Genomic DNA, 113795 nt, shown 5'->3' with positions numbered 1-113795 from the left:
TGGTTCGAGCGGCTCAGCGACCGCGAGCGCCGCATGGTGTCCATCGCCGGCGCGGCGGTGCTGGTGTTCATCCTGTTCGCCGTGGTGATGACGTTCACCAACAGCGCGTCCGGGTACCGCAAGCGCACCGAGGAGAAGCTGGCCAAGCTGCAGGAAGTGAACACGCTGGCCGCCAGCTTCCGCGAGGCGCAGGCCAACCGTCAGTCCGTGGAGCAGCAGCTCACGTCCAGCAACGTGCAGCTCATCAGCTACATCGAGGACAAGGCGACGCTGGCCGGCCTCCAGGTGCCCAACATGACGCCCAAGGGCGAGGTGGGCATCGGCGACGGGAAAATCGTGGAGAGCGCCGTGGAGCTGACCTTCACGGACGTGGACCTGCGCAAGCTGACCGACTTCCTGCAGACGGTGGAGAGCGGCCCGGGCGTGGTGAAGGTGAAGCTGTTGCGCATCGAGCCGCGTCCCGCGTCGGACACGCTGACGGCGTGGACCACTGTCGCCACCTACCGGATGAAGCCCTGACCCATGTCCACTGACTCCAAAGCCGCCCGCTGGAAGATTCTCCTCGGCTACGCCGCGTTCGCGGTGGTGGCCTTCGTCGTGGGCCTGCTCGTCACCTTCCCGTACGACGCCATCCGCAAGCGGCTGGTCAGCGAAGCGGCCCAGGCGGGGCTCGCGGTGCGCATCGGTTCGCTGCGGCCGGGCCTGGCGGGCATCACCGCCACCAACGTGCGCGTGAGCAAGCCGCCCCAGCCGCTGAGCGCGGACACGGTGGCGGCCCTCGCGCGGGGCGAAGGCATGCTGGGCGCCGCGGAGCTGGGCGAGCCACTGGTGCTGGACAGCGTGGCGCTGCGCCCCGCCCTCTTCCCGCCGGGCATCGCGATGCGCGCCAGCGTCATGGGCGGCACGCTGAGCGCCTCCGTGGGCCTGCTGGGCGACACGCGCGTGAAGGTGACGGCGGAGGGGCTCCAGGCCTCCGGCGGCAACCTGCCGGCCTTCACCGGCATGGACCTGGACGGCGAGCTGAACGCAGCCCTGTCGCTGACGCTGCCCAAGAGCGGCGCGCAACCGGACCTGTCCCAGGCCAACGGCGAGCTGACGCTGGACACCCGGAACATGGTCATCAAGAGCGGCAAGGTGGCCATCCCCATGGGAGGCGGCACGGCGGTGCCCATGGACCTGCCGCAAATCGACCTGGGCGCCCTCACCGGGCGCATCCAGTTCGTCAAGGGGCTGGGCACGGTGGAGTCGCTGCGCCTGAAGAGCAACGAATTGGAGGCGGTGGCCACCGGCACGCTGAAGCTCGGCAAGCGGCTGGAGTACAGCGAGCCCGGCATGGATGTGAACATCAAGCTGGACCCGGAGTTCCAGAAGCGGCTGGGTCTGGTGGGCGCGGGCGTCACCATCCTCCCGCCGGACAAGACGGACCCCAGCTTCCGCGCCGCCCGGCTCGGCGGCTTCCTCAACCGGCCGACGTTCCTCCCGCGGCGCTGAGCGCCTGCTCCCCGCGCCCGCCGCAGGGCGCGGGGTTGAAAGCCGAACACCAGGGCGTGTAAAGCGCTCTCAGGTGCTGGACTGCTGAGAGGGCTGGGATGCCGGAGCTGGTGTTCTTTCGTCGTGGCGAGGAGGTGTTGCGGGTGGGGGTGGACCGGGCACGGCTGGTGCTCGGGCGCGGCGAGCAGAGCGACGTCGCCATCCCGGACCCCGAGGTGAGCCGCCTCCAGGTCGCCCTGCTGTGGGACGGCGAGCGCTGCCGGGTGGAGGATTTGTCCGGCAAGGGCACCACCGTCGCCGGCCAGTCCATCACCCACGGCGAGCTGCCAGACGGCGCGGACCTGGCGCTGGGCCAATGGCGCGCGGTGTTCCGCATCAGCGGCGGCAGCGAAGGCGCGGACGTCACCACCGAGGTGGGCCACACGACGTCCGTTCAGTCCCGCGACACGCAGGCCCCGCGCTGGCAGCCCGCGCAGGTGCGGGTGAAGCAGGGCCTCAACGAGTCCGTGCACCGCTTCACGGGTGAGGGCTTCACCGCGGGCAAGGACGCCGGCTGCGACCTGGTGCTCCAGGACCGCTTCGCCTCCAGCCGGCACCTGAAGGTGACCCGGCGCGACAACACCTTCCACGTCGTGGACCTGCGCTCCACCAACGGGACGTGGATGGGCCCGGTGCGCGTCTTCGAGGCGGAAGTCCCGCTGCCCACCGTGCTGCGCGTGGGTGAGACGGAGCTGGTGCTGGAGCCCGCCGCGCCCACCACGCGCAAGGAGCCCACGTCCTTCCACGGCATCATCGGCGGCGACCCGTCGGTACGGCAGCTCTCGGAGTTGATTGAGCGGGTGGCCCCGTCCTCCGCGGCGGTGACGATTCTGGGCGAGTCCGGCACCGGCAAGGAGCTGGTGGCCCGCGCCATCCACGCCTGCTCGCAGCGGGCGAACCGGCCGCTGGTGCCCGTCAACTGCGCGGCCATTTCCAAGGAGCTCATCGAGAGCGAGCTCTTCGGCCATGAGAAGGGGTCCTTCACCGGCGCCATGGGCGCGCGCAAGGGCGCCTTCGAGGAGGCCGACGGAGGCACCCTCTTCCTGGACGAGATTGGCGAGCTGCCGCTCGACTTGCAGGCGAAGCTGCTGCGCGCGCTGGAAGGCGGCGAAATCAAGCGCGTGGGCGCCAGCCGCCCGCAGACGGTGGACGTGCGCGTGGTGGCGGCCACCAACAGGGACTTGCTGGCGGCGGCGCGCGAGGGCCGCTTCCGCGAGGACCTGTACTACCGGCTCTGTGTCATCCCCCTGCACCTGCCGCCGCTGCGCAGCCGCAAGGCGGACCTGGGCTCGCTGGCCGAGCACTTCGTGCGCACCTACGCCCCGCGTGGCCAGTCCGTGCGCTTCACGCCCGCGGCCCTGGAGCGGCTCCAGCACCACGCGTGGCCGGGCAACATCCGCGAGCTGCGCAACGTGGTGCACCGCGCGCTGCTGCTGCGCAAGGGGCCCCTCATCGACGCGGGGGACATCTCCTTCGACCAGGAGCTGAACCGCGAGACGGGCATCGCCGTGCCGGAGCTGCCGCCGGGGATGACGCTGGAGCAGATGCTGGAGAAGCTGGAGCGTCAAATCGTCGAGGCGGCGCTGCGGCGGTACAACAACAACCGCGAGCGCGTGGCCCGCGAGCTGGGCGTGGCCCGCTCCACCCTCTTCAAGCGGCTGAAGGACTGGGGCCTCACGAAGCAGGACGAGCAGGAGTAGAGGACGCCTTCCAGGGAGGTGGGGGTGTCAGCGGATGGACGCCCCCGCCCCGGGAAATTGTGGCCCACGGTGCATGGCCCTGAAGGGCGATAGACCCTTCTGGCGGCTCATTCGTTCCATGTCCTGTACGTCCACCCCGGCGTGTCAGGAGAGCACCCGTCATGCACGCATGCGCGCTTCCGCCGCTGTCCGAGTTGTATACCGAGCACCGCCCTCGCGCGTTGGCCATTGCCCGACGCATCGTCGGTGATACCGCCGACGCTGAAGACGTGGTGCAGGACGTCTTCGCCCGGCTCGCCCGCCGCGCCCCCGGCTACGGTGGCCGCGCGGCGTGGAGCACCTGGCTGCACCGGGTCATGGTGAACAGCAGCATCAACTGGCTGCGGGCGCGCAAGCGCCGAGACCGGCTGAGCCACGACGTCCAGGAGCCCCTGTCCCCTGAAGCCCTCGCCGTGGGCGCGGAGATGGAGCGCCACTTCGGTGAGGCGATGGAGGACATCAACGAGCAACAGCGCCAGGTGCTCTACCTGCGCGAGGTGCGCGGCCTGAGCTACCCGGAAATCGCCCGGCTGCTGCGCATCCCCGAAGGCACGGTGAAGAGCACGCTCCACCGCGCCCGCCAGCGCACGCTCTCCCTGATGGAAGAGCGCGGCCAGCAGCCCTGAGGGCCCGGGACGGGCTCAGTCCTCGCTCTTCGAGCCGACGAACTGGTCCGCCTTCTCCTTGAAGAGGACGTTGAAGCTGGTGAGCGAGCCGTAGACGCGGGTGATGTAGCTCTGCATCTCCACCTTCTCCGCGTCCGACAGCTTCGGGTGCGCGTTGAGCTTCTGCTCCAGCACCCGGAGCCTGTCGCGCACCATGACGACCTTGTGGAACAGGCTGTCGATGGGCAGGTCCTTGGGCTGCAGCTCGGTGTTGGCGGGCACCAGCCGCATCGTGCCGCCCTCCCACTTGTTGGCCAGGGGCGGCGCGTCCAGCAAGCCGGACGCCTCCCGGAAGATGTCCATCAGCTCTTCACGCGTCATGCTCAACCCTTCCAGGTCCACCACGGCGTTGGGGTCCGCGCGACGCCGCACCACCACCGGCGCCACGCTGCGCGCGGTCCGCTCGCGCGCGGGTGCAACCGCCGAGGGGGCCGCGCTTCCCCGAGGCGTGTACTTGTCGCAAATGGGCGCGGACGGGGGAAAGTTGCCCCGCCACGAGTGCAGCCGGCACGCGCCCACCCAGCCCCGGCGCTCATCCACCGACTGCGGGCTGAACAGCTTGCAATTGCCACACACGCGCTCTTCCGGCTTGAAGACCGGAAAAGGAAGCGAGCCGTCCCCCGCGTCCGACATCAGCGCGTCTCCCCCGCCACCGGCGGGCCCTTGCGCACGCCCAGCTCGCGCAGCAGCGCATCCGCGTCCTCCACCTGGTCCAGCATCCAGAGGATGTAGCGCACGTCCACGTTGACGTTGCGAGCCACGTCCGGGTTGTAGCCGAAGTCGTTGGCCACGTTCTCCCAGACGCGGTCGAAGTTGACGCCCACGAGCTGGCCCTTGCCGTTGACGGTGGGGCTGCCGGAGTTGCCGCCGGTGGTGTCCGCGTCCGACAGGAAGTTCACCGGGATGTCCTTCAGCTTCTTGTCCTGCCACGCGCCAAAGCGCTTCGCCTCGGCGACCTTGGCGACCTTCTCCGGGACGTCGAAGGGCTCCTCGCCGGTGTGCTTGGCCAGCATGCCCGAAAGCGTCGTCTGCGGCGTGTAGATGGCGCCGTCCCGCGGCGCGTAGCCCTGCACCTTGGCGAAGCTGACGCGCAGCGTGCTGTTGGCGTCGGGGGCCACCGGCTTGCCCGCGTGCGCCAGCACCGCCTTGCGCCACTCCGGCCGCAGCCGCAGCGCGGCGCCCTGGCGCTTGTCCTTCACCGCGTCCAGCGCGGCCTGCTCCTTCGCCGGTCCAGGCCGAACGCGAGCAGCGGGTCCTTGCGCGCCTCGAGCTGGCCCACCGACTCGGTGGCCATCTTCATGCGCTCGTCCAGCGTCAGCACCTTGGTGCCCGCGTACATCGCGTCAATCTTCGCCAGGGCATCCTTCTCCGAGAACGTCTTGCCGAAGTGCTTGTCCACCGCGGCGATGCGCTCCTCGGCGCCCAGCGCCTGCGCGCGGCGCACGAAGGCCAGCAGCAGCTGACGCTCGGCGGGGAGGAACAGGTTCTTCTGCTCGCGCTCCAGCCGGTCCTTGATGCGGACGTGCTCGCGCTCCATGTACTCCGGGCGGCGCTCCAGGTCCGGCTTCGCGCGCTCCGCGGCCAGCCGCGCCACCACCACCGCCAGGGCCGGGCCCCGCGCCGGCGCGACGACGCGGCCAGGAGGAACTCGCGCTCGAAGGACTTCGCGATGGCGGACTGCTCGACGAGCAGCGCGGCCCGCGCGTCCAGCGCCGGCTGCCACTTCGCGCCGGCCTTCTTGGCCCACACCGCGACGGCGGCTTCCGCCTCGCGCTGCTTCTCCACGATGTTGCCGCGCTTCAGGCCGGCGAGCTGACCGCCCGAGTTCTTGTAGACGTTGTGCAGGCCCTTGAGCTGCGAGGCGGTGGCAATCTTGCCCGCGGGGTCCTTCTCTCCTTCCGCTTCGAGGATGCGAATGGCCTCGCCGAACACGTCGCGCATGCGCGGGTAGAGGCGGGACTGGCGCTCGGCCATCTCCTCGGCGAGCAGCGCGCGGTACGTCATGCCCGGGTAGCCCAGCACCATGACGAAGTCGTTGGGCTTCACGCCCTGGGTGGCCAGCGGGAAGAAGAACTCCGCCTTGTAGGGGACGTTCTTGTCGCTGTACGGCGCGGAGGTGCCGTCCGGCGCGGTGTACGCGCGGAGGATGGCGAAGTCACCGGTGTGGCGCGGCCACATCCAGTTGTCCTCCTCGCCGCCGTACTCACCCACCGCGCGCGGCGGCGCGTAGACGAGCCGCACGTCGGTGAGCTCCACCGCGTCCACCAGCGTGTAGTTGACGCCGCCATCGAAGGTGGCGACCTGGCAGCGGGTCGCGGGGCGCTTCTCGCACTCGGCGACCAGCTCCTTCTGCTTCCGCTCGATGGCCTTGTAGCGCGTGATGTCGTCCGCGTCCGCGGGCACCGCGGCGAGCACCGTCTTCGTCACATCGGTGAAGCTGCGCGGGACCTGGACGCGGGAGCCCTTGCCGGGCAACTCGTCCTCGCGCTTGGAGGCGAGGAAGCCCTGGGTGATGAGGTCGCGCTGCGGCGTGCTGTGCTCCTGGATGACGCCGAAGGCACAGTGGTGGTTGGTGATGACCAGGCCCGAGGCGGCGATGAACGCGCCCGAGCACCCGCCGACGTTGACCGCGCCCGCGAGCAGGCCGGTGCCACGCTTCGGGTCCCAGAGCTTCTTGGGGGAGACCTGGAGGCCCTGGGCGCGTAGCCACGCCGGGTCCAGCTCCAGGACCTGCTGGGGAGTCCACTTGCCTTCCCCGGCCAGAGCGGGGGCAGCCACGAGCGACAGAAGGAGGAGCGTCTTCTTCATGGTGTCCCCTCCCTACTCCGTCCGGCGCCCGCAAGCGAATCCCTTCGCCGTGACGCTTCGCGGCCAGGAGGCCGGGCTTTTTCGTGGAAGACGAACCCGGATTAAGTGTTGGGGTGTCCCAGGAGGGGAGCGACCGATGCGGACCGCCAGCGGTGCACAGCTCGATTTCGGCCGGTTGGCCCTGCTCGCCCTCATGCTGGGGGTGGGCTGGTATTTCTGGGATTCACCCGCCCTGTGGCCCATGAAGGTGCTGGTGGTGATGATGCATGAGAGCGGGCATGCCCTGGCGACGCTGCTGGTGGGCGGCTCCGTGGACCGCATCCACCTGGCGGCCAACGAGTCGGGCTCCTGCCTGTCTCGCCTGCCGCCCGGGCTGTTCGCCAAGGTGGCCGTCTACTCCGGGGGCTACCTGGGCAGCGCGGTGGCGGGCGCGGGGCTGATGCTGGCCACCTTCCGCTTCCGGCTCCGCCGCTGGGTGCTGGGCACCGCCAGCGTGTGGCTCACCGTCATGGGCCTGGTGTACGCGGGGGACGGCTTCACCCTGCTCTTCTGCCTGGGCACGGCCGTGGTGCTGGCCCTGGGCGCGAAGTTCCTGCCGGATGGGGTGGTGGACGCGCTGAACCTGTTCATCGCGGCCTTCACGGCGCTGTATGCGCTGTTCGACTTGCGCTCGGACTTGTGGAACAGCGCGGTGCGCTCGCAGAGTGACGCGGCGCTCCTGGCGGACCTCACCTACGTGCCCGCGGTGGTGTGGGCGGCGCTGTGGTCGCTGATCGCCATCGGACTGCTGGCGGTGGCGGCGTACACGTCCCTGCACGCCAGGCCCAAGGGGCTCCAGATGCCTTCCATCACGGCGCGGGCGCGGCGGGTGTAGCGCCTCCGGCTATCGGCCACGCGATAGACTTCTCCGATGATGCGGACATTTCTGGTCCCTGCATTCTCGGTGCTCGCGCTGACTTTTCTGGGGTGCTCCAGCGCCGCGAGGATGCCCGCGCCCGAGGCCTGGGAGTCCGCGGAGGAGATGTGCACCACCGCTGATGATGCCCATTGCGGCTCACTCCTGTGTCATGGCGACGCGTGCGGACTCTATCGCTGCGAAGACGTGCCTGGAGCTGTGGAACTGGCGCGCTTCCCGCCTGCGCGTCCTCCCGCGGCGGCTGCGGCGCCTGGGCGCGGTCCCCGGAGGAATTGGGGAGGAGGCCAGAACCTTCCACGGGGCGCCGTCATGGTGTTCCCCAACTGGAACGGCGCTGCCGGCTGGGTGGTGCCACCTTCACGTTGGCTCACAGCCGGGCGGTGGGAGAAGCACCACATCTTCCCCCAGGCCAGAGACCTGGCGGAGTGGTTCAGGGATAGAGGGCTCAGGATTCACGACTACACACTTCCGATTCCTCGAGACATTCATCAGCGGATTCACAAAGGGGGAGAGAGTGGCGGGGCATGGAACCGAGCCTGGCGCGAGTTCAGACTCCGCAATGAGAACGCAAGCCCCGAGGAGATCTTCAAGCACGCGGGCGAACTCAGCTACCGCTTCCAGCTCATGGGCGGGCCCATTCGCGCCTACCATTCCAAGCCAGGTACTTGAGAGATTGAGTGCATGATGCGGTTCTTCTGGATACGCGAGGAGCGGACTCCGTCCTTCAACGGCAGCTTCGACGCCACACACAAATGGCGCCTGCCCGGCGTGAAGTGCGATGCCTGTGGAGTCACGTGGGGTGGGGCCGGGCACCAGTACCCAGGGGTGGACCTGTCTCACGTGCCCGAGCGGTCACGCTTCGTGCGCCCCTGGCCTGTTCCCGTTTCGGAGCTCGCGCAACTGCGAGAGCTGGTTCGCCCCTGGGTGCCCCCTGGCGTGCCACTTCCGCCAGGCACGCATCTGGGGCCTCTTGAAGGCACAGCCTCTGGGCGATTCGGCCCGCTGACGTCACAGGGGGACATTCTGTGGGTCGTGCGACGGGATGCCCTCGAGCGACTTCAAGCAGAAGGAATCAGGGGGCTGCTCGGCTGCAAGACAGAATTGAGGTTTCGCCAGAAGGAGCCGCCGGAGTTGCTTGAACTCCAAATCGAACCGCGCGGCCGGCTCCATGCGGACTGCCTTCCCTCCGACCTCGCTCCGCCATGCGACGCCTGCGGTCGGGTCGCGCTTCGATTGCCGGACGCGCCCCTTCTCGACGCAGCATCCCTGCCCATCGACCGCGATGTCTTCCGCGTAGGGGACTACGCCACTGTCATCGTTTGCACCGAACGGTTCATGGAGACAGTGCGCAAGCTCGGTCTGGAAGGAATGGCCTTTCGCGAGATTCCCACACGCGGATGACGCTGGAGTCTCCCGCCATTCAGCGGCCCTCCGTCACGGCGCGGGCGCGGCGGGTGTCGCGCCCGGAGGGCCGGACGGCGTCGCGCCGGGCACAGCGGCCCCTCCCACAGTCGCGCGGACGCCCCCGTGGGTTGTCGCGTGAAGGCTGGCGCCTCATATCGAGGCCTCCGGCCCGTCCTGTCCCGTCCACCTCCGAGCCCGCCGGCCATCCAGCCCGCGAGCGGCTCCGGACGCGGCACGAGGAGAGACGATGAAATTTCCTGGCACGTGGCGCGCGTGGCTTCGCGGCGGACTCCTGCTGACCAGCGTGTGCGCCGTGGGCGGCACGGTCGCCACCCAGGCCGGGTGCGCGTCCACGCCTGACAGCGCGGCCCGCGAGGGCATCACCCTGTCGCCCACACCGCTCTACGGCAAGTTCGTCTGGCACGACCTCGTCACCGACAACCCCGCCGCCGCGAAGCGCTTCTATCGCGACCTGTTCGGATGGGAGTTCGTGGACATCCGAGGCGGCCTCCGCCCCTACTCCTCATCCGCGCCCAGGGGCGCTGGATTGGCGGCATCGTCCATCCGGCGAACGCCGCCGAGAAACGCGAAGGCGCGCTGTGGCTCGGCTACCTCTCCGTGCCCGACGTGGACCGCGCCGTCACCGAAGTCAGCGCGCGCGGCGGAAAGGCGCTCGACGGCCCCATCGACGTGCGGAACATCGGCCGGGCCGCGGTGGTCGCCGACCCGCAGGGCGCGGCGGTGGGCTTCGTGCGCTCCCGGCCCGGAGACCCGGCCGACACGGGCGTGCCGGATGAGGGCCAGTTCTTGTGGATGGAGTACCGGCCCAGGACCCCGTCGCCGCGGCGGACTTCTACAAGGAACTCCTGGGCTACGAGGTCCGCGAACGCCCACTCGGCGGCGGGCCGCACTACGTCCTCGCCCAGGGGCAGCATCCCCGAGGCGGCGTGCTGGCCAACCCGGTGAAAGGCGCGCGCCCCAACTGGCTCACCTATGTCCGCGTGAAGGACCCCGCGGCACTCGCGTCACGGGCCCAGGCCCTGGGTGGCCGCGTGTTGATGGCCCCGCGTCCGGACGCACGGGGTGGCTCGCTCGCGCTCATCGCCGACCCGAGCGGCGCCGTGCTCGCGCTCCAGCGCTACCCCTTCGAAACGTCCAAGTCCGCAACGGCGCCGTGATGCGCCACCCTCGAGGAGAACCCCACATGCAGCTGCGTCGACACGCTTCCCCCCGCTCGCTGTCCTGGACCGTCCTGATGGCCGGTGCCCTCCTCACGTCCGGATGCACCGACCAGCCCGCAGGCGTCGGACTCGGCTTCACCACGCCGTCGCCCTGGAACGCGACGCCTCAAATGGAAGTCACGACCACTTGGAACGGAGGGCCGATGTACTGGTCGCCCTGAGTGCGACCGCCTCCTCGCCGCTCTCAGGGCGCCCAGTACATCTCGGCCTCGCCCGAGGAGGTCAAGGCCGTCTTCAAGCGATGGCGAAAGGCCCACCCCAGGGAGGACTGAGCTCACAACAGAGCGCCATCGCCCAACGAGGGGAGAATGCCTCCCCGGAGGCGGGCGGCGGACCTCACCACCGCGCCTCCGAGGAAGCGGCGCATCACGCCTGCGGAGCGTGGACGCCGTTGGACAGCTCGTTGCGGACGACCTCGGACACGCGCTCGCGGACCATCTCGCCCACGCGCTCGCGGACGTCGGCGCTCACGCTCTCACGCACCGCGCTCGCGATGCGCTCGGGGTCGACGGAACCACCGCCCTGCTGCATCGGCATCGTGGACGGACCGGCGCGCATCGCCTCACCGAACGCGGCCCGGACGGCCTCGGGGAGCTGCGAGCGGAGCGCCGAGTCCAGCTCCGAGCGCATGCTGCTCATGAGCCGCTCACGCAGGGAGTCCGCCAGCCGCGTGCGGATGGCGTCCGCCGTGCGCTCCACGTCCTGCATCCCCTGCCCCATCATCATGCCCTGAAGCATCATCCCGCCCTGCCCCATCATGCCCCGGTGACGGGCCATGGCGCCGCGCAGCATCTCGCCCATGCGCTCCCGCAGCACCTCGCGGACGCGCTCGCGGACCGCCGAGTTGATGCGCTCACGGAGGCCCTCGGACAGCCGGTCCTGCAGGGTCATCGCGATGCGCTCGGGGTCGAACATGCCGGCAGCCATGCCGCCCCACTGGCGCGTCATGACGCCGCGGAGCCCGTCGGACAGCCGCTCGCGCAGGGCCTCGCGCACGCGCTCACGCAGGCTGTACACCAGCCCCTCGTGGAGGGCCTCGGCCAGGCGCCCGCGGATGGCGTCCGCCAGCCGCTCCGCCTCGTGGGGGCTGAAGCCGGGCATGCGCTCCGACATCACCGAGCGCAGCGTGTCCACCAGCCGCTCGCGCAGGGCCTCGCGCACGCCGTCATGCGCGGCGGTGTTGATGCGCTCGCGCAGGGACTCCATCAGCCGGGTGCGCACCGCCTCCGCCAGCCGCTCGGCATCCGGGGCGCCGAAGCCGTGGGAGGACATCTGCCACTGCTCAATCAGCGCCGCGCGCACGCACTCGGCCAGCCGCTCGCGGATGCCGTCGCGGATGCGCTCGTGCACCACGGAGGCGATGCGCTCGCGCAGCGTCTCCGACAGGCGGGAACAAAGCGCGTCCGCGATGCGCTCCGGTTCCGGCATGCCGTAGCCCTGGGGCATCATCCCATACCCCTGCGGCATCCCGCCGCCGCGCTCGAACATCGCGTGGCGGATGGCCTCCCCCACGCGCTCACGCACCTCGCGGCCGAGCCGGTCCTCAATCGCGGAGACAATCTGCTCGCGAACGGCTTCGACGACCCGCTCCTTCAGCGACTCACCGAACATCTGCTGCGACTGGGGAGAAAACTGCTCCTGAAACATGAGAACGCTCCTGACTCGACGCCTGGACTGCGAGGAAACACGGCAGGCGAAAACCCCTCTCCTGCCGGGCGCGAATCAATAAACAGGCACGCACTCAGGGTAAACGTGTCCTCGGTGTGAAGCCCCGTTGGCAGCCAGACACCGGCGGCGCGGCACAGGCCACTACTTGCGCGGCCGCATGCGGAACGCGACGAAGGCGTCCACGTTGTCGAAGGCGAAGTACGGGTTCTTCCGCCGCACCGTCTCCATGGAGGTCACCGGTACGTCCGCGTAGTCGTGGCCCGGAAACAGCTTCGCGCTATCGGGCACCTTCGCCAGCACCTGCGACAGGGAGCGGTACATCGCCTCCGGGTTGCCCCCGCTCATGTCACACCGGCCGCAGCCGTTGATGAACACGGTGTCCCCGGACACGAGCGCATCACCGGCCAGCAGACAATGCGAGCCCGGCGTGTGCCCGGGCGTGTGCAGTGCCTGGAACGTCTCAGGCCCGACGCGCACGTCATCCCCCGGCCCCAGGGGCCGCAGCGCGTCGCCCAGTTCGCGCAACTCCGGGGAGAACTGGACCTCTTCCCGCTGCGCGAACACCGGCACGTCCCACTTCGACAGCAGGTCCGGCAGCCCGTTGATGTGGTCGAAGTGGCAGTGCGAGACGAACGCGCCCACCACGCGCTTGCCGTCCTGCTTCACCGCCTGCTCGATGGCCTCCACGTCCCACGCGGGGTCCACCACCACCACTTCATCCGAGTGCCGGGGGCCCACCAGGTAGACGAAGTTGTCCATGGGCCCGAGCTTGAGCTGCCGCACGTACGGTTCACGCATCGCGAAATCCTCCTCGTGGGAAGCCTCACTCTAACGCCCGGGGCTTGATGCGGTGGGCCCCTTCCCTCTTGAATAGGCCCTTTTTGCCCCTGGGGAGGTCTCCACGTGAAGCGCCCACTGCTCCTTTGCACCCTGCTCGCCGGCACCGCCTTCGCCGCCAAGGAGCGCGCCACCTTCCGCTATACCGCGCCTCCAGATGGGGAGCGTCCCGTCATCGTCAACGCCGTCATCGGCCCCCAAGGCAGTGACTTCGCCATGCGCCTGCGCTTCGACAAGGTGCCGTGGGGCGACGAGTGCAAGAGCCGCTGTGCCAACGCCACGCTGCTGCTCGACACCGACAACAGCAAGCAGACGGGCCTGCGCCTGGCGACGAAGAACGCGCCCGGCAACGGTGCCGACGTCGCCGTCGTCATCCAGGGCGTGCGCGACTACGCGAAGCAGGAAGGCGCCCCGCCCGTGAGCTGGCTGCGGGTGAAGGTCCGCCTGCTCGGCAGCGAGGCCTCCTCCGTGGATGACGGCGAGCTGCTGGCCGAGTTCAACCACCGCCAGGACCCCGAGCGCCTCCACGTGGACGGAGAGACCATCTACCTGCTGGTGGACGCCACCAGCGCCGCCCTGCCCTCCGCGCGCAAGGCCCGCGTCGTCTACCAGCCGCCCGGCGCCAAGCCGCTCCAGGCCACCATTCCTGGGATGATTGGCAGCGGGAGCGGCAAGGGCGTGCGCATCTTCAAGGATGGTTCGTGGGGGAAGGCCCGCGACGCGACGCCCTAGGGCGTCCGCCCGCCACCAGGGGGACGAGCCGTCCTGTCCTACCCGCACCCACCGTCCCGCCCCATGCCCCAGCCAGGAGGCCCCCGACCTCGGAATTCCGCGGGGTTGGAGTGGGGTTCTGCTGGCAAATAGGACTGGACAGACGTATAGGTGGGCACTGTTGGAGAGTGCGCAACCCCCCGAATTCGTTCCCAATGTCAGGGTGGCATGGTAGTCCCGGCGCCCTGTTACATACCTCTGTTCCCCCAACGTGAGGAGTGCGCGGGTCGCGCGCCGCGTTCGGGGTGCGGGGCGTTCTCACCTGTGGATTGACGACCATGCTCGCAGAAGCCGAATCGAAATCGCGAAAGAAGCAGGGGGCCGGGGGAGGCGGTGGTGGCGGGAGTGGCGGCGGCGCGGGTGGCAACGGCGACGGGTCCGTGCCGGCTTCGCTCGCGGACGAGGCGCGCCGCCGGTACATCAACTACGCCCTGTCGGTCATCACCTCGCGCGCCCTGCCGGACGTGCGTGACGGCCTCAAGCCGGTGCAGCGCCGCATCCTGTTCGGCATGTTCCACGACCACCGGCTGACGCACGAAGCCAAGTACCAGAAGTCCGCCAAGGTGGTTGGCAGTGTCATGGGTCAGTACCACCCGCACGGTGACGCCTCCATCTACGAGGCGCTGGTGCGCATGGCGCAGGACTTCTCGTTGCGCTACCCGCTGGTGGACGGCCACGGCAACTTCGGCTCGCTCGACGGCGACGGCGCGGCGGCCATGCGCTACACCGAGTGCCGTCTGGCGATGCTGTCCAGCGAGCTCCTGACGGAGTTGGGCAAGAAGACGGTGGCCTTCCGGCCGACCTACGACGGCACGCTCCAGGAGCCGGTGGTCATCCCCGCGCGGGTGCCGCAGTTGCTGATGAACGGCACCACGGGCATCGCCGTGGGCATGGCCACCAACATCCCGCCGCACCACCTGGGCGAGCTGGTGGACGCGCTGGTGGCGCTCATCGAGAACCCGCAGCTCCTGACGAAGGACCTGCTCAAGTGGGTGAAGGGTCCAGACTTCCCCACCGGCGGGCAGATCCTCAACGACAAGAAGGAGCTGCGCGACATCTACGAGTCGGGCCAGGGGAGCATCCGCATCCGCGGTGAGTACAAGCTGGAGGACCTCAAGCGAGGCGGCCAGCAAATTGTCATCACCTCCATCCCCTACACGGTGAACAAGTCCACGCTGGTGGCCAAGTTCGGCGACCTGGTGCGCGAGCGGAAGCTGCCGCTCATCACCGACGTGCGCGACGAGTCCACCAAGGACGTGCGCATCGTCCTGGAGCTGAAGAAGGACGCCAACCCTGAGCTGGTGATGGCGTACCTGTACAAGCAGACGCCGCTGCAGACGAACTTCGGCGTCAACCTCACCTGCCTGGTGCCCATCAAGGACAAGCCAGAGCTGAGCGCGCCCGAGCGGCTCAACCTCAGGGACATCCTCTGGTACTTCCTCACCTTCCGCTTCGACGTGGTGACGAAGCGCTTCGAGCATGAGCTGGGCGAGCTGCTGCGGCGCGTCCACATCCTGGAGGGTTTCGAGAAGGTCTACGACGCGCTCGACGAGATGATCAAAATCATCCGCGCGTCGGAAGGAAAGCAGGACGCGGCCCGGAAGCTCATCGCCCGCTTCAAGCTGGATGAAGCCCAGGTGGACGCCATCCTGGAGATGAAGCTCTACAAGCTGGCCCGCCTGGAGATTCTCGTCGTGGAGAAGGAGCTCAAGGAGAAGCGCGCCGAAATCAAGCGCATCCAGGGCATCCTCAAGGACAAGAAGAAGGTGTGGGGCACCGTCCGGGACGAGCTGGGCGAGATGAAGGCCCGCTACAACGACAAGCGTCGCACGCGCATTGGCGGCGCGGGCTCCGAGGAGATGGAGTTCAGCGCCGAGGCGTTCATCGCGGACGAGGACGCGCACGTGGTCATCACCCGCGACGGCTGGGTCAAGCGCGTGCGCGAGGTGAAGGACCCGTCCACCACGCGCCTGCGTGAAGGCGACGCGGTGATGGCGGTGCTGGCCGGCAGCCTGAAGGCGAACCTGGTGCTGTTCAGCAACTTCGGCACCGCGTACGTCACCCGCTTCAACGACGTGCCCGCCTCCACGGGCTACGGCGAGCCGGTTCAGAAGTTCTTCAAGTTCGACGACGGCGAGCGCGTGGTGTCCGCCCTGTCGCTGGACGCGCGCCTGCCGCGCCCGCAGAAGCTGGTGGGCGTGACGAAGCAGGGCATGGGCATGCGCTTCCTGCTGGAGCCGCACCTGGAGGTCTCCACGCGCGCGGGCCGCCGCTACGCGAAGACGGGCGAAGGCGACGAAATCATCGGCGTGCAGCCGGTGACGGACCGCGACCTGCTGGCGGTGCTGACGGAGAAGACCAGCGCCCTGGTGTGCAAGGTGGCGGAGGTCAACGAGCTGGCCGGCCCGGGCAAGGGCGTCACCGTCATCAAGGTGGACGGCGGCGACCGCGTGGTGGACTTCCTCGCCGTGTCGCCCTCGCAGAAGGACGCGAAGCTGGAGTTCGAAACGCAGAAGGGCCGCAAGCTGCACCTGTCCCCGGCGAAGTACGAGGTGACGGGCCGCGGCGGCAAGGGCCATGAGATGTCGAAGCGCGACGCCGTGAAGGAGGTGGCGCGTCCCGTCACCTTCATCCCGTTGCCCGAGAAGAAGGACTAGGCAGAGGACGCCATGGCGACGAAGAAGGAAACCTACACAGGCGCGGACATCCAGGTCCTGGAAGGCCTGGAGCCGGTGCGCAAGCGCCCGGCCATGTACATCGGCGGCACCGACAGCACGGGGTATCACCACCTGCTGTGGGAGATCCTCGACAACTCGGTGGACGAGGTCATCAACGGCTTCGCCACCACCGTGGAAGTGACGCTCCACAAGGACGGCCGCAGCGTCACCATCGTGGACAACGGGCGTGGCATCCCCGTTGACATCATGCCCAAATACAAGAAGCCGGCCGTGGAGGTCATCCTCACGACCCTTCACGCGGGCGGCAAGTTCGAGCAGGGCAACTACATCCACTCCGGCGGTCTGCACGGCGTGGGCAGCTCGGTGGTGAACGCGCTGGCGCGCAAGCTCGTCGTGGAGATCAAGCTCCACGGCAAGAAGCACGTGCAGACGTTCGCGCGCGGCAAGGCCACCAGCACGCTGAAGGTGGAGGGCGCCGCGCGTGGCACGGGCACCTCCGTCACGTTCGAACCGGACCCGGAGATTTTCGGCGAGAAGCTGAAGTTCGACGCGGAGCTGGTGCGCGAGCGGCTGGAGGCCAAGAGCTACCTGCACAAGGGCATGACGGTCGTCTGGAAGGACGAGACGTCCAGCCCGCCCACGTCGGTGACGTACAAGCACGACGGCGGCATCGCGGAGTACCTCACCAAGGTGGTGACGGAGCGAAACAAGCCGCTGGTGCCCGCGGGCAGCGCGGCCTTCTACCACTCGCGTGACAACGGCGTGCGGCTGGAGGCGGCGCTGGCGTGGACGGAGGCCACCGACGAGCACATCCGCTCGTATGTCAACGGCATCCCCACTCCGCTGGGCGGCACGCACGAGGCGGGCCTGCGCAGCGCGGTGGTGAAGGCGGTGCGCAACTACATCGAGACGCACGGCATCGCGCCCAAGGGCGTGACGCTCACCGCGGAGGACATCCGCGAGGGCATCACCGCCATCCTGTCCACCTACGTGGTGGAGCCGCAGTTCCAGGGCCAGACGAAGGGGCGGCTCAACAACCCCGAGGTGTCCGGCCAGGTGGACGGCGTGCTGCGTCCGGCGCTGGAGAAGTGGCTCAACGACAACAAGTCCATCGCCGAGTCGGTGGTGGCCCGCATCGTCCTGGCCGCCCGCGCGCGCGAGGCCAGCCGGGCCGCGTCGCAGGCGGTGAGCCGCAAGACGGCGGTCAGCCACCGGCTCAACCTGCCGGGCAAGCTGGCGGACTGCTCGTCCACGGACCCGGGCCTGAGCGAGCTGTTCATCGTGGAGGGTGACTCCGCAGGCGGCTCCGCCAAGCAGGGGCGTGACCGGCGCACCCAGGCCATCCTCCCGCTGCGCGGCAAGGTGCTCAACGCGGAGCAGGCGTCCACCGACAAGGTGACGACGAACAAGGAGCTCCAGGACATCGTGTCCGCGCTGGGCTGCGGCATCGGCTCCGACTTCGACATCAGCAAGCTGCGCTACGGCCGCGTCTTCCTGTTGATGGACGCCGACAGCGACGGCCACCACATCGCCACGCTGCTGCTCACCTTCTTCTACCGGCACCTGCGCCCGCTGATTGAGAGCGGCGCCATCCACATCGCCCAGCCGCCGCTGTACCGCGTGGACATCGGCAAGGAGACGTACTGGGCGCTGGATGAGCCGGACCGCGACCGCATCATCAAGGAGAAGACGAAGGGCAACGCCAAGCCCAACATCATGCGCTTCAAGGGACTGGGCGAGATGACGCCCGACGAGCTCAAGCAGACGACGCTCGACCCGAAGAACCGCATGAGCCTGCGCGTCACCATCGACAAGCCCCTGGAGACGGACCGGCTCATCAACGACTTGATGGGCAAGGACGTCAGCGCCCGCTTCAGGTTCATCATGGAGCGCGCCAGCGAGGTCCAGGACCTGGACGTCTAGTCAGGACGGAATCACCGTCGCGGGTCCCTCCCAACCCGGAGGGGCCCGCGCGCAGCAGGGCTTTTGAGACGGAGCCCCGGCTCGGCTAGCATCCGCGCCGTGACTACGTTCCGCCGAACCTCCCTGCTCCTCGCGTTCATGCTGGCCACCTCTCCCGCCTATGGGCAGTCCACGCGGAAGAAGAAGTCCAGCAAGAAGCCCCCCGCCACCACTCAGCCGGTGAAGACGACCAAGGCGGCCCCGGCGGACGACGCGGATGGCGATGAATCCGTCGAGCCCCGGGCTTTCGGCTCTCCGAACGAGGACGCGGAGACGGCCGTCACGCCGCTGGTGTCGCCGGACGCTCCGGCCGTGGCCGGCCCGCGGCGGCGCCAGGAGCCTCGGGAGAGCCGGCGGTGGCCAGCGCGGCGGTGACGGCCTCCGGGCCAGTGGCGCTCTTCGCGGTGGCTCGGACGTCCGCGGTGGAGGAAGCCGCGGTGAAGCTGGAGGACGAGCTGCTGAGCCGGCTCAAAGCGAGCGGCGTGGCGCTGGTGGACCTGGGCGCGGCCTTCCCGCCGTCGCCGCCGGCCTCGCTGGCGCGCGCGGACACGCTCTTCGAGCAGGGGCGCACCGACTACGACAACCTGGACCCCGAGTCCGCCGAGGCGAAGTTCCTGGCGGCGGCGGAGGCCTATACGAAGCACCCGGCGGAGCTGAGCCCGGAGCGACTGGCCAAGGCCTACCTGTTCCTGGGCGCCTCGCGGATGCTCAACGGCGACTCCACCGGAGCCCTGGACGCGTTCAAGCGCGCGGTGGTGGCGGAGCCGTCCACGTCCCCCGACGCCGCCCTCTTCGGGCAGGACGTGCTGAAGACCTTCGACCAGGCCCGCGCCGACGTGAAGGCGCGCCCGGCCGGCACGCTGGTGGTGGAGTCGAAGCCGGCGGGCGCCAGCGTCCTCGTGCGGGGGCAGGAGCTGGGCGTCACGCCGCTCAAGGGCGTGGAGTTGCCCGCGGGCCAGCACCCGGTGGTGGTGTCCCTGCCCGGCTACTCGGCCTTCTCCCAGTACACAGAGGTGGCGTCCGCCAAGAGCACCGAGGTGAAGGCGACGCTGGAGCCCACCCCGGGCCTGTCCGCCGTGCGTGACGCGGCGGTCCACGCCAGCACCGAACAGGCCTTCGAACGGGACACGCCGCCGCCCGAGGCACGCGCCATTGGGGAGCGGCTCAACGCCCGCTACGTGGTGCTGGCGGCGGTGGCTCGCGGGGACAAGGGCCACCTCCAGGCCGAGCTCCAGGCGTGGGACCTGCGCTCCAACGCGCGGCTGCGCGGCGTGGAGATTGCCCTGGCGCCGGGCGCGAAGAAGAACGGCCCGGACGCGGCGGCGGACCGGTGCGCGCCTTCGTCAACGGCGTCGCGGCGCCCCGCGTGGCGGAGAGCAATTCGTTCTCCACCCTCATCAAGCGCCCGTGGTTCTGGGCGGTGGTCGGCGGCGCGGCGGCGGTGACGGCCGGGGCCGTCTACGTGGCGACGTCTCAGGACAAGAGCCGCCCGTTCAACCCCGTTTCTGGTGGAGTCGGGTTCTGAGGCAGCGCCGCGTGTTGAATGCCCGGACCGCCACCCGCGTCGCCTGTTTCAAAGGTCACCCCATGAAATCCGCCCTCGCCCTCCTCCTCCTCCCCGCGCTGACCCTCGCGGCCCCGCCCCAGGCGCGCCGCGTCAGCACCCTCCTGGTGCCCATGGACCCGGCCTCCGAGGCGTCCAGCATGCAGATGGAGGGTTACATGAACGACGCCCTCTCCAACTTCGCCGGCATGACGGTCCGCAAGTCGGAGGAGCTGTTCGGCATGCCGGAGGACCCGGAGGCCAAGGCCTCCCTGGAGCGTGGGCGCAAGGGGTACTCGGAGAGCCTCTCCGCCTTCGACAAGAAGGAATACGAGGAGGCGGAGCGCAAGGTGCGCGCCACCCTGAAGGAGCTTCAAGGGGCCGCGGGCGCCATGCGCGGGTGCTCGCCGCTGTGTGACGCGCTGGCGCTGTACGCCGCCGTGCTGCACCTGCGCGGCGAGGTGGAGGAGGCGAAGCTGGCGCTCATCGACCTCATCGCGCTGTCCCCCACGCATGAGCTGTCCCCCAAGCGCTTCTCGCGCGAGTTCCTCGCCCTGCGCGTGCAGGTGGCCACCAGCCGCACGTCCCAGCTGCGCGGCTCGGCCACGGTGAACTCGCGGCCCTCGGGCGCGCGCGTGTACGTGGACGGCGAAGTCGTGGGCTACACGCCGGTGACGCTGCCCGCGCTGCCCATTGGCAAGCACCTGCTGCGCGTCGAGCGCCCGGGCTTCCGGCAGTACGGGCAGTTCATGGAGGTGGCCACCGACGACGCCGAAGTCACCGCCAAGCTGGTACCTACCTCTGCGTACAAGGCCTTCGACGCGCAGCTGGACCGGGTGGCGGGCGAGGTGAACCGCGCCGGTGAGAAGGCGTCTGGCGTGGCGGCCATGGCGCAGTCGCTGGGGCTGGACCGGGTCATGGTGGGCACGCTTCGCTCCAATGGAGAGGGCACCGACCTGACGCTGGGCTACTACGACGCGCGCACCGGTCAGCGGCTGGCGGGGCGGCGCATGGCCGTCCAGGGCGACGAGTTCGGCCAGCTGAAGCAGGAGATGGAGCGGGTGGTGAACCACCTGGTGAACAGCATCGGTGAGAAGGTGACCAAGAGCCGGGACCCGCTGGACAACCGCGGTGGCATGGAAGACTGGTCATCCGAGGACCGAGGCGGCCGTGGCAAGGCGCAGGACAAGAAGAGCAAGCCCGGCGACGACCCGCTCGACAGTGTGTCCGGAACCGAGGACTGGTAACGCTGAGCGCTTGTCCCGGGACGGCTGATGCCTAGAGTCCCGGGGCGTATGCGCCTGCTCGTCCTCCTGCTCCTCCCCAGCCTCGCGCTCGCCCAGACGAGTGTCGTCAGCCAGCCCGCCCTGCCCTCCCGGGGGCTGACGCTGCCGCCCACGGGCGCCGCGCTGGTGGATGAAGCCACCGCCCTGTCGCTCAACCCCGCGGGCCTGGGCTTCGTCAACGGCAGTCAGCTCTTCTACCTGCACGAGCGCAACCTCGTGCATGACGGCCTGGGAGACGGCGTCTTCCTGGCCACGCGCCTGCTCGGCCTGGGCCTGGGCGGCGCCATGGAGTGGATTCGCGGACGGGCGGAGCCGGACTACCGCCGCACGTCCCTCGGTCTCTCCCTGGGCACGCGCACGCTGCAGCTCGGCGGTTCGTGGCACGCCTACGGTTCATCCCACCGGGACATCGACGCGCTGGACACCTTCGACGTGGGCCTCACGGCGCGCCCCATGCGGGCGCTGTCGCTGGGCGCGGTGGTGCGCGACATCAACGCCCCCACCGAGGGCACGCTCGCGCTGAAGCGGCAGTACAACCTGGGCGTGGGCGTGCGCCCGCTGGATGAGCGCTACACGCTGGGCGTGGACTGGCTCTTCTCCGAGGGCGCCTTCCGCCAGGGCCAGGCGACGTACACCGTCAACGCGGAGGTGATTCCGGGCCTCCGCCTGGGCGCGGGCGTGTCGCACGGCTTCACCTCCGGAGTGCCCATCGCGCTCCAGGTGGCGGCCACGGTGGACACCTCGCACCTGGGCCTCACCTACGCGGCGGGCGGGACGAACGCGGGGCTGGACCACCTGGTGGCGGTGCGCCTGTCGTCGGAGACCTACCGCTCCATCGCGCGCGGCGGCGTGGTGACGATGCTGGACTTGAATGACGCATTGAGCGGCGGCACCAGCCCCGTCCTCTCATGGCTGGGCGTCACCGAGGCGGACCCGTACTTGCGGCTGACGCGGTGGCTGGACCTGGCCACCCAGGACGACCGGCTGGCCGGCGTGGTGGTGAAGATGGAGAGCCTGCCCGGGGTGAGCTGGGGCAAGGCGGAGGAGCTGCGTCAGGCGCTGCTGCGGCTGCGCGCGTCCGGCAAGCGGGTGATGGCGGTGGTGCTGTCCACGGACGACCTGGGCTACTTCGTCGCCTCGGCGGCGGACCGCATCTACGCGCTGCAGGAGTCGATTCTCTACATCAACGGCCTGGCCGTGCACCTCCAGACGTACGGCGGGACGATGGAGAAGCTGGGCGTGCACTGGGACGTGGCGCGGGTGGGCCGCTTCAAGACGGCCCCGGAGCAGCTCTCCCGCACCGAGCCCAGCGACGCGTCCTTGGAGTCCACGAACGCCTACCTGGACACGGAGGTGGCCGTCTACGAGAAGGCCGTGCAGGAGGGCCGCAAGGTGCCCGTGGAGCGGCTGCACGCGCTGTGGGCACTGGGCCTGCCCCACCCGAAGCGCGCGGTGGAGCTGGGGTTGATGGACGCCATCATCTCCTCGACGGAGCTGGATAAGAAGGTGGCGGAGCTGGTGCCGGGTGGACGCTTCAGCACCACGTACGCGCCGCGCGACGAGCGCGACGGCCGCTGGGGCCGCCGGCGCCGCATCGCCGTGGTGCCGGTGCTGGGCGACATCATCGGCGGCCGCAGCCGCGAGGACCCGCTGGGCTTCAGCCGCCTCGCGGGCGCGGAGACGGTCATTCGTGCGCTGGAGCAGGCGCAGTCGGACCCAAGCGTGGCGGCCATCGTCGTGCGCGTGGACTCGGGCGGCGGCGAGGTGCTGGCGTCCCACCTGATGTACGAAGCCGTGATGGAGGCGGCCAAACACAAGCCCGTCGTCGCCTCCATGGGGGACATGGCCGCGTCCGGTGGCTACTACGCCGCCATTGGCGCGCACGAGGTGTTCGCCCTGCCCACCACGCTGACGGGCAGCATCGGCGTCTTCTACATCAAGCCCGCCGTCGAGGGCCTGCTGGGCGGGATGTTGGGCGTGCACCAGGAGAGCCTGACTCGCGCGCCGCTGGCGGACATCCTGGATGTATGGCGCCCCTGGACGCCGGAGGAGCAGGAGGCGGCCCAGGCGTGGGCGGACGCCTCCTACGACAGCTTCATCACCGAGGTGGCGCTGCGGCGGAGGATGGACAAGGCGAAGGTGGACGAAGTCGCCCGGGGCCGGGTGTGGAGCGGCCAGGACGCGCTCGCCCGCGGACTGGTGGACAAGCTGGGAGGCCTGCTGGAAGCGGTGGACTCCGCGCGGATGCGGGCCGGAATCCCTCCGGACGAGGAGCTGGACCTGGTGGTGATGGGCGAGGCGCGGGGCTTCTTCACCGCGCTGAGCGGTGAGCCCGGGGTGCGCGCCGCGCTGTCCCTGCTGCCCGCGCAAGAGCCCGCCCTGCCCGAGTCCCTGCGGGCGCTGGCCCGCTCGGCCGGCCTGAATCTGATGTTGCTCCAGCCGGGCGTGAAGGCGATGTTGCCCTTCCAGATAACCGTCCGCTGAGGTCCTGGCGGCGGCCTGAATCAGCAGGTGGGAGGTCGGCCGGACGACACCGCGTGAAAAAAGCGGCGGCGCCGTCCCCGGCCTCTGTTACTGTTACCCTTGCACCCCGGACGGCTTTGGGCCGCCAGGGTGCTCCAGGAAACGGCGGTTCGGCCTGCTCGTCACCAGGGCCCCGCGTCCGCTTCCTGTCCCACGGCCTGAGTCACCTTGCGTCCCCGCCCTCCTCCTGGAGCGGCCGCCCGGGGCGCACACAGTCTGGAACGTTCATGAGCGAAAACCCCGATAACCGCGACCCACGTGATGCCCCCCCTGTTCCCGCCGCCCGCGCCGTGGCGCCGCCCGAGCCGGACGATGACGGTGGCGACGAGGGCGACGACGAGGGGCCCGACGACGGTGATTCCGGCGGGGGCGCACAGGGTGGCGCCCCCGGGCAGCCTGGCCAGGCCACCGGCCGCCGCCGCCGCCGTCGGCGCCGTCGCCGTGGCGCGCAGGTCCTCTTCACCCCGGACGGCCAGGCCTACCGGATGCAGCCGGGACCGGACGGCCAGCAGGTCCAGGTCTTCCTAACGCCGCAGGAGCTGGAGCAGTACCGCCAGCGGCAGGCGCAGCAACAACAGCAACAGCAGCAACCCCCGCAGCCGGCGCACGGCGGCGGGGGCCAGCAGCACGCGCGCCACGCACAGCACGGGGGCGGCGGCCAGCAGGCCTCGCAGCAGGCGAACCTGTCGCCGGTGGAGGGCGTTCTGGACACGGAGGCCAAGGGCCCCAACGCCTTCCTGCGCCAGCTCAAGCGCAACCTGCTGGCGGCGCCGGATGACCCGGAGCTGCCCAAGAATCTGGTCCAGAAGCTGCGGCTGCGGCAGGGCCAGTACATCACCGCCTTCGCGCAGATGCGGGGCCACAAGGGCGTCATCCAGAAGGTGGACACGGTGGACGGCCGGCCGCTCGAGGGCGCGCCGCGGCTGCCGCACTTCGCGGACCTGACGTCGGTGGACCCCACCGAGCGGCTCAAGCTGGAGAACGGTCACAAGGAGATGGTGACCCGGGTGCTGGACCTCATCTCCCCCATTGGCAAGGGACAGCGCGCGCTCATCGTCGCCCCGCCCAAGACGGGCAAGACGATCATGCTCCAGCGCATCGCCCAGGCCATCCTCTCCAACCACCCGGAGTGCCACGTCATGGTGGTGCTCATCGACGAGCGTCCGGAAGAAGTGACGGACATGCGGCGGAGCATCAAGGCGGAGGTGCTGGCCTCCAGCTCCGACCGCCCCACCGCGGACCACCTGAAGGTGGCGGAGCTGGCCTTGGAGCGCGCGCGCCGGCTGGTGGAGTCGGGCAAGGACGTGGTCATCCTCCTGGACTCGATTACGCGTCTGGCCCGCGCCTTCAACAAGGAGGTCGACAACTCCGGCCGCACCATGTCCGGCGGCGTGGACAGTCGCGCCCTGGAGCGCCCCAAGCGCATCTTCGGCGCCGCCCGCGCGACGGAGGAGGCCGGCTCGCTGACCATCATCGGCACGGCGCTCATCGACACCGGCAGCCGCATGGACGAGGTCATCTTCGAGGAGTTCAAGGGAACGGGTAACTCCGAGGTCACTTTGGACCGGCTCCTGGCGGAGAAGCGCGTCTTCCCGGCCGTCAACATCGCCCAGTCCGGCACGCGCAAGGAGGAGAAGCTCTTCACCCTGCGCGAGTACGAGAAGGTGAAGAAGCTGCGGCAGATGCTCTTCTCCGTGAAGCCGGTGGAGGCCATGGAGGCGCTCGTGAAGCGGCTGTCCCGCTACACGTACAACGACGAGTTCCTCGACGAGCTGTAGTCCCCCGCTTCGGGAGTGGTACGGCGGGCCCGGGTGTGCGTTAAGGTGGCGGCATGATTCAAGGCTCGGGCCGCTGCCACTACCACCCGGAGCGCGCCGGCCTCGGCGTCTGCGTGGAGTGCCGGCGTGTCATCTGCCGGGAATGCACCACGCAGTTCGAGGGCATCAACCGCTGCGCCAGCTGCCTGGACCAGCGCCTCAAGGCGCTGGAGGGCCCGGGTGAGCGCCGCGAGTGGTCGGCGGGCAACGTGGTGCTGGCGCTGATGAGCCTGGCGCTCGTCTTTGGCGGCATCCTCCTGCTGGCCCAAGTGGCGGCGAGCTAGCCCATGGCCGTCTCCGCGCTCGAACTCCGCCCGCGCAACGCGGTGGCCTTGATGGACGCCGCGCTGCGCCTGTGTACCCGCAACGCGGGCGTCTGGGCCCTCACCCTGCCCGGCGGCGCGGCCGTGGTGGCCGCCATGTTGTACCTGGCGGAGTCGGTGCGCATGGGCTGGCCGCTCGTGGTGCCTTCGCTGCTGCTGACGCTGGCGTGGTTCCTCCGGGGCCTGGGCCAGGGCGCGACGTGCCATTACGTACAGGAGCTGCTGCTGGGCACCCAGGGCGAGCCTTCCGCGTGGGCCTCGCTCAAGGCCGCGCTGGGCCGGATGCCCGCGCTCTTCATCGCCGTGGCGTACCTGCTGGGCCTCAACACCCTGGTGGTGATGGTGACGGGAGGCCTCGGCTACATCCTGCTGCAGTCCCACGGGGTGGGCTACGCGGCGGTGATGCAGGGGCGAGGCAGCCCGCTGAAGCTCTACGGCACGTGCTCACGGCTGCTGGGTCCGGCGCGCGGCACCGCGCTGTGGGTCCGCGCCCTCATGTCCGTGCAGGTGCTGGCCTTCTTCAACCTGCACATCGCCTTCAACTTCCTGCTGTTCCTGGGCCGCAAGCTGGTGGGCGTGGACCTGACGTTCGCGGAGCGCTTCGCCTCGCTGGACAACGGCCAGTGGCTGATCTTCCTCGCGGTGACGACGTTCGCCCTCTTCGAGCCGGTTCGCGCCGCGACGGCCACGCTGCTGCTGGTGGACGGGCGCGTGCGTCAGGAAGGGCTCGACCTGCTGGCCAGCGTCCAGCAGCTTCCGTCCCGGGATTTGGGGCGTCCCCTGCCTCCGCCGGGCGCGACGCGTGGCGCGGCGATGCTGGCGGTCGTGCTGGGCCTGGGCCTGCTGACGGCGGCGCCGGCCCATGCCCAGGACACCGAGGACGCGAAGCCCCTGGCCCCCGCAGAGGCGCTGCGACGGCTGGGCGAGGTCACGGAGGCGTGTGAGGCCTCGGTGGATGAGGACACCGCGGGCCTGTACGCGCCCCTGGAGTCCCTGGGGCCCGCCGAAGCCGTGAAGCTGGACCGCTTCGTCCGCCGCGTGGAGCGGCAGGCCTTCGACGAGGAGGACTGCGACAAGGCCCGCGCCACGCTGACGCAGGGGCTCACCACGATGGGTGCCACCGTGGACGCCCAGGCCCGGGCGGATGCACGCGCCGCCGCCGCGCGGGCGAAGGCCATCCTGGCCCGGCCCGAGTTCGCGGAGGCCGCGCCCAAGGCGGAGAAGGACGCCCCCGAGCCCGCGGCCCCACCCGAGACGCCAGGCTGGTGGCAGCGCTTCATCGACTGGCTGGGGGAGCAGCTGAAGAAGCTGTTCGAGCGGGAGCCGGCGGAACCACGGCAGGAGACGGCACAGCCATTCCTCACCGGCGCCAGCGTGGCCAACGTGCTGGTGGTGGTGCTGGTGACACTCACCCTTGCGGTGCTGGGCGTGGTGCTGCTGCGGGCGCTGAACCGCGACAAGCGCCGCGCGGGCGCCGAAGGTGTGCAGGTGTCCACGGTGGACGCGTCCACGCTGGCGGGAGACGCCCACCACGCGCTGTCACGCCCTCCCGAGGGCTGGGCCCACCTGGCGGACGAACTGGCGGCGCGGGGGCCTACCGCGAAGCGGTGCGCAGCCTCTACCGGCACTGCTGTCCCGGCTCCACCGCGACGGCGCCATCCTCTATGACGAGACGCTGAGCAACTGGGACTACCTGTCTCAATTCCGGGGCCGCGCGGAATGGAAGGCCCCCTTCCGAGAGCTGACGCGGCGCTTCGACTTCGCCTGGTACGGCAACCTGCCGGTGGGTGTGGACGGCTACCGCGAGTTCCGCGCGCTCACCGAGCCCCTGCTGGCCGCGCCGTCACGGCCGGAGGTGGCCGGTGCGTGACCGTTTCCCGCTGCTGGTGGTGGGGGCCTGCTGCTCACCGCGGTGCTGACCACCTTCCTGGTCCGAGGTGCCCGGCGCAACACGTTCGCGGACACGCTGTCCACGTACCGCGCGCAGGAGGACGGCGCGCGGGCCCTGTTCCTGCTGGCCCAGGAGAGCGGCTTGCCGGTGACGCGCCGCATGGCGGACCTGCGCATCGTGTCCGGACTGGGCACGCCGGTGCTGCTGGCGGTGGAGGTGTCCGGCGCCTACGAGCACGACCCGGACCAGACGGCGCTGGCCGCCGAGCCCGACGCAGGCCTGGCCGACGAGCACGTCCCCGCACCGGCTTCAACGCCTTCCGCGCGGCCGCGCTGGACGACGATGAAACCGAGCAACTGCTGAAGCACGTGCGCGAGGGCGGCAGCGCCATCTACGTGCCGTGGGGCTCGCGGGAGAACCCGGTGCTGCAAGCCTTGGACGTGAAGCTCTTCAAGGCGGACACCACCCTGCCCATGCGCACGCTGGTGCCACCCCAGCCCACGCCGTACACGCTGGGCGTGGAGCGCGTGGAGGCGAAGGTCCAGGCCTACCTGGAGCTGCCCCAGACGGCCGTTCCCGTCCTGGAGGATGAACGGCTGGGCATGTTCGTGGCGGCGGTGGTGCCGTACGGGCAGGGCCGCGTGCTGGTGGTGGGCGCCCCGGAGCTGGCGATGAACCAGGCCCTGGCGCGCGCGGACAACGCGCAGTTCTGGCTCAGCGCCCTGGCGTCAATCGGCCCCGGCCCCGTCGAATTCGATGAGTTCCACCACGGCTTCACCAACGAGCGCTCGGTGGTGGACTTCGCGCGCCGCTACGGCCTGCACTTCGCCGTGTTGCAGCTGCTGCTCGGCGTGGCGCTGTGGTCGGTGTCGCTCAAGCGCTTCGGCCGGCCACGGCCTCCACCCGAGTCCTCGCGCGTGGGCGCCACCGACGCGCTCTTCGCCATGGGCCGGCTCTATCGCGAGGGCCGGCACCACGGCTTCTCCGCCCAGCTCATCCTCCGGGGCCTCACCCAGGACCGGCCCTGCACGCGGGCCTGCCCGCGCATGCGTCCGCGGACGCGGTGACCCACGGCCTGCGCGAGCGTGGCCGCGCGGACTGGCCCAGGGGCTCGAGGCGCTCACCACGGACAGCCGCGCGGTGACGCGCGACACGGACCTCCAGCAGCTCGCCGAGCGCGCGGCGCGGCTGCGACAACGCCTTCATTCCGCCGGCGCCGCCCGGCCCAGCCCTCCCGAAACGACATGAACGACACCCTGTCCGCCCCCTCCCCCGCCCCGGCTGCTGGTAACGCCGTGCAGGCCGCCCACGCCATCCGCGAGGCCGTGCTGTCCGAGGTGCGCAAGGCCGTGGTCGGCCAGGACGAGGCCCTGGAGCTGATGCTCTGTGGCCTCATCGCCGGCGGCCACATCCTGCTGGAAGGCGTGCCCGGCGTGGCCAAGACGTTGATGGCCAAGGCCCTGTCGCGCAGCATCGGCGCGGAGTTCAAGCGCATCCAGTTCACCCCGGACCTGATGCCCGCGGACATCCTGGGCACCAGCGTGTTCGACCTGAAGACGCAGGGCTTCACGCTGGTGCGCGGCCCCATCTTCACGGACCTGCTGCTGGCGGACGAAATCAACCGCGCCCCGGCGAAGACGCAGTCCGCGCTGCTGGAGGCCATGCAGGAGCGCTCGGTGTCCATGGAGGGCCGCGTGCTGCCGCTCTCCCCGCTCTTCACCGTGTTCGCCACGCAGAACCCCGTGGAGTCCGAGGGCACCTATCCGCTGCCCGAGGCGCAGCTCGACCGCTTCCTGCTGAAAATCGAGGTGGGCTACCCCGCGCCGGAGGAGGAGGACGCGATTCTGGCCTCCGTGCACCGGGGCTTCGACTCGGGGGACCTGCAACGCGCGGGCGTCAACGCCGCGGTGACGAAGGACGGGCTGCTGGCCGCGCGCGGCGCGCTGAATGAAGTGACGGTGGAGCCGCCGGTGCTGGCCTACGTCCGCAAGCTGGTGGCGGCCACGCGCGCCTCCAGCCGCATTCGATTGGGAGCCGGGCCTCGCGCGGGCGTGCACCTGCTGCTGGCGGCCAAGGCCCTGGCGGCGCTGCGCGGGCGCGGCTTCGTCACCCCGGACGACGTGCGCTTCCTGGCGGCGCCCGTGCTGAAGCACCGCCTCCTGCTGTCGCCGGACGCGGAGCTGGATGGGGCCACGCCGACGGACGTGCTGCGTGAGGTGGTGCGCGGCGTCGAGGTCCCCGGTGATTCCCACCCCGCGCCTCTGGGTGCTGCTGGCGCTGCTCGCGCTGCCGATGATGCTGGCGGGCTTCAGCCCCGGCATTGGCGGCGCCGTGCTCGCGCTGGACGCGCTGGTGCTGGCGCTGGCGGTGTTCGACGTGCTCACCGCGCGGAGGGCCCGGCTGGAGGTCCACCGGGTGCTGCCGGCGCGGCTCAACGTGGGTGTGGCCAACAAGGTGGTGGTGCGGCTGATTCACCGGAGCGGCGGCGCCGTCCACGTACGCGTCCGGGACGACGTGCCGGACGGCTTCGCCGCCACGCCGGACGAGGCCCCGCTGCACCTGCCCGCGCGGAGCGAGTCGCGCTGGGTGTACCGGGTGACGCCCGTGAAGCGCGGCCGCTTCCAGTTTGGAGACGTGCACGTCCGGGTGCGCGGGCCGCTGGGGCTGGTGTCCCACGAGCGCGTGTTTCCCGCGGCGCAGGACATCGCCGTGTACCCGGACCTGCGCGGCGCCAACCGGCTGCTGCTTTCGGGCGCCGCGCTGGACCTGGTCAACCTGGGCCTGCGGCAACTGCGGCGCGACGGGCGTGGCAGCGAGTTCGCCCGCCTGCGCGACTACGCCCAGGGCGACAGCGTGCGGGACGTGGACTGGAAGGCCACCGCGCGACGTGGGCGGCCGGTGACGCGCGTGCTGGAGTCGGAGCGCTCGCAGTCCATCCTCATCTGCGTGGACGCGGGCCGCTCCATGGCCGCGCAGGTGGACGGCCTGACCAAGCTGGACCACGCGGTGAACGCGGCCCTCTTCCTGGCCTTCGTGGCCGTGCGCAACGGCGACCGCGTGGGGCTGGCCGTCTTCGCGGATGGCGTGAAGGCCTACCTGCCGCCCGCGGCCGGGCGCACGCAGTACCGGAAAATCGTAGACACACTCTACGGCACCACGCCCAGCCTCACGTACGTGGACTACCTGGCCCTCTTCAAGGAGCTGAACCTCCGCCTCACGCGCCGCAGCCTGCTGTGTGTCTTCACCGACTTCCTGGACGAGGAGCAGGCCTCCACCATGGTGGCCCCGCTGCACCGGCTGGCGCGGCGCCATGTCCCCCTGTGCCTGTCAGTGAAGGACACCGCGCTCCAGAAGCTGCTGCGCACGCCGCCTCCCAGCCCGGAAGAGGCCTTCCAGCACGCGGTGGCCTCCGAGCTGCTCACCGACCGCGAAGTGCTCAAGGCGCGGGTGAGCCAGGGCGGCGTGCAGATGCTCGACGTGCAGCCGGATGAGCTGAGCCTGGCCGCCGTCAACCGCTACCTGGACATCAAGGCGCGCGGCGTGCTGTAGCCTCCGGGGCCACGTCCGGCGCCGGGGCGGGCAGCGGCAACCACCCCATGAAGCGGGTGTCCGGGACGTTGCCCCGCACCCGGTGCAGCACCTGCTTGAAGAGGGCGTAGACGCGGAAGAAGCGCTCCAGGCCCGCGCGCTCGGCGTCCGTCAGGGCGCGGCGGCGCACACCACCTTCGGGTCCCCCGCCCCGCGTCGACGAAGCCGATGACACCCACCACCGGCACGCGCAGCCGCTGGCCCAGCGCCAGCCGGGGTCCCATCACGACGGCGTCCAGCGGGTCGCCTTCATCCGACGCAAGGCCCGGAATGCTGCCGTAGTTGTACGGGCACGGCAGCGGCGACACGAAGTCCACCGCCCCGTCCGCGCGGCGCTTCACGAAGGAGAAGCGCGGGCACTCGATGAGGACCTCCGGCTCACTCGGAAGCGGAGGCAGCCACAGGCGCTCATCCATGGGCGGACTCAGCGCCGCCGTCTGGCGCCGCGCGGCCCCCACGCAGCCAGTCCGACAGCAGGTATGCGTACACGCCCGCGCCCACCGTCAACGCGAAGGACACCTTGAACGCCACCGACAGCTTGGGCGGATGAATCTGGGACACCGTGCCCTCGATGAAGCCCGCGAGCACGAACAGGACGAGCGTGCCGAACAGCAGCCGCACTGCCGTCACCGCCTCCTGTCGCACCGCCTGTCCCCGAGGCAGTCCTCGTGGGGCCACCATGCCCCGCGCAATCACCAGCCCCGCCGCGCCCGCGATGCAGATGGCGGTGATTTCCGGAATGCCGTGCGGAAGAATCCACGCCCAGAACCAGCCCGCCATTCCCTTGGCCGCATAGACTTGCGCGAGCGCGCCCAGGAACAGGCCGTTGACGAACAGCATGATGGCCGTGCCCAGGCCCACGGTGATTCCCAGCGCGAAGGCCAGGAAGGCCACCTGGATGTTGTGGGTGAAGAGGTAGGTGGTGAACTGGGCCTGGTCTCCCACCGACATGCCGTCACCCGCGGCCTCGTTGGCCGCGCGTTCGACGGGGTCCAGGTTCAGGTGCTCGGCGGGGACCAGATAGTGCGCCGCGTCGGGGTCCACCATCATCCCCACGTAGCCAAAGCCCACGCCCGCCAGCAGCAGCAGCAGCGACGCCACGTACATCCGCCACTCGCGCCGCATCAGCGCGGGGAAGCCCCGGGCCACGAAGCCCCACACGTCCGCCAGGCGCGGACGCCGGCCCGGGTACGTCAGCGCGTACGCCCGCCCCACCAAATCGTTGAGGTAGGCATTCACGTCCGCCGAGCCACTGCGCGCGCGAACCCACAGCAAGTCACTGGAGACGGCGCGATACAGCCGGCCCAGCGTCCTGGCGTCCTCCAGGCTCAGCTCGCGCAGGCCGTGGGATTCGGACCGGTCCAGCAGCGACTCCAGTTGCTCCCAGCGCGGCTTGCGGGACTCGATGAACTCCGCCATCTCCATGGGCCGGCACTCTACCCCAGTGACGTGGCGGCCCACCCTGCCTTCCGATGAAGCTTTGTGGGAAAACGCGGGACCATGACGTGTCGGATGGCGTTCCTGGGATGGCTGCTCGCCTTGCTGTCGGGATGCACGAGCATGCGCGCCCTGTGTCCCCTGGAGGGAGGCCGCCCCTGGGTGGAGGTGCGCAGCCCCCACTTCACCGTCCGCACCAACCTGGACACGGAGACGGCCGAGGAAGCGGCCCAGGAGCTGGAGCTGCTCCGCGAAGGGCTGCTGCAAGCCTGGGGCGGCAGCTTCGACCCGCCGGGCACGGTGGACATCATCGTCCTCCACAACCGCAGTGCGCTGGAGGAGTTCACCAACATCCGCATCGAAGGCTTCTCCACCCATACGGAGGATGGCCCGCTGCTGGTGCTGGCCGGGCACGCCTACGCGCTCAGCGAAGCCACCGCGGACATCACCACCCAGGCCCACGAGCTGACGCACTACCTCTCCGAGCTCGCGCTCGTTCGCCAACCACGCTGGCTCTCTGAAGGACTGGCCAGCTACCTGGAGACCATCGCGCTCAGGCCGGAGCGACGCGAGGTCATCCTCGGGCACATCCACGGGGCCTTCTACAACCAGGTGCAGCGGCACGGCTGGCGCACGCTCGACGAGCTCTGGGAGTGGGACAGCAAGGGGCTGCTCGGCACCGCCGAGTCGCGGCAGTACTACGCGTCCTCCTGGCTGTGGGTGCACTTCTTCATCAGCCGGCACGGCGCGCGCTTCGAGGACTTCCAGAAGCGCCTCATGCAGGGCGAGGACCCCCGCCAAGCCTTCGAGGCCGCCTTCCGCGGCGAGGAGGACCTGGCTGGCGAGCTGAATGGCTACGTACGCCGCCCTGGGCATATGAATTACCGCACCATCACCGCGCCGTTGGCACCCGTGACGAGCCCGCTGCAAACGCGCCCCATGCGCGCGGCCGAGGTCCACGCCATCCGCGCCCAGCTGTTCCTGATGACACCGGGCGCGTCCCCCATGGAGGAGCGGCTGCCCCACATCGAACGGGAGATGGCGGAGGCCACGCGCGAGGAGCCCGGCAACGTGGACGCCATGCTGCTGCGCATCCGCTCCACGGAGGATCCGTTCCGCAGGCTCGCCCTGGCGCGGGAGCTGGTGGAGCACCACCCCGACAGCGGGCACGCGTGGAACGCCATGGCACAGGCGCTGGACGCCGCGGGCAATACGTCCGAGGAGCAGGAGGCCGCGAGGCTCCGCGCGGTGGAGTTGCTGCCCGGCAGCGTCAGCGCGCAGAACGGACTGGCCGGCTACTACGCGCGCACGGCCCAGCCGGAGAAGGGCCTGACGGCGGCGCAGCGGGCCCTGTCGCTGGCGCCAGGGAACGCGTCGGTGCTGGACACGTGGTCCACCCTCCTGTTCCAGCTCGGTCGCTGCCCGGAGGCGCTGGACGCCCAGCAGCTCGCGGTGGACATGCTCCACGAAGGCACGCCGCAGCGGCTGCGGCGGACCGTGCACGACACGCTGGCCCGCTATCAGGCCGTGTGCGGACCCGATGCCCCTCCCGCCGCGGCGACCCCGCCCACGGCGGCGCCTGCCATGGAAACGCCGTGAGCCCCTGGCCCCGCTGAAACGACGAAGCGCCGGAAGGGCCCAGGTGGGCTCCTCCGGCGCTTCAGGGGTCCGACAGAAGCAGGACGGCGAGGACTACTTCAGCAGCTTCTCCAGCGGCTTCTTCTCGCTGCTCGCCTGGTCCTTGGTCCAGTCCACCACCGGCGTCTGCCACGCCATGCCCGTCTCGGTGGGCTCGGGGGCCAGCTTCTCGAACTCGAAGCCGTCACCGCCGAAGTAGAGGTACTCCACCGTGGCGACCGTGTACTCCTTGTTCGGGTCCAGGGCCTTGCCCTTGGCGTCCTTGAACTTGCCCTTGCCCGCGGCCGTGAAGCCGGAGACGAGCGCGTTCGGGTTGGCCAGCTGCCGGGCCAGGTCCTCGCCCTTCAGCTTCACGACGAGGAGCGAGTTCTCGAAGGGCATCACCGAGTAGATGCTGCCGCGAGTCACCGGACCGGCGGGCAGGTCGCCGCGGATGCCGCCGCTGTTGAGGACGGCCGCGTCCGTGCCGAGCACGTTGCGCACCGCGCCCGCCACCCACTTCGCCATCTGGGGTGACGCGTGGGGGATGCCGGCCTTGGAGAAGCCGATCTGCTGGCCCAGCACCTCGTCCAGCTGCGTCTTCCACTTGCCCACCAGCTGCGCCGTCTCCGCGTCCGGCGCGCCGCCCGACACCTCGACGACCTTGGTATCCAGGGCGGTCAGCTTCTCACCCGCGGGCTTCGCCGGGTCGAAGGTGACGTGCGCGCGCAGGTACTTGCCGAAGCCACGGTCCAACGACACGAAGCTGGTCGCGCCGTCCTTCAGCTCGACGGGCTGCGCGCAGCGGCCACCGGCCACCAGCGCCACCTTCCACTCCGGGTGCTTTGCCACCGCGGGCTGCAGGTCGGTGACGCACTCGTCGGCGAGCACCACGACCACGTCCGCGCCGGCCTTGCGGGCCTCCGGAATGGCCGTGGTGAGCGCCTCCTCATAGCCCGTCACTTCCAGGCCATCCGCGCGGCCGGGCATGGCGGTGCGGACCGTCTTCTCGGACGCCAGGCCCACCACGCCAATCTTGAGGCCGCGGCGCTCGAAAATCTGGAACGCCGGCATGGACAGGTCGCCCGCCAGCGCCGGGTCCTTCACCTTGAGGTTGGCGGCGAGGAACGGGAAGCCACCCGCGCCGCGGTTCTTGAGGAAGGCCTCCTTGCCGAAGGCCAGCTCATGGTTGCCCAGGGCGGAGGCGGCGTAGCCCATGCGGCCCATGACCTCGGCCGTGGGCGTGCCCAGGAAGAAGGAGGAGATGGCCGGGCCGTTCCAGTGGTCACCCGTGGCGAGCGCCAGCGTGCTGGCGTCCGCGCACGTAGGCTGGCCCTCCTTCACGGGACCGGGACAGTGCTTCTCATCGGCCATCCAGCGGCCGAGCAGCTCCGCCGCGCCGCCCTTGCCCTCGGAGGGCTGGAGCTGACCGAACGCGCCACCCGTCACGAGCAGCGTGACTTCGGAAGGAGCAACGGGAGCCTTGGCTTCCGGCGCGGCGGCCGGAGGAGGAGTGGGATTGCTCTTCTCGCAGCCGGCGACGGCACCGAGGGCGAGGACCAGCACGCCGGACAGCGGCTGGCGGAAGGGACGAGGACGTAGGGGGTTCGCGCTCACAGGTGCGCCTTTAGCACAACTCGGCTCGTGCTACGCTGAGACACGTGGCAGACAGCGACACGCGGCACGGCGGTTCCTCACCCGAAGGCAAGGTTCACAAGCACACAGAGCAGGGGTTTTCCGGCCAGGGCGAAGCCCGAGCGCGCGAGTTCTGGGGAGAGGTGAGCGCGGGTGCGCGTCACTTCTCCCGGACAGACCGGAAACCGCCCGAAGGGCGCCTGCGCCAGTTCTTCTACGGCATGAGCCTGCCGTTCCACATCGGTGGAGCGCTGCTGGGCGACCCGGTCGCACGCAAACAGTACATTCGTGTCGGGTTTCTTCAATCCATGGCAGCTCTGGCATTGGCCTTGAGTTGCATGACTTCCGGAACTGAAGCGGCGGAAAGCGCGAGCAAGCGGGAGTCCCGAGCCGAAGCACGCGCCAAGGCGGCGGGGATTCAAAAAGTCGCCGAGGCCCTCGCCGACCAGCACGTCAAGAAGGAGGCGGCTGCTGCCACCCGGCGTGCGAAAGAGGTTGAAGCTCAGACCATCCAACGGCTCCGGGAAATCGACGCGCAGGTTGCCCGGCGCAAGCAGGCCGCCGCGCAGCACGCTGGCGAGGGGACGCCCTCAGGTCCCGAAGCGCCGCCCGAGACCGCGGCCGTGGTCCCCTCCCCGCCGGGAGCGGGCGACACGGCTGGCGCCCCCCGAGCCCCTCCTCCGCCCGCTCGGACGACGAGTCCCCCGAGAACGCCCCCACCGGAGAGGCAGCGGACGTCGCGAGAGCCACTCCGGACGCCCAGAAGCCCTCCCCCATCGCGGCGGACACGCCCGATGCGAGGCTGGAGCAGCGCATCCGGGACGTGGAGGCCGCGGCCCAGGGGGCCGATGCGGGCACGTCCCTGGCGGAGGCCATCATCGCGCTGGTGATGGAGGCCACGAAGGACCCGGAGTCGGAGGCCCCGGCGTCCTCCGCCAAGGAGCGCACCGACGCCACGGCGGGTGCCCCCACACCGCCGAGGGCACCCAGGCTCCTGCTCACGAAAAGAGCGCCTGGACAGTGAATGGCCGCTCCGTGTGGGGCCTGGCCTTCTGGGCGGCGCTGTTCGCCGCGCTGCAGCTGGCGCAGTGGGTGGTCATCGCCCTGTCGCGGGACTACCACGACGCCATCTCCCGCAAGGCCAGCCTGCTCACGGGGCTGGAGCCAGAGGACGAAGAGTTCCCGCCGCGCGTGCGCCTCAACATGGCGTGGCTGCGCAAGAAGGTGAAGCGACGCTGGCGGGCCTTCCTGCTGCTCATGGTGGGCGTGCCGGCGCTGGTGGTGCTCACCCTCCCGTTCATGTGCGCCTCCCGCTTCATCTTCACCGCCCTGTTCACCGCCTGGGGCGCGTGGTGGTGGGTGGTCTTCACCGCCGCCAAGAGCGCGCGGGCCTGGGAGCCAACTGCGGGGCCCACGCGGCCGCCCTGGTTCCTGCGGGGATGGACGGTGCTCACCACGCGCGTGCCGGGCTTTCGGTGGGGCTCGCTTCAGCGGTACGGCGCGTCCTGGGGACGGCGCACGGAGGAGGTCTTCGCGCCCATCTCCAGCACGGAGCGCCACCCCTGGGTGTTCGCCGGGCTGGCAGTGGTGCGGTTCCTGGGCTCATTTCCTCCGATGAAGTTCTTCGTCCGGCCGCTCATCCCCGTCGCCTCCGCGCACCTGCTGGAGGAGGACGTGGCCGCAGCCAGGAAGGCGCTCGCCGCCGGTGCGAACGCCTCGCCGCCCGAAGCCGAGGTGCCCCGCCCCGCCGACGTGTGGTGACGGGAGGGACGTCCCCGCGCCGCTCGGCTCAGGGGTCGTCGCGCGAGCGGTCGTCGTTTCCATCCGGCGCCGGCCCATCCGGCAGCGGCGGCGCCAGGGGTCCCAGCGGCGCCGTCATCTCCAGCCGCTCGCCCGTCTCGCGCGAGTCCGGCAGGTCGATGAGCGCCTGGAGCTGCAGGCTCACCGCGCGGAAGAAGCCCGTCAGCAGCTCCGGCCGGTCCGCGAGCAAATCCAAGAAGTCACGCCGGTCGATGATGAGCACCCGCGTGTCCACCGCGGCCACCATGTCCGTGGGACGCGGTGCGCCGTCGAGCAGGCTCACCTCGCCGAAGGCCTGTTTGCCCTGGAAGCGCAGCACGTGCTCGCCGTCGTGGAAGGCATCCACGGCGCCGTCGACGATGACGTAGAGCGCGTCGCCCGGGTCGCCCTGGGCGTAGATGCGCTCTCCCGCGCGGAACGACGCCTCGCGGGCCACGGCGGCGATGGCGGCGATGTCATCCACGTCGCACTGGGAGAAGACACTCACCCCTTCCAGCGCGAACATCCGCTGGACTGTCCTGTCGCTCATGTCACCTTCCTGTGGGAGCACGTGCAGCCCGTTCACCCACGCCACATGGCGGGCACACGCGCGCAGCACGCCATCTTCGCTCTGGACCAGCGCCGCCAGCCGCCGCCACAACCGGCCGGGCGCCCCGGGTGGAAGCTCGCGATGGTGCGCCTCCACCTGCTCCATCACCAGCTCCCGGTCCTCTTCGTCAACCAGGTTCTCCAACAGCTCCAGCGCCAACGCGCGACGGCGCAGGTCCGGCCCCACCAGGTTGTAGTGGATGCCGCGCATCACGTGCGACGGATGGAGCAGCCCCAGGAGGAAGAAGGACAACTCCAACGCCTGGTCCATCCGGTCGCCCACCGCGCGCGTGAGCAGCGAGCCATCCCCCAGCGCCGCGCGCAGGTCGCGGAAGGCGCCCACCAGGTTGCGGTAGACCTCCCGCCGCCGGCCCAGGGCCTCGCGCACGCGCTCCACGTCCACGGGATGCTCGGGGTGCTCATCGCGCAGGCGCGACATCTGCGCGCCAATCCGGAAGTGCAGGGACGCGTCGTCGCGCACGTTGGAGAACAGCAGCGCGTCCAGCGCCGCCGGTGTTCCGATGCCGCGCAGCACGCGAGGCAGTTGCAGCCGCATCGCCAGCGGCGCCATGCGCTTGTTGAGCTGCTCCTCCACCAGCGGCGTCACCTCGTCCCCCAGCGCCACCAGCGCCTCGCGCGCCGCCTTGCGTTCCTCCCGCCAGGTGAGGAACGGCAGCAGCCGGGGCGCCAGCTCCACGTAGCCGCCCTTGCCCACCGCGACCAGGGCCACGTGCCGCACGGAGCCGTCCGCGTCCTCCAGATAGCGCGCCAGCGGCTCCGCGAAGCGTGAGTTCTGGATGCGCCCCAGCAGCCGCGCCACCTCGCGGCGCTCGGGCACCGGTGCGCCCTCGCCGCGCGACAACATCGCCCGCAGCGCGTCCAGCGCCACGGCGCTCCCCGTCGACTTTACCAGCGCGCCAATGGCCGCGCAGCGCAGGCCCACGTCCGGGTGGTTCAGCAGCGCGGGCAGCAAGCGCTCCGCCCGCTCCGGTGACAACCGCGCCAGGGCCCACACGGCCTGGTCCCGAGGCCGACGCGGCCCTTCCTCCACCAACCGCTCCAGCACCGGCGCCAGTTCGTGCGCCTCCAGCTCCAGCGCCAGGGAGACGCCGCGCTCCAGCACACGCTCGTGCGGGTGACGCAGCAGCGCGGGCAGGTGCGGACGCAGCGGCACCTCTGCCTGCTCCATCATCGCCACCGCGCGCAGCACCCGCTCCGGAGAAGGGGCCGCCAGGGCTTCGGCCAGCAGCCGCTGCTCCTCCTCGCCCTCCAGCGCCACGTCCTCTTCTTCGGGCGCTCCCACCTGCTCGCCCAGCGCGGCCACGTACGCGGACTTCAGCCGCACCAGCAGCAGGCCCAGCGCCGCGCACATGCCCACCACCGCCACCGCCATGGTGACGCCGTTGGCCGCGCGTCCCGCGCCAATGAGCAACAGACCGGCCAGCACGACGCCGCCCTTGCGCAGCAGCCCATCCACCGTGGCGCGCAGGCCCTCTCGCTGGTCGTCCGGCACCGCGGTGTAGAGCAACTGGATGCCCACCGGGAGGATGGAGTAGCTCACCGCCGTCTCCACCAGCCGCAGCATGTGCACCGGCCACAAGCTGGGGGTGACGAGCGCCGCGCCCGCCAGCGGCGCCAGGACCAGCGGCACCATCGCCACGTAGCGCAAGAGCCCCAGCCGCTTCAGCAGGCGCTGCGCCACCAGCAGTTGGAAGGCCACGCAGAACAGGCCAATCCAGAGCTGGAGCGAACCGAAGAGCGCCGTCAGCGCGTCCTCGCTCAGCGTGCCTTCCAGGCGCAGCCGGAAGAGGTAGTCCACGAACGACGACAGCACCGCGAACGCGATGCCCAGCGCCGCCAGCACCTGGGCGTAGGGGCTCTCCGCCAGATAGCGCAGCCCCAGGAAGGACGCGGGGCGGCCCCGCGGCGGCGTGGGCGGCAGGCCCTTGTACAGGTGGTGGAAGATGGCGCCCGCGGCCAGCAGGCCCACGGCGCCGCTCACCACGATGGCCGGCGTGCCCAGCTTCACCGCCAGGCCCTGCACCAGCAGACCTCCGGCGATGCCTCCGCCCATGGCGAAGCCGTTGAGCGCGGTGAAGGCCCGGCGCGCCTCACGCGCGTCGAAGGCGGCCGCCATGCGGCCCCAGAAGCGGAAGGACACGAACGTGGAGAAGGTGTCCGCGAAGAGGTACAGCGCCAGCGCGGGCATGCGCTGCCCCGCGGACAGGGCCGCCGCCAGCACCAGCGCCACCACGCCGCCCATGCCCGTGAGCAGGCCCGGGGACTCGAAGGGCGAGCCCGGCTTGGAGCGCGGCAGCACCGTCATGGCCGCCGTCATCAACGCGCCCAGCAGGTACAGGTACGGCAGCGCCTGGGACTCGAAGCGCGACAGCACCAGGGCGTTGGAAGCCGTCTTCAGCTGCGTCACCCCTGCGATGAGCGCGAACTGAAAGGCTGCCGCCGGCCAAAGGCGGCGGTTCCATGATGAGGAGTCGGAGGGGAGCACGGTGCGAGTGCGCGGCAGACTACCCCACGCCCTCTCGCCCCAAGAATAGCGCTGTCGTGCGAGGTGCCGCCCGCCTGCCCTCCGGGCTGCGGGCAAGTCACTTTGGACACCTTCACCCGACTTCCGCCGCCCTCACTGAAATCGTTGGAGCCGCGATGAATGTGCCTCGAGCCGCCCGCACGTGCGCCGCCGCGGCTAGACTGTGTCGGTGACGACCGCCACCGACACCCTGCTGGACGGCACCCACACGGTGCTCACCCCCGAGTACGTGGAGTTCCGCTTCACGCTCGCGGGCCTGTACTCGCGCTTCCTGGCGTGGATGCTGGACGCCGTCATCGTCACGCTGCTCACCGGCGCCATCCTGACGTCGCTCAGCCTGGTGATGTTCGCCTTCCCGGGCTTCGCCAGCGCGCTGTCCATCGTCATCTACTTCCTGGTGGACTGGGGCTACGCGATAACGCTGGAGACGGTGTGGAGCGGACGCACCGTGGGCAAGCGGGTGATGTCGCTGCGGGTCATCCAGGAGAGCGGCGTGCGCATCGGCTTCTACCACGCGGCGCTGCGCAACCTGGCGCGTCCGGTGGACCGGCTGCCCCTGTTCTACCTGGTGGGAGGGCTCACCGCGCTCGTGTCCGGCTCCCAGCAGCGGCTGGGGGACATGCTGGCGGGAACGCTGGTGGTGCGCGAGCGGCGCCTGAAGGTGCCCTCCGCCCTGGGCATGCCCGGCGACGAAGGGCTGCTGGCGGATCCGCTCTTCGTGTCGCGCGTGAAGCGCCTGTCCAGCGAGGAGCGGGAGGTGGTGCTGACAGCGGCCCTGCGCCGTGAGGAACTGCGCATGGAGGCGCGGCTCCGCCTGTTCGCGGCGCTGGGAGCAAGGCTGCAGGACGCGCTGGCCATGGAGAAGCCACCCCATCTCTCCGACGAGAAGTGGGCGCTGCTGGTGGCCGCGGCCCTGCTACCGCCGAAGGGACAGCCTAGAAGTACGCCGCAGCGCCGGCAGACAGCGTGAGCGTGCGCTGCGTCTTCTCGTTGAGCGCGATGTAGAAGTTGTACTGCGCGCGCGCGCCCACGCTCACCGAGTCCGACACGAAGAAGTCGACGCCGACGTTGGGGCCAATGCCCACGAAGTTGCTGACGCTGTTCTTGAAGACGATGAGGTAGCTCAGGTCCGAGCCCACATAGGGGCGGATGGACTCCTCCATCAGCAGGTACCGGATGCCGATGGACGGCGCCAGGCCCACCACGCGCTTCTCGTTGCGGTCCGTGGTGTCGCGTGGGAACGCAATCTTCGACAGGGAGACCACCTCGAAGCCGTTCTCGATGTAGAGGCTGGCGTCGACGCCCACGAAGAACGCGTCATCCAGGCCGTTCGTCCGGTTGAAGTCCATGTAGCCCAGTGACAGGCCCAGGCTGCGGTTGGCGAACTGGGCATGCGCGGGGCTGGCCGACAGCAGGGCCAGGGTGAAGCCGAGGGTGCAGAGCAGGGTACGCATGGGCCGCCACTCTACCGGCGTAACCCTCGGAAAACAGCCTGGATTCATGCCACTCCGGGCGTTGCCTGGGCGCGGGCGCTCTCCTACACTCGCCCCGCCATGCGTGTCCGCCGACTTGTTGCTGCGCTGTCCCTGGTCTCCGCCCTGCCCTTCGTCGCCTGCGTTCGGACCCCACCGCCTCACGAGCGGGCGCTCATCAACAACGAGCTGTGCGCGCAAGAGATGGCCAAGGGCGACCTGGCCCGCGCGGAGACGTTCTGCGACCTGGGTTTGGAGTTCTCCCCCCAGTACGCGGACCTCTGGTCCAACAAGGGCATCATCGCCATGTCCTCGGGCCGGAAGGACGACGCGAAGAAGCACTTCATCAAGGCCCTGCGCTACAACCAGGAGCACCTCCAAGCGTACCAGAACCTCGGCGCCATCTACATGGAGGAAGGCGCGTACGGAAAGGCGCACGACAACTTCCGGCGAGCCCTCAAGGTGAACCCGGACAACCTGGAGTCGCGCTACAATCTGGCACTCACCCTGATGAAGATGGGGAAGATGGACGAGTCCAGGAAGGAGCTGCGCACGATCCTGGCCGTCAATCCCGGCATCTCCGACGTGCACCACCTCCTGGGTATCATCTCCTACTCGGAGGGTGAATACGACGAGGCCGGCGAGCACCTCGCCCGGGCCACGCAGCTGGTCCAGGATTCGCCCCTGCTGTGGCACGACCTGGGCACCGCGTTGATGGAGCTGGGCCGCTTCCAGGAAGCGCGCGAGTCCTTCGCCAACTGCGCCCAGCTGGACCCCAGCAACAGCAGCTGCATCAACAACCTGTCCCTGGCCCAGCGCAAGGCGGCCCTCACCGACGCGGCCTTCAAGGAGATCAAGGACACGCAGCAGGCGGAGAACTCCGCGCCCGCGCTCTTCATGCTCGCGCGTCAGTACCGCGAGAAGGGCCTGCTGGCGGAGGAAGAGGCCACCTACCGCAAGTGCGTCAAGCTGGATGCGAAGTACGCCGCCTGCCACTACGGCCTCTACGAACTCTTCTTCGAAGCCCACAAGCGCGAACACGCGCAGATCGCCTGCAAGAACTTCCTGAAGTACGGGACGTCTGAGGAATTCCCCACGGAGTACCAGACGTGTGAGAGATTCCTGAGCGACGCGACGTTCTGATGTCCCGCCTTCCCGACTCCCCTCCTTCTCGATGAGCGTTCGTCTCACCGTCACGCAGCGCAGCGAGGCCGGCGCTGCCCAGAGCACCGAGTTCGTCCTCGACGACGCGGTCATCACCCTGGGCCGCGACAAGGCCTGCCAGGTCGTGCTCGCTCAGCAGGCGGTGTCGCGCAACCATGCGCGCATCTGCCAGGACGGGCCGCTCTTCTTCGTGGAGGACCTGGGCAGCTCCTACGGCACGCAGATCAACGGCAAGCCCGTGCCCAAGGGCGAGAAGCGGCTGCTGCGCAACGGCGACGTCATCGCCATCGCCACGTTCGACGTCCGCTTCGAGCGGGTGATGGACCTGAACCCCGAATCTGGCGGGGAGAAGACGTCCTTCATCGCCCGGGGCATGGTGAAGGACGCCATGCGCGGCCTGGCCGGCGGCGGCGAGGAGCGCTACCTGCGCTTCATGAACGGCCCCCGCGAAGGCGAGCGCATCGAGCTGGGGGACGCGAAGGAAGTCATCCTGGGCCGCGACGAGAAGGACGCGGACATCATCCTCAAGGATGACCTGGTCTCCCGGAAGCACGCCAAGGTGCGCCGCGACTGGTCCGGTACCCACGTGGAGGACCTGGGCAGCCGCAACGGCATCAAGGTGAACAAGAAGCGGATCAACCGCCGGCAGCTCAAGGACGGGGACGAGCTGGAGGTGGGCGCCACCCGCTTCCTGTACGTGGACCCCACCGAGCCGGCCGAGGAGCCCGTTCAGCTCGCCGCCGAGGTCAAGGCTCCGCCTCCGCCCTCGCCCCGTCGTCCGCGCCCGGAGCCCAAGCCCGTGGAGCCCCCGCCGGAGGAGGAGCCCGCGCCTCCGCCCGAGGAGCCCGCCCCCGCGCCGGAAGAGCCACCCGCCGAGGAGCCCGCGCCCCCGCCCGAGGAGCAGGTCTCCGAAGAGCCGCCCCCGCCGGTGTCGGCGGAGTACCCCATGCCAGATGAGCCCGCCCAGCCGAGCGCGATGGCGGCGCTCAAGGACAAGGGCAAGCTCGTGCCCCTCGTGGTGATGAGCGTGGTGGGCCTGGTCTTCCTGGTGCTGATGATTGCCGTGCTCGCGGGCGCCTAGCGTCGCGAGCAGACCCCTGCCCTCACGGAGAGGACCTTCCTGCCGCCCGCGCGTCCCTGTCACGCGCGGGCGGAGGGCCATCCGCGGCTATCGCGTGGAGATGCGCGCCACGGGCTGGATGTTCAGCTCGGGCGACAGCTCCTGGTAGCTGAGCACGGAGAACGACGGGTTGAACTCGTACTCCAGCAGCTTGCGGACGTAGCGGCGGATGTCCATGGCCGTGAGGATGACGGGCCGCTGCGCGCTGGGCGGCAGGTGGCCACACTCCGAACGCACGGCCTGGACGATTTCCTGCGCCAGCTCCGGCTCCAGCGCCAGGTGCGCGCCCGCGGAGGTCCGCTTCACCGAGCCGCGGATGGCGTCCTCGATGTTCGGGTCCAACAGGTACACCACCAGGGTGCCGGTGCCACGCGCGTACTTGTGGGAGATGTAGCGGCGCTGGGCCGCGCGGACATGCTCGGTGAGCATGACGTTGTCGGCCTCCACCTGCCCGTACTCGGCCAGGGCCTGGAGGATGCCGCGCAAGTCACGGATGGAGATCTCCTCCTCCACCAGGCGCTGGAGGATGTCCGTCAGCTTCAGCACGTTGACGACCTTGGGGACGACCTCCTTCACGATGGCGGGGAAGGCCTTCTCCAACTGCTCCAGCATCGTCTGCGTCTCCTGCACGCCGACGAACTCACGGGCGTTGCGCCGCAGCACGGCGGCGGTGTGCAGGATGATGTAGCCGGGCACGTCCCACGTCGTGAGGCCGGCGGCCTCCAGCGTGTCACGGTACTGCTCGGGGACCCAGGCGGCGGGCTGCCGGGTGGCGGGGTTCACCGCCTCGAAGCCCTGGATGTTCATCAGCCGCAGCCGGTCCACCGTGTCGTTCACCAGGACGTGGCCCAGCGTGGCCTGGCCGGTGACGACGGGCACCTCGTTGATTTGAATCTGGTACGCGCCCGGCGGCAGCGAGCCGTTGCCACGCGCACGCACGCCCGGGAAGCGCACACCCAGTTCCACGAAGAGGCCATCCCGCATGAACGGGATGAGCTCGAAGAGGAACTTCCCGTTGTCCTGGCGCGAGTCCACGAAGGGGACCAGCGCGTCGGAGACTTCCAGGACGATGGGCGTGACGACGGGGATGAACAGCTCGGAGTCCGGATTGAGGGCTTCCTTGGGCGCGGGCTCCGATGCCATGGGCGTGCCCAGGTCCGTCTCCATGGCCGGGCCGGCATCCTCCGCCTCCACGGCCTGCTTCTGCTTCTTCAGCATCGTCCAGGCGCCCAGGCCCGCGCCGATGCCCAGCAGGAAGAAGGGAATCTTGGGCAGACCGGGCACCAGGCCCAGGACGATGAGCATGCCGGCGGCAATGGCGATGGCCTTCGGGTAGGCCGTCAGCTGGGAGCCCATGTCCATGCCCAGGTGATTGCCCTCTTCCTCACCCGCCACGCGCGTCACGATGATACCGGCGCAGGTGGAGACGAGGATGGCGGGAATCATGCCGACCAGACCGTCACCGATGGTGAGCAGCGTGTACTTCTGCGCCGCGTCGCCAGCGGACATGCCCTTCTGCGTCACGCCGATGATGAGGCCACCGACGATGTTGACGACGGTGATGATGATGCTCGCGATGGCGTCGCCCTTCACGAACTTCATGGCGCCGTCCATGGCGCCGAAGAGCTGGCTCTCACGCTCCAGGTCGCGGCGCTTCTTCTTGCCCTGGTCCTGGTCGATGGAGCCGGCCCGCAGGTCGGCGTCGATGGACATCTGCTTTCCGGGCATCGCGTCCAGGGTGAAGCGGGCGGCCACTTCGGCGACGCGCTCCGAGCCCTTGGAAATCACGATGAAGTTCACGATGACCAGGATGATGAAGAGGATGGCGCCGACGACGAAGTTGCCCTGCACCACGAAGTTTCCGAACGCCACCACCACCTCTCCCGGGTCACCGGTGAGGAGGATGAGACGCGTGGTGGAGATGGTGAGGGCCAACCGGAACATCGTGGTGATGAGCAGCAGCGTCGGGAACACCGACAGGTGCAGCGCCGCTGGCACGTAGAGGGATACGAGGAGCAGCACCACCGAGATGCTGATGTTCAGCGTCAGCAGCACGTCCAGCAGCAGCGTGGGCAGCGGGACGATCATCATCCCGACGATGGCCACGACCACCACGGCGAGGACGATGTCGGAGTACTTGGAGAGGAAGCTGTTCGAATTGGTGGCAGCCATCAGCGGTCAGGCATCCTAGGCCAACCCGGGTGCCTTCTGTCAGGGGGGGCGTCGCGAAGGGCCCCTCCCCCACGGCGAAACCCGCCGTTCTCCCCCGGGCGGAAGCAGCCGGGCAGTCAACCGAAGTGGACATTCGTTCTTGCACCGCGCCCCGTCACGCGGGTTCATCCCCCTGTCGTGCCCTGCCGTCCTGGAGGGCCGGGGCAGGTCACACGAAACCTGGGAGAACACGATGCGACTGAAGAATGCCTTGAGCAGGGGTCTTCCGCTGATGTTGCTGGGGGCGTCCCTGGCCTGTTCGGCCTGCTCGGACGGCGGCACCAGCGGCCCTGGCCCCTCTGGCGAGCGGGAGAAGAACGTCGTCAAGGGCAAGGCCACGGACACCGCGGGCAAGCCCCTGGCGGGGGTGGAGGTGGTGGCCGACAATCAGGTCCTCTACGACTCCAATGTGGTGGGCGTGACGGGCGCGGACGGCACCTACCGGCTGGAGCTGGGCCAGGCGGCCACCACCTGGAACGCCAGCGCGCGGCTCAAGCGCGACTTCAACGGCCGCAGCTACACCTTCGAGCTGCACCCCAGCAACGCCACCCCCTTCGCGGGCAACGAGGGCGCCGTCCGGGACTTCAGCTGGAAGCTGACCGGCGCGAAGCCCGAGGGCGGCGCCTACGGCAGCGGCGTCTACTTCAACCTGACGGACTACGTGGATCCGGCCGACCCGGATCAAGCCCTGCAGCGCGAGCACGTGGAGTTGACGCTCACCCCCACGGGCCCCCTGGTGGACGGGAGTGCCGGCACCCCGACGACGGCCCGGGGCAGCAACACGCCGGACGGCTTCGGGCTCCCGGACGTTGCCCTGGGGCGCTACACCGTGACGGGCCGCTACGCGCCGCCGGGCCGGCCGTCCGCCCGCTCGTCGTGCGCGTGCAGGGCGAGGAGACCTACACCGAGTCCGTGACGGTTGACTTCAAGCCCGTCATCGAAGGCGGTGAGGGTCCGTACCGCCTGGACGTGGAGCTGAAGTTCCCCTGAGCCCAAGGGCCAGGGAAGGCGGGCCGGGGCCTTCGAGTGGCCCCGCCCGCGCCTACGCCGCGCCGTCGGATTCAGAGGACGGCGACTCCTCGGCGCTCTCCAGCGCCGCGGCGGCCAGCATCCGGGCCCGGGCGCTGAGCGGATCCTGTCCTTCGGGATCCAGCCCCACCGCGTGATTGAAGTCCCGGGCGGCCTCGTGGACCTTGCCGAGCCGCAGGTGGACTTCCCCGCGGTTGACGAAGGGCGTGAGGTCGGAGGGGTCCAGCTCGATGGCGCGGTTGAAGTAGGACTCGGCCAGGTCCAGGTCTTCCAGCGCCAGGTGGCAGGCGCCCAGCGCCGTCTGGAAGTAGGCCTCGGTGGGGTCCATGGCCGCCAGGGACTGGAACAAGGTCAGCGACTCACGGAAGCGGCCGTCCTGGAAGAGGTTGAAGCCTTCCGTGGCCCGTTCGAGCATCTCCGGGCCGGACAGGGGCTTCACGTCGTCGTTGGTCACCGTTGCCTTGGATTCAGTCGTCATCTGCACACATCCCTCACGAGGGCGGGAGGACGGCCCCGGAGCCGGTAGGGCAAGCGGTTCCGGGCGCCGGGAGCTTAGACTGTTATCGGCTTTTCCACCAAAACGGTGCGCCACTTCGGAAGCGATATTCGCGCCGCCGGCGCGAAAAAATGGATCAGAAAATGGGGAGGAAACTTCTGGCCCCCATTCTCCCATAATCCTTTTGTAAGCAGCGCCGCCGCAAACCACCCGCTTCCCAAACTTCCTGGAGAACGCAAATGACCACCGCCACCACCGCCGCCGCCGCCGCCACGAAGGCCCTCGGAGCCAGCCAGGGTCTCTCCGCCCTCGAGCAGAAGTCCCTCTCCGGTCTGACGGGTCCGGACCGTGAGCGCGCCGAGGCGCAGCTCATGCTCCAGAAGCAGCAGGAGGCCACCGCCTTCGTGGCCAACCTGATGAAGAAGCTCAACGAGATCGCGATGTCCGTCATCGGCAAGATCTAATCCTGCCGCTGTAGCGCGACTCTCGGAGCCGGCTTCCCTCTCGGGATGCCGGCTCCTTGCTTTTGCGGGCTCGAGCGCCTCACCCGAAACGACGAAGCCCGGACTGCGCGACGACTCGCGCGGCCCGGGCCTGGTGCGTGTTGCGATGAAGAGGGGCATGCCCCCTGGGGCCTACCGGGACTTCTTCGCCTGGTCGGCCTGCTGCTTGAGGGTGCGCAGCGTCGCGTGGGCGCGCTGCGTGGCACGGCGCTTGAGGCCCGGGTCCAGTTGGATGGCCTTGCTGAGGTCCGCGAGCGCCTCGGGGACATTGCCCCGGCGCAGCTGGATTTCCCCCCGGCCGACCAGCGCGTCCACGTGGCCGTCGTTGAACTGGAGTGCCAGCCGGAAGGCGTCGAACGCCTCGTCGAAGCGCTCCAGCGTCATGAGGGTCGCCCCGAGCTGCGCGTGGAAGACGGCGTCGGTGGGCGAGGCGGCCACGAGGCCCTGGAAGATCTGCAGGGCCTGCTGCGAGCTGCCCGCCTGGAGGAGCTGATAGGCCTTGTCCGCCCAGGCGTAGAGCTGTGTGTTGGAGAGGTTGAGGAACTGCCCCAGGGTGATTTCGCCGCGGATCACCGCCTCGGCGAGTGCTTCCGGGACGACGACCTTCTCTTTTTCACCCCTGGGGGCGGAGTCACTCACGACAGCCTCGAGCAGGGCCAGGCAGTCCCCCACCTGGCCCGATGAAGTACGTCCAGCGGCTAGAACGACTGGGGACCGCGGAAGCGGACCATATCATCCAGCTTGGACAGCTTCTCCAGCGTCCCGAACATGTCACCCAGCGCCTTGAAGGACTGGGTCAGCCCGGACTTGTGCTGGTTCTTGTCGTAGGCGCCGAAGAGGTCGTCCGCCTTGCGGAACGGGTTGAAGCCGTTCGCGTTGGTGTTCTTGAGCTGGTCGAACACCTTGCTGATGGAGTCGAACGTCTCGTTCAACTTGTTCAGCTCGGGCTTGGCACTGCTCATGTCCCAGGGCAGCGGCTTCACCTGGGGCAGGTTGGTGTTCATGTCCCAGTTCTGGGCCACCTCACCCGCTGCGGGGGAGTCCGCCGCCGCCGAGTAGTTGAAGGCCATGGTGCGCCGCTCGGTGATGACGGCCTCGCCCACCTTGTGCACGTCGCCGCCGTTCTCGTGGCCGACAATCTCCTTGCCATGGAACGTCCAGTCGGCCGCGTTCTGCCCCATGTGGAAGACGTCCGCGGACTGGTTCGAGTGGAAGCGGACGACCTCGTCCATGCCCTTGTTGGTGACCTGGCCGACCTTGCCCTTGCCCTTGTCGATGTCCGTCACGCGCACGTGGCTGTCGCCGTAGACGACGTCCAGCTGGCCCGTCACCGTCATGCCGTTGCCCCAGGGCTTGCAGGAGCAGTTGATGCGGGTGCCGTCGCCCAGGACGAAGGACGTGTCGCGCTTGAAGTCGAACTTGCCGCCGTCGCTCTCGTCGACGTGCGGATCACCCCAGACGCGGGTGTTCTTGCCGTCCGGCCCCGTCACGCGCCACTCGAACTGGCCCAGCTGCTCGATGGTGTAGCCGCCCGGGGTGGTGATCTTCCCGGTGCCCTCTTCCACCTTCAGGGAGTGGGCCTCGCGCACCGCGTCCAGGGGGTTGGGACGCTCGGCGGGGAAGGCGGCGTTGGTGCCCGTCGCACCCGCCTGCTTCGTGGAGGCCGCGGCCTGGGACATCTGATCCACGGCCTTGCCGGCGACGTTCACCGCCTTGCCCGCCAGGTCAACGGCCTTCTCCACCAGATTCAGCGTCGACTCGATGAGCTGCGCGTTGCGCGCGATCGTCGAGGTGTTGACGTTGCCCGCGCCCTGCGTCGTGGCGAGTTGCCGGTTACCGCCAACTCCGCCGATGCCGTTCGACATATTCGGTGCTCCCTAAGGAGGGGGAAATGTTCGATGCTGCTTCACCGTGATTTTCGGTGTTCAGCGCTGGGAGTTTCGCCTCGGTGCGTCGCTTTTCTTAAAAAGAAGGTACGAGCCGATCACACGGGGCGGGGGCACCTCTTGCCAGGGCAGGAAAAAGAATCAGAAAATCCCGAGGAAACTTCCGGCCCCCTTTCTCCCATAATCCTTTTGTAAGCAGCGCCGCCGCAAACCACCCGCTTCCCAAACTTCCTGGAGAACGCAAATGACCACCGCCACCACCGCCGCCGCCGCCGCCACGAAGGCCCTCGGAGCCAGCCAGGGTCTCTCCGCCCTCGAGCAGAAGTCCCTCTCCGGTCTGACGGGTCCGGACCGTGAGCGCGCCGAGGCGCAGCTCATGCTCCAGAAGCAGCAGGAGGCCACCGCCTTCGTGGCCAACCTGATGAAGAAGCTCAACGAGATCGCGATGTCCGTCATCGGCAAGATCTAATCCTGCCGCTGTAGCGCGACTCTCGGAGCCGGCTTCCCTCTCGGGATGCCGGCTCCTTGCTTTTGCGGGCTCGAGCGCCTCGCCGCGCCGCCCACGCCCCTTCCCCAGCACCCCGCAAAGCAAAACCGCCGCCCCGGTCAGAGACCCGGGCGGCGGCTTCAAGGACAGGCGCGCGGCAGGGCCGCTCGCGGTCGGGCTACTCGCCCCACATGTCCTTGAGGAGCTCCTTGCGACGGCTCATCAGCTTCCCGAAGAAGTTGTCGTCCCGCATCTTCTGGAACATCGCGTTCGTCTCGTGCTTCTTCGTCGTCGACTCGGCGTGCGACTTGACGTCGTCGGCGGAGGCGTTCGGGTTGCTCTTGAGGAAGGCCTCCATCTCGCCCTGGACCTTCTCCTTCACCGTGTTGATCCGGCCTTCGCCCAGGTACTGGAGGCTGCCCTTGATCTCCGGCTCGTTCATCCGGTCCACGGCGGAGTTCAGCACGCCCTCCCACGCCTGCTTCTGGGCCTCGGGGGTCGTCGTCGTCGACTTGCGCGTCGTCGCGGGCGCGTTGTTCGCAATCTTGGTGGTCACGGGGAAATCTCCTCGGAAGAAAAGAACGTCTCGAGGGAGTTATCGTCGGCGCCAGGCCCCAAGTTGCGTCCTTCGGGCCCAGGCGCCGACGCTGTGCGACTAGCCCTTGAGCTTGCCCAGGCTGGGGTTCTTCATCCAGGCCTTGAAGGACTCCAGGTCCTTCTGCTCGGCCTTGACGTCCGGCGGCGCGGCCGGCGGAGGCGGCACGTCCCCCGTCAACGATGCGTGCTTCTTGCTGCTCGTCTCAAAGGCGTCCTTCGCCCCCCGGCCCGGCGGGGGCCTTGGGCGCGGCGGCCGGAGCCGCCGTGGCGGCGGGCGCGGCGGCAGCGGCCTCGTCGGTGGAGAAGCCGCGGGCGTTCAGGTACGCCTGCATCCACTCCACGGACTCCACCAGCACGGGCGGCATGGTGGCCAGGGCCGGCGTCTTCGTCGCCTCGTTCAGGTGCCGGGTAAAGGCGTCCTTCACGTCCTGGTAGAGCTGGAAGCTCAGCGAAGCACCGGGCTTGGTGTTGCCCAGCAGCGCCGACATCTTCCGCATCACCTGCTGCAACGTACCCGTCGCGGACTTCGCCTGGTTCTCCAACTCGGTGACGAGACGCTCGCGCTTGGCGACCAGTTCGGGCGGGGCCTCCGGAGGCATCTGGGCGGGAACGCGCGGATCAGGATTCGGGTTCGACATGTCAACGACCTCCCTGACGACGAAGAATTGAGCGTCGGGCAGCCTACCAGACTCCCCGGAAGAACAATCGATTCCGGATGTGAAATGCGGCCGTCAGCGGCGGCTCAAGGCGGAGATCATGGCCGCCGCCTTGCGCACCACGGGGTCATCCCCCGGCTGCATCGCCGCCGCCCGGCGTAGATCCTCCAGCGCCTGGGGCTTCTGGCCCATGGCCAGCTTCACTTCCGCGCGCCCCACGTAGACGGACGGATCATGCGGCGTCAGCTTGGCGGCCACGTCGAAGGCCGCCAGCGCCCCCTGCCCGTTCCCAGCCGCCATCTCCACCACGCCCAGGGCCTTGGCGAAGTAGGCGTCCGTCGGGTTGACGGCATACAGGCCCTGGAAGAGCGTGCGCGCCTCGCTCACCCGGCCTTGATAGAAGAAGTAGTAGGCCGTCTTGGCGATGGCGTAGAGCTCTTCGTCCGAGTAGCCACGCACGTCCCGCAGCGTGGCCTTGCCATCCGCCCAGCGCTGCAGGAGCGTGTCCAGCTTCGCCTCGTCCTTTGGATCATCCGGGTCCAGGGCCGCCATGACGCTAGTAGCCCTCGTCCTTCTGCGCGTCCCACATGCGGCGGATGATCTCCTTCGTCTCCTCGTTCACCTGATCCACCAGGGAGAGCATGGCGGACTCGCGGTGCAGCAGCGCCTTGAGCCGCTCCAGCCGGTCGGGCGCCGCCTTCACCTTCCCCAGACCCCGCTCCAGCATCCGGCGCTGGTCCTCATGGCCACGGCCCGCCACGCTGGACAGGTGGGGCCGGTCGCTGAACCGCTCCAGGTCCGCCTCATGCCCGCCGGGGTGCGGCGGCAGCGGCAGGCGGAGCTCCTCCGAGGAGTGCGCCGGACCGATGAAGTCCAGCAGCGCCGCGGACGCGAGCGCCGGGTTCTTCGGGTTGCCCGTCTTGCGGAGCTTCTTCCGGTCGACCTGCGCCGGGTCGACGAGCCGCTCGCGGACGCTGCGGGGACCGCCCCAGGGCCACAGGGACGTATTCGGAGGCGGATTGTTGATTCTGGCCATCGTGATACCGAACCTCACTCCAGATGGGTGGGGGACGTCCAGCCCCCCTAGCGCCTGGCAGCCGCGGCCGCCTGCTCACGTTGCAGTTCGTAGACGAAGTTCAGGACCTCGGCCACGGCGTCATACAGCTCCTCAGGGACCTCCTGGCCCACCTCCACGCGGTAGAGCGCATTGGCCAGGTTCACGTTCCGCATGAGGGGGATGTTGTGCTCGCGGGCAATCTCGCGAATCTTCTCCGCCTTGAGCCGCATGCCCTTGGCCACCACGCGCGGCGCGCCGTCCTTCTCCTTGTCGTACTTCAACGCGATGGCGATTTCGGCGTCGTCACTCATGGGAGGCCCCGCTGTCCCTGCATGATAGCCACACCCGGCCTCCTCACGCGCGGCCCTCGGGGGCTGGCTGGCCGGACTTCAAGCCGTAGACGAAGTTGAGGACCTCGGCGACCGCGTCGTACAGCTCCTCCGGGACTTCGTGCCCCACCTCCACCCGCAGCAGGGCGTGGGCCAGGGGCACGTTGCGCAGCGTGGGCACGTCCTGCTCGCGGGCAATGGCCTTGATGCGCTCGGCCTTGAAGTCGATGCCCCGGGCCAGCACGCGCGGCGCGCCATCCTTCTCCCGGTCGTACTTGAGGGCCACCGCCACGTGGTCCGGGTTGGTGACGATGACGTCGGCCTCGCGCACGGCCTCCATCTGCGCACCCTCCATGATCTCCTGGTGCATCTCCTTGCGCTTGGCCTTGTGGTGCGGGTCGCCCTCGCTCTGCTTGTACTCCTTCTTCACCTCCTCCTTCGTCATCATCATGTCCTTCATGAAGGACTTGCGCTGCCACCAGACGTCGAAGACGCCGAAGAGGACGAAGAGGAGCGCCACCCGCGTGGCCACGCGCGTCACCAGCTCTCCCATGATGGCCATGATGCCGCGCGTGTCCTGCCGCAACGTTTCGGCCACCATGGGCATGGAGTCGCGCACCACGCCGTAGACGACGTAGGCGGTGACGGAGATTTTGATGAGGTTCTTCAGCAGTTCAACAATCGCCTTCTTGTTGAACAGGTTCTTCATTCCTTGGATGGGATTGAGCTTCTCCATCTTCGGAATCAGCGGATCCATGGTGAAGAGCGTCCCCACCTGGAGGTACTCCATCAGCCCGCCGACGATGGCTCCGCCCGCCAGCACCGGCAGCGATACCAGCACCACCGCGCGCACGCCCAGGTAGAGCAGCTGCCCGGTGGCCACCGACAGGTCTACGGGATTCGTCAGGTGGTCGAAGGAGAACAGGAAGAGCGACGTCAGCTCCGTCTCCAGCATGTCCCAGCTGCCTTTGACGGCGGCCAGCCCCACCAGGAGCACGCCCACGCCGCTGAGGTCCTTGCTCTTCCAGACCTGCCCCTTCTTGCGTGAGTCATCCAGCTTCTTCTGGGATGGCTCTTCTGTTTTTTCGCCGCTCTCGTCCGACATGGCGCGTCCCGGATGAAGAGGCTCAGGACAAGAGCCGCAGGGCTTGGTTGAGGGTCCGCAGCATGACGACCATTTCCCCCTGCATGCGGTCCATCAGGGCGCCGAGCACCAGGAAGACGAGCAGCACGCTCACCAGGGGCTTGACGGACATGGAGATGAAGAACACCTGGATTTGCGGCGCCACGCGGTTGATGGCGCCCAGCGCCACGTCGGTGAGGAAGGTCGCCAGCATCGCCGGAGCGGCCAGCGCCAGGCTCACCCGGAGCAGGTCCGCGAATACGCGAAGAATCAGGTCGAAGAAGGGCCACGGCCCGTCGTGGAAACGCGGGAAGCCGTCCAGCGGCACCGCCACCAGGCTGTCCGCCAGCGCTTCGATGACCAGGTGGTGCCCGTTCAGCGTGAGGAACAGCACCACCGCCAGCTGCACCTTGAAGCTGGAGAACAGCGTCACCTGCTGCCCGAGCTGGGGCACGTACAGCTGCGCGTTGTTGCTGCCGGACATGGTGTCCACCAGGTTGCCGGCCACGCGCGCGGCTTCGAACAGCGTGTTGACGACGAAGGCGATGGTGAAGCCGACGAACACCTCCTTCGCCATCAGCGCGATGTACGGCAAAGCGCTCAGGGGGATGGACGTCACCGAGCCCGCGATGAGGGGATAGAGGACGATGGAGAGCGTCAGCCCGATGCCCATCTTCAGCTCGGTGGGGACCACCTCGCCGCCCAGGAAGGGGCTGAAGATGAGCACGGGCATCACCCGGCACATCACCAGCGCCACCGTGAAGATGACGGCCGAGACGTTGGCCCGGGTGCCCAGCTCTGCGACGAGGTCCGCGACGTTCATTTGATGAGCGCGGGGAACCTGTCGAAGACGTGGAACGTGAAGCGCACCAGCTGGCTTCCAATCCAGGGGCCGGCCAACGCGAGGACGCCGAACACAGCGACGACCTTCGGCGCGAAGGTGAGCGTCTGCTCCTGGATCTGCGTGGTGGCCTGGAACAGGGAGATGATGAACCCCACCAACAGGCTCATCAGCACCGGCGGCGCCGACGCGACGAGCACCAGGAACAGGGCCTCCTGGGTGATGAACGTGAGCTGATTCATGGAGCCCTCTCCCTACAGGTAGCCGACGACCAGGCCCTTGGCGATGAGATACCAGCCGTCCACGAGCACGAACAGCAGCAGCTTGAACGGCATGGAGATGGTGGTCGGCGACAACATGTGCATGCCGAGCGCCAGCAGGATGTTGGCCACCACCATGTCGATGACGATGAACGGCACGAACAAGAGGAAGCCTATCTGGAAGGCCTCCTTGAGTTCGGACACCACGAAGGCCGGGATGATGACCATGAAGTCATTGCTCTCCACGGCGTCGCGGTCCTCGCCCTTGCGCATCTTCTTGGCGAGGTTGAAGAAGAGCGCCCGGTCCTTGGTGGTGACCTTCTTGATGAGCCACTCGCGCAGCGGCTCCTTGGACTTGTTGGCGGCGCCCAGCATCGAGCCCACCGTCTCCGAGGAGAACACGCCGGGGCCCTTGGCCCAGATGTCCAGGCCGGCCGCGCGGTACATCTGCTGGCCCACCGGAGCCATGATGTAGACGGTGAGGATGATGGCCAGGCCGGTGATGACCTGGGTGGGCGGAATCTGCTGCGTGCCCAGCGCCGAGCGGACGATGGAGAGCACCACCGAAATCTTCACGAAGCTGGTCGCCATCATCAGCGCGAAGGGCACCAGGCCCATGGCCGCGAGCGCCAGGATGAGGATGAGCGGGCGCGAGGCGAACGAGTCGCTGTTGACGGCCTCGTTGACCACCGAGTCGGGGATGGCCGCGCCCCCGCGCTTCTGAGCGAGCGCGGCGAACGGATGAACGGCGACCACGGCCGCGAACAGCCAGGGCGGGACGCGCGGGAGACGGGAACGGGCGGAGGAAGGGAGGTTCACGGGCACGGTCGTCAGGAGCCGGGGGGCTGGGAAGGCGGGCCACCACTGCGGCGGGAGAGGAGCTTCTGGAGGAATGGGCTCAGTGGAACTGCATTCGTCTGCGGGCGCTGCGCGCGGATGCGCTCCACCGCCTCCACATCCAGCTTCGACAACAGTTGCAAGCCGCCCTCGCCGCCGCCCAACAGCAGGTATTCGTCCGCGGCCTTCACCACGAAGAGGCTGCGGCGCTGGTCCAGGGGCAGCCGCTCCACCACGGAGACCAGGGGCTGACGGCCCGCGGCCGTCCCCTGGAGCCCCATCAGCTTGCGCAGTCCCACGTTCAGCGTGAGGTAGATGGACGCAACCACCACGCCCAGCACGAGCAGCGTGCGCACCAGCGTCCAGCCCAGGCTGTCCGTTTCCTCGGACTCCGACAGGGTGTCCCCACCCGCGCCGCTCCGGGCCGCCTTCGCGGACTCGCGAGCAGACAGCTCCGCGTCCAGGGCCCGGTCCGCTTCCAGCAACTCGACGTCGGCCGTGGGGTCCGCCTTCTCAGCGGCCGGTGCTGGCGTCGCGGGCAAAGCAACCGCAGGTGCCGGAGGCTGGGCAGGCTCCGCGGCGGGCACCACCGGCTTCACGGCGGGTGCGGACGTGGACGGAGCCTGGGCCAGGGCGGCGGGCGGCGCGAACACCAGCGCGGCACCAAGCAACAGGCGCATGAGGGGAGGACGGAGGACTGCCATGGCTGGGCGCGAGGCTAGTGCATCGGCCGGAGGACCGCCACGGGCCCACGCCCGGCCGGCCGCTCCTGCTCGCCTGCCCTGCCCCGACTGGGACTCAGCTCGCCAGGGTGATGATGCGCACGCCGAGCTGGCCTTCCAACTCCACCAGCTCCCCCCGGGCCACCACCTTGCCGTTGACTGACAGCTCCACCGGCTCTCCCGGCCCCCGGTTCAGCTCGAGGACCTGACCGGTGCGCAGCCCCACCACCTGCTGCGCGGTGACGGGCACGCGCGCCAGCTCCACCGCAATCTGCAGGGGCACGTCTCCGAGCAGGTCGCTTCCGTCCGGCTTGCTCACATCGTCCAAGGCCGCCCCTTCCAGTTCCGGAGGCACGTCCAGCTCCGGGTTCGTGAAGTCCTCTTCTTCATCCCCAGGCTCCGCGCTCGCCTCGTCCGCGGAGCCCGGGTGGCCCGGCTCTCCTTGAACGAAATCGGTGATGCGCGCCTGGTAACGCCCGTCCTCGCCGACGAACACCTCCGCCTCGGCCCACCCCGCCGTCCCCTTCCCCACCCGCAGCCGCGCGGTGCCTGCCTCGCCCTTGTCCGTGCGCGCCGACAACGCGTCCACCAGCAGCACGTCCTTCACCCGCAGGCTCGCCGGTCCTGGCCGGAAATCTCCGCCGAGCCAATCTCCGCGCGAAGCCAGCTGCGCACCGCTGACAGGCGGCTCGCGAAGGACTCCAGGTCCGCCTTCCCCCGGGCCCGCCGCTGCGTGCTCTCCACCGCCGGCTCTGCCGCGTCCAGCACCGCCGCGGGCACCACCAGCCGCACCATTCCGCTGTGCGGTCCCAGCGTCGCTTGCAGGTGGACCGCCAGCATGGGGCCATCATCCCCCAGCCGCGCGGAGACCTCGTCTACCCCCGCGCCACGCCGTCCAGCCGGGGGCGCGGCACCGCCGTCTGCAGCCCCGGCACCAGCAGCTTGAGCCCCTCGAGGACGACGTAGGCCATCACGCCCTCCTCGATGTCCGTCAGCGGCCGCAGGCCCACCGTTTCACCGGCGCCGCCCAGCAGCAGGTCCACCGCCACGTGCGCCAGCGCGAGCTCCACCTCCAGCACCGCCCGGCCCTGGAGCGCCCCGGGCGCGAGCACCGCCAGGAAGGTGGGGTCGCCCAGGAAGCGCCGCAGCTCCGCCATGGGCCGCACCTGGACGGACTCCACCGACAGGCGCACCTCCGCGTCGAACAGCTCCGTGAGCCGAGCCGCCACGGCCACCGTCGTGCCGTCCGCGGGCGTCAGCCACCGCAAGCGCTCCGCGAGCAGCCCCTGGGCCCGGGAGACCTTCTCCAGGTTCCGGAAAGCGAAGGGCCGCCAGCGCCGCTCCTGGCTGGCGGGTGGCTCCTGGGATGCCGGGGACTCCTGCGGAGGCTCCTGGCGCGAAGGCCGGAGCTGGCTCAGGTCCACCAGCATCGTGCGCTCGTGGACGCCCGAGCCTTCGTCCTCGGATTCGAGACTCATGCCTTCGCCTCGAAGCGGACGTCTTCAAGCCGGAGCCCACGGCCACTGAGCGCGGACCGCAGTCCCTCGCTGGCCCCTTCGAGCTGCTTGAGCACCTCGCGGTTGCTGCCGCTGAAGGTGGCCGAAATCTTCCCGTTCCGGGCGCTGACCTTGATGGACAGACCGCTGAGCACGTCGCCCCGCAGGTCGATCTGGAACTCCGCGTTGCCCGCGGCGTTGGTGCCCACGCGGACGCGGTCGACAATCTTCTGCGCAATCTCGGTGGCCAGGGCCCGCAGGCGCTCCGAGCCCGCGGTGTCCTTGGGCTTGGCCACGGGCACCGGCGCCATCAGCGCGGGGTTGAAGCGGAAGCCGGGGGCGATGGACTCCGACCCGCCTTCCTTCTTGTCCTTGCCACCGCCACTGCCCTTGCCGCCGCCCGCGTCGGCATCCGCCCGGATGGCGGCGCCCCGCTCGGAGCTGACCTGCCCCAGGGAGGACTCCGCCTTGCCCAGGTCCTTCTCGCGGCTCTCGGAGGTTCGCTTCTCGTCGGTGCGCCGGGCGTCCCGGGCGTCCGACGCGCGCGAGCCGCCACGAGCCTCCGCGGCCTGGCCCTGCGCCTGGGCCTGCGGCTGGGCCAGTTCCTTCATGGCGGGCTGCTGCTCCTGCTGCACCCGCTCACCAAACGTCTTGCCCTGCTGGGTGGCCCGCGCGAGCACGGCGCGCGCCAGACCACCCTGTTGCTGCTGGGGCTGCGCGGGCGCCGGGCCCGGCGACGGAGGCGGCTGCTGGGCCTGCTGCATCAGCCGCTGGAAGGCGGAAGCCCCCTCCTGGCGCTTTTTGGCCTGGCCCTCGGCGAGCTTCTTCTCCTGGAGGAGGCGCTCGGCCATGCGCGCTGCTTCGCGATCGTCGTCAACTCGGCTCATGACGTCATTCCAGGGGGATGGGGAGGGCGCAGGTTACTTGCGCTGGCGCGCCAGGAACAAGGCGTTGCCAATCTCCTCCTGGTTCAGTTCCTCACGCTGCTGTCGCTCGTACTTCACCTGCTTCTGCCAGTTCTCTCGGTGCTTCTCGATGGCCTTCAGCTCCTTCGCCGCCTCGGCCATCTCCCGCCGGCGCTGCTCCACCAGCCGTTCGGCCACCTTGACGGCCTCCCGCTGGCGCTCCACCTCCAGCGCCACCTGCGCCTCTTCGTCCTTCAGGCGCTCCTCGAAGCGGTTCATCATGTTCATGCCGTTGATGCCGGCACCCTTGAACATGACCTCCTTCAGGTAGGCGGCCACCTTCGCCTTGCGCTCGCGCTTGCGCTGCTCCAGATCGTCGATGAGACGCTGGAGCTCCGCCTTCTCCTTCTCCAGCGCCTTGATGGCGGAGGAAAAGGCCTGCTCCGCCTCTTCCTTGGCCCGGGCGCGCATGTCCTGCAGGGCCTGCAACCGGTACGGGGGCATGTTGGCCCCATCCTAACCCGGAATCCCCGCCGCGCACCCCTGGCCAGCGCCTTACTCGTCGAACAGGGCGATCAGCTGCTCCACCGTCTCCTCGAACCCGGAGTTGGAGTGGGTGTCCTGCTTGAGGAAGTCGATGATGGCGTCGTACTTGTCGATGGCCTGATCCGTGCGGGGATCCGTCCCGTACTGGTAGGCCCCCAGGAGGATGAGGTCGCGCTGCTTCTCATACGTGGAGAGCAGCTCTCGCAGCCGTCCCGCCGCCTTCTTGTGGTCCTTGGAGACGATGCCGCTCATCACACGGCTGAGGCTGGCGAGCACGTCCATGGCCGGCCACTGGTTGCGCTCACCCAGGGCACGGTTGAGGATGAAGTGGCCGTCGAGAATACCGCGGACCTCGTCGGCGATGGGCTCTTCCATGTCACCGCCGGCCACGAGGCAGGTGTAGATGGCGGTGCACTTGCCCTTCTCCGAGTTGCCCGTGCGCTCCAGGATGCGAGGCAGCATGGAGAACACGCTCGGCGGGTACCCCTGACGGGCCGGGGGCTCACCCACGGCGAGGCCAATCTCACGCTGGGCACGCGCCAGACGCGTCACCGTATCCAGCATGAAGAGCACGTTGCCGCCGCGCTCGCGGAAGTACTCGGCGATGGCGGTGGCAACATAGGCCGCGCGCAGACGCACGAGGCTGGGCTGGTCAGAGGTGGCGCACACCAGCACGGAGCGCTTCATGCCCTCCTCGCCCATGGCGTCTTCGATGAACTCACGGACTTCGCGGCCACGCTCGCCGATGAGCGCCACCACACAGAGGTCCGCTTTGGTGTTCCGGGCAATCTGCCCCATGAGCGTGGACTTGCCGACGCCGGAGCCGGCGAAGAGGCCCACGCGCTGGCCCTCCCCCACCGTGAGCAGCCCGTCGATGCAGCGCACGCCCAGGGGCAGTGGCCGCTCGATGCGCTGGCGGGTGAAGGGGTCCGGGCAGTCGCGGTCCACGGACCAGTCGATGAGGCCCTCCTCCGGCAACGGGTGGCCGTCCATGGGCTCGCCGATTCCATTGAGCACGCGGCCCAGCAGCGCCTCTCCGCACTTGATGCTCAGCGGCTTGCCGGTGGGGATGACCTCGCTGTCCGGACCGATGCCGTGCAGCTCGCCCAGGGGCATGAGCATCACCTCATCCCCCTGGAAACCCACCACCTCCGCCTTCACCGCGCCGCGGTTGCGGCTCTTGATGAGCACCAGCTCGCCCACGCGGACGTTGGGCACGCTGGCCTTGATGATGAGGCCCGTCAGCTCCGTGACGCGGCCGCGCACGCGCACGACCTGCGCTTCCTTGATGAGGTCGAAGTACCGCGAGAGGTCAATGGCCATGGGCGAGTCCCTTGACGCTCCGGCTCAAGCCGGCCCTTCCTTGCGCGCGGTGTCCGGCAACAGGACGTTCTGGAGCATCTCCAGCTGCGTGGGGAGCTGTGCGTCCACCGTGCCGAACTCCGTCTGGACGATGCAGCCCACGGGGGCCACCTCGGGGTCCTCCTTGATGGCCAGATCCACCGCGCGGCCGATGAGCTCCATCAGGACCGGCTTCTTCGCGCGGAGCACGGCGGCCGTCTTCGGGTGGACCCGCAGAATCATGGAGCGGGCGCTGCGCAGGTTCTCGATGGCCGCGGCGCACAGCTCCACCATCAGCTCCGGGTCCTTCTCCAGGCTCCGGCCGATGATCTTCTCCGCCACCTTGAGCGACAGCGCGATGACGTCCTGCTCGTGGCCGGTCAGCACCTCCCCCGCCTGCATCTTCGCGCGAAGGATGATTTCGGTGGCCTGCGCCAGGCCTTCCTGACGGCCCTGCTCACGCGTCTTGGCGAGGAGCTCCTCGCGCTCGCGCTGCGCCTCCGCGAGGATGCGCTCCTTCTCGCGCTGCGCCTCCTCCAGGATGGCCGACGCGCCCTGACGGGCCTCGAAGACCTCGGCGTTCATCACCCCCGCGCGGGGAGGCCGCAGCACGGGACGCTCGGGCGCGTGCGCCGGCTCCGCCGTCCCATCACCTCGAATCACCTTGCCGATCGCCATGGGCCGCTCCTTGCGAGCCGGATGCTAGCGCGTTCCGCCCTTGGTTCCACGTCCCCCTGCACCCGGAGGCACAGGACGGTCGGTCCCCGACGGAGAGCGGGGACGCCGCTGGACGGACGTGCCCTCCCCCGGGGCTTGGGCATGGGCGCCAGGGCCGGCGAGGTGATGGCCCGCCCCACCAGCACCCTGGGGGGACGCTCCGGCTCCTGCTCCGCCTCGGGGGCTTGGCCCGGCCGCCTCCCTGGGCACCGGATGCGCGCGAGCGGAACACCCGGGAGACCTCCGAGACCTCCTGCTCCGGCTCCGCGGCCCCGAACTTCATCCGGGCCGCCCGGGGAGGCTCCTCCGCCGGACGCTGCTGCCCCCGGGACGCGACGCGGGAGCGCTCATCCGCTGGGCGCGCCTGGACGCGGGAGCCTTCGGCCACACGGGAACGCTCATCTGGGGCTCCGGATTGGACGCGAGAGCCTTCGGCCACGCGGGAACGCTCATCTGGGGCTCCGGATTGGACGCGGGAGCCTTCGGCCACGCGTGAGCGCTCGTCTGGAACGTTGGCATGGACGCGCGAACCCTCCGCCACACGGGAACGCTCATCCGCAGGTCGGGCGTGGACCCGCGAGCCCTCGGCCACGCGTGAGCGCTCGCCCTGGCCTCCAGCCTGAACCCGCGAGCCCTCGGCCACCCGGGAACGCTCGTCGGGCGGACGCGAATGCACCCGGGAACCCTCGGCAACCCGCGCGCGGTCCCGCTCTGACAGCGTGTCGGGGTCCTGGGGGCGAGGCCGTGCGCCGCGCTGCCCCAGCCGAGAAGGCGGCGGACCGATGCGCGCGCCCTCTGGATCCGCGCGAGGCGGGCGCGTATCGGGCCCCTCACCCTCACGGTGAGCGCCCGCGCCGCCCGCGTTCGCGGGCTCACGCCGGGCCGGCATCCGCTGCACCGCGGAGCCATCCTGTCGCTTCGCGGACGTGGCCACGCGGGACGGCTCACGCGAGGACAACACCCCCGCGTTTCGCGCCGCCCGCTCCGCCATGAAGTCCCGCCGGGCCGGTGCTCCCGCGCCCTGGCGAGCCGCCCCCGGGGCCTGCCCCCGCACCGGCGGTCGTGTCGGCACATCCCGGCCAGCAGGTGCCGCCTTGGCAGGTGCCGCCTTGGCAGGTACCGCCCCAGCAGGCGCTGCCCCACCGGGCGCCGCCGCCTTGGCCGCGGGTGGCGCCGCCGCGGCAGCCGCCTTCCGGGCTCCCGGAGGCGGAGGAAGAACGGCGGACTGGCGCGGAGGCGGCGGTGTCGCCAAGCGAACCGGCCGCTCGATGAGGCCACGCGTGGCCAGCCGCTCCAGGTCCATCACGATGTCGGTCCGGCCGCCATCGCCTCGCGCGGTGGGGCGCACGCGCTCCTCGCGCACCCACTTCGCCAGCAGGCTTCCGAACTCACCGCGGTACTTCTCCAGCATGCGCGCGGCGAACTCCGGAGACTGCGCCACGCATGCGCGCGCCAGCCGCTGAGCCCCCGCGCTGCGCAGCGCCACCGAGGGCCGCGTCAGGCCCTCGTGCGGCTCCAACTGCGCCCGGGCATCCTCCTCCGGCAGCTTGCGCGGAGCGTTGGCCGCCACGGCCTTGGTGGCCAGCAGCTTCAAGTCCGGCGGAAGCTGCTCCAGCATGGCCTCGCGCTCCGCGTCCGGAAGGCCCGCCAGCGCCGGCCCCAGCACCCGCGCGCCCAACCGGTCGCACATGGTGAGCAGCTCCCGCTGCTGAAGCTGAAGCACGTCCGCGAACTTGAAGCCCGCGGCCTGCTGCCCAGCGACCTCGCGCGCGAGCAGTTCCTCCAGCTTCCACCGGACGATGTCCAGGACCTGCGGGCGGACTTCGCGGGTCAGCTTCACGCGCGAGGGCGGCAGATGCGCGCGCACCGCCTCCGCCAGCGTGCCCGGCAGCGCGCGCAGCACCACTTCCACCAACGCGCCCCGCTCACGTTGCAGCAGCGCGGCCAGCCGCTCCGGTTCGGCGCTCCACAGCTGACCACGGCGGTCCTTCACCAGCCGCTTGATTTCCTGCACCAGCGCGGGAATGCGCTTCTCGCGCGGAACCTGAAGCAGCTCCTGCGCGCGATGACGCAGAAGCGCCCCTCCTCTTCGGGAAGGTGCTCCAAGGCGCCGAGGCTCTCCTGGCCGCAGAACGTCACGGCCGTCAGGAGCAGCATGCTCTGGCGCTTGTTGAGCGAGGTGAAGAACGAGTCCAAACGTCACCTCGCGGGCCCCACGGACGCCCGCTGGGAGAAGGAGGGAAGCCCCACCGTGAGGGGCGGTGACGTCAAGCCTCGGGAGGACGACCGCGGGTACGCGCGCCAGCGCGCGTGGCAGGGGCGCTGCTGGAGCCGCCGCGCATGAAGGTCCACATCGTCAGGCCCAGCATCGCCAGCACCAGCACGAAGGCGCCCGCGAACATCACCTTGAACTGGCTGGCGCTGGCCGCCGTCATGCGCAGCCCCAGCACGTCCTGCAGGCGGCTCTCCGCGTCCGTCTCCGCCGACGGCGGCAGGGCCTGCGTCATCAGCACCGTCACCGCGCTGGCCTTCAGCTCCGGCACCGCGGTGGCCGCGAACTGCTGCACCACGGCGGTGTCGATGGGCGGCTTGCCACCCTCGCCCGGGCGGTACTTGATGAACACCGACGCGGACGGCATCGGCTTGTTCTCTGGCTGCGTGAGGTCGTTGTTCTCCGGAATCATCACGATGGCGCGCGCTTCCAACACGCCGTCGATCTGATTCAGCGCATTGGAGACCTCGCCGCCCATCGCCTTGAGGAGCATGGCGCGCTCCTCCGTCGCGGTGGGCACCATGCTGCCCTTGGCGAAGTGGGCCAGGCCCTTCTCCACTGGCCGCGGCAGCGAATTGAGCTTGAGCAGCTCCGCCGCCTGCGCGGCATCCGCCTTGGGCACGGTGATCATGAACCGCACCTCGTTGCCGCCTTCTTCCTTTTCCTTCTTGGCGTTGATGCCGTTCTTGCTGAGCAGGACGTAGATTTCGTTGGCGTCCGCTTCGCTCAGCGCGTGCTGGAGTTCAATGTGGCAGCCCGTCAGGAAGAGAAGGGCGAGAAGCGAGGCGGCAAACGCGTGCGGTCGGCGAATCATGGGCGGGTCGGAGCTTACTAGGCCCCCGGAAAACGCGGAAGGGCGCCCCCTCCCGCTCGTAGAGGGAGGGACCGCCCTTCTTGAGGCCGCGCCGCCGGGAAACCGGGGTTGGGCCTACACCTGGGTCTTGACGACGTCCTTCAGGCCGGTCGTCGCCTTCTCCACGACCTTGCTCGTCAGGTCCAGTTGCTGCGTGTACTGGTACATGGAGGCCTGGAGCGACAGCAGCTCCGCGTTGGAGAACGCCTTGCCGCTGGAGGCCTGCTTGATGATGTGCTCCAGGTTGACCTGGCCCTTCTCCAGGTCGCCGACAATCTGCGTCATCATGTCGCCCGCCTTGGACGACTTGGACGCCTCGGCCTTGGCCGTCACCGGCTCCGCCGCCTTGGTCGTCACCGACTCCTGGGCGCCGTGCACCTTGTTGAGGGCGGCCTTCTCCGTCTTGTTGACGGACTCCACCTGACGCACGGCATCCGTGCGCTGGGTGGCCTGCGCCGCCTGGGCCTTGTTCACCTGCTGGGCGGCGTCCACCTGACCGGCGCCCTGCGCCTTGTCAGCGAGAACTCCGTCGAACTTCGACGCGCCCTGCTTGTTCGTCTGCTGAGCGCCCTGATCCTGCAGCTTCTGCTGCGCGACCTGCGCCGCGGAGACTCCGGCCATCGGACCCGCCATGTGAGACCCTCCTTGCATCCATCGGAGAAGGAGGAAGCTCCTCCTCCTCGTTCAAGAGTTCCTTGAGCCGGTCGATTGCCCGCGCATGCAGCCGCGAAGCCCAGCTCTTCGACTGCCCTATCTCCGCTCCCGCTTCCTCCAGCGTCCTGCCCTGGAAGTAGTACCCCATCAGGAGCTTGCGCTCCTTCTCCGGAAGCTTTTCGATCGCCGCCCGCACCCGCGTCTTCAGCTGCTCCTGCTCCATCCGGATGTCGACGGGGAGCGACTCGTCGGTGTAACCCGCCGTGTCCGCGCCTTCGATGCTGGTGGCGAAAACCATCGCCAGCCCCGTCACCGCATCCGAGATGTCATTCACATCATCGTCGAATGAGCTGCCGCGGTTGCCTGCTCCGGCCTCACGATCCGAAAGATTTCCCAGATACGCCGCCGCCCGCTCTCCCACATAGGCGTTGCGGGCATCGGAACCACGCAGCACGCCCATCTTCCGAAGCCCGTCGAAGATGGCGCCCTTGATGCGGTAGTGCGCGAAGGTGAGGAAGTTGGCCCCGACCTTCGGGTCGAACCGCTCGGCGGCCTCCAGAAGGCCTATCTGGCCGTAGGCCAGCAGCTCATCCAGCTCCAGCTGGGCGTTGAACTGCTTGCGCACGGTCGCCGCCAGCGACCTGACGTAGGGGCCGTACTTCTCGAGGATGACCTGCCTGTCGTCGCCCAGAGCCAAGCGCCGCTCACTCGGCCTTAGACCACAGCCGCTCGAGGACCTGATTCAGCCGCGGATCATCCTGGAGCGCGTCTGCAATCTTGGTGGTGAGGGAGGAAGACTTCATGCGGAGCTTCTCCTTCAGGACTTCGGCGACCAGGGCCTGCGTCGCCTCTTCCTTGCTCTTGAAGCCCCCGTTCTTCAGCTTCCGGGCAATGGCCACCGCCTGGGAGGCCACTGGATCCGCGGCCTGGGGGCCCTGGACATTGCTGGAGCCTACCAGACCCGAGGGCCCGACAAGAGACTCCGTCCGGTCCACCCGGCCACCAAAGCTGGCGCCACCCGCCGGAGCCGCGCCGGCAGGACCCTTCGCGCCACCCGCGCGGCCCTTCCCACCGCCTCGTCCGACACCTCCGACAGCCATCGCCGTGACCTCCGTCCTACGACTTCGCCGGAGGCAGGACTCCCGCCTCCTTGGCCTGGATGAGGGACTGCGCCAGGCGGGCACCGTCCCCGTCCGGATCCAGGTCCATGGCGGCCTTCAGCTCCTTGAGCGCCTCGGGAACCTTCCCCATGAACAGCAGCGCTTCGCCCGCATGCGCCCGCGGGAGCCCGGACTGCGGGGCCAGGCGCTGCGCGACGCGGTAGGCCTGCAGGGCCTTGTCATGACGGCCCTGCGAGAACTCCACGGCGCCCAGCGCCAGCTGGGGCACCTCGCTCCGGGGCATCAACGCGGCCGCCCCGGAGAAGATCTCCTTCGCCTTGTCGAAGTGGCCCATGTCGAGCCACAGGTAACCGGCCTCCAGCAGGACTCTGGCCTGCTGGCGTCCGAGCGGGACGAGGCTGTTCGAAATCTCCGAGGTGTCCGCCATTGACGCTCCCTAGGGCGACAACGCCCGCAGTTAGCGGACGTTGCTGATGGAGTTCTTGATCGTATCGTTCCGCGACTTCATCACGTTCGAGATCGCGGTGAAAGTCTGCGATTCCTGCTGAATGGCGGCCTGCAGGTTCAGGAGCTTGGAGTTCTCCTCGGCCATCTTGTTCAGCGAGAAGTTGCCGTTGACGGTGTCCGTGGTGCTGCCGGTGCCCTGCGCACCCAGACCCAGCGGCGAGCCGGAGCCAGCCACCGCGCCACCCAGACCGCCCGCGACGACACCGCCGCCGGCCGGCGCCACCGCGCCGCCCAGGTTGCCCGCCACCGCGGTGTTCATCACGCCCGCGTACGGCGCGCCCATGCCCGAGCCACCCGTCGAGGAGAACGTGTGCATCGAGGAGACGGCGGCGGAGACGATCTGCCCGCCGGGGACCATGCCCGCCATCGCGCCCACACCCGTGCCCACAGCGCTGGCGGCGCTGTTGAGACCATTGTGAAGCCGCGCGCCGAAACCGGTGTCCGGCGTCTGCCGCGCCGTCGTGACGTTGGTCGAGAGACGAACGTTCGGGCCCATCATGTTGTCGATCTTCGCCATTGCTTCCTCCAGGCGCTGCTTCCAGCGGAAAGGTCAGAGATCATCGATGCTCAAGATGCTCTCTCTTGCATTATCGGCGGGGGGCCCCGCCGGTTGCCTAACCCCGGAAAAAAAGAGTCTCCCGGGGAAAAACCACCGTCATTTCCGGCCCTTGCCACCCTTTGATTCGGCGATCAGCCGCTCGCGGGTCTCCACCAGCATCTCCAGCAGCTCCTCCGCGCGGCCAATGGCGGCCTGGGCCTTCTTGCCCTGCTCCACCTTCGGGCCCTTGAGCTCGGTGAGGCCCGTCTTCACCCCATCGAAGAAGCCACGGACCTCTTCCACGGAGGCCGCCTCGAGCAGGGACTCGATGGCGGGAAACGAGGGCGCGGGAAGGTCCTGCGCGGTCTGGGACGGCTTGGCGGTCGGGGGCATTGCGGAGACGGTCTCCTGTCGGGCCACCGGCCGGGCTGGCCAGTGGGCGCTGGGCCCCCGACGGTAAGGGAAAAGCCCCGCTTCCTACAAGGCGCTCTCCTCTTCCCCGGGCGCGCGCGCCCCCCGAACCACCGGCCGGAGAGCGAACGGCCATTCCAGCAGGGGGGTGAGCAAGCCCTGTCCGGTTCCACGAGCGCACCTAGGTTCTCTCCAACGGGGGGACGTCGCCGCCCCCGCCCACTCACAACAACCACAGGAGAACCTCCATGAAGAAGCTCGTTGGCGTCTTCGCCACCATCGCCATGCTCGGAACGGGTACCGCACTGGCCAACAACGACGAGAACAAGCCGAAGGACTCCTCGGCGGCCCAGGGTGGCTCGGGCCAGGTGGGGCAGACCGAAATCCAGCAGGACACCACCACCATCGAACGCGAAACGACCACCACGCCCACTGAGCCGGGCCAGGGCGGCTCCGGCACCATGGGCCAGCAGGCCAACATGGGTCAGAAGGAGCTCAACGGCCGCGTGGTGAAGGCGGAGAGCGACAAGATCTTCGTCGACATGCAAGGCGCGGTGGTCCCCCTGGAGGTCGACCGCAGCACCCGATTCAGCGACCCGACCCTGAAGAAGGCCAAGGACCTGCGCCCCGGCCAGGAGATTCGCGCCAGCTACGAGGTGAAGGAGACCAAGAACGTCGCCAAGAGCATCTCCCTCTCGGGAACGGGCGGCGCGGGTGACCCGACGCTGACGCCGGACTCGTCCATCAACCAGGACAGCGACATGGGCGGCTCCGGCGTGGACAAGCACGAGGGCACCGGTGGCGCGGGTGACGACAGCACCCTGAACCCGGACACGGGCTCCAATACCTCGCCCGACACGTACTGATGACACACCCTTGGGCATGTCAGACCTGCACCCCATGAAGGGGATTTCGGGGCCCGCAGCCGCGAGTCGGCTGTGGGCCCTGCGCCATGGGATGTGCGCCTGGAGGGCTCGCCCCACCCTCCACTCCATACAGTTCATTCAGTATTGACTGAACGAAACCCCGCCGCCTAAAAGCCTGCCCGTCACCCCGGCTGCCGTGCGCTCCGCACCGCGACGCCCAGCCGGCGAGGCGTGGAGACAGGCATGGTGGAACTGGAAGCCGCCGAACGTCGCTTCATCGAATCGATGGGGCTGTACTTCGAGCGGCGGGGCGGCACGCGCATCGGCGGGCGCATCTACGCGCTGTTGATGCTTGCGGGCAAACCCCTGTCGAACAAGCGCATCGCCACGCTGCTCAACGTGAGCGCGGCATCGGTGTCCACCAACCTGCGGGCCTGCACGGACATGGGCCTGGTGGAACCCGCCAGCGTTCCGGGGGACCGGCAGCACTACTACGTCATCCATTCACAGGGCTGGGAAGGCAAGCTGCGCGTTGCCGAGGAGTCCCTGAGCGCCTTCGGTCGCCTCTGCTCCGAGGCCCTCGCGGTTCCGCGTCTCGCTGGAAATCGCAGCTTGCGAGAAGCGTCTGCTTTCTGTGATTTCTACAAGGCTGAGCTCACAGGCATCGCCGAGCGGTGGCGCGCAGCGAATGCCCCCCGTCCGCCACGCCCCGTCAAGACTTCGAAAGGACGTACCGCATGAATCCCACCGCTTCGCAGTCCTCCATCGTCTCCATCACGAACGTGACCAAGGACTACACCCTGGGGAAGGTGGTGGTCCCGGCGCTCCGGGGCGTGGACCTGGAGGTCCATGCCGGTGAGTTCATCTCCATCGCCGGGCCCTCCGGCAGCGGCAAGACGACGCTGCTCAACCTCATCGGGTGCGTGGACACCGCCACCGGAGGTGTGGTCCGGGTGGCCGGGCAGGACACCAAGCAGCTCACGGAGCGCCAGCTCACGAACCTGCGCCTCAACACCATTGGCTTCATCTTCCAGAGCTTCAACCTGGTGCAGGTGCTCAGCGTCTTCCAGAACGTGGAGTTCCCCCTGCTGCTCCAGCGCAAGCTGGACAAGGCCCAGCGCCGGGAGCGGGTGATGCAACTCCTGGAGCAGGTGGGCCTGGCAAACCATGCCAAGCACCGGCCCAACGAGCTCTCCGGAGGCCAGCGCCAGCGCGTGGCCGTGGCGCGCGCGCTTGTTACGCGGCCCCAACTGGTGCTCGCGGACGAGCCCACGGCCAACCTGGACTCGGTGACGGGCCAGAACATCATCGACCTGATGAAGGAGCTCAACCAGAAGGAGGGCACCACCTTCATCTTCTCCACCCACGACGCGAAGGTGATGAGCCACGCCAACGCGGTGGTGCGGCTGGCGGACGGCAAGTTCCTGGACCGCATCAGCGCCGCCGAGGCCAGCCGCGCCATGGCCTCTGGAGGCCACTGACCATGGGACAACTCCGTTTGCTGCTGCAGGTGGCCTTCCGCAACCTGTTCTCCAGCAAGATCAACCTGCTCATCGGCGGCATCATCTTCTTCGGCACCCTGCTCGTGGTGGTGGGCGGCGCGCTGATGGACAGCATGGACAGCGCGATGAGCCGCAGCATCATCGGCAGCGTCGCGGGCCACATCCAGGTCTACTCGGATGACTCAAAGGACCCGCTGGCCCTCTACGGCAGCATGAGCGGCGAGCCGGACCTGGCCGCGCTGGACGACTTCAGCCAACTCCGGCCCTTCCTGGAGAAGCACCCCAACGTGAAGACGGTGGTGCCCCTGGGCACCAGCGGCGCCATCGTCACCTCCGGCAACACGGTGGACCTGACGCTGTCGAACCTGCGCGCGCTCTACAAGAAGCGCGACGAGACCGGTGAGACGCCCGAGCTGCGGGAGAGCATCGACAGCGTCAAGGGGCACGTGCGGCAGATGGTCGACCTGATGGCCGACCAGACGGCCAAGAGTGAGCAGGAGCTGGGCGGCGCCCAGAAGGACCCCGCGGAGGTGGAAGCACTCGCCCGGGCGCGCACGGACGCGTTCTGGGACGCCTTCGAGGAGGCCCCGTACAGCGCGCTGGAGCTGTTGGAGAACCGCATCGCCCCGCAGATTCCGGACGGGGACATGCTGGAGCTGCGCTACGCCGGCACGGACCTGGACGCGTTCCAGCGCACCTTCGACCGCATGGAGATCGTGGACGGACAGCCGGTGCCCACCGGGCAGCGAGGCATGCTGCTGTCCAAGTTCTTCTACGAAGAGTTCCTCAAGATGAAGTCGGCGCTCCGGCTGGACCACATCAAGCAGGAGCGGGACCTCAACCAGAAGACCATCGCCACCGACCCGGACCTGCAGCGCTGGGTGAAGGAGAACCAGACGCAGACGCGGGAAATCATCTTCCAGCTGGACCCCGTCAAGACGCGGAAGATGGTGGAGCGGCTGCAGAAGCTGCTGGGCAGCCAGGAGCCCGCGCTGGACAAGCTGCTGACGCAGTTCTTCACCACCGACGACGCCAACTTCGACACCCGCTACGCCCAGTTCTACTCGGAGCTGGCGCCGCTGCTGGAGCTCTACCGGCTGCGCATGGGGGACGTGCTCACCATCACCGCCTTCACGCGCACCGGCTACATGCAGAGCGTCAACGTGAAGGTCTACGGCACCTACCAGTTCAAGGGCCTGGAGAAGTCCGCCATGGCCGGCGCGCTGAGCCTGATGGACCTGATGTCGTTCCGGGACCTGTACGGGTACCTCACCGCGGACAAGAAGGCGGAGCTGGCGGAAATCCAGAAGCAGAGCGGCCTGGAAGCCCTCAGCCGGGACGAGGCCGAGGAGGCCCTCTTCGGTGAGGGCAGCGACAACGAGTTGGTGGCCGAGTCCACGTCCAGCGACGTGGACGACCAGGCCGCCTTCACCGGAGACCAGGGGGCGCTCACGCGTGAGAACCTGCTCCAGCGCGTCTACACCCAGCAGGAAATCGAGCAAGGCGTGGCCCTGAGCGCGGCGGTGATGCTCAAGGACCCGGAGCTGCTGGAACAGACGATGGTGGAGCTGCGGCAGGCGGCGAAGGATGCGGGCCTGAAGCTGCGCGTGGTGTCCTGGCAGGAGGCGGCGGGCATCATCGGGCAGTTCGTGTTGCTCGGGAAGCTGGTGCTCTACTTCGCCGTCTTCATCATCTTCGTGGTGGCGCTGGTCATCATCAACAACGCCATGATGATGGCCACCATGCAGCGCGTGCGCGAGGTGGGGACGATGCGGGCCATTGGCGCGCAGCGCTCCTTCATCCTGGGCATGGTGCTGGTGGAGACGCTGGTGCTGGGGCTCGTGTTCGGCTCGGCCGGCTCACTGGTGGGCAGCGGCATCATGGCCCTGCTCAACAGCGCCGGCATCCCCGCGGGCAATGAAGCGCTCTACTTCTTCTTCTCCGGCCCCCGGCTGTTCCCCACGCTGAGCGCCAGCAACCTGGTGGCGGCGTTCGTGATCGTCCTGGGCGTCTCCGCCATCTCCACCCTCTATCCCGCGTTCCTCGCGACCCGGGTCTCGCCCCTCCAGGCGATGCAGACGGACGAGTGAGAACATGCTCCAGCTCTTCCTCATCGCATTCCGCAACCTCGGCACCCACCGCAGGCGCACCCTGCTGCTGGGCGGCGCCATCGCCAGCGTCACCGCGCTGCTCGTCATCCTCATGGGCCTGTCCACGGGCATGAAGGAGTCGATGCTCCGCTCCGCCACCACGTTGTCCACCGGCCACGTCAACGTGGCCGGCTTCTACAAGGTGACGGCGGGCCAGGCGGCGCCGGTCGTCACCGGCTATCCAGCCATCCTGGAGCAGATCCGCAAGGACGTGCCGGAGCTGGACTTCGCCGTCCAGCGCGGCCGGGGCTGGCTCAAGGTCGTCAGTGAGACGTCCTCCATTCAGGTGGGCGTGGGCGGCATCGACATCCAGTCCGAGCCGGGCCTCCGGCAGGTGCTGCAGATTCGCGCGGGCGCGCTGGACGGCCTGGCCGAGTCCGGCACGGTGCTGCTCTTCGAGAAGCAGGCGAAGAAGCTCAACGTCCAGGTGGGCGAGTCCGTGACGCTGGCCGCCCAGACGCTGCGAGGCGCCAGCAACACGGTGGACGCGCGCGTGGTGGCCATCGCGGCCGACATGGGCATGCTGAGCGACTTCGGCATCTTCGTGCCGTCGGACACGCTGCGCTCGCTGTACCAGTTCAAGAGCGACACCGCGGGCGCGCTGCTGCTCTACCTGAAGGACATCCGGCACGTGCCGGTGGTGCAGGCGCGGCTGCGTCAGACGCTGACGGACGCGGGCCACACGGTGATGGACCACGACCCGCGCGCGTTCTTCATGAAGTTCGAGACCGTCAACCGCGAGGCCTGGACGGGCCAGCGGCTGGACATCACGAACTGGGAGGACGAAATCTCCTTCATCACCTGGACGCTCACCGCGCTCAACAGCCTCACCGGCGTGCTCATCTTCGTGCTGATGGTCATCATCGGCGTGGGCATCATGAACACGCTGTGGATCGCCATCCGGGAGCGCACCCGGGAGATTGGCACCCTGCGCGCCATTGGCATGCAGCGCACCCGCGTGCTGCTGATGTTCGTCTTCGAGGCGCTCCTGCTGGGCCTGCTGGGCACGCTGGCGGGCGCCAGCGCCGGGCTGGTGCTGTGCCTGGCCGTCAATGCCATGGCCGTGCACGTCCCGGAGGTGGTCGCGGTCTTCATCATGTCGGACACGTTGAATCTGGCCGTGCACCCCTCGTCCATCGTGGGTGCCATGGCCTTCATCACCGCGTGCACCACCGCCATCTCGCTCATTCCCTCCTTCCTCGCCGCGCGGCTCAAGCCGGTGACGGCGATGCACCACATCGGGTGACCCTATGCGCCTCAAGAACATGCTGTCCGCCGCGGCGCTGGCCGTGGCGCTGCTGTCCGCCCCGGCCGCCCTGGCCCTGGAGCAGGCCGAGCAGGTGAAGCTCCTGGCCACCATCGACGACCGCCAGCGAAACGGCGGCGACTACAAGGCGATGGTCTACCTGGAGCAGAAGGAGAAGGGGAAGGCGGACCTCGTCTACGAGCTGGTCGTCTACCGCCGCGACGAGGACGACAAGCTGATGATGCTGTTCACCAAGCCCAAGACGGAGGCGGGCAAGGGTTATCTGCGCCTGGACAAGAACCTCTGGAACTACGACCCCAACGTGGGCCGCTGGGAGCGCCGCACCGAGCGCGAGCGCATCGCCGGTACCGACAGCCGCCGCGCGGACTTCGACGAGTCGCGGCTGGCCGAGGAGTATGACCCGTCCTACGAGGGCGAGGCGAAGCTGGGCAAGTACACGGCCCACCTGATGACGCTGAAGGTCAAGCCCGGCGTGGACGTGGCCTACCCCGTCCTCAAGGTCTGGGTGGACAAGGTCTCCGGCAACATCCTCAAGCAGGAGGAATACGCCCTGTCCGGCCGGAAGATGCGCACGGCGCTCTACCCCCGCTGGAAGAAGATGTTCAGCGAGTCCAAGAAGGGCGACGTCTGGATTCCGGAGGAGATGCGCATCTACGACGAAATCGAGAAGGGGAACTCCACCACCATCCTCGTCAAGACAGTGGACCTGCGTCCGCTGGAAGCCAACCTCTTCACCAAGGCGTGGCTCGAGAGCAAGAGCCGATGACCCCGCGCACGCTCACCCTGGCCGCGGCGCTGTCCGCGGCCCTCACCGGTACGCCCACGTGGGCCCAGTCCGAGGAGCGGCCCGACGAGGACGCGCTCTTCGGAGGCGGGCAGGAGGAGACGCCCACGGAGGCACCCGCGGGCGAGGACTCAGGCCGGCCTGACGAGGACGCGCTCTTCGGCGGTGACGGCTCGGCGCCGGCGGCGGACGTGGACCCTGGCACCACCAGTGGCGCCACGGAGCGGCAGCCGCCGCTGACCGCGCCTGAGGAGGACCGGGACGCGGACGTGTTGAACGGCCCTGCGACCCGGAGCGCCTTCGACACCGAGGACGTGGTGGACGATCCGCTGAAGATTGGCGGTCAGTTCTACCTGCGCGGCTTCATGGCGGGCAGCGAGAACACCTCGCTCCGCCAGACGTCCTTCTCCGCCCCCACGCTGGTGGACGGCTACCTCGACGCGCGCCCGTCCGACCGGATCCGTGGCTTCGTCGTGGGACGCCTGAACTACGACCCCGCCATCCCGCCCCGGACCACGCCGGACGCCCCGGCGAACCCGCGCGTGCTGCTGGACCAGGCGTGGCTGCGCTTCGACCTGGAGCGCACGGTGTTCTTCACCGTGGGCAAGCAGCACGTGAAGTGGGGCACCGGGCAGATCTGGAACCCCACGGACTTCCTGTCGCCCCAGCGGAGGGACCCGCTGGCCTTCGTGGACCTGCGCACGGGCGTGTCCATGTTGAAGGTGCACGTGCCCTGGGAGTCCAAGGGCTGGAACGTGTACGGCATCCTCGTCATGGATGACCTGGGCACGGACGTGGGCGCCATCACCGACCCGAGCGGAAGTCCCACGTCGCAGGCCGGCGGCAGCGACCCGGTCAACCGGCTGGGCCGCCTGGGCGGCGCGCTGCGCGCGGAAGTCCTGCTGGGGCCCGCGGAGCTGGGCGCCAGCGCGGTGGCGCAGAATGGACGCAAGCCCCGCTTCGGGCTCGACGTGTCCTCACCGCTGGGGCCGCTGGACGTCTACGCCGAGGTTGCGCTGAAGGAAGGCACGGACCGGCCGCTGTACCGCATTCCGGAAGGGACGACGCTCGAGGACATCGCGCAGAACGGCGTCCAGGTGGAGGCGTACATTCCCTCGGGGCTCACGCCGCAGATGACGGCGGGCGCGACCTACAGCTTCCCCTATGGGGAGAACGACCTGGCCGTGCTGGGTGTGGAGTACTTCTTCAACTCCACGGGCTACACCGGCTCGTTCGGGTATCCGTACCTGCTGCTGAAGGACGCCTTCAACCCGCTCTACCTGGGACGGCATTACGGCGCCGCGTACCTCTTCCTGGACCGGCCTGGTCCCCTGGAGCGGACGTCCTTCAACCTGTTCACACTGGGCAACCTGTCGGACCGCTCGTTCACCACGCGGCTCAACGTGATGCACCGGGCGCTCACGTATCTCACGGTGGAGGCGTACGGCTCGGTGAACTACGGACGGCGCGGCGGTGAGTTCCGGCTCGCCGTTGATGTACCGGAGGGGCTCGTCGTGGACGGGCAGCCGATTCCGGCCTTCTCCATCCCCGCGCCGACGTTCCAACTGGGAGCGGGGCTCCGCATCAGCCTCTGAGTCCGTCGACTCGCCCTGAGGTGCCCGAGGGCCGTGCTCCCCTGCCTCCGGGAGCGCGGCCCTGGGTGTTTTCAGGGCTTGAGCAGACAGTTTCGGGGACGCCCGCCCCGCGAGCGGCCCGCCGGGCGCCGTACAGGCAGTTGGGGTGTCCGAGGGCGGACGGATGGACAGATTTCCGCCATGCCCCTTTGGATTGCCATCGCTGCAGGGTTGGGCCTCGGCCAGTTGCCGGACACGCCGGTCATGATTCCTCCCGAGGACCCTTCCATCCGGGACCCGGCCGCAGCGGCGCTCCAGGACGCGAACCAGCAGGCGGCGGAAGAGATTGAAGGACGGAGGCCCCCGGCGGGCTACGTCTATGAGGCTCCGGAGGATGCGTCACCGCGCGACTTCGTGCTGACGCCCGTCCTGCCCGACGGCGCGCCACCGCCGATGGCGGGGCAGGTCGCCGCCGAGGAGGCCGCGCAGCGCTACGAGCCGGTTCCCTCGCCCCTGGAGGCGCTGCAACAGGAGCAGGCCGCGATGGGTGGGAGCGGACAGCAGCCGGGGGATGACGGCACCTCGACGGGCCAGGACACCACGGGTGGGACGACGAACGGTGCAGGTGGTTCAGGGGTGACGGGGCAGGACGTGAGTGGAACCGGCACGACCAGCGCAGTCCCCTCCCCTGCCCCCGCGACGCCGGCCTTCATTGGCGGCTCCGAGCCCATCGGCCGCTCGGAACCCATTGGCCGCTCGGAACCCATCGGCCGCTCCGAGCCCATTGGCACACCGCCCACCGTAGCGCCCGTGAACAACCCGATAGGCACTGGCGGCGCAGGAACGCAGAACACGACTCAGCCGACGCCCACGCAGCAGATGGAACAACTGCGTGAGCGGATGAAGCAGCTCGAAGCCCAGCTCAACGAGCGCGACGCCGACCTCACCGTGCGGAACCAGGCCGTCCAGTTCCAGGTGGACACCTACGGTGACCGCGCGGTCGACGTGGAGCAGGCGCGACAGGACCGGCTGGCCCAGATTCAGACCGCCAGTCAGTGGATGCTCGCGGCGGACACGGCGCTGGAACAGGGTGAGCTGGACGTCGTCAATGCGCTCGATATCGCCGACAACGCCTTCGTCGACTTGCGTGACAGCGCGGAGGAGGACGGCCAGGGCACTGTCGTCGTCCACGCGGAGCGCCTGCGTGCGCTGCTCAATCTCGCCCGGAACTTCGTCAACAACCGCGACGGCTACAATGCCCGGCTCGCCCTCCAGGAGGCAGGTGTCCAGCTGAACATCCTCCGCGCCGCCAACCTCGAGCGTCAGGCCACCGGCAACGTCCTGCTCAATCCGTGAACGACGGCGTCGCCCCCACAGGGGGGCTCTGCGGACGGGCGATGAGGTAGCCCTGCACGAAGTCCACCCCGTGCGCGCGGACCCAGCGCAGCTCCTCGTGCGTCTCGATGCCCTCCGCCACCGTGCGGATGCCCAGCGTCCGCGCAATCTCCAGGAGCTTCCCCACGATGGAGCCCTTGTACGGGTCCAGGTGGACGTCACGCACCAGCTCCATGTCCAGCTTGATGATGTCGGGACGCAGCCGGTGAATGAGGTTCAGCGACGAGAAGCCCGCGCCCAGGTCGTCCAGCGCCACCTGGAAACCCGACTTGCGGTAGAAGTCCACGATGCCGCGCAGATGCTCCGCGTCCGCCGTCTGGTCCGTCTCGATGATTTCGAACACCACCCGCTCCGGCGGAATGCCCGCCGCGTGGATGGCCTCCACCGTGGAGCGAAGACAGAACGTGGCGTCGTAGATGGCCGTGGGCGTGAAGTTGATGAAGAGGTGCGTGTCCAGCCCGTGCTTCACCGCCTGCCGGATGGCCGTGGTACGCGCCGCCAGGTCCAGTTGGAACAGCAGGTCCGCCTCGCGCGCCGTCTGCATCATCCGTCCGGGCAGCACCAGCGTGCCGTCCGGCTCCAGGCCTCGCATCAACGCCTCGTGCGCGAAGATGCAGCGGGTGTCCCGCGCATGAACGATGGGCTGGAAGTGCGTGGTGAGCCGCTCCTCGGAGAGCAAATCCACCAGCCACCCCGCGCGCGTCCGCGTGACGAGCCGCTGGAGTGAGCCCACCCGGGGATAGTCACCCAGCCCGGGCTCCGCCGCCCCCGGCATGAACAGCGCCCGGGTGGCCCGCGCCTCCTCCTGCGTGAGCGCGGCCAACAGGTCCGATGCCAGAGACGACAGCGCCGCCTCCGGCACCCACACCTCGACGCACTGGGCTTCGGCGCGCACCTGGACCTCGTGCCGCGCCTCCCGGAGGTAGGACAGCAGCCGGCCCTGGCTGTGCCCCACCGGGCTCCACAGGAACAGACGCCCGGCGCCCTCCGCGATGGGAGGAAGCGTCTGGCACCTGCCGCAGGACCGCGTCGGGGTGTCGCTCATCCAGACAGCCTACTCCGTCGTCTCGCGGAAGATGAGCAGGCCTCGCGAGGAATCCGTCGCGTACACGAATCCGTCGCCCGGCACGTGCACCTTGCTCAGGCCTTCGAGGAACACGACGCCGTGGCCCGCATCCGTCTCCCGCCAGGTGTTGTAGTAACCCACCTGCTGGGGCGAGCCGGGGACGGACACGTCCACGATGCGCAAGCCATCCTGACCATAGGCCAGGTAGACCTTCGTCCCGGAGAACGCCACCGAGCGGATGGACACCTCCGGGCGCGTCCGGAACTCACCCGTCCGGGCCACCGTGGCCGGCGCGCTCACGTCCAGCACGCTCAGGTGCGCGCCCCAGTCCTCGCCCGCGTCGAATGCGTAGACGCGGTCTCCCACCATGCCGACCGCCGTGGCCGCCGACATGCCGTTGGCGAAGCGGCCCAACAGCTTCGGGTTCGCCGGGGTGGTGACGTCCGAGACGGTCATTCCGAAGGACCAGTTGCTCACGTAGAGCCGGCCGCCCATCGCCGCGACGTGCAGGGGTACCTCCCCCGCCAGGGGCTCCGCGCCCTCGACGAAGTACCGCCTGAGCTGCTTCGGCTCCGCGGGCGTGGCGACGTCGTAGACGTACACCTCCGCGTTGGGCGCGGGCGACGCCGCGTACAGGACGTTTCCGGCCAGCGCGAGGGAGTTCACCTCCACCACGGACTCGGGCACGGAGCGCAGGCGGACAGGTACCGCCGGGTTGGTGATGTCGAACACGGCGATGCCGCTGCGGCGGCTGGCCACATAGAGCGTGTTCCCGTTCACCAGCGCGTCCGTGTAGTAGTCGTTGGACAGCTCGTACTGGCGGACCTGGCGCGGCTGCGAGGGGTCGCTCAGGTCGAAGGTGATGAGGCCCTTGGCCCCCGCCGTCACGTAGGCGTGGCCATGGGCCACCGCGACATTCGTGGCCGTGGCCTCGGTCAGCTTCACCTCGCCGACCAGTTCCACGCCGGATGCCTCCGCTTCACCCGCGCGACGGCCCAGCCGGATGGCCTCGAAGGTGCCCTTCATGTCCGCGGTGCCATTGGCGCAACGCCGGAAGATGCCCGACATCTGCCCGGGCCCGGACGAGGAACACCCGGCGACGGCGAAGCGCATCGTCACGTTGTTGGCGCCCTGGAACTCGCTGGCCAGGAAGAACGACTCCGGGGTGCTCTGCCGCTCCGTGGCCGCGAGGCCCATCAGCATCTGGGTGTTGCTGCCCCCTCCCGACAACCGCATGGCGGCCGCGGCTCCGGAACCGTCGTTGAGGTTGATGTTGAGGTTCCAGATGCCCTCGGGCTGTACGGCGGAGAGGCTTGAAAGCTGGCAGGCCGACACATCGATGGCCTCGACCTGACACTCCGCCTTGGGAACGGACGGATTGTCATTGCCGCAAGCGGTGGCGAGCGCCAGGGTGCTGGTGAGTGCGAGGAGGCGTTTCATGCCCCCATGCATATCATCCGGCGCCAGCACCCGACGAAACAGCGCGCTCCCCCGGCCTCCGAGGGGGCGATGCCCACTGCCCGTCAAGTAAACGGAAAGAAATCGTCGGGGCGCTTGTATACCGGGACCGCTGGGAGGCAGCCTCCCCAGCAGGTGTAGTCTCGCCGGTACCCCACCCACAGAGGTGCCTTCAGTGAACCCCCGTCCCCTCGCCGCAGCCCTGCTCGTCGTGCTCTTCCCGGGGCTCGCGCTTGCCCAGTTCTACGTCGTGCCCCGAAGACCCGGGAAAACGGCGGTGAACAGCTACGAATTCGAGTGGCGACACACGGACATCCTCGTCGGACCAGGTGCCACCGGTCTGGCGGAACCTCCCGAGCGGACGGCGCACGAACAACCACCGGAGAGTCCAGGCGGCGCCAACCCGGGCGCGCCCACCCCCTCGCCGGACCAGGGCGACACGAAGGCGCCCCCACTGGTCCGCCCTCGGAGTCCACGGGAGGCACGTCCGAGCCCCAGTCCCAGACGGGGCTGCCCGGCAGCACGCCGGTGGTGCTCGAGGGCGCGCCCGACGCGGGCGTGCCGCCTTTGACGACGGGTGAAGACGGGGGCGTCCCGGAGAGTGGCCGGCGGCCGTCGACGGGGGAGCAGAGGACGGCGGTGCCCTGGCCGCGGCCGATGCGGGGACGACGGACAGCGGTGCCCTGGCTGCGGCCGATGCGGGGACGGCGGATGGCGGCACGCTCGCGGCCGGTGGTACCGACGGCGGCGAGCAGGACGCGGGCGCCACCTACCTGATGGCCAGCGACGCCGATGACGACGGCGGGACGGTGCTGGGCGGCGGCCAGTCGGTGTTCGCGGGCGCGGACGGCGGCTTCAACTACACCTACGCGAAGTCGCTGGGGGACAAGTCGGGCGGGGTGCGCTTCTACTTCTATGAGCGAGAGCGCATGGTGGCCGAGCGCGCCGCGCCGCTCATCGAGGAGGCCTACCGGTACCTGGTGGACCAGTTCAAGTACGTCCCCACCAAGACGTTCCCGTACATCCTCTACAGCAGCTACCAGGAGTTCCTGCAGACCAACCTCTTCGCCGTGTCCGAGGGCACGCTCGGCCTCACCAGCACCGGCGAGGACCTGAAGCTGACGCTGCCGTACCTGGGCGACCACCGCCTCTTCGAGGAGGTCAGCACCCACGAGCTGGCGCACCAGTTCACCATCCAAAAGGTCCGCACCGTGGCCGAGCAGGCCAAGATGTTCGGCGACCCGCTGCAAGCCATTCCGCTGTGGTTCATCGAAGGCCTCGCCGAGTTCTACGCCAAGCGCGGCATGGACCCGGAAGCGGAGATGCTGGTGCGGGACCTGCTGGTGAACCCGGACCTCTTCAAGGGCTACGCCTTCCTCGACTTCTTCTCCCCCGGGCCCTACGGCTACCTGTGGATCTACAAGGTGGGCCAGGTCCGCGTGTCCTTCCTCGAAGAGGAGTACGGCGCCGGTTTCATCCAGCGCGTGCTGGAGGAGTCGCCGCGGCTGTCGGGTGGCTCGCGCGATTCACCGTCGCTCAAGTTCGAGGAGCTGCTGGAGCGGCTCACCGGCGACAACCCCAAGCGCATCTCCGCGCGGTTCGAGAACTGGCTGAAGCGCCGGGCCTTCAAGACGTACCTGGCGTCTGAGCAGTCCGCGCCGGCGCTGGACCTGCTCGACAAGGCGCCCGGCTACACCACCGCCATGGCGTCTTCCCCGTCGGGCAACGTGCTGGGGCTGCGCACCATCGTCCCGGAGACGGGTGAGAGCCGGCTGTACCTCATGGATCCGCGCGTGCCGGACAAGACGGTGAAGGTCACGGGTGATGGCGTGCCGGGCGTGGAGTCGTTGCACCCCATCTCCGGACGCAGCTTCGCGCTGACGAACGACAAGCTGGCCTTCATCGCCGAAATCACCGGGCGCGACGTCATCTACGTGCAGGACTACACGCACAAGTCGGAGCGGCGCGGCGCGGACGTGCTGGTGCGCCGCAACGCCATCCGGACCGGCATCGACCGGGAGGTGGGCCTGGTGGTCGACCTGAGCCTGGGCGGACGCACCGCGTACCGCATCGACCGGCACGGGCTGCTCGCCGCATACTCGCCGGCCTTCTCGCCCGACGGCCGGTGGGTGGCCTTCATCGGCATCAACGACGCGGGTCTTCGGGACATCTACGCCATCGACCTGCAGGCGGGCCCGGACGCCCCGCCGCTGCAGCTCACCGACGACGTGTTCTCCGAGCGCGAGGTGACGTGGGGGCCCTCGGGCATCGTCTTCACGTCGGACGCGACGTCCCACCGCCAGTTCAACCTCTTCCGGGTGCGTCCGGACGCGCCCCGGCAGGTGGAGCGTCTCACCAGCGAGGAGCGGGACCACACGGCCCCGGTGGCCCTGGCGGACGGACGCCTCTTCTTCACCGCCTTCAACAACAGCAGCTCCGATTTGCACGAGCTGACGAAGGACGGCCGCATCGTGCGGCGCACGGACCTGACGACGGGCGTCTTCGAGCCCGGCCCCGGCCCGGACGGCAGCCTGTGGATGCTGTTCCACGTCTCCGGTGAGCGCCGGCCCGCGGTGCTGCGCCCGCCGCGCATGCTGTCGCTGGACGTCCCCGCCGAACCGCCGCCGGAGCCGCCCAACCCGCTGGCGGTGCGGCCCCTCACGGACGCGCAGAACTACGAACCCTTCACCCGGCAGAACCTGGAGTTCGGTCCCTTCTTCGGCTTCGCGGGCGCGGGCGGCGGCGGCTTCGTGGGCCAGCTGTTCGCGGCGGCCAGTGACCGCATGAAGGACCACCAGTTCCTGCTCACCCTGGCGGTGTACGGCAGCTTCGACCTGACGGACGGCTACCTGCTCTACGTCAACGACAAGTCACGCACGACGTGGGGTGGCGGCATCTTCCAGTCCCTGCGCTTCCGCGTGGACCGCACCTTCGAAGGTGAAGAGGGCGCGCAGGATGCATTCTTCACGTCGGGTGAGCGCTTCTTCGGCGCGCTCGGCAGCGTGCGCTACCCGCTGAGCACCTTCCTGTTCGTGCAGGGCGACCTGGCCATTGGTGGCACCCGGTACTTCCTGGACGACTACACGGAGTTCGAGCTGTTCTTCCCCGAGCGCAACGCGGCCAACCGGGAGCTGCTGACGGCCTGGAACGCGCGCAACCGCGCCATCCGCTTCCAGACGGAGCTGAGCGGGCAGATTGGCTACGACAGCCTGAAGTACCACTACGCCACCGGCCCGCTGTCGGGCAGCGCGGCCATGCTGGAGACGACGGTGGGCGTGCAGCCCTTCGACAACCAGGCCTACGGCAACGTGCGCGTGGACGCGGAGCGCTACTTCCCCATCTACGGCCGCGCCAACATCTTCATCCGCGGCGGCCTGGGCACCACGCTGGGAGGCCGGTACGCGCGCTCCTACTTCCTGTCTTCGTTCGACACGCTGCGCGGCGTGAACTTCGGCGACATCCAGTGGCTGCTCGGCCGGCACTACGTCTACTCCACGCTGGAGGCGCAGCTGCCGCTCAACGACATCATCCGGGTGGCCTTCCTCAGCGACCTGGAAGCGATTGCCGCCATCGACGCGGGCGGCGTCGGCGAGGGCCGGGATGACCTGTGGAACCACCGCGTGGTGAACGGCGTCGTCGGGTTCAACCTCGCGCTGGGCCCCCTGCTGCTGCGCCTGCACTTCGCCCGGCCGTTCGACGTCGGCGCCGCTGCCGGCCGGCCGGACCCGGGCTGGGTGACGAACTTCTCGCTGGGCATCGCCGGCCTCAATGGCTTCTTCGACCAGGCGAACACCGGGAAGAGCGTCGGCCCATCGCCGACGCCCATGTCCCCGGCCCTGATGCCCTCCCTGGGAGGCGGCTACACCGCGCCGCGCCGCTGAGGCGGCGTCAGGACTGCGCGGCGACGAGGGCGGCGTTGGCACGGGCCATGGGCCCGCCCTCCATGGGAATGCGCTCGAAGTCGCCGCGCAGCGCCTTGATGGCGAACTTCTCCAGGTCGATTTCCCGGCGGGTGCGCACGCCAAGCACGCGCAGCAGCTCGGACAGGGGGCTGAAGCCGGACACGCTGTGCTGGAGCAGCATGCCCCCGCCACCGCGGTGAGCCCCCACCAGCGTCCGCCGTCCCGCCGGCTCAGCAGCAGGCCCAGCAGGCCCAGGGCCGACGTGCCCACGGCGAGGGCGCGGTTGATGTCCCACTCGCGCTCCAGCCGGGCGAGGTAGCGCGTCATCTCCGCCCGGTCCCCCTTCTCCGCCATGTATCGGACGCAGCGCTCCACGTGCTCGTCGATGCGCCGGTTCACCACCAGCGGCGTGTGGACACGCACGGTGTCTGACGACGTCTGGTTCCACGATTCCATATGAGGCCCTCTCTCCCTGACGCGGCGCGCCCCCTCTTCTCTTGAAGCTAGGACCGCCGCCGCCCCCCGTGCACAGCCCACGCGGGGAAAGGGGCCCCGTTCCGCCCGGCCGCCTGCCCCGCCAGGGGCCCCTTCGCGTCCCATTCCCTCCAGGGTGGGACAAGCAGCCAGGTTGGGTAATCCGTTTCCCTTGCACGCGACGGTGGGGGCCTGCGTGCCGGCTCAAGCGTTCGCTCTCCACCAAAAAGGGGCCCTGGAGGCGGGCACAACCGTTGCTTTGCGCCGGGGTTGATGACTCCTTCTCGATTGCTGCTGTGCCTGCCGCTGCTGAGCCTGTGGGCGTGTGATGGACTCCAGGCGGAGCGGCCACCGCTCCTCCAGGACCCTCCGGGCGTGGAGAATCCGCAAACGCCCCCTGGCGAGGAGGAGCCGCCGCCGACGCAGCCGCCACCGGTGGACCCGCCTCCCATCGACCCGCCGCCGGTGGATCCACCTCCGGAGCCGCCACCGCCCGTGCCGGAGACGGAGCGGCCCTTTGTGATGCCGCCCGTGCAGACGTCGGTGCCGCAGTACGAGCTCATCATCCCCGAAGAGACGATGCGGATGTTCGAGGCGGACCCTTGGACGCCGGAGCAGGACGGCCTCTTCAAGGCGAACGGGACGACGTACCGCGTGCAGGTGCGCCTGCGGGGCGCCTCCGCGCGCTTCTTCCCGAAGAAGAGCTGGAACGTGAGCTTCGAGGACGGCGTGCGCTTCGAGGGGAGGACGTCACTCAACCTCGTGGCCGAGTACGCGGACGCGACGCTGCTGGCGGAGAAGATTGCCTTCGACCTGCTGGAGGCCATGCGCGTCCCCGCGTCGAAGGGCACGCTGGTGCGGCTCAACGTCAACGGCGTGTACCAGGGCGTGTTCCTGGAAATCGAGCAGGTGAACAAGGCCTTCCTGCGGGCGCACGCCTACGCCGACACGGATGGAACCATCTACCGGTGTGGCTGGAAGGACTGCGAATTCAAGATGGTGAAGGTGCCGTACCAGGGTGACTGGGCGAAGAAGACGAACGAGTCCCAGCCGGACGACAAGCTCTGGGAGATGGTGGGCGCCATCAACCACACACCCGAGCCCCAGTTCGTCAGCGAAATGGAGAAGCGCTTCGAGCTGGAGCACTACCTGCGCGCCATGGTGATGGACGCGCTCATGTCCAACAACTACGTGGAGGACTCGGAGAGCTACTTCATCTACGACCGCGCGGTGGCGAAGTGGTCCTACGTCCCGTGGGACCTCAACAACGTGGACTCGCGCTGGTGGTACCCCATCAGCGTGGAGGACATGAGCCAGAGCACCAGCAACATGCGCCACCCGCTGTTCAGCTTCACCCTCATCGACGCCTGGGTGGCGAAGATGTACGAGCAGCGCAAGCTGGAGACGGCCTCGTACCCCGGCTACCTGCCGGTGTTCTCCAACCTGGCCACCCGCGTGGTGATGAACCCCGTGCTGCGCGAGCGGCTGGAGGCGCGGCTGGACAAGGCGATGGAGGAGCTCTTCACCAGCGAGGTGATGGACGCGCACATCGACAAGCTGCACGCGCTCATCGACCCGCACATGCGTGACGACCCCTTCATGGACTACGGCCGCTTCACCGCAGGCCGCTCCTACCTGAAGCGCTACGTGCGCGAGCGCCGCAACTTCATCTTCAAGGAGCTGGAGCGGCTCGCGCAGCAGCAACCCACGCTGGTGCTGGAGGCCGTCCACCCGCGTGAAGGTTGGGTGGAGGTGGGCAACCGCACGTCGGCGCCCCTGTCCCTGGCGGGCATGGTGCTGACGACGCAGCTGCGCATCAGCCTGGCGCAGAGCCCCGGCCACCTGCCCACGCAGGTGCGTGCCCCCATCGGCGCGGTGCTGCCGGCGCTGACGGTGGCCCCGGGGCAGCGCGTCCGCCTCAACGCCGCGCAGTTGGGCATCCAGATGCCCGCCCAAGGCGAGATTGGCCTCTTCGACGGGCGCTCCGTGGTGGGCGTGAAGGACCTGCTCTTCTACGGCGACCTGGGCGCGGGCAAGCGCTACGAGCGCGGCGCGCGGGGCTGGGAAGTGCGCTGAGCGCGGCGGCCAGCCACTCCTGAGCGCGGCGCTCCTGTCCTTGGGGGCGCCGCGCTGCGTTTCAGGGCCGCATGCGGACCTCCAGCGTCCGCTTCGCGCTCAGTCCCCGGTCGTCGGTGACGAGAATCTCGTGGGAGCCCACGGACGGCGTCCACCACACGCGCTCATCGGCGCGCGCCGTCCCCAGCAGGGCCCCGTCCACGAACCACGTCAGTGCCCGCTCGTGTGAGGCCTCCGCCTCCAGCGGCACCTCCTGCTGTGAGGCCGGGACACCGGGAATCAGCACGGCCACATGTCCCGGCGCGGGGGAGACAATGGACGGGGCCGTGCGCGCGCCCCCGGGCTCGCAGCCGGCGCGGCGGCGGGCGGCTCCGGCAGGCGCCGGTGCTGCTCCTCCAGCCAGCGGCGGATGGTGGCCGGCCACGTCACATACACCCGCGTCTCCGTCTTCCGCCCCGTCCGGCACATGGGCCCCACCGACAGCCCCGTGGCCACATCCACCTCCACGTGCTGGTGGTACGGGCAGCGCGCGGTGGGCACCGCCGAGCGCCGCGCGTAGACGTGCTTGCGCTGCACGCAGGCGTCCGTCGGCAGGTGGCCCGAATAGGCGCAGACCTCCACCACGGCCAGGTCATCGGGCGGATTCACGCTCTCGTCCGGCTGGTTGAGGCCGCGCGGGCCCACGCCCTCCAGGATGTCGAACAACACCGGCCCCGCCGCGTCCGCGCCCACCGGTGCACGCTGGGCGTGTGATTGAAGTTCCCCAGCCAGACGACCGCCGTGTGCCGCGGCCCCGAGCCCGCCGCCCACGCGTCGCGGTGGCCAAAGCTGGTCCCTGTCTTCCAGTGCACGCGCGCCGGCATGCCCGTCAGCCGACGGCGGGCCGGGAAGTCCGGCCGGTCCCTCAGCGACAGCGCCTGGCGCGTCAGCCAGGCCGCGCCAGGGGACAGCACCTCCACCGGCGCGGCCGCCTTCTCGTCCAGCAGAAGCCGCAGCGGCGGCGCGCGTCCATCCCCCGCCAGCGCGACGTAGACGCCCGCGAGCTCCAGCGGCGTCAGCTCGATGCCGCCCACCGCCGCGGACAGGCCGTAGTACCCGGGCTCCTGCACCAGGCTCGTGACTCCCGCCGCTTGCAGGGCGCCCAGGAAGCGCTCCACCCCCACGCGCTCCAAGAGCCGCACGAAGGGCATGTTGAGCGACTGGGACAGCGCGTACTCCAGGCGCACCAAACCCTGGAAGCGGCCGTCGAAGTTGCGCGGCGCATAGCCGCCGTAGGCCGTGGGCACGTCCGCCACCAGCTGCTCCGGCCCCACCATTCCCAGGTCGATGCCCATGGCATACAGCAGGGGCTTGAGCGCCGAGCCCGGCGAGCGCGGCGTGGCGAAGCCGATAATCTGCCCGCCGTGCTTCTGGTCGAAGAAGTCGAAGTTGCCCACCAGCGCGAGCACCTCCGCCTGCTGCCGGTCCACCACCACCGCCGTCCCGTTGTAGATGCCTCGCGGCGCCAGGCCCACCGCCGCGTCCCGCATCAACCGCTCCACCATCCGCTGCGTGCCGGCATCCAGCGTGGTGCGCAGCCGGGCATGCTCCGGCCGCTGCGTGCGCAGCCACACCGCCACGTGTGGCGCCTCACGGGGAAAGGGCTTCAGGTCCGTGGGCACAGGCGTGTCGCGCACCTCGCGCAGCACCGTCTCCGCCGACACGCGGGCCGCCTCCGGCCCTCGGGGAAGCGCCTCCACGTCCAGCAGCCTTCGCGCCACGCCGTCCCGCGCCGACTTCAACCGGGCCGTGTTCTGCGCCGTGGGGAAGCGCCGGTTCGGGTTCTGAGGCACCGCCAGCAGCGTGGCAATCTCCGCGGGGCTCAGGTTCGCCGCCGTGTGGCCGAAGTACGTCAGCGCGGCCGCCTCCACGCCTTCGACGTTGCGCCCGTACGGGACGAACTGGAGATAGGCCGCGAGCACCTCCTGCTTGGACAGCCGCACCTCCAGCTGCATCGCCCGGAAGGACTCGATGACTTTCGACGTGAAGGTGCGGGGCCGCGGCTCCAACACGCGGACCAACTGCATCGTCAAGGTCGAGGCGCCGGACACCCGCCGCCCCGTGGACAGGTTGCGTGTCGCCGCGCGCAGCACCGCCAGCGGGTCCACGCCCGGGTGGTGGAAGAAGCGCTTGTCCTCCAGGGCCAGCAGGGCCTGGACATAGTCCGGGTCCACGCGCTCCAGTTGCGTGGGGATGCGCCAGCGCTCGTCCGGGGCCAGGAAGACGTGGGCCGGCGTGCCGTCCCGGTACTCCATCACCACCGATGCGGGCGCAAAGAGACGGGCCGGCAGGGGTACTCGCCAGGCGGCCACCCACGCGGCCACCGCGAGGCCTGGCAACCCCAGGCCGACGAACAAGAGCTTCCGGGTGATTCGACGGGCACGGCTCATGAGACGGTGAATCCCAGGCATATACTCCGCGCAATGAATGCCTTTGAAATCGACGCCATCCTGACGTCCATTCTCGACGACCGGCGGCTGACCCCCACCGAGCGGCAGGCGTTGCAGTCCGTCCTGGCGGAGCGGCGGGCTGGCGAGGCCCTGCTCACCCTCTTCCGCTCCCGGGCCTTCGCCCTGGCGCGAGCGTCGATGAAGGACGCGCGCTCCCGGGAAATCATCTCCTGGCTGGAGGAGACGGTGCAGGCGCTGCACGCGCCCCAGTCCGAGCAGACGTCGCGCATGGAGGCGCACTTCTCTCCGGGCGAAGGGCCGCTCAACGCCATCGTCCAGCAAATCCAGTCGGCACGCGGCTCCATCGACGTCTGCGTCTTCACCGTGACGGATGACCGCATCACCCGCGCGCTTCTGGACGCCCACCGGCGCGGGGTGCGGGTGCGAATCGTGAGTGATGATGACAAGGCCATGGACCCGGGCTCCGACATGGAGCGGCTGGGGGACGCCGGCATCCCCATCCGCCTGGACAGGACGTCCGCGCACATGCACCACAAGTTCGCCGTGTTCGACCGGCTGCGGCTGGTGACGGGCAGCTACAACTGGACGCGCTCGGCCGCCGAGTACAACCACGAGAACGTCCTGGTCTCCGACGACGCGCGGCTGGTGCAGCCCTTCAACCGCGCGTTCGACGCGCTGTGGGAGACGCTCGACTAGGAGCGTCTCCCCGCGCCGCGCGCTACAGCAGGTTGTCCTTCCACGGCCCGGACACCTGAATCGTCCGGCCCGGCTCACGCGCCCACAGGCGCGGGTCATACATGGCCTCCGCCTCCGCCGACGGCAGGGTGAAGGCACCCGCCGTCACCGCGCGCACCGCGTAGACGACCTTCTTCGCCTCGCGAGGCCCCAGGCTGCCGAAGACCTCCATCCGGTCATCGCGGATGTTCACGTAGTCCGCGGACCACAGCGACGCCGGGTCCACCCAGTCCGTGGAGCCACCCCGGCCCAGGCGCGCGTTCTCGATTTCCCAGCCCGCCGGCAGCCGGTCCACCAGGGCGATGTTCTGCACGCGCTCGCCCGTCGTGTTGCGAATCTCCAGCTCCACGTAGACGAGGTCCGCCAACGCCACCGGGGCCTGCCCCATGGCCAGCACCGTGCCGTCCAGCTTGCGCCGGTGCGCGTGAGCGCCAGGCCCTCACCGCCCGTGCGGGGCTTGCTGTCTGAGCGCACGCCCTCGCTGCTGAGCACGAGGTACAGCCGGCCCTCGTCCTTGGACGTCACCTCCAGCTGAAGGCCCTGCCGCTCGCTGGCGCGGGCCAGGGACCACGTCCGGTCCGACGAACGCACCGTCTTGTCCTGCACCGGCGTCATGACCTTTCCGTCCGCCTTGAGCACTGGCGCGGAGAACTGGGTGGACGTCCCTTGCAGCCGCTTGCCCAGGCCGGTGATGCCCCACACCAACTCCTGCGTCGTGTACCAGCCGCTGGAGTGCGCCTGGAGCGATTCGGCCACCATGCGCGCCAGCGGCTCACCCGCCGCGTCCTTGCCGAACAAGTCCTGGAAGGTGCTGAGCATGAAGCCACGGCGGCGCCGGTCGGAGTAGAAGGACCAGTCGTTCTTCCGCTCCTCGGTGACGGGCGACAGGTCGGGGTTGCGCAGCTCCTTCTCGTAGCGCCGGTCGCCCGACAGCCACAGCGAGGCCTTGAGCATGTAGTCACGCTCCTGCTCCTCGCCCGTGAGCGCCTTCTTCTTCGCCCGCTCCGCCAGCGCGTCCACCATCTTCTGCACACGCGCCTTGCGGCCCTTGCCGGCCACGGAGAGGACGTAGTGCATGTAGGCCTCCGCGCTGTCCGTGTACATGTCGTCGCGGCCCTGGCGGCTCTCGAACTTGTTCAGCTCGGTGGACATCCACGTGAGCGCGTCGTTCAGCCGGTCCTGCGGCACGGGGTACTTCAGCTTCTGCGCGTCCAGCAGCATGTGCGCGGCGTACGCCGAGCCCCAGCCCACCGGCTCCGTGGCGCCCGGCCAGTAGCCGAAGCCGCCCGACGGCGTCTGCATGGCCAGGATGCGGTTGATGCCCGACAGCACCATGTCGCCCACGGTCCCGCCCCCGGTCAGCGTGGGGTCCACGTCGTTCACCAGCTCGGACACGTACAGCAACGGACGGGTGGCGGACGTCGTCTGCTCCACGCAGCCGTAGGGGTAGCGCGCCAGGTACGCGAGGTGCTGCAGCGAGCGCGCGTACGGGTTGGCCGTCACCCACAGCGTGGAGCGCTCCGTCGTGGGCACCCAGCCCTGGAGGTACTGCGAGACGTCCGTCGTCCCCTGCGCCAGTTCAATCTGCTGCACCAGGCGCTCGCGCGGGCCCGCCGGAGACAGCGGCACGTCCAGCGACTCACTCGAGGTGTAGCCGCCGCCCTCCACCGTCACCGACAGCCGCGCCGCGCCCACCGCCTGCACCGCGCGGGCCTGGAAGACGAAGGTATGGGACTTGCCGTCCGCCACCCGCGCCGTGCCCTCGCTCTTGCCCAGCAGCTGAAGCGGCGAAGTGGCCGCCGCGGGCATCACCAGCCCTGGCACCGGCAGTGACTCCGCGTTGAGCGTCACCTTCACGTCCTGCGCCTTGCCGGACAGGTTGGTGACGAAGACGGGCACCTGGATTTCGTCGTGCTGCGTGAGGAAGCGAGGCAACGTCGTCTGGAGCACCAGCGGGTCGCGCACCAACACCTGCGCGCTGGCGCGGCCAATGCGCTGCGGGCCCGCCGTCACCGCCATCACCCGCACCGCGCCGCGGTACTGGGGCAGCTTGAAAGGCACGCGCAGCTTGCCGTTGGCCGGCACCGGCAGCAGGCCGCTCCACAGCGCCACCGGCTTGACGGGCTGCACGCGGCCATCCGCGCCGCCCTCGCCGTCACCACCCGTGGAGCGGGACGCGCCGCCCGGCGGCACCAGCAGCGTCCAGCCCAGCGTCTCGTAGGTCTCCACACCCAGCGCCCGCCGGGTGAAGAGCTGCTTCTGCGGGTCCGGGCTCTGGAAGCGCGTGAGGGAGAGGATGCCCTCGTCCACCACCGCGATGGTGGCGAAGGTGGGGCCCTCCTGCGGGCCCAGCTCCAGGTCCACCGTGAGGGTGTCGTTGGAGCGAACCTCCTTGGGCACGTTCATCGTCACCGACTGAGTGTACTCCACCGGCTCCAGGGTGACGCTGCCCACGCCGAAGGCGCGGTCCGGCATGAAGGCCTCCGCGGACTCCAGGTGCGGGTCCTTCACCAGGAAGGCGCTCACGTACACGTTGGGCGCGAAGGCGGACGGCGTGAAGCTCCACGTCACCTCGCCGGGCTCCACCGCCACCCAGTGGGAGGCGAGCACGCGGTCCGTCTCCGCGGTGAAGAGCATGCGCCCCTTGTAGGGCGACTTCACCTTCACGGTGATGGCCTGTCCCACGCGCCCCTTCGCCGGCAGCGCCAGTTCCAGCGAGGTGGGCTTGAGCGGGCGCGGCGTCTGGTCCACGCGCGAGCCTTCCCCCCACCAGTAGTAGCGACCCTCCCCTTCCAGCTCCAGGTCCGTCTGGGCCCCACCCGAGCGCACGCGCACGATGTAGCCCGCGGAGTCCGCGCCCGGCGTCACGTCCAGCGAGAAGCGGCCATCCTTCACCGCCACCGTGGAGCGGCCCTCACGCACCGGGCGCAGGTAGCGCTGGTAACGCTCGTAGCCCTCGTTCTCGTCGTAGAAGGAGCCGTACTCCTCCTCCAGGCGCAGGAACTCCACGTCCACCGTCTTGGGCGTCTTGTCCGAGGCGGCCAGCAGCTTGCCGTCCCAGTCCACCACCACGCCCTTCACCGTGAAGGGCTTGCCGGCCTTCACCTTGCCCGTGCTGCCCTGGAGGCCCACGTAGTACGCCTCCGGGTGCACCGGCACCGTCACGCTGCCCAGGGTGGAGCGGCCGCTGCCCGACTCGAAGACGCTGGCCAGCGCGCTCAGCGCCCCGGCGCCCCGCAGGGCCCCCATGGCGCCCTGGGCCGGGCAACGAAGGACGGCCTGTCCCTTCGCGTCCAGCGTACCCTGCACCGGCCCAGCGTGACGGGGCGGGGCTCGCTGCCGTCCTGGCGCCACAGCCCGTAGGCGTACTGCGCGTTCTCCTTCGGCTTGAAGGCGGACGGAATCAGCCGGCACGTCAGCTCCACCGGGCTGCCCTCCGCCGAGCCGCCGAAGAGGTACGCGGCCTCCACGCCCACCGGGACTTCGTCCCCCTGGAGGTAGCCGGCCTGCTCCGTGCGCGCCTCCACCTTCATGCGCTCCGGGACGAACTCCTCCACGCTGACGGAGTAGATTGCCACTTCGCGGTCCGCCACGTTCAGCACCACGCGGTAGCTGCCCGTGTCCTGGAATGATTCGAAGGGCAGGTCCAGCGTCACCAGGCCCGCCTCGTTCGTCTTCAGCGACACCTTCTTCAGCTCGCGCTCACGCGGGTCCACCACCACCAGCTCCACGGGCATGCCCGCCGGCGGCGCCTTGTCATCCTGGCCCCTCAGCACCGCGGCGATGTGGGCCGTGTCGCCCGGGCGGTACACGCCCCGGTCCGACCACACCGACGCGCGGTAGGCCTTCTCCGAACGGTAGGGCTCGCCATGCACGTCCGCGTTGGCAATCTCCGTCTTCAGCTCGCTGTACTTGAGGTACGTCAGCTCCTCGCCGTCACGGGCGATGAGCGCGAAGGGCGCGCTGTCGTCGACGCCGGGCGCGGGCACCTGGAGCCGGCAGCCATCCGCCGCCACCGTGGTGCAGCGGGCCACCGACTCGCCGCTCTTCTTCACCAGGGAGACCTCCACGCCCGACAGCGGCTCGGTGCTCTCGATGCCCAGCGCCCACACCCAGACTTCACCGGCGCCGTTGGAGCCCGGCGCGGCCTCACCGCGCTTGGCCACCAGGCTCAGGTTGGTGAGGAGGATGCGGCTGGCCGCCACGTGGTGGCTCTGCTTCGCGGTGATTTCCACCAGGCCCTTCGTGTTCGCCGGCACCAGGCTGGCCACGTCCACGTAGGTGGTCGCCAGCGTGTCCGGTTGCGACTTGAGCGCCAGCGTCCGCTTCGCCACCACGTTGGAGGTGCGCTCGTCCGCGCGCTCGCGGGAGTCGTCGCTCATCCAGAAGACGAGGTTCTCCGGCGGCACGTTGCGGACGGTGAGCTCCACCGAGTCCAGGTTGAGGTGCTGCAACGGCAGGTTGCGCCACGCGCTGCGCGGCAGGTAGCGGCCGGAGGTGGCGAAGGACAGCTGCGGCGAGCGCGCGGGGACGGCGAAGGCCTCCTCGTAGGTGGCCAGCAGCATGCCGCCGCCCACCGAGGTCGTGCCCGCGTCGATGCGCAGCGCGTAGGAGCCGCGCTTGAAGTCACCGAAGATGCGGAAGCCACGGCGGGACGGCGCGACGGAGACCTTGACGGCGGGCGTCAGGTGGATGGCCTCCGCGGCGACGCCGTCATCCAGCGTGCAGCCCTTGTTGCGGTGGTCCCAGTAGTACGGGTCATACCCTTCCGTCTCGCGCGGGGAGGGCGGCTCGGCGCCGTCCACGTCCCGGCAGCTCACCTCGATGTAGAAGCCCGTGGCGCCCTGCTCCACCGAGGCGCGGGTGATGTCCATGCGCTTGCCGGCGCGGAGCTCGAACGCGCTGCGCGCGGCGGGGGCCGTCGCCTTCGCCTGCGACGCGGCGGGCAGTCCCGCCTGGAGGCTGAAGTCGACCGTGCGCCCCTGCTTGAGCAGCCCGCTGGTGAGCTGCGCGCTGACGACGTTGCGCGTGGTGGGAAGGGTGCGCCACTTCACGTCACCCACGGCCTGCCCACCCACCCGGAAGCCCGCCCGCGAGCGCACCGCGGCGATATCCACGGGACCGGAGAAGACGACCTCCACCTCCACGCGGCCCTTCACCGTGTCGAGCTGACGCGGCACCATCCGGACGAACTGGAAGGGCGGCGTGGTGAACGTGTGCGACCAGTCCCCCACCGCGGCCGGCTTCACCACGCCCGAATCCAGCCCGACCGACGCCAGCGAGACGGCGTACTTCGTGTCGAAGGCGAAGCCCGCCCCCGACGGCTTGAAGGTCAGCGTGGACGGGGAGGACCAGGAGAGGCTGCCCGGCACCTCCGGAGTGATGGTCACGATGGTGTCCTTCAGAACCGAGCCATCGTTGGGGCGCACCTCCCGCGGGAACTCGATGACGATGTCCTGCGGCAGCACGTCGCTGGTGGAGACCGCGCGGACGACGGGCGTCAGCAGCTCGGGCGCGGGGGCGTCGGCGCCTGCGCCACGGCCGTCCCCGAGTCCGCCGGCTGCGCGGCGACGGGCGCCTGGGGCTGCGACGCGGGCGGCTCGGTGGACTCCGGTTCCTTCTTGCAGCCTGCGAGCGTGGCGCTCACCAACATGGCCGCGAGGAGCCAGCGCGAGCGTTTCGCCCACGATGGCCGCTGCGTGACGACGGACTGCGAACCCATGATTCCTCCAGAAGATGACGCGTGTTCTTCACAAGGCGTGCCGGACGAGGACACGCCGAGGAAGAGAGGGCTGTGGTCAGGCGCCCGCGGCTCTGACGCGTCCCCCGCGCGTCAGCGGACCCGCAGGGTGTCCAGGGAGCCACACCGTCCGTGGCTCCTGGGCGCCTGCGAAGGCTTTCGAGGCCCCCAGGCTAGCGGAGTCCGCGACGCGGCGGGACCTCCATCCGCGGTCCTCAGGCTGCGAGAAACCGCTAAGGTGCCCCGCGCATGGTGCTGCCTGTCCGATTCGTCCTCATGCGCCCCCGCAACGCGGAAAACCTGGGCGCCGCCGCCCGGGCCTTGAAGAACTGCGGCCTGTCCGACTGGGTCTGGGTCCGCCCGGAGGTGGAGGATTTGGAGCCGGCGCGAAGGCTCGCCGTCCACGCCGGGGACGTGCTGGACACGGCGCGACGCGCGGACACGCTGGAAGAGGCCGTGGCGGACTGTGTCTGGGTGGTGGGGACCAGCTCGCGCAAGGTCGAAGGCAAGCGCCGGCTTCCTCCACGCGCGGTGGGTGAGGAGCTGGTGGCCCGGGCACCCCAGGGCCCGTGGCGCTCGTCTTCGGTGACGAGCGCAGTGGACTCACCAACGCGGAGGTGGAGCGCGTGCACGACCTGTCCGCCGTGCCGACCGCGCCCGAACAGCCCTCCATCAACCTGGCGCAGGCCGTGCTGCTGTACGCCTACGAGGTCCGCGTGGCGTTGCTGGAGGCCGCCGCCACGCCGCCCGGCCCGCTGCCCGCCGCGGCCACGGACGCGGAGCTCGCGCAGGTGGAGTCCACGCTGGAATCCGTCCTCACGACGGGAGGCTTCCTCGTGGACGCCCAGCCGGGCCGCACGGCGGTGCGGGACTTGTTCGCACCGCTGCGGCGCTCACGGCTGACGCGGAAGGAAGCCCGCTTGTGGCTGGCCGCGCTGCACAGCCTCCGCAAGCGTCAGCCCGCGCCCTAGACGGAGCGGGGCTTCTGGGGCAGCCCCGTCCCCTTCCCCACGCCAATCCCCCCGGACCCGGACGTCGGCGGCCCCTTGCGCCCCGCCATGCGCACCGCGCCCCAGGCGAGGACAGCGGCGGCCACGACCAGCAGCAGGACCCACAGCCACGTGGATTGGGCGGGCGCGGGCTCCCCGCCGATGGGCGCCCGCGCCCGTGACTGGGCGAGCGCGAGAACGGGGACCAGGAGCGTCAGGTATGGAATCCGGGTGCGCATGTTCGGAAGGTGTCCACCGACGCACGTTCCTGCCCGTCATCCCGAAGGGCCACGCCGGCCGCGTGGACACGGACCGGCCGGCCGGGCGTCCCCCGTTCACGCGGCTTCATCGCGACAGCGCCTCCTGGGCCCGTTCAACTCCCGCCCCCGCCCGAGGCCCGGCCGGGTACAGTGCCGCGCCCATGCCTCGCAAGCCCGACAAGCCGAAGCCGCCGCCGCAACACAAACGCTGGGAGGGCAAGGAGAAGCCGGACTGGCTGTCGCGCGCGCTGGCCCGCGCGGGCGTCTTTCCCCAGAAGGAAGCGGAGGACGCCATCCGCGCCGGCCGCGTCAGCATCAACGGCCGCGTGGCGAAGATGGCGCTGACGCCCGTGCCGCCGGGCGCCACCGTGAAGGTGGACGGCCTCGTCGTGTCCCTGGAGGCCCCGCCCACGCGGGTGCTGGCCTTCCACAAGCCCGCGGGCCTGCTGTCCTCCACGGAGCGGCAGCACCGCACCGGCACCGTCTTCGAGGCGCTGCTGCCCCAGCTCCCACCGGAGCTGGCGGGATACACGTGGCACGCCGTGGGCCGCCTGGACGTGGATTCCACGGGCCTGCTCCTCTTTACCAACGACGACAAGCTGGTGGCCCACGCCACGTCCCCGGACGCGCACCTGCCCAAGCGGTACGTGGCCACCGTCTTCAGCACCGCGAGCGACGAGCGGGTGGAGCCCCTGCGCCGGGGCATGACGTTGGATGATGGCCCTGCCCGCCCCGCGAAGGTGAACGTGCGGGACGAGCACACGGTGGAGGTGACGCTCACGGAAGGCCGGCACCACCAGGTGAAGCGGATGCTCGGCGCCGTGGGCCTGCCCGTGCGCGCGCTGCACCGCGAGGCCGTTGGCGGCGTGGACCTGGAAGGCATCCCCGAAGGCACCTTCCGGCTGCTGACGGACGACGAGGTCCGAGAGGGACTTCGCTACGAGGGGCGCGCGCCCTCGGCCCCTAGCCGCTTGCAGCGGCTTCAAACGACCGGCGGGGTCGCGTACCTTCGCCTCCATGGCGGACTTCGACCTGGTGGTGATTGGCTCTGGCCCGGCGGGTGAGTGGGGCGCGGTACAGGCGGCGCTTGCGGGCAAGCGCGTGGCGGTGGTGGAGCGGGAGCCCGTGCTGGGCGGTACCGCGGCGAACACGGGCACCCTTCCTCCAAGACGCTGCGCGAGACGGCGCTGCACCTGTCCGGCTTCCGGGCGCGCGGGCTGTACAGCGTGGAGACGACGCTGCGGCACGAGGCCACGGTGTCCGACTTCCTCTTCCGCGAACGGCGGGTGAAGGACATCGAGCGCGAGCGCATTGCCCGCAACCTCCAGCGTCACAAGGTGGAAATCATCCAGGGCACCGGCGCGCTCGTGGACGCGAACACCGTCGTCGTGCGGCGCCAGGACTCTCCGGAGCGGCGCCTCACCGGCGGAACCATCCTGGTGGCCACCGGCTCGTCGCCGTACCGGCCGCAGCTGTACCCCTTCGAGGACCCGCGCATCCACGACTCGGACGAGGTGCTGGAGCTCGAAAGGCTGCCGCGCTCACTGGTGGTGGTGGGCGCCGGCGTCATCGGCTGTGAGTACGCGTGCATGTTCGCCGCCATGGGCATCCCCGTGACGCTGGTGGAGGCGCGTGAGGAGCTCCTGCCCTTCCTGGACGACGAGTTCTCCGCGCTGCTGGGCCAGCGCATGGAGGCGCTCGGCATCCAGCTGCGCTTTGGCCAAGTGGTGGAGCAGGTGGACGCACCACGGGACGCGGACACCCCCATCCGGATGATGCTCTCCTCCGGCGCCGTGCTGGAGACGGACCAGGTACTGGTCGCCTCCGGCCGCACCGCCAACACGGCGGGCCTGGGGCTGGAGGCCCTGGGCGTGAAGGTGGGCCCGCGCGGCCAGGTGGAGGTGGGCCCCACGTACCAGACGGCCCTGCCCCACATCTATGCCGTGGGGGACGTCATCGGCTTCCCGGCGCTGGCCTCCACGTCCATGGACCAGGCGCGCATCGCCGTGGAGCACGCGTTCGACCTGGGCGGCGTGCGCACCATGGCACCGGTGCTGCCCTACGGCATCTACACCATCCCCGAAGTGTCGATGGCCGGCGAGACGGAGGAGGCCCTGCGCAAGCTGAACGTGCCCTACGTGGCCGGCCGCGCCGCCTTCGCCACCAACCCGCGCGGACAGATTCTGGGGGACACGCACGGCCTGCTGAAGCTGCTCTTCCACCGGGAGAGCCTCAAGCTGCTGGGCGTGCACGTCATGGGGCCGCAGGCCTCCGAGCTGGTGCACGTGGGCCTCACCGCCCTGCTCACCGGCTCCACTGCCCGGCTCTTCGTGGAGACGTGCTTCAACTACCCGACGCTGTCAGAGGCCTACAAGGCGGCCACCTTCGACGCGTTGGACCAGCTCAGCGGCTGCCCCTGAGGCTGCCCACCGTGAGGCCCGTGGCGAAAGGGGCCGCTTCGTGCAGTTCGTCCGCCGAGCCCCGCGCCAGCCGGGGTGGCTCGGCGGGCGCTTCCCGGGCCGGCGCGGGCGCGGCGGCGCCGCGGCCCCCGCCCCTCCGAGCAGTTCCTGGATGCGCTGCCAGCGCGCCTTCTCCTCCACCATCAACCGGGTGAGCTCCGCGCGCGCGGACGCATCCTCCAGGTCAGAGGCGGCCGCCGTCACGCGGTCCAGGAACGGCATCAGGTAACCGAAGTCCCTGTCGAATGCGCTGGGGTTCGAGTTCTTCGCCATTGGCGGCCACGCTAGCCCACTTCACGGAAGGTGGGGGACTTCAGCCGTGGTACACCCGCGAGGCGACAATCCGGCCGTCGCGCACCTCAAAGACCTCCGCCACCGGCATGGGGGCCTCCCCCGGCGCATGGCGCAGGTACTCCATGAACACCCGGTCCTCGTCCGCGGTGAGGGCCACCAGCTCATACCGCAGCCCCGGCAGCCGGGCGTTGGCCGCCTTCCACCATGCGGACAGGGCCTGCCGCCCCACCAGCCGCCCGCCAGTCTCCGGGTGCAGCACCCGGATTTTGGGGGACGTGTGGGTGGCGTCCTCGGCATAGAGCGCCACCAGCGCGTCCACGTCGTAGGCGTTGAAAGCGTCCAGCCAGGCTCGGGCGAGGGAGAAGTTTTTTGTCGCGCTCATCGTTAAAAAACCCCAACTGAGAACGGCATTGAGTAGGTGGAGGTAGGCCCGGGTGGGTCAATTTCCATGCGGATTTGGCTGGAAACTACGTCCTGTGGGAAGTAGAGGCCCCGCCTGCTCTGTTCCGTCAGGCACTTTCAAGAGAAGAAGGACCGGATCGTGGCCGCCAACGCACCCATCGAGAAGATTCGAAATATCGGTATCTCCGCCCACATCGACTCGGGCAAGACGACGCTCTCTGAGCGTATCCTGTTCTACACGGGTCGCATTCACGAGATCCACGAGGTCCGCGGCAAGGACGGCGTGGGCGCGGTCATGGACAACATGGACCTGGAGCGTGAGAAGGGCATCACCATCCAGTCCGCCGCCACGTTCGCGATGTGGGGCGACTACAACATCAACCTCATCGACACCCCGGGACACGTGGACTTCACCATCGAGGTGGAGCGCTCGCTCCGCGTGCTCGACGGCGCCATCCTGGTCCTCTGCTCGGTCGCTGGCGTGCAGTCGCAGTCCATCACCGTGGACCGCCAGATGAAGCGCTACCGCGTCCCGCGCATCGCGTTCGTCAACAAGATGGACCGCTCTGGCGCGAACTATGACCGCGTGGCCGCCCAGCTGAAGGAGAAGCTGAACCACCACCCGGTGCAGATGCAGATGCCCATCGGCGCCGAGGACCGCCTCAAGGGTCTGATCAACCTCATCGAAATGAAGGCGTACTACTTCGATGGCGAGAGCGGCGAGAACATCCGTGAAGAGGAGATCCCGGCGGAGCTGCTCGAGGAGGCCAAGACGCGCCGCCAGCAGATGATCGAAGGCGTGGCCGAGGTCGACGACCAGCTCGGCGAGCTGTTCCTGGCCGACCAGCCCATCTCCAACGAGGCGCTGATCGCCGCCGTCCGCCGGGCCACCATCGGCCTGAAGATGACGCCGGTCATGTGCGGCTCCGCCTACAAGAACAAGGGCGTGCAGCTGCTCCTGAACGCCGTCTGCGCGTTCCTGCCCAACCCCAAAGAGGCGACGAACGAGGCGCTGGACCAGAAGAACAACGAGGCGAAGGTCATCCTCGACTCCGACCCGGAGAAGCCCTTCGTGGGCCTCGCGTTCAAGCTCGAGGACGGCCGCTACGGGCAGCTGACGTACATGCGCATCTACCAGGGCCGGGTGACGAAGGGCGACTTCATCATCAACCAGTCGAACCAGAAGAAGGTCAAGGTTCCGCGCATCGTCCGCATGCACTCCAGCCAGATGAACGACATCAACGAGGCCACCGCGGGTGACATCGTTGCGCTGTTCGGCATCGAGTGCGCGTCCGGCGACACGTTCACCGATGGCGCGGTGAGCTACACGATGACGTCCATGCACGTCCCGGACGCCGTGATTTCGCTCGCCGTGGCGCCCAAGGACCGCTCCGCGCTGGCCAACTTCTCCAAGGCGCTCAACCGCTTCACCAAGGAGGACCCCACCTTCCGCGTGCACCGCGATGAGGAGTCCGGGCAGACCATCATCCGCGGCATGGGTGAGCTCCACCTGGAGATCTACATCGAGCGCATGAAGCGCGAGTACAACTGCGAGGTCCAGGCCGGCAAGCCGCAGGTGGCGTACCGGGAGACCATCAGCCAGAAGGGCGAGTTCGCGTACACGCACAAGAAGCAGACGGGCGGCTCCGGCCAGTTCGCCCGCGTGTGCGGCTACATCGAGCCGCTGCCCTCGGACGCGGTGCAGCAGTACGAGTTCGTGGACGACATCGTGGGCGGCTCCATCCCCCGCGAGTTCATCCCGGCCTGCGACAAGGGCTTCACCGAGGCCGTGAAGAAGGGCAGCCTCATCGGCTTCCCCGTGGTGGGTGTGCGCGTGGTCATCAACGACGGCGCCTTCCACGCGGTGGACTCGTCCGAAATGGCGTTCAAGACGGCCGCCATCATGGGCTTCCGTGAGGGATATGCGGCCGCCAAGCCCATCATCCTCGAGCCGATGATGAAGGTGGAGGTCCAGGCTCCCGAGGACTTCCAGGGCTCCGTCGTGGGTCAGCTGAACCAGCGCCGTGGCACCATCCTCTCCACCGAGACGGCCGAGGGCTACGTCACGGCGGTGGCCGAGGTGCCGCTGAACACCATGTTCGGCTACTCCACGGACCTGCGCTCCGCCACCCAGGGCAAGGGCGAGTACACGATGGAGTTCTCCCGCTACACGCCGGTGCCCCGGAACGAGTCCGAGGCCCTGATGGCGGCGTACAAGGAGAAGCTGGCCGCCGAGCAGGCCGCGCGCAAGTAGTCCGCGCATCCGCCACACTCTGGCGGTAAGGAAGGCGTCCCTCTTCAATGAGGGGCGCCTTTCGCCTTTTCAGGAGTCCAATCCCGTGACGCTGCTCCGCGCCGCCAACGTCCAGCTCAGCTTCGGAAGCCGCACCGTCTTCCAGGACCTCACCTTCACCATCGAGGAAGGGGAACGGGTGGGCCTGGTGGGCGTCAACGGCTCCGGCAAGTCGTCGCTGATGAAGATATTGGCCGGGGCCGCCCGCGCCGACACGGGCGAGCTCCAACTGCGCCGCGGCGCCCGCGTCACCTACCTGCCCCAGGAGCCGGAGTTCCCCGAAGGCGCCACGGTGGCCTCCGAGCTGTCCGTGTCCCAGGGGCCGCTGAAGGAGGCGCTGACCGCTCACGCGGAGCTGGCGAAGCGGATGGAGTCCGCCCCGGCGGACGAGCAGGAAAAGCTGATGGCGCAGTTCTCCGCGCTCAGCGACCGCATCGAGCAGATGGGCGGCTGGGACACCGAGCACCACGCGAAGACGCTGCTGGACAGGCTGGGCGTGAAGGACTGGGACCGGCCCGTGGCGCAGCTGTCCGGCGGCCTGCGCAAACGCGTGGCCATCGCCCGGGCCCTGCTGACGCGGCCGGACCTGCTGCTATTGGACGAGCCCACCAACCACCTGGACGCGGACACGGTGGACTGGCTGGAGGAGGAGCTGGACAAACTGCCCGGAGCGCTGCTGCTCGTCACGCACGACCGGTACTTCCTGGACGGCCTGGTGGACCGCATCGTCGAAATCCAGCCCGGCGCGGGCGTCACGTCCTACCCCGGCAACTACCAGGCCTACGTGGAGCAGAAGCTGGTGGCGCAGGAGAACGCCGCGCTGGCGCAGCACAAGCGCGAGCGCTGGATTGCCCAGGAAGTGGCCTGGCTGCGCAAGGGCCCGGAGGCCCGCCGCACCAAGAGCAAGGCCCGCATCGAGCGCGCGCAGAAGCTGATGGCGGAGAAGGGCTTCGAGCGCCCCAAGGTGGCGGAGCTGCGCGTGGCGGCGGCGCCCCGGCTGGGCCACACCGTCATCGAGGCCGAGGGCGTGAACAAGGCCTTCGGCGACCGCAAGGTACTGGACGGTGTGAACTTCCGCCTCCAGCGCGGCGAGCGCGTGGGCCTGGTGGGTCCCAACGGCGTGGGCAAGACAACCTTCCTGCGCGTGCTGTTGGGCGAGGTGGAGCCCGACGGCGGCAAGCTCGTCATCGGGAAGAACACGAAGGTGGCGTACTACGACCAGAGCCGGGCGCAGCTCGACCTGGAGGCCACCGTGTACGAAGCAGCCTCGCAGGGCGAGGACTGGGTGGAGCTGGGCGACCAGAAGATTGCCCTGCGCGACTACCTGGACGACCTGCTCTTCCCCGTGCCCATGCAGCGCATGAAGGTGAAGGCGCTGTCGGGCGGCGAGCGCAACCGGCTGCTGCTGGCGCGCCTGTTCCTGGAGGGCGCCAACGTGCTGGTGCTGGACGAGCCCACCAACGACCTGGACATCGTCACCCTCAACATCCTGGAGCGGCTGCTCCTGGACTTCGGGGGCAGCACCCTGCTCGTCACGCACGACCGGTACTTCCTGGACAAGGTGGCCACCAGCATCCTCACCTTCGAAGGCGAAGGCCGCGTCACCCGCTACGAGGGCAACTACGCCATGTACCGGCGGCTGAAGGAGCAGGCGGACGCGAAGGCCGCGGCCCCCGCCGCCCCGAAGCCGGGCCCCAAGCAGGATGAGCCCGCGCCCACGCCCGCCAAGGCCGCGCGCAAGCCCGGGAAGCTCTCCTACAAGGACCAGCGCGAGCTGGACGGCATGGAGGCCACCATCGAGGCCGCCGAGTCGCGCAAGGCCGGCCTGGAGGCCCAGCTCGCCGACCCCGCCGTGTACAGCAACGGCCCCAAGGTGGCGGAGGTGCAGAAGGAGCTGGACGCCGCCGTCGCCGAGGTGGACCGGCTGTACACGCGCTGGCAGGAGCTGCAGGACCTGGCCGCCGCCAGCGCGTAGGCGCCGCGCGCGTCTGTCCATTCCCAGCCATGTCTGGGAATGAGACTTCACGGAAACACGGGAAGAATCCGGACGACTGGCCCGTCAAGCCGGCAAGTTGTTTGGAACCCCAATACTTGCTGGCCGCAAGGGTAGGCGTGCCGCCCTTGCACGGGACTGGCGTGTCGTGCGACTCGTGCGGGACTTCGGGCCGTCGCATTCACGTCGTGTTTCATTGGAGGCGCGTCTTGCCGTCCCGGCCTGCGCTTGCGCTTGTCTCTGTGTTGTCTTCATTGGCCCTGTTCGTTGGCCCCGCTGAAGCGCGGGCCCAGGGCCGGTCGCTCCCCTCCTTCAACCTCCAGCGTCTGGAATTGGACCCGGCGGCGCTGGGCTCGCTGATGGTGGGCACGGGCCGCACGCTGCCCCAGGGCGCGCTGCGGATGTCGGTCCAGGGGCACTACGAGCAGCTCCCCTTCACCTTCCAACGTCGCTGGGAGCCGGGCAGCGGCCGTGGCCTGGTGGAGGACCGCTTCACCATGGACCTGACGGCCGCCTACGGCGTGCTGCCGTGGCTCCAGGTCGCCGCGGAGGTGCCCTTCATCGTCAGCCAGGGGGCACGCGCTTCCGGGACTTCAACGCCCCGGAAGGCTCGGGAATGGGGACGCCGTGGCTGGGCCTGCGCGCGGCGCTGAAGCGTCAGGACCTTGGCTTCCAGTTGGCGGCGGACCTGTCGGCCGCGCTCCCGGTGGGCAGCACGGCGCTGCTGGCCCGGGACGACTACGCGGTGCACCCCCGCCTGCAGGTCGGCTTCCTGGCGGAGACGTGGCAGGTGGGTGGTGAGGCCGGTGTGCTGGTGCGCAAGAAGCACGAGCTCGCCAGCGTGTCCGGCTTCTCCCAGGACGTCATCGGCAGCGAGCTGCGGCTGGGCGCCACGGTGACGTCGCGGGCCGGGGAGAGCACGCGCGGCGAGGTGAGCCTGGTGGCGGGGCTGCCGCTGCAAGGTGGGCGTCCGGGCGGCGAGTTGCTGGTGGCCATCCGCAAGCACGCGCTGTCCTGGCTGGACCTCTACGTCCTGGGCGGGCCGGGCGTGGGCGCCGGCATGGACACGCCCACCTTCCGCTTCGTGGCGGGCGCCTCGTTCTCCACCTTCCGGGTGGACTGAGGCGCCCCGCCCCGCGGCGGCCTACTTGGGCATCACGCCGAAGGCCTTCGCCATCGCGATGCCGATGCCCAGCAGGCTCTCCCCGGCGATGAAGCCGGAGGACACCGGCAGCACCATGTCCTCCGCCAGCTTCGGCTTCGTGCGGCGCAGCAGCGCGGCGATGGCCGAGCCCAGGAAGAAGGCGATGGAGCTGGAGCCCGGAATCACGATGGCCAGCCCGAAGCCCGCGGGGGACGGCACGTAGGCCTTGGCCTTCGCCGGGGCCCAGCGCTCCAGCAGCACCAGGAAGATGCCCAGCGCCGCGCCGCACAGCGCGCCCATGCGCGCCGAGCCCGGCAGCGCGGCCACGCCCGTGGCGAGCAGCTTCGACACGCCGGCCCACACCATGGAGGCGGGCGCGGGGAACTCCTCCGTGCCCAGCATGCTGGCGTCTGGCACCAGAATCTTGAACACGGGCACCACCACGGCCGCGCCGGCCACCACGCCGAAGAGCTGCGCGACGAACTGCTGGCGCGGATTGGCGCCCAGCAGCCACCCGGACTTGAGGTCCGTCAGCAGGTCCGCGGAATGGAGCCCCACGCCGCCCGTCGCGTTGGCGCTCATGACGTTGGCGGGGATGTTGCCCGGCGCCAGGCCGCCGAAGATGAGCTGCGTGACGGGGCCCAGCGCCTTGGTGGGCGTGGTGTCCGTCTCGCCCGTCACCCGGCTGGCGATGACGCCCATGACGACGGCCAGCGGCATGGCCAGCACGCCCGCCCACCACGGAATCTGGAACAGGTAGGCCATGAGGAACACGGCCACCGGGCCGAGAATCGCGAAGCCCAGGGGGAACCACGCGGGCGGGCACTCGATGCCGGCCAGCGGGTCGGCCTCCTCCTCCTTCGCGTTCTTCCCCTTGAACAGGCCGGACAGCGACTTGAAGGAGCGCGCCACGCTGCGCCACTGGAAGGCGAAGGAGAGCAGGCCCGAGGACACCAGCACCGCCGAGCCCGTCCACACCATCCAGCTGTTGATGGAGCGGTAGGTCACCTCGCCGATGGCGCCCTGGCTCACCATGGCCGGCGCGAGGAAGCCGTAGGTGAGCACGGCGCCCAGCAACATGGACCAGCCCGTGCGGAAGCTCACCAGCGCGCCCGCGCCCACCAGCAGCAGGCTGAACTCGAAGGAGAGCGACCACGCCGACGCCTTCTTGCCCAGCATCGTGAAGGGCAGGCTCACCTTCTCCGGGATGTTGGTCAGCCACGTGAAGCGCGCGTCCCGCAGCGCCACCACGAGCGCGCCGATGCCGCCCGCGATGCCCAGGAGCCGCGACTTGCGGCGGGCCACCTCGCCATGGCCGTGCAGCGCGCGGATGGTCTCCGCGGTGGCCGTGCCCGTGGGGAACGGCAGCGCCTCCACGTTGATGAGCTGGCGCTTGATGGGGATGGCCGCGAAGACGCCCAGCGCGGAGATGACGGCGAACCACACCATCAGCCAGCCCGAGGACGGCAGCGTGCCCGTCAGCATCAGCAGCGCGGGCACCGCGGCCATGTTGCCACCGCCCGTCATGTAGCCGGCGGCCGACGCCACCGAGCCCATGGCGTTGTTCTCCAGGTCGGTGAACTCCGTCTTCAGCACCCGAATCGAGCGCAGCGTGCCGAACACCGCGAAGGCCAGGATGCAGGCGGTGATGGTGACGCCCAGGCTCCAGCCCGTCTTGAGGATGACGTACAGGTTGGACAGGCACATCACCGCGCCAATCACCATGCCGGCGATGACGGCGCGCACCGTGAGCTGACGCACCCCACCCTGGTAGACGTGCTCCAGCCAGTAACGTTCCGGATCCTGGGCCGCGGAGGCGCCCGCGTCACCCGGTGAGTCGGACGGTTGGATGCGGAGGCCGCTGGGACTGGGCGTCTGAGAGGGGGACTGGCTCATGGGGGCGGCGAAGATAGTTCACCCCCACGCCCCCCGGCGAGCACCGCGTTTGACGGGGCGGGCCAACCCGGGAGGCTGGCCGCGCCGCGTCAGGAGCCTGCGTCAGCCGTGCTCATGCCCGCCCGGCCCGTGGACGTGGCCGTGGGAGAGTTCCTCCTGCGTGGCGGCACGCACGCCCTTCACGGTGACGTCGAAGTGCAGCGTCTTGCCGGCCAGCGGGTGGTTGAGGTCCACCACGACGCCGTCATCGCGCACTTCCTGGATGCGCAGCGGGATGTCGCCCTGGTCCGTCTGCGCCATCAGCGACTGGCCGGCCTGCGGCGAGAAGCCGGGCGGCAGCATGCTGCGAGGCACGGTGCGCACGCCCGCCGGGTCGTGCTCGCCGTAGCCCTGGCCGGGCGTCACCACCACCTGCTTGCTCTCGCCGAAGCTCATGCCCTCCAGGGCCCCTTCGAGCCCCGGGACGATCTGCCGGTGCCCGTGCAGATAGGAGAGCGGCTGCTCGGGCGCGCTCTGGTCGATGACCTGGCCGTCTCCCAGGTGCAGCCGGTATTCGAGCGAGACGACGGAATCCTTGGCGACCCTCATGCGGGGCTCCTTGCCGATGACGGCGGTGGGACTGCGTTTGCTGTGGGGAAGGTGCGGCGGGAAATGCCCGGCGTCAGGAAGCAGTGGGGTCCACGGCTCCCTCTTCGGCCGGGCTGTCGGCCGACTCTCCGCGCGCCACGTAGACGGCGGCGGCCAGGTCGCCGGTGACGTTGAGCGTGGTGCGGCACATGTCCAGGAAGCGGTCCACGCCCAGGATGAGCCCCAGGCCCTCCACCGGAATCTTGAACATGCCCAGAATCATCGCGATGACGGGAATGGAGCCCGCCGGCACGCCCGCGGTGCCGATGCCCGCCAGGATGCAGATGAACATGATGAGCGCCTGGTCGGACAGGCTGAGCGGCACGCCGTAGACCTGGGCGAGGAAGAGTACCGTGACGCCTTCGAAGAGCGCGGTGCCGTTCTGGTTCATGGCCGAGCCGGCGGTGAGCACGAAGCGCGACACGTTGCGCGGCAGCTTGAGGTTCTCCTCCGCCACCTTGAGCGCGGTGGGCAGCGTGGCGCTGGAGGACGACGTGGAGAAGGCGGTGACGATGGCCAGCCGGCTGCTGCGGAAGAAGTCGATGGGGCTGCGCCCGCCCAGGAAGCGCACCGACAGCGAGTAGACGACGAACATGTGCAGGCCCAGCGCCAGCAGCACCGTGCCCATGTAGGAGGCGAGCTGCACGAAGATGCCGAAGCCCAGCCGCGCCGTCATGGCGAACAGCAGCGCGGCCACACCGACGGGCGCCAGGCTCAGCACGCCGTCGATGAGCTTCATCATCACGTCATAGAGGCCCTGGATGGACTCGCGCAGGCGCTGGACGGGCTCGCTCGGCGTGAGCGCCACGCCCATGCCGAAGATGAGCGAGAAGACGATGAGGCCGATGAAGTCTCCCTCCGCCGCGGCCTTGATGGGGTTGGTGGGCACCATGGAGACGAGCACCGCGCCGAACGAGGACGCTCCCGGCGCGGCGGCCGCCTGGATGGTCATCCCGCCCTGGGCCAGCGCCCGGGCCTCGTCACTGAGGCCCGCGCCGGGCTCCAGCGTGTTGACCAGCACCAGCCCGATGAGGACGGAGATGGAGGACAGGACGACGGTGTAGCCCAGCGTGCGAGCCCCCAGCCGCCCCACCTGCTTGAGGTCCAGCTCCGCCACGGCCACGACGATGGCGGAGAACAGCAGCGGCACCACGAGCATCAGCAGCAGGCGGATGAAGATCTGCCCCACCGGTGAGGCCACGTTGTCCACCACGAAGGCCAGCCAGGGCGCGCCGCCCGCGACGACGTTGGCGACGAGGCCCGCCACCGCGCCGGAGGCAATGCCGACGAGCATCTTCTGGTGCGCTTTCATCGAATCTCCGAGCCCTCCTCGCCGGAGGAGAATGGTCCGCGCCACCGGGCGGCAGGCGAAGATGGCATGCTGTCCTCCTCGTGGAAACCCTCGTTCGACTCACTGAGAACGCCGTGCCCCCCCTGCTCTTCCGCCGCCTGCTGCGACGCTTGGGTGCCGTGGGCACGGAGCGCCTGCGTCAGACCTACCAGACGACCTTCTGGTACGACTTCGGCCCCGCGGCCAACGTGGTGGAGGACATCATCCTCACGCTGCGCCCGCACATCGCCGGCAAACGCCGCGTGGCCGGCGTGGAGTGGTGGCTGTCGCGCATGTACCCGACGGACGTGCGCGTGGACTTCCACCAGGACCGCGACGAGAAGCTGGCGCTGCGCACCGGCGAATTGGTGCACCCGCGCATCTCCTCCGTGCTGTTCCTCAACCGGGTGCGCGGCGGCGCGCTGGTGGTGACGCCCGAGCTGCCAGACCCGGCCAATCCGTCCCTGGCCCCCACGCGGCTGGACACCGCCGACCTGGTGACGCCCCGGCCCAACCGGCTGGTGGTGTTCGATGGCACGCTCACCCACGGCGTGCTGGACGCGGACAACCAGATTCCCGACGGGAAGCTGCCCGGAACGTCCCGGCAGCGCCGCACGCTGGTGATGAACTGGTGGGGCCACCGTCCCACCGACATCCCCGCGTGGGCGGACACGCGCCTCTACCGGGCGCTGGCGCGCTGAGCTTCCTCGCGGGCCGTCTCGCGCAGGCGGTGGGTGACGCGCTCGGCCCACTCCGGCTCGATTTCCAGGCACGCGGGCCGCCGGCCCAGCCGCAGCGCCGCCGACGGCATGGAGCCACTGCCCGCGAAGGGGTCCAGCACCGTGTCCCCCGGGCGGCTGTACGTGCGCACCAGGGGCTCCAGGACGGAGAAGGGCTTGTGGTGCGGGTGCCCGCCCCAGCGCTTCGCTTCGCCTTCATCGTCATAGCCGCCGACCACGGCCCAGACGGTGGGCAGATCTCCTGGCGCCAGCGGCGGCGCGGGCGTGCGGGCAATCACGAGCGCGACTTCGTAGACGCGCAGCGTCTGCTCATTGGCGTTCTTGTCGGTGGTCCGCTTGCCCCAGACGTACTCGCCGCGCAGGTGCGGGTAGCCCAACCCGCGCGCAGCGGTGAGGATGGGCTCCTTGCCCAGCAGGTTCGTCCAGATGATGAGCGGCGCGTCCGGCGTCAGGTGCGCGGTGGCGCGCGACAGCCAGGCCTCGGAGAAGGCGCGGTAGTCGCGCACCGTCTCGAAGCGGACGATGGGGTTCTGGTCGATCTTCTTGTGCGCGCGCGTGTCTCGCAGGTCCCCGCCCTTGCGCCGCCGGGTGAGCAGGCAGTACGGCGGGTCCGTGTGGAGCAACGCGGCACGGGTGTCGCCCAACGCGGCGCGGTAGCCCGCCGGCTCGCGGGAATCGGCGTTGATGCAGCGAAGGGACTCGGGCGGGGGGATGGAGGTCATCGGCCTGGGCGGCACCCTACACGGCGGGGCGCGAGGCTCAAGTGGCGCGCTCACCGCGCCTGGAAACCCTCCAACTTCAAGGTCCGCTTGCGGCCCTCGTCCCACAGCTCGAGCGTGTACCGGCCGGCATCCGCGGCCTCCGGCTCCTCCAGGACGATGATGATGGGCGAGCCGCCCGTGGCGTCCAAGGGCCCTGCCTGCCAGGGAGGGAGCGTCCGCATCCGGTTGCCCTGGGCGTCGGTGAGCGCCGCGCCGGCCGCGATCCATCCCTTCCCCGCCTCCGAGGGAAACAATGAAAGCCGCAGCGCGGCCCACCCGGGGGACAGACGGACGAGGCTCGCGCGGCGGACGACGAAGTCACCCGTCACCTTCCGGGGCGCCCAGCGCCTGAACATGACGGTGCTCTCGTCGCGGATGTCCGCCACCAGGGACTCGCGCGTGTACTCCCCTCCCGTGCGGGAGCGCTGGAGCTGCTGCACCTGGCGCTCCAGCCGGAGCATCCCCGCACGGAGCTCCTCCACCTCCTGCCGGTAGGACGCGGCGGACCGGGCATGGCGGTAGATCTCCACCTGGCGCTCCGGACGGGTGGCATCCACGACGAGGTCCAACACGGCCCGATCCGGCACGGCGCCATCATGGAACCGGACCTCCAGCCGCAGCCGCTCCCCCTCCCGGAACGTGGGCGAGGGCACCAGCACGAGGTGGTCCTCCGTCACGCCGAAGCGCTGGAACCGCTCACGGCCTTCGAGCGCCAGCTGCTCCGGACGGATGCGCGCATCGAAGAACAAGGTGGTGGACAGACCAGGGCTGATGCGGACCTCCGGCGGCGTGGCCAGACCTCCCGCCTGCACGTCGATTCGCCGCACCACGGCGGCCCCCGCGGGCGCGTCCACCGCCGCGGACTCCGCCAGGGTGGCCCACAACAAGCCCCACGCGAGCACGATGAAAGTGGGCGAACCAGTCAAGGCCGAGCAACCTCCAGCAAGGACGCCTCCACACCATGACAGGTGGAGGGCTACCTGCGGTGCCCCATTTCTCCAAGAACCTGGGAGATCGCCAGGTTGACGCCCGGAAACATCATCGGTCTGCCGGGAGTGCTGGAAGGGTCATACTCCATCCCCACGGCTTCCCGGGCGGCGCTGTCCACGATGTTGGCGCAGATGGGGATGCGCCGGCCGTCCGGGTACTCCACCTCCGTGAACCACCCGTAGATGGCTGTCTTCCCGTGGTACACCGTCCCATAGAAGCGGCTCCCCTTCGGGAGGCGGCCGCTCCAAGCGCTCCGGACCTCGTCGATGGCATAGAGGGTGATGGGCTCCCCGTCTGGCGGCACGGGCACCGGACGCACGGAAACATCGGGCGTCATGGAGAGCGTCAAGTCGTTGCCAATCATCTTGGGCGGGTGGAAGCCCAGCTTCGCCATGGAGTCCAACACCTCCGTCGGGCACTGGATGCGAGGCGGCATGTCCCGCACCTGGGGCCCGCTGGCGCACGCGGCCGAGAGGCATGCCACGGCGGCGGCCTTGCCCAGCGCGCTTCCTGGCGACGGGCGCTTCTTCAACGGTGACGCGTGGGCTGCTTCCCCTCCGCGTCGGAGGAAGCCACCTGCGCGGACACTTCGTCCTGCGCGTCCGTGTCGTGGACCGCGCCCGCGTCCGGAGAGGACGGCACCGCCTCTAGGAGGGGCATCTCGGAGGGATTCGAAGAACGACTCGTCACTGCGTGACTTCCTTTCTCAATGGGAACAGGCGGGGCAGGAGCCGGGGCTCCCGCGACGGGCATCGCGAGGCGGCTCACCCCGAACACCACCAACCCCACGCCCAGCAGGACGGCCACCCCCACCCCATGGCGGCTCGGCGCCTTGAACGCGGCGCTCGCGGCGGGGGCGTCTCCGCCACGGGCGCCGCCGATGCGGGCACGGCGGGCGCCTCGACCGCGGGCACTCCGGATGGCTCAAGGGGAGTGACGGGCGCGTTCGCATCCGCCACGGGCGCATCCCGGGGCTCCGGATTGAGGGGCAGCACCGCGGCGACCTCGGACGACTCCCGAGAACGGCCAGGCCGCGAGGACGTGGAGGCGTCGGGCACCATGCGCACCCGCGGCGCCTCCGCGTCGGCGCCCTCGGGCGGACGGTCCAACGACACCTTCCAGGCGGGCTGCCGCTTCTCCTTGGCCACGTCCCAGAGGGCCTGAAGCAGGGCCTCCGTGTTGGCGTAGCGGTCCTCGGGGCGCTTCGCGAGCAGC

Annotated in this window: 97 protein-coding genes and 12 pseudogenes (2 of these 109 running past the window's edge); 51 read left to right on the top strand and 58 right to left on the bottom strand. The window is 69.5% G+C overall.

The window, feature by feature from the left end:
• From gspM to QEG98_RS13020, 4 genes are all read left to right on the top strand, one after another.
• Positions 1–519 carry the 3' portion of a type II secretion system protein GspM gene (gene gspM, locus QEG98_RS13035; RefSeq protein WP_090489394.1) on the top strand. It extends 39 nt beyond the left edge of the window, so the window shows 519 of its 558 coding nt (coding positions 40–558); the start codon falls outside the window, past its left edge; its stop codon occupies positions 517–519.
• 3 nt (positions 520–522) lie between these two features.
• Positions 523–1491 (top strand): type II secretion system protein GspN, encoded by a 969-nt coding sequence (gene gspN, locus QEG98_RS13030; protein ID WP_316566950.1) that lies wholly within the window; start codon positions 523–525, stop codon positions 1489–1491.
• Positions 1492–1589: 98 nt separating this feature from the next.
• Positions 1590–3230 (top strand): sigma-54-dependent Fis family transcriptional regulator, encoded by a 1641-nt coding sequence (locus QEG98_RS13025; RefSeq protein ID WP_011552572.1) that lies wholly within the window; start codon positions 1590–1592, stop codon positions 3228–3230.
• Positions 3231–3391: 161 nt separating this feature from the next.
• Entirely contained in the window at positions 3392–3895 is a 504-nt protein-coding gene (locus QEG98_RS13020; RefSeq protein ID WP_011552571.1) for an RNA polymerase sigma factor, read from the top strand.
• Between the two features lie 15 nt (positions 3896–3910).
• Here QEG98_RS13020 and QEG98_RS13015 read toward each other — a convergent pair whose 3' ends face one another.
• The 4 genes and pseudogenes from QEG98_RS13015 to QEG98_RS13005 form a co-directional block, all read right to left on the bottom strand.
• Positions 3911–4567, bottom strand: a complete 657-nt coding sequence (locus QEG98_RS13015) for a hypothetical protein (protein ID WP_090489400.1) — start codon at positions 4565–4567, stop codon at positions 3911–3913.
• Complete coding sequence (locus QEG98_RS41865) at positions 4567–5133, bottom strand: S46 family peptidase (RefSeq protein WP_410478007.1); 567 nt, start codon at positions 5131–5133, stop codon at positions 4567–4569. The genes QEG98_RS13015 and QEG98_RS41865 overlap by 1 nt, the downstream gene beginning before the upstream one ends.
• Entirely contained in the window at positions 5130–5528 is a 399-nt protein-coding gene (locus tag QEG98_RS41860) for a S46 family peptidase (protein ID WP_410478006.1), read from the bottom strand. The genes QEG98_RS41865 and QEG98_RS41860 overlap by 4 nt, the downstream gene beginning before the upstream one ends.
• Positions 5529–5659: 131 nt before the next feature.
• Positions 5660–6742, bottom strand: a pseudogene (locus QEG98_RS13005) (S46 family peptidase); the annotation flags it as partial.
• 136 nt (positions 6743–6878) lie between these two features.
• Here QEG98_RS13005 and QEG98_RS13000 point away from each other — a divergent pair.
• The 5 genes from QEG98_RS13000 (at position 6879) to QEG98_RS12980 (ending at position 10240) form a co-directional block, all read left to right on the top strand.
• A complete protein-coding gene (locus QEG98_RS13000; RefSeq protein WP_011552568.1) occupies positions 6879–7616 on the top strand; it encodes a M50 family metallopeptidase in 738 nt (245 codons plus the stop codon).
• 36 nt (positions 7617–7652) lie between these two features.
• Positions 7653–8327, top strand: a complete 675-nt coding sequence (locus tag QEG98_RS12995; RefSeq protein WP_410478005.1) for a TIGR02269 family lipoprotein — start codon at positions 7653–7655, stop codon at positions 8325–8327.
• A 12-nt stretch (positions 8328–8339) separates the two neighbouring features.
• On the top strand, positions 8340–9059 hold the full coding sequence (locus tag QEG98_RS12990; protein WP_316566949.1) for a double-CXXCG motif protein: 720 nt from the start codon (positions 8340–8342) through the stop codon (positions 9057–9059).
• A 483-nt stretch (positions 9060–9542) separates the two neighbouring features.
• Positions 9543–10028: a hypothetical protein gene (locus tag QEG98_RS12985; protein ID WP_316568092.1), complete on the top strand. Its 486-nt coding sequence runs from the start codon at positions 9543–9545 to the stop codon at positions 10026–10028.
• A complete protein-coding gene (locus QEG98_RS12980) occupies positions 9929–10240 on the top strand; it encodes a VOC family protein (protein WP_316567878.1) in 312 nt (103 codons plus the stop codon). The genes QEG98_RS12985 and QEG98_RS12980 overlap by 100 nt, the downstream gene beginning before the upstream one ends.
• Before the next feature lie 429 nt (positions 10241–10669).
• Here the strand turns inward: QEG98_RS12980 and QEG98_RS12975 are convergent, their stop codons facing one another.
• Both QEG98_RS12975 and QEG98_RS12970 read right to left on the bottom strand, forming a co-directional pair.
• Positions 10670–11950 (bottom strand): hypothetical protein, encoded by a 1281-nt coding sequence (locus tag QEG98_RS12975; protein ID WP_316566948.1) that lies wholly within the window; start codon positions 11948–11950, stop codon positions 10670–10672.
• Between the two features lie 162 nt (positions 11951–12112).
• On the bottom strand, positions 12113–12769 hold the full coding sequence (locus QEG98_RS12970; protein WP_171442552.1) for an MBL fold metallo-hydrolase: 657 nt from the start codon (positions 12767–12769) through the stop codon (positions 12113–12115).
• Positions 12770–12874: 105 nt separating this feature from the next.
• On the opposite strand from QEG98_RS12970, the gene QEG98_RS12965 reads away from it, so the two are divergent.
• The 13 genes and pseudogenes from QEG98_RS12965 (at position 12875) to QEG98_RS12905 (ending at position 31151) form a co-directional block, all read left to right on the top strand.
• The gene (locus QEG98_RS12965) at positions 12875–13540 is read left to right on the top strand and encodes a hypothetical protein (protein ID WP_090489416.1); all 666 of its coding nucleotides are present in this window, start codon (positions 12875–12877) and stop codon (positions 13538–13540) included.
• Positions 13541–13857: 317 nt separating this feature from the next.
• Positions 13858–16236 (top strand): DNA topoisomerase IV subunit A, encoded by a 2379-nt coding sequence (locus tag QEG98_RS12960; protein WP_316566947.1) that lies wholly within the window; start codon positions 13858–13860, stop codon positions 16234–16236.
• 12 nt (positions 16237–16248) lie between these two features.
• Entirely contained in the window at positions 16249–18180 is a 1932-nt protein-coding gene (locus QEG98_RS12955; RefSeq protein WP_090489420.1) for a type IIA DNA topoisomerase subunit B, read from the top strand.
• A 99-nt stretch (positions 18181–18279) separates the two neighbouring features.
• The gene (locus tag QEG98_RS12950; protein ID WP_316566946.1) at positions 18280–18594 is read left to right on the top strand and encodes a hypothetical protein; all 315 of its coding nucleotides are present in this window, start codon (positions 18280–18282) and stop codon (positions 18592–18594) included.
• A complete protein-coding gene (locus QEG98_RS12945; RefSeq protein ID WP_316566945.1) occupies positions 18576–19664 on the top strand; it encodes a PEGA domain-containing protein in 1089 nt (362 codons plus the stop codon). Before QEG98_RS12950 ends, QEG98_RS12945 begins: the two co-directional genes overlap by 19 nt.
• A 142-nt stretch (positions 19665–19806) precedes the next feature.
• Entirely contained in the window at positions 19807–21009 is a 1203-nt protein-coding gene (locus QEG98_RS12940) for a PEGA domain-containing protein (protein ID WP_316566944.1), read from the top strand.
• A gap of 48 nt (positions 21010–21057) precedes the next feature.
• Positions 21058–23532, top strand: coding sequence for a signal peptide peptidase SppA (gene sppA / locus QEG98_RS12935; protein ID WP_316566943.1), 2475 nt, complete (start codon positions 21058–21060; stop codon positions 23530–23532).
• Positions 23533–23798: 266 nt separating this feature from the next.
• A complete protein-coding gene (gene rho, locus QEG98_RS12930) occupies positions 23799–25349 on the top strand; it encodes a transcription termination factor Rho (protein ID WP_316566942.1) in 1551 nt (516 codons plus the stop codon).
• A gap of 53 nt (positions 25350–25402) precedes the next feature.
• A complete protein-coding gene (locus tag QEG98_RS12925) occupies positions 25403–25672 on the top strand; it encodes a hypothetical protein (protein WP_011552550.1) in 270 nt (89 codons plus the stop codon).
• 3 nt (positions 25673–25675) lie between these two features.
• Positions 25676–27581: pseudogene (locus tag QEG98_RS12920) on the top strand (DUF4129 domain-containing protein).
• Positions 27574–28850 (top strand): annotated as a pseudogene (locus QEG98_RS12915) (DUF4350 domain-containing protein). Before QEG98_RS12920 ends, QEG98_RS12915 begins: the two co-directional pseudogenes overlap by 8 nt.
• Positions 28847–29842 (top strand): annotated as a pseudogene (locus QEG98_RS12910) (AAA family ATPase); the annotation flags it as partial. The pseudogenes QEG98_RS12915 and QEG98_RS12910, both read left to right, overlap by 4 nt.
• Position 29843: 1 nt before the next feature.
• Positions 29844–31151, top strand: a complete 1308-nt coding sequence (locus QEG98_RS12905; protein WP_316566941.1) for a DUF58 domain-containing protein — start codon at positions 29844–29846, stop codon at positions 31149–31151.
• Here the strand turns inward: QEG98_RS12905 and QEG98_RS12900 are convergent.
• Together QEG98_RS12900 and QEG98_RS12895 are read right to left on the bottom strand one after the other, a co-directional pair.
• Positions 31129–31606 (bottom strand): annotated as a pseudogene (locus tag QEG98_RS12900) (inorganic diphosphatase). The gene QEG98_RS12905 and the pseudogene QEG98_RS12900 sit on opposite strands and share 23 nt — an antisense overlap.
• Positions 31599–32615 (bottom strand): stage II sporulation protein M, encoded by a 1017-nt coding sequence (locus QEG98_RS12895; RefSeq protein WP_316566940.1) that lies wholly within the window; start codon positions 32613–32615, stop codon positions 31599–31601. Before QEG98_RS12895 ends, QEG98_RS12900 begins: the two are co-directional and overlap by 8 nt.
• A gap of 87 nt (positions 32616–32702) precedes the next feature.
• Here QEG98_RS12895 and QEG98_RS12890 point away from each other — a divergent pair, with 87 nt between their 5' ends.
• Positions 32703–34226 (top strand): hypothetical protein, encoded by a 1524-nt coding sequence (locus tag QEG98_RS12890; protein ID WP_410478072.1) that lies wholly within the window; start codon positions 32703–32705, stop codon positions 34224–34226.
• 93 nt (positions 34227–34319) lie between these two features.
• Here QEG98_RS12890 and QEG98_RS12885 read toward each other — a convergent pair whose 3' ends face one another.
• Positions 34320–35861, bottom strand: coding sequence for a bifunctional UDP-sugar hydrolase/5'-nucleotidase (locus QEG98_RS12885; RefSeq protein ID WP_316566938.1), 1542 nt, complete (start codon positions 35859–35861; stop codon positions 34320–34322).
• 77 nt (positions 35862–35938) lie between these two features.
• Positions 35939–36451, bottom strand: coding sequence for a hypothetical protein (locus tag QEG98_RS12880; protein ID WP_316566937.1), 513 nt, complete (start codon positions 36449–36451; stop codon positions 35939–35941).
• Between the two features lie 251 nt (positions 36452–36702).
• Between QEG98_RS12880 and QEG98_RS12875 the strand changes: the two genes are divergently transcribed.
• The gene (locus tag QEG98_RS12875) at positions 36703–36903 is read left to right on the top strand and encodes a hypothetical protein (protein WP_316566936.1); all 201 of its coding nucleotides are present in this window, start codon (positions 36703–36705) and stop codon (positions 36901–36903) included.
• Entirely contained in the window at positions 36900–37640 is a 741-nt protein-coding gene (locus tag QEG98_RS12870) for a hypothetical protein (RefSeq protein ID WP_316566935.1), read from the top strand. The genes QEG98_RS12875 and QEG98_RS12870 overlap by 4 nt, the downstream gene beginning before the upstream one ends.
• A gap of 28 nt (positions 37641–37668) precedes the next feature.
• Here the strand turns inward: QEG98_RS12870 and QEG98_RS12865 are convergent, their stop codons facing one another.
• Positions 37669–40773, bottom strand: coding sequence for a cyclic nucleotide-binding domain-containing protein (locus tag QEG98_RS12865; RefSeq protein ID WP_316566934.1), 3105 nt, complete (start codon positions 40771–40773; stop codon positions 37669–37671).
• 202 nt (positions 40774–40975) lie between these two features.
• Here QEG98_RS12865 and QEG98_RS12860 point away from each other — a divergent pair, with 202 nt between their 5' ends.
• Entirely contained in the window at positions 40976–41782 is an 807-nt protein-coding gene (locus QEG98_RS12860) for an RDD family protein (protein WP_316566933.1), read from the top strand.
• Here QEG98_RS12860 and QEG98_RS12855 read toward each other — a convergent pair.
• Positions 41748–42266: an outer membrane beta-barrel protein gene (locus tag QEG98_RS12855; RefSeq protein WP_186817721.1), complete on the bottom strand. Its 519-nt coding sequence runs from the start codon at positions 42264–42266 to the stop codon at positions 41748–41750. The genes QEG98_RS12860 and QEG98_RS12855 overlap by 35 nt on opposite strands.
• Before the next feature lie 222 nt (positions 42267–42488).
• Between QEG98_RS12855 and QEG98_RS12850 the strand changes: the two genes are divergently transcribed.
• Both QEG98_RS12850 and QEG98_RS12845 read left to right on the top strand, forming a co-directional pair.
• On the top strand, positions 42489–43427 hold the full coding sequence (locus tag QEG98_RS12850; RefSeq protein WP_090489449.1) for a tetratricopeptide repeat protein: 939 nt from the start codon (positions 42489–42491) through the stop codon (positions 43425–43427).
• A gap of 31 nt (positions 43428–43458) precedes the next feature.
• The gene (locus QEG98_RS12845; protein WP_090489451.1) at positions 43459–44529 is read left to right on the top strand and encodes an FHA domain-containing protein; all 1071 of its coding nucleotides are present in this window, start codon (positions 43459–43461) and stop codon (positions 44527–44529) included.
• Positions 44530–44616: 87 nt separating this feature from the next.
• Here the strand turns inward: QEG98_RS12845 and sctV are convergent, their stop codons facing one another.
• Positions 44617–46740 (bottom strand): type III secretion system export apparatus subunit SctV, encoded by a 2124-nt coding sequence (sctV, locus tag QEG98_RS12840; RefSeq protein WP_090489453.1) that lies wholly within the window; start codon positions 46738–46740, stop codon positions 44617–44619.
• 232 nt (positions 46741–46972) lie between these two features.
• Here sctV and QEG98_RS12835 point away from each other — a divergent pair, with 232 nt between their 5' ends.
• Complete coding sequence (locus QEG98_RS12835) at positions 46973–47695, top strand: carboxypeptidase-like regulatory domain-containing protein (RefSeq protein ID WP_316566932.1); 723 nt, start codon at positions 46973–46975, stop codon at positions 47693–47695.
• 126 nt (positions 47696–47821) lie between these two features.
• Here QEG98_RS12835 and QEG98_RS12830 read toward each other — a convergent pair whose 3' ends face one another.
• Positions 47822–48286 (bottom strand): tetratricopeptide repeat protein, encoded by a 465-nt coding sequence (locus QEG98_RS12830; protein WP_090489457.1) that lies wholly within the window; start codon positions 48284–48286, stop codon positions 47822–47824.
• Positions 48287–48543: 257 nt separating this feature from the next.
• On the opposite strand from QEG98_RS12830, the gene QEG98_RS12825 reads away from it, so the two are divergent.
• Positions 48544–48768, top strand: coding sequence for a hypothetical protein (locus QEG98_RS12825; protein ID WP_002640925.1), 225 nt, complete (start codon positions 48544–48546; stop codon positions 48766–48768).
• A gap of 171 nt (positions 48769–48939) precedes the next feature.
• Here QEG98_RS12825 and QEG98_RS12820 read toward each other — a convergent pair whose 3' ends face one another.
• Positions 48940–49446 carry a tetratricopeptide repeat protein gene (locus QEG98_RS12820; protein ID WP_244171641.1) on the bottom strand — a complete coding sequence of 169 codons (507 nt, stop codon included), beginning with the start codon at positions 49444–49446 and terminating at the stop codon, positions 48940–48942.
• A 59-nt stretch (positions 49447–49505) separates the two neighbouring features.
• Complete coding sequence (locus QEG98_RS12815; protein WP_316566931.1) at positions 49506–50672, bottom strand: DUF1521 domain-containing protein; 1167 nt, start codon at positions 50670–50672, stop codon at positions 49506–49508.
• A 265-nt stretch (positions 50673–50937) separates the two neighbouring features.
• On the opposite strand from QEG98_RS12815, the gene QEG98_RS12810 reads away from it, so the two are divergent.
• Complete coding sequence (locus QEG98_RS12810) at positions 50938–51162, top strand: hypothetical protein (RefSeq protein ID WP_002640925.1); 225 nt, start codon at positions 50938–50940, stop codon at positions 51160–51162.
• A gap of 196 nt (positions 51163–51358) precedes the next feature.
• Here QEG98_RS12810 and QEG98_RS12805 read toward each other — a convergent pair whose 3' ends face one another.
• From QEG98_RS12805 to QEG98_RS12695, 23 genes and pseudogenes are all read right to left on the bottom strand, one after another.
• Positions 51359–51736 carry a hypothetical protein gene (locus QEG98_RS12805; RefSeq protein ID WP_090489463.1) on the bottom strand — a complete coding sequence of 126 codons (378 nt, stop codon included), beginning with the start codon at positions 51734–51736 and terminating at the stop codon, positions 51359–51361.
• Positions 51737–51980: 244 nt separating this feature from the next.
• A complete protein-coding gene (locus QEG98_RS12800; protein ID WP_316566930.1) occupies positions 51981–52415 on the bottom strand; it encodes a hypothetical protein in 435 nt (144 codons plus the stop codon).
• Positions 52416–52508: 93 nt separating this feature from the next.
• Positions 52509–52985 carry a SycD/LcrH family type III secretion system chaperone gene (locus QEG98_RS12795; RefSeq protein WP_011552527.1) on the bottom strand — a complete coding sequence of 159 codons (477 nt, stop codon included), beginning with the start codon at positions 52983–52985 and terminating at the stop codon, positions 52509–52511.
• A 4-nt stretch (positions 52986–52989) separates the two neighbouring features.
• Entirely contained in the window at positions 52990–53469 is a 480-nt protein-coding gene (locus QEG98_RS12790) for a hypothetical protein (protein ID WP_026113929.1), read from the bottom strand.
• A 47-nt stretch (positions 53470–53516) separates the two neighbouring features.
• Positions 53517–53801 carry an EscU/YscU/HrcU family type III secretion system export apparatus switch protein gene (locus tag QEG98_RS12785; protein WP_011552525.1) on the bottom strand — a complete coding sequence of 95 codons (285 nt, stop codon included), beginning with the start codon at positions 53799–53801 and terminating at the stop codon, positions 53517–53519.
• Between the two features lie 43 nt (positions 53802–53844).
• Positions 53845–54924, bottom strand: coding sequence for a type III secretion system export apparatus subunit SctU (gene sctU, locus QEG98_RS12780; RefSeq protein WP_171442856.1), 1080 nt, complete (start codon positions 54922–54924; stop codon positions 53845–53847).
• Positions 54925–54946: 22 nt separating this feature from the next.
• Positions 54947–55765: a flagellar biosynthetic protein FliR gene (locus tag QEG98_RS12775; protein WP_090489469.1), complete on the bottom strand. Its 819-nt coding sequence runs from the start codon at positions 55763–55765 to the stop codon at positions 54947–54949.
• Positions 55762–56025, bottom strand: a complete 264-nt coding sequence (fliQ, locus tag QEG98_RS12770; protein ID WP_002637061.1) for a flagellar biosynthesis protein FliQ — start codon at positions 56023–56025, stop codon at positions 55762–55764. Before fliQ ends, QEG98_RS12775 begins: the two co-directional genes overlap by 4 nt.
• Before the next feature lie 12 nt (positions 56026–56037).
• A complete protein-coding gene (sctR, locus tag QEG98_RS12765; RefSeq protein WP_020477619.1) occupies positions 56038–56862 on the bottom strand; it encodes a type III secretion system export apparatus subunit SctR in 825 nt (274 codons plus the stop codon).
• A gap of 11 nt (positions 56863–56873) precedes the next feature.
• On the bottom strand, positions 56874–57560 hold the full coding sequence (locus QEG98_RS12760; protein WP_316566929.1) for a flagellar biosynthetic protein FliO: 687 nt from the start codon (positions 57558–57560) through the stop codon (positions 56874–56876).
• Between the two features lie 118 nt (positions 57561–57678).
• Positions 57679–59080: pseudogene (sctQ, locus tag QEG98_RS12755) on the bottom strand (type III secretion system cytoplasmic ring protein SctQ).
• Complete coding sequence (locus QEG98_RS12750) at positions 59077–59985, bottom strand: flagellar hook-length control protein FliK (RefSeq protein WP_140789803.1); 909 nt, start codon at positions 59983–59985, stop codon at positions 59077–59079. The pseudogene sctQ and the gene QEG98_RS12750 overlap by 4 nt, the downstream one beginning before the upstream one ends.
• A 33-nt stretch (positions 59986–60018) precedes the next feature.
• Positions 60019–60507, bottom strand: coding sequence for a flagellar assembly protein FliH (locus QEG98_RS12745; RefSeq protein WP_011552518.1), 489 nt, complete (start codon positions 60505–60507; stop codon positions 60019–60021).
• Between the two features lie 51 nt (positions 60508–60558).
• Positions 60559–61872, bottom strand: a complete 1314-nt coding sequence (gene sctN / locus QEG98_RS12740; RefSeq protein ID WP_011552517.1) for a type III secretion system ATPase SctN — start codon at positions 61870–61872, stop codon at positions 60559–60561.
• 24 nt (positions 61873–61896) lie between these two features.
• Positions 61897–62568 (bottom strand): FliH/SctL family protein, encoded by a 672-nt coding sequence (locus QEG98_RS12735; protein ID WP_090489477.1) that lies wholly within the window; start codon positions 62566–62568, stop codon positions 61897–61899.
• A complete protein-coding gene (locus QEG98_RS12730) occupies positions 62540–64621 on the bottom strand; it encodes a hypothetical protein (protein ID WP_316566928.1) in 2082 nt (693 codons plus the stop codon). Before QEG98_RS12730 ends, QEG98_RS12735 begins: the two co-directional genes overlap by 29 nt.
• A gap of 253 nt (positions 64622–64874) precedes the next feature.
• On the bottom strand, positions 64875–65693 hold the full coding sequence (locus QEG98_RS12725) for a type III secretion system protein (RefSeq protein WP_011552514.1): 819 nt from the start codon (positions 65691–65693) through the stop codon (positions 64875–64877).
• A 114-nt stretch (positions 65694–65807) separates the two neighbouring features.
• Positions 65808–66224, bottom strand: a complete 417-nt coding sequence (locus tag QEG98_RS12720; RefSeq protein WP_090489932.1) for an ATP-dependent helicase HrpB — start codon at positions 66222–66224, stop codon at positions 65808–65810.
• 22 nt (positions 66225–66246) lie between these two features.
• The gene (locus QEG98_RS12715) at positions 66247–67083 is read right to left on the bottom strand and encodes a sigma-70 family RNA polymerase sigma factor (protein ID WP_011552512.1); all 837 of its coding nucleotides are present in this window, start codon (positions 67081–67083) and stop codon (positions 66247–66249) included.
• 7 nt (positions 67084–67090) lie between these two features.
• Complete coding sequence (locus tag QEG98_RS12710) at positions 67091–67486, bottom strand: hypothetical protein (protein WP_011552511.1); 396 nt, start codon at positions 67484–67486, stop codon at positions 67091–67093.
• Positions 67487–67502: 16 nt separating this feature from the next.
• Complete coding sequence (locus QEG98_RS12705; protein WP_090489481.1) at positions 67503–67934, bottom strand: tetratricopeptide repeat protein; 432 nt, start codon at positions 67932–67934, stop codon at positions 67503–67505.
• Positions 67935–67964: 30 nt separating this feature from the next.
• Positions 67965–68531, bottom strand: a complete 567-nt coding sequence (locus QEG98_RS12700) for a hypothetical protein (RefSeq protein WP_090489483.1) — start codon at positions 68529–68531, stop codon at positions 67965–67967.
• A 138-nt stretch (positions 68532–68669) separates the two neighbouring features.
• A complete protein-coding gene (locus QEG98_RS12695) occupies positions 68670–68945 on the bottom strand; it encodes a hypothetical protein (RefSeq protein ID WP_026113931.1) in 276 nt (91 codons plus the stop codon).
• Between the two features lie 266 nt (positions 68946–69211).
• Here QEG98_RS12695 and QEG98_RS12690 point away from each other — a divergent pair, with 266 nt between their 5' ends.
• From QEG98_RS12690 to QEG98_RS12655, 8 genes are all read left to right on the top strand, one after another.
• Positions 69212–69829, top strand: a complete 618-nt coding sequence (locus tag QEG98_RS12690) for an RNA-binding protein (protein WP_316566927.1) — start codon at positions 69212–69214, stop codon at positions 69827–69829.
• Positions 69830–70072: 243 nt separating this feature from the next.
• Positions 70073–70570, top strand: coding sequence for a GbsR/MarR family transcriptional regulator (locus QEG98_RS12685; RefSeq protein ID WP_316566926.1), 498 nt, complete (start codon positions 70073–70075; stop codon positions 70568–70570).
• Positions 70567–71310 (top strand): ABC transporter ATP-binding protein, encoded by a 744-nt coding sequence (locus QEG98_RS12680; RefSeq protein WP_090489490.1) that lies wholly within the window; start codon positions 70567–70569, stop codon positions 71308–71310. Before QEG98_RS12685 ends, QEG98_RS12680 begins: the two co-directional genes overlap by 4 nt.
• A 2-nt stretch (positions 71311–71312) precedes the next feature.
• Positions 71313–73421 carry an ABC transporter permease gene (locus tag QEG98_RS12675; protein WP_316566925.1) on the top strand — a complete coding sequence of 703 codons (2109 nt, stop codon included), beginning with the start codon at positions 71313–71315 and terminating at the stop codon, positions 73419–73421.
• A gap of 4 nt (positions 73422–73425) precedes the next feature.
• Positions 73426–74727 (top strand): ABC transporter permease, encoded by a 1302-nt coding sequence (locus QEG98_RS12670; RefSeq protein ID WP_090489494.1) that lies wholly within the window; start codon positions 73426–73428, stop codon positions 74725–74727.
• A 4-nt stretch (positions 74728–74731) separates the two neighbouring features.
• The gene (locus QEG98_RS12665; RefSeq protein WP_090489496.1) at positions 74732–75514 is read left to right on the top strand and encodes an outer membrane lipoprotein-sorting protein; all 783 of its coding nucleotides are present in this window, start codon (positions 74732–74734) and stop codon (positions 75512–75514) included.
• Positions 75511–77127 carry a hypothetical protein gene (locus QEG98_RS12660; RefSeq protein WP_316567877.1) on the top strand — a complete coding sequence of 539 codons (1617 nt, stop codon included), beginning with the start codon at positions 75511–75513 and terminating at the stop codon, positions 77125–77127. The genes QEG98_RS12665 and QEG98_RS12660 overlap by 4 nt, the downstream gene beginning before the upstream one ends.
• Positions 77128–77307: 180 nt before the next feature.
• Positions 77308–78462 (top strand): hypothetical protein, encoded by a 1155-nt coding sequence (locus tag QEG98_RS12655; protein ID WP_316566924.1) that lies wholly within the window; start codon positions 77308–77310, stop codon positions 78460–78462.
• On the opposite strand, the gene QEG98_RS12650 is transcribed toward QEG98_RS12655, so the two are convergent.
• Positions 78452–79546, bottom strand: a complete 1095-nt coding sequence (locus QEG98_RS12650; RefSeq protein WP_316566923.1) for an EAL domain-containing protein — start codon at positions 79544–79546, stop codon at positions 78452–78454. The two genes, QEG98_RS12655 and QEG98_RS12650, sit on opposite strands and share 11 nt — an antisense overlap.
• Positions 79547–79555: 9 nt before the next feature.
• Positions 79556–81007 (bottom strand): hypothetical protein, encoded by a 1452-nt coding sequence (locus QEG98_RS12645; protein WP_316566922.1) that lies wholly within the window; start codon positions 81005–81007, stop codon positions 79556–79558.
• A 794-nt stretch (positions 81008–81801) separates the two neighbouring features.
• On the opposite strand from QEG98_RS12645, the gene QEG98_RS12640 reads away from it, so the two are divergent.
• The gene (locus QEG98_RS12640; RefSeq protein WP_410478004.1) at positions 81802–84906 is read left to right on the top strand and encodes a tolB protein precursor protein; all 3105 of its coding nucleotides are present in this window, start codon (positions 81802–81804) and stop codon (positions 84904–84906) included.
• Positions 84907–84913: 7 nt separating this feature from the next.
• Here QEG98_RS12640 and QEG98_RS12635 read toward each other — a convergent pair whose 3' ends face one another.
• The gene (locus tag QEG98_RS12635) at positions 84914–85108 is read right to left on the bottom strand and encodes a hypothetical protein (RefSeq protein WP_316566921.1); all 195 of its coding nucleotides are present in this window, start codon (positions 85106–85108) and stop codon (positions 84914–84916) included.
• A gap of 563 nt (positions 85109–85671) precedes the next feature.
• On the opposite strand from QEG98_RS12635, the gene QEG98_RS12630 reads away from it, so the two are divergent.
• The gene (locus QEG98_RS12630; RefSeq protein ID WP_410478003.1) at positions 85672–87477 is read left to right on the top strand and encodes a CotH kinase family protein; all 1806 of its coding nucleotides are present in this window, start codon (positions 85672–85674) and stop codon (positions 87475–87477) included.
• 61 nt (positions 87478–87538) lie between these two features.
• Here the strand turns inward: QEG98_RS12630 and pbpC are convergent.
• A pseudogene (gene pbpC / locus QEG98_RS12625) lies at positions 87539–89927 on the bottom strand (penicillin-binding protein 1C).
• 12 nt (positions 89928–89939) lie between these two features.
• On the opposite strand from pbpC, the gene QEG98_RS12620 reads away from it, so the two are divergent.
• Entirely contained in the window at positions 89940–90623 is a 684-nt protein-coding gene (locus QEG98_RS12620) for a phospholipase D-like domain-containing protein (RefSeq protein ID WP_316566919.1), read from the top strand.
• 22 nt (positions 90624–90645) lie between these two features.
• On the opposite strand, the gene QEG98_RS12615 is transcribed toward QEG98_RS12620, so the two are convergent.
• The 4 genes and pseudogenes from QEG98_RS12615 to QEG98_RS12600 form a co-directional block, all read right to left on the bottom strand.
• Positions 90646–91050, bottom strand: a complete 405-nt coding sequence (locus tag QEG98_RS12615) for a hypothetical protein (RefSeq protein ID WP_316566918.1) — start codon at positions 91048–91050, stop codon at positions 90646–90648.
• Between the two features lie 812 nt (positions 91051–91862).
• Positions 91863–93299, bottom strand: a pseudogene (locus QEG98_RS12610) (alpha-2-macroglobulin family protein); the annotation flags it as partial.
• Between the two features lie 581 nt (positions 93300–93880).
• Positions 93881–96130: an MG2 domain-containing protein gene (locus QEG98_RS12605; protein WP_316566917.1), complete on the bottom strand. Its 2250-nt coding sequence runs from the start codon at positions 96128–96130 to the stop codon at positions 93881–93883.
• A 32-nt stretch (positions 96131–96162) separates the two neighbouring features.
• Positions 96163–96384, bottom strand: coding sequence for a hypothetical protein (locus tag QEG98_RS12600; RefSeq protein WP_316566916.1), 222 nt, complete (start codon positions 96382–96384; stop codon positions 96163–96165).
• A gap of 267 nt (positions 96385–96651) precedes the next feature.
• On the opposite strand from QEG98_RS12600, the pseudogene QEG98_RS12595 reads away from it, so the two are divergent.
• Positions 96652–97373: pseudogene (locus QEG98_RS12595) on the top strand (RNA methyltransferase).
• Here QEG98_RS12595 and QEG98_RS12590 read toward each other — a convergent pair.
• Entirely contained in the window at positions 97370–97630 is a 261-nt protein-coding gene (locus QEG98_RS12590; protein WP_141593078.1) for a hypothetical protein, read from the bottom strand. The pseudogene QEG98_RS12595 and the gene QEG98_RS12590 sit on opposite strands and share 4 nt — an antisense overlap.
• A 182-nt stretch (positions 97631–97812) precedes the next feature.
• Here QEG98_RS12590 and QEG98_RS12585 point away from each other — a divergent pair, with 182 nt between their 5' ends.
• The 3 genes and pseudogenes from QEG98_RS12585 to sthA form a co-directional block, all read left to right on the top strand.
• Positions 97813–98715 (top strand): pseudouridine synthase, encoded by a 903-nt coding sequence (locus QEG98_RS12585; protein ID WP_316566915.1) that lies wholly within the window; start codon positions 97813–97815, stop codon positions 98713–98715.
• Positions 98687–98761, top strand: a pseudogene (locus QEG98_RS41855) (hypothetical protein); the annotation flags it as partial. The gene QEG98_RS12585 and the pseudogene QEG98_RS41855, both read left to right, overlap by 29 nt.
• Positions 98762–98814: 53 nt before the next feature.
• A pseudogene (gene sthA, locus QEG98_RS12580) lies at positions 98815–100071 on the top strand (Si-specific NAD(P)(+) transhydrogenase); the annotation flags it as partial.
• Here the strand turns inward: sthA and encD are convergent.
• Both encD and QEG98_RS12570 read right to left on the bottom strand, forming a co-directional pair.
• A pseudogene (gene encD / locus QEG98_RS12575) lies at positions 100055–100383 on the bottom strand (encapsulin nanocompartment cargo protein EncD). The pseudogenes sthA and encD sit on opposite strands and share 17 nt — an antisense overlap.
• 40 nt (positions 100384–100423) lie before the next feature.
• Positions 100424–100786 (bottom strand): nuclear transport factor 2 family protein, encoded by a 363-nt coding sequence (locus QEG98_RS12570; RefSeq protein ID WP_011552484.1) that lies wholly within the window; start codon positions 100784–100786, stop codon positions 100424–100426.
• 159 nt (positions 100787–100945) lie between these two features.
• Here QEG98_RS12570 and fusA point away from each other — a divergent pair, with 159 nt between their 5' ends.
• From fusA to QEG98_RS12550, 4 genes are all read left to right on the top strand, one after another.
• Positions 100946–103060, top strand: a complete 2115-nt coding sequence (gene fusA, locus QEG98_RS12565; protein WP_316566914.1) for an elongation factor G — start codon at positions 100946–100948, stop codon at positions 103058–103060.
• 85 nt (positions 103061–103145) lie between these two features.
• Positions 103146–105074 carry an ABC-F family ATP-binding cassette domain-containing protein gene (locus QEG98_RS12560; RefSeq protein ID WP_316566913.1) on the top strand — a complete coding sequence of 643 codons (1929 nt, stop codon included), beginning with the start codon at positions 103146–103148 and terminating at the stop codon, positions 105072–105074.
• 272 nt (positions 105075–105346) lie between these two features.
• Positions 105347–105745 carry a hypothetical protein gene (locus tag QEG98_RS12555; protein WP_316566912.1) on the top strand — a complete coding sequence of 133 codons (399 nt, stop codon included), beginning with the start codon at positions 105347–105349 and terminating at the stop codon, positions 105743–105745.
• Positions 105709–106215: a hypothetical protein gene (locus QEG98_RS12550; RefSeq protein WP_316566911.1), complete on the top strand. Its 507-nt coding sequence runs from the start codon at positions 105709–105711 to the stop codon at positions 106213–106215. The genes QEG98_RS12555 and QEG98_RS12550 overlap by 37 nt, the downstream gene beginning before the upstream one ends.
• 21 nt (positions 106216–106236) lie before the next feature.
• Here the strand turns inward: QEG98_RS12550 and QEG98_RS12545 are convergent, their stop codons facing one another.
• The 3 genes from QEG98_RS12545 to QEG98_RS12535 all read right to left on the bottom strand — a co-directional run bounded on the left by QEG98_RS12545 (position 106237) and on the right by QEG98_RS12535 (position 110071).
• Entirely contained in the window at positions 106237–108132 is a 1896-nt protein-coding gene (locus tag QEG98_RS12545) for an OPT family oligopeptide transporter (RefSeq protein WP_090489534.1), read from the bottom strand.
• Positions 108133–108234: 102 nt separating this feature from the next.
• Positions 108235–108720 carry a peptidylprolyl isomerase gene (locus QEG98_RS12540; RefSeq protein WP_316566910.1) on the bottom strand — a complete coding sequence of 162 codons (486 nt, stop codon included), beginning with the start codon at positions 108718–108720 and terminating at the stop codon, positions 108235–108237.
• Between the two features lie 73 nt (positions 108721–108793).
• Positions 108794–110071, bottom strand: coding sequence for a dicarboxylate/amino acid:cation symporter (locus QEG98_RS12535; RefSeq protein WP_316566909.1), 1278 nt, complete (start codon positions 110069–110071; stop codon positions 108794–108796).
• An 80-nt stretch (positions 110072–110151) separates the two neighbouring features.
• Between QEG98_RS12535 and QEG98_RS12530 the strand changes: the two genes are divergently transcribed.
• The gene (locus tag QEG98_RS12530) at positions 110152–110790 is read left to right on the top strand and encodes a hypothetical protein (protein ID WP_316566908.1); all 639 of its coding nucleotides are present in this window, start codon (positions 110152–110154) and stop codon (positions 110788–110790) included.
• On the opposite strand, the gene QEG98_RS12525 is transcribed toward QEG98_RS12530, so the two are convergent.
• From QEG98_RS12525 to QEG98_RS12505, 5 genes are all read right to left on the bottom strand, one after another.
• Positions 110769–111551, bottom strand: a complete 783-nt coding sequence (locus QEG98_RS12525; RefSeq protein WP_090489541.1) for a DNA-methyltransferase — start codon at positions 111549–111551, stop codon at positions 110769–110771. The two genes, QEG98_RS12530 and QEG98_RS12525, sit on opposite strands and share 22 nt — an antisense overlap.
• A gap of 50 nt (positions 111552–111601) precedes the next feature.
• Entirely contained in the window at positions 111602–112516 is a 915-nt protein-coding gene (locus QEG98_RS12520) for a DUF2381 family protein (RefSeq protein WP_316566907.1), read from the bottom strand.
• A 50-nt stretch (positions 112517–112566) separates the two neighbouring features.
• Positions 112567–113064: a hypothetical protein gene (locus tag QEG98_RS12515; protein WP_316566906.1), complete on the bottom strand. Its 498-nt coding sequence runs from the start codon at positions 113062–113064 to the stop codon at positions 112567–112569.
• A 44-nt stretch (positions 113065–113108) separates the two neighbouring features.
• Positions 113109–113240: a hypothetical protein gene (locus QEG98_RS12510; protein ID WP_316566905.1), complete on the bottom strand. Its 132-nt coding sequence runs from the start codon at positions 113238–113240 to the stop codon at positions 113109–113111.
• A 104-nt stretch (positions 113241–113344) separates the two neighbouring features.
• A protein-coding gene (locus QEG98_RS12505) for a hypothetical protein (protein WP_316566904.1) crosses the window boundary here: on the bottom strand, positions 113345–113795 show its 3' portion. Its footprint extends 149 nt past the window's final position; only the last 451 of its 600 coding nucleotides appear in the window; its start codon lies off the right edge, out of view; the stop codon is at positions 113345–113347.

The sequence above is a fragment of the Myxococcus sp. MxC21-1 genome, assembly GCF_032612255.1.
Lineage (GTDB): Bacteria > Myxococcota > Myxococcia > Myxococcales > Myxococcaceae > Myxococcus > Myxococcus virescens.
The sequence above is the reverse complement of the archived record's forward strand: the minus strand, read 5'-3'. Positions and strand labels throughout refer to the sequence as shown.

What these genes read in the sequence shown, in the direction of transcription:
- gspN (WP_316566950.1), top strand. Translation starts at nt 523, where the DNA reads ATGTCCACTGACTCCAAAGCCGCCCGCTGGAAGATTCTCCTCGGCTAC.
- QEG98_RS13025 (WP_011552572.1), top strand. Translation starts at nt 1,590, where the DNA reads ATGCCGGAGCTGGTGTTCTTTCGTCGTGGCGAGGAGGTGTTGCGGGTG.
- QEG98_RS13020 (WP_011552571.1), top strand. Translation starts at nt 3,392, where the DNA reads ATGCACGCATGCGCGCTTCCGCCGCTGTCCGAGTTGTATACCGAGCAC.
- QEG98_RS13015 (WP_090489400.1), bottom strand. Translation starts at nt 4,567, where the DNA reads ATGTCGGACGCGGGGGACGGCTCGCTTCCTTTTCCGGTCTTCAAGCCG.
- QEG98_RS13000 (WP_011552568.1), top strand. Translation starts at nt 6,879, where the DNA reads ATGCGGACCGCCAGCGGTGCACAGCTCGATTTCGGCCGGTTGGCCCTG.
- QEG98_RS12995 (WP_410478005.1), top strand. Translation starts at nt 7,653, where the DNA reads ATGATGCGGACATTTCTGGTCCCTGCATTCTCGGTGCTCGCGCTGACT.
- QEG98_RS12990 (WP_316566949.1), top strand. Translation starts at nt 8,340, where the DNA reads ATGATGCGGTTCTTCTGGATACGCGAGGAGCGGACTCCGTCCTTCAAC.
- QEG98_RS12985 (WP_316568092.1), top strand. Translation starts at nt 9,543, where the DNA reads ATGGGAGTTCGTGGACATCCGAGGCGGCCTCCGCCCCTACTCCTCATC.
- QEG98_RS12975 (WP_316566948.1), bottom strand. Translation starts at nt 11,950, where the DNA reads ATGTTTCAGGAGCAGTTTTCTCCCCAGTCGCAGCAGATGTTCGGTGAG.
- QEG98_RS12970 (WP_171442552.1), bottom strand. Translation starts at nt 12,769, where the DNA reads ATGCGTGAACCGTACGTGCGGCAGCTCAAGCTCGGGCCCATGGACAAC.
- QEG98_RS12960 (WP_316566947.1), top strand. Translation starts at nt 13,858, where the DNA reads ATGCTCGCAGAAGCCGAATCGAAATCGCGAAAGAAGCAGGGGGCCGGG.
- QEG98_RS12955 (WP_090489420.1), top strand. Translation starts at nt 16,249, where the DNA reads ATGGCGACGAAGAAGGAAACCTACACAGGCGCGGACATCCAGGTCCTG.
- QEG98_RS12940 (WP_316566944.1), top strand. Translation starts at nt 19,807, where the DNA reads ATGAAATCCGCCCTCGCCCTCCTCCTCCTCCCCGCGCTGACCCTCGCG.
- sppA (WP_316566943.1), top strand. Translation starts at nt 21,058, where the DNA reads ATGCGCCTGCTCGTCCTCCTGCTCCTCCCCAGCCTCGCGCTCGCCCAG.
- rho (WP_316566942.1), top strand. Translation starts at nt 23,799, where the DNA reads ATGAGCGAAAACCCCGATAACCGCGACCCACGTGATGCCCCCCCTGTT.
- QEG98_RS12925 (WP_011552550.1), top strand. Translation starts at nt 25,403, where the DNA reads ATGATTCAAGGCTCGGGCCGCTGCCACTACCACCCGGAGCGCGCCGGC.
- QEG98_RS12895 (WP_316566940.1), bottom strand. Translation starts at nt 32,615, where the DNA reads ATGGAGATGGCGGAGTTCATCGAGTCCCGCAAGCCGCGCTGGGAGCAA.
- QEG98_RS12890 (WP_410478072.1), top strand. Translation starts at nt 32,703, where the DNA reads ATGGCGTTCCTGGGATGGCTGCTCGCCTTGCTGTCGGGATGCACGAGC.
- QEG98_RS12855 (WP_186817721.1), bottom strand. Translation starts at nt 42,266, where the DNA reads ATGCGTACCCTGCTCTGCACCCTCGGCTTCACCCTGGCCCTGCTGTCG.
- QEG98_RS12850 (WP_090489449.1), top strand. Translation starts at nt 42,489, where the DNA reads ATGGCCAAGGGCGACCTGGCCCGCGCGGAGACGTTCTGCGACCTGGGT.
- QEG98_RS12845 (WP_090489451.1), top strand. Translation starts at nt 43,459, where the DNA reads ATGAGCGTTCGTCTCACCGTCACGCAGCGCAGCGAGGCCGGCGCTGCC.
- sctV (WP_090489453.1), bottom strand. Translation starts at nt 46,740, where the DNA reads ATGGCTGCCACCAATTCGAACAGCTTCCTCTCCAAGTACTCCGACATC.
- QEG98_RS12835 (WP_316566932.1), top strand. Translation starts at nt 46,973, where the DNA reads ATGCGACTGAAGAATGCCTTGAGCAGGGGTCTTCCGCTGATGTTGCTG.
- QEG98_RS12830 (WP_090489457.1), bottom strand. Translation starts at nt 48,286, where the DNA reads ATGACGACTGAATCCAAGGCAACGGTGACCAACGACGACGTGAAGCCC.
- QEG98_RS12825 (WP_002640925.1), top strand. Translation starts at nt 48,544, where the DNA reads ATGACCACCGCCACCACCGCCGCCGCCGCCGCCACGAAGGCCCTCGGA.
- QEG98_RS12815 (WP_316566931.1), bottom strand. Translation starts at nt 50,672, where the DNA reads ATGTCGAACGGCATCGGCGGAGTTGGCGGTAACCGGCAACTCGCCACG.
- QEG98_RS12810 (WP_002640925.1), top strand. Translation starts at nt 50,938, where the DNA reads ATGACCACCGCCACCACCGCCGCCGCCGCCGCCACGAAGGCCCTCGGA.
- QEG98_RS12800 (WP_316566930.1), bottom strand. Translation starts at nt 52,415, where the DNA reads ATGTCGAACCCGAATCCTGATCCGCGCGTTCCCGCCCAGATGCCTCCG.
- QEG98_RS12795 (WP_011552527.1), bottom strand. Translation starts at nt 52,985, where the DNA reads ATGGCGGCCCTGGACCCGGATGATCCAAAGGACGAGGCGAAGCTGGAC.
- QEG98_RS12790 (WP_026113929.1), bottom strand. Translation starts at nt 53,469, where the DNA reads ATGGCCAGAATCAACAATCCGCCTCCGAATACGTCCCTGTGGCCCTGG.
- QEG98_RS12785 (WP_011552525.1), bottom strand. Translation starts at nt 53,801, where the DNA reads ATGAGTGACGACGCCGAAATCGCCATCGCGTTGAAGTACGACAAGGAG.
- sctU (WP_171442856.1), bottom strand. Translation starts at nt 54,924, where the DNA reads ATGTCGGACGAGAGCGGCGAAAAAACAGAAGAGCCATCCCAGAAGAAG.
- QEG98_RS12775 (WP_090489469.1), bottom strand. Translation starts at nt 55,765, where the DNA reads ATGAACGTCGCGGACCTCGTCGCAGAGCTGGGCACCCGGGCCAACGTC.
- fliQ (WP_002637061.1), bottom strand. Translation starts at nt 56,025, where the DNA reads ATGAATCAGCTCACGTTCATCACCCAGGAGGCCCTGTTCCTGGTGCTC.
- QEG98_RS12760 (WP_316566929.1), bottom strand. Translation starts at nt 57,560, where the DNA reads ATGCGCCTGTTGCTTGGTGCCGCGCTGGTGTTCGCGCCGCCCGCCGCC.
- QEG98_RS12750 (WP_140789803.1), bottom strand. Translation starts at nt 59,985, where the DNA reads ATGAGCCGAGTTGACGACGATCGCGAAGCAGCGCGCATGGCCGAGCGC.
- QEG98_RS12745 (WP_011552518.1), bottom strand. Translation starts at nt 60,507, where the DNA reads ATGCCCCCGTACCGGTTGCAGGCCCTGCAGGACATGCGCGCCCGGGCC.
- sctN (WP_011552517.1), bottom strand. Translation starts at nt 61,872, where the DNA reads ATGGCCATTGACCTCTCGCGGTACTTCGACCTCATCAAGGAAGCGCAG.
- QEG98_RS12735 (WP_090489477.1), bottom strand. Translation starts at nt 62,568, where the DNA reads ATGGCGATCGGCAAGGTGATTCGAGGTGATGGGACGGCGGAGCCGGCG.
- QEG98_RS12725 (WP_011552514.1), bottom strand. Translation starts at nt 65,693, where the DNA reads ATGATTCGCCGACCGCACGCGTTTGCCGCCTCGCTTCTCGCCCTTCTC.
- QEG98_RS12710 (WP_011552511.1), bottom strand. Translation starts at nt 67,486, where the DNA reads ATGGCTGTCGGAGGTGTCGGACGAGGCGGTGGGAAGGGCCGCGCGGGT.
- QEG98_RS12705 (WP_090489481.1), bottom strand. Translation starts at nt 67,934, where the DNA reads ATGGCGGACACCTCGGAGATTTCGAACAGCCTCGTCCCGCTCGGACGC.
- QEG98_RS12700 (WP_090489483.1), bottom strand. Translation starts at nt 68,531, where the DNA reads ATGGCGAAGATCGACAACATGATGGGCCCGAACGTTCGTCTCTCGACC.
- QEG98_RS12695 (WP_026113931.1), bottom strand. Translation starts at nt 68,945, where the DNA reads ATGCCCCCGACCGCCAAGCCGTCCCAGACCGCGCAGGACCTTCCCGCG.
- QEG98_RS12690 (WP_316566927.1), top strand. Translation starts at nt 69,212, where the DNA reads ATGAAGAAGCTCGTTGGCGTCTTCGCCACCATCGCCATGCTCGGAACG.
- QEG98_RS12685 (WP_316566926.1), top strand. Translation starts at nt 70,073, where the DNA reads ATGGTGGAACTGGAAGCCGCCGAACGTCGCTTCATCGAATCGATGGGG.
- QEG98_RS12680 (WP_090489490.1), top strand. Translation starts at nt 70,567, where the DNA reads ATGAATCCCACCGCTTCGCAGTCCTCCATCGTCTCCATCACGAACGTG.
- QEG98_RS12675 (WP_316566925.1), top strand. Translation starts at nt 71,313, where the DNA reads ATGGGACAACTCCGTTTGCTGCTGCAGGTGGCCTTCCGCAACCTGTTC.
- QEG98_RS12670 (WP_090489494.1), top strand. Translation starts at nt 73,426, where the DNA reads ATGCTCCAGCTCTTCCTCATCGCATTCCGCAACCTCGGCACCCACCGC.
- QEG98_RS12665 (WP_090489496.1), top strand. Translation starts at nt 74,732, where the DNA reads ATGCGCCTCAAGAACATGCTGTCCGCCGCGGCGCTGGCCGTGGCGCTG.
- QEG98_RS12660 (WP_316567877.1), top strand. Translation starts at nt 75,511, where the DNA reads ATGACCCCGCGCACGCTCACCCTGGCCGCGGCGCTGTCCGCGGCCCTC.
- QEG98_RS12655 (WP_316566924.1), top strand. Translation starts at nt 77,308, where the DNA reads ATGCCCCTTTGGATTGCCATCGCTGCAGGGTTGGGCCTCGGCCAGTTG.
- QEG98_RS12650 (WP_316566923.1), bottom strand. Translation starts at nt 79,546, where the DNA reads ATGAGCGACACCCCGACGCGGTCCTGCGGCAGGTGCCAGACGCTTCCT.
- QEG98_RS12645 (WP_316566922.1), bottom strand. Translation starts at nt 81,007, where the DNA reads ATGAAACGCCTCCTCGCACTCACCAGCACCCTGGCGCTCGCCACCGCT.
- QEG98_RS12640 (WP_410478004.1), top strand. Translation starts at nt 81,802, where the DNA reads ATGGCCAGCGACGCCGATGACGACGGCGGGACGGTGCTGGGCGGCGGC.
- QEG98_RS12635 (WP_316566921.1), bottom strand. Translation starts at nt 85,108, where the DNA reads ATGCTGCTCCAGCACAGCGTGTCCGGCTTCAGCCCCCTGTCCGAGCTG.
- QEG98_RS12620 (WP_316566919.1), top strand. Translation starts at nt 89,940, where the DNA reads ATGAATGCCTTTGAAATCGACGCCATCCTGACGTCCATTCTCGACGAC.
- QEG98_RS12615 (WP_316566918.1), bottom strand. Translation starts at nt 91,050, where the DNA reads ATGGGGCAGGCCCCGGTGGCGTTGGCGGACCTCGTCTACGTGGAGCTG.
- QEG98_RS12600 (WP_316566916.1), bottom strand. Translation starts at nt 96,384, where the DNA reads ATGGGTTCGCAGTCCGTCGTCACGCAGCGGCCATCGTGGGCGAAACGC.
- QEG98_RS12590 (WP_141593078.1), bottom strand. Translation starts at nt 97,630, where the DNA reads ATGCGCACCCGGATTCCATACCTGACGCTCCTGGTCCCCGTTCTCGCG.
- QEG98_RS12585 (WP_316566915.1), top strand. Translation starts at nt 97,813, where the DNA reads ATGCCTCGCAAGCCCGACAAGCCGAAGCCGCCGCCGCAACACAAACGC.
- QEG98_RS12570 (WP_011552484.1), bottom strand. Translation starts at nt 100,786, where the DNA reads ATGAGCGCGACAAAAAACTTCTCCCTCGCCCGAGCCTGGCTGGACGCT.
- QEG98_RS12550 (WP_316566911.1), top strand. Translation starts at nt 105,709, where the DNA reads ATGGGGACGCCGTGGCTGGGCCTGCGCGCGGCGCTGAAGCGTCAGGAC.
- QEG98_RS12545 (WP_090489534.1), bottom strand. Translation starts at nt 108,132, where the DNA reads ATGAGCCAGTCCCCCTCTCAGACGCCCAGTCCCAGCGGCCTCCGCATC.
- QEG98_RS12540 (WP_316566910.1), bottom strand. Translation starts at nt 108,720, where the DNA reads ATGAGGGTCGCCAAGGATTCCGTCGTCTCGCTCGAATACCGGCTGCAC.
- QEG98_RS12535 (WP_316566909.1), bottom strand. Translation starts at nt 110,071, where the DNA reads ATGAAAGCGCACCAGAAGATGCTCGTCGGCATTGCCTCCGGCGCGGTG.
- QEG98_RS12525 (WP_090489541.1), bottom strand. Translation starts at nt 111,551, where the DNA reads ATGACCTCCATCCCCCCGCCCGAGTCCCTTCGCTGCATCAACGCCGAT.
- QEG98_RS12510 (WP_316566905.1), bottom strand. Translation starts at nt 113,240, where the DNA reads ATGCCCCTCCTAGAGGCGGTGCCGTCCTCTCCGGACGCGGGCGCGGTC.